At 73.2% G+C, this 88,418-nt stretch carries 74 protein-coding genes and 3 pseudogenes; 35 read left to right on the plus strand and 42 right to left on the minus strand.

Annotation, left to right across the window (positions count from 1 at the left end):
- Positions 1-122: 122 nt before the first annotated feature.
- Positions 123-314: a hypothetical protein gene (locus ACFVFS_RS19910; protein WP_380625907.1), complete on the plus strand. Its 192-nt coding sequence runs from the start codon at positions 123-125 to the stop codon at positions 312-314.
- A 189-nt stretch (positions 315-503) separates the two neighbouring features.
- On the plus strand, positions 504-986 hold the full coding sequence (locus ACFVFS_RS19915) for an Imm21 family immunity protein (protein ID WP_380625909.1): 483 nt from the start codon (positions 504-506) through the stop codon (positions 984-986).
- 200 nt (positions 987-1,186) lie between these two features.
- On the opposite strand, the gene ACFVFS_RS19920 is transcribed toward ACFVFS_RS19915, so the two are convergent.
- From ACFVFS_RS19920 to ACFVFS_RS19955, 8 genes and pseudogenes are all read right to left on the minus strand, one after another.
- Positions 1,187-2,518: a hypothetical protein gene (locus tag ACFVFS_RS19920; protein ID WP_380625911.1), complete on the minus strand. Its 1,332-nt coding sequence runs from the start codon at positions 2,516-2,518 to the stop codon at positions 1,187-1,189.
- Positions 2,519-2,595: 77 nt separating this feature from the next.
- A complete protein-coding gene (locus ACFVFS_RS19925; protein WP_380625913.1) occupies positions 2,596-3,933 on the minus strand; it encodes a cytochrome P450 in 1,338 nt (445 codons plus the stop codon).
- Positions 3,934-3,940: 7 nt separating this feature from the next.
- Positions 3,941-4,528: a carboxymuconolactone decarboxylase family protein gene (locus tag ACFVFS_RS19930; protein ID WP_380625914.1), complete on the minus strand. Its 588-nt coding sequence runs from the start codon at positions 4,526-4,528 to the stop codon at positions 3,941-3,943.
- A 14-nt stretch (positions 4,529-4,542) separates the two neighbouring features.
- On the minus strand, positions 4,543-8,583 hold the full coding sequence (locus ACFVFS_RS19935; RefSeq protein ID WP_380625915.1) for an SDR family NAD(P)-dependent oxidoreductase: 4,041 nt from the start codon (positions 8,581-8,583) through the stop codon (positions 4,543-4,545).
- 22 nt (positions 8,584-8,605) lie between these two features.
- Entirely contained in the window at positions 8,606-11,839 is a 3,234-nt protein-coding gene (locus ACFVFS_RS19940; protein ID WP_380625916.1) for a type I polyketide synthase, read from the minus strand.
- Between the two features lie 434 nt (positions 11,840-12,273).
- Positions 12,274-12,696 carry a nuclear transport factor 2 family protein gene (locus ACFVFS_RS19945; protein WP_380625917.1) on the minus strand — a complete coding sequence of 141 codons (423 nt, stop codon included), beginning with the start codon at positions 12,694-12,696 and terminating at the stop codon, positions 12,274-12,276.
- 173 nt (positions 12,697-12,869) lie between these two features.
- Positions 12,870-13,073: a DUF5988 family protein gene (locus ACFVFS_RS19950; RefSeq protein ID WP_380625918.1), complete on the minus strand. Its 204-nt coding sequence runs from the start codon at positions 13,071-13,073 to the stop codon at positions 12,870-12,872.
- 143 nt (positions 13,074-13,216) lie between these two features.
- A pseudogene (locus tag ACFVFS_RS19955) lies at positions 13,217-13,516 on the minus strand (beta-ketoacyl synthase N-terminal-like domain-containing protein); the annotation flags it as partial.
- A gap of 517 nt (positions 13,517-14,033) precedes the next feature.
- On the opposite strand from ACFVFS_RS19955, the gene ACFVFS_RS19960 reads away from it, so the two are divergent.
- Positions 14,034-14,426 (plus strand): hypothetical protein, encoded by a 393-nt coding sequence (locus ACFVFS_RS19960; protein WP_380625982.1) that lies wholly within the window; start codon positions 14,034-14,036, stop codon positions 14,424-14,426.
- Position 14,427: 1 nt separating this feature from the next.
- Positions 14,428-14,610: pseudogene (locus tag ACFVFS_RS19965) on the plus strand (IS5/IS1182 family transposase); the annotation flags it as partial.
- Between the two features lie 91 nt (positions 14,611-14,701).
- Here ACFVFS_RS19965 and ACFVFS_RS19970 read toward each other — a convergent pair.
- The 6 genes from ACFVFS_RS19970 to ACFVFS_RS19995 form a co-directional block, all read right to left on the minus strand.
- Entirely contained in the window at positions 14,702-15,922 is a 1,221-nt protein-coding gene (locus ACFVFS_RS19970; RefSeq protein ID WP_380625919.1) for a cytochrome P450, read from the minus strand.
- Between the two features lie 49 nt (positions 15,923-15,971).
- Positions 15,972-16,823: a MauE/DoxX family redox-associated membrane protein gene (locus ACFVFS_RS19975; RefSeq protein ID WP_380625920.1), complete on the minus strand. Its 852-nt coding sequence runs from the start codon at positions 16,821-16,823 to the stop codon at positions 15,972-15,974.
- On the minus strand, positions 16,810-17,178 hold the full coding sequence (locus ACFVFS_RS19980) for a hypothetical protein (RefSeq protein ID WP_380625921.1): 369 nt from the start codon (positions 17,176-17,178) through the stop codon (positions 16,810-16,812). The genes ACFVFS_RS19975 and ACFVFS_RS19980 overlap by 14 nt, the downstream gene beginning before the upstream one ends.
- Positions 17,178-18,347, minus strand: a complete 1,170-nt coding sequence (locus ACFVFS_RS19985; RefSeq protein WP_380625976.1) for a YcaO-like family protein — start codon at positions 18,345-18,347, stop codon at positions 17,178-17,180. Before ACFVFS_RS19985 ends, ACFVFS_RS19980 begins: the two co-directional genes overlap by 1 nt.
- Positions 18,340-19,704: a TfuA-like protein gene (locus ACFVFS_RS19990; RefSeq protein WP_380625922.1), complete on the minus strand. Its 1,365-nt coding sequence runs from the start codon at positions 19,702-19,704 to the stop codon at positions 18,340-18,342. The genes ACFVFS_RS19985 and ACFVFS_RS19990 overlap by 8 nt, the downstream gene beginning before the upstream one ends.
- A 117-nt stretch (positions 19,705-19,821) precedes the next feature.
- Entirely contained in the window at positions 19,822-19,944 is a 123-nt protein-coding gene (locus ACFVFS_RS19995) for a hypothetical protein (RefSeq protein WP_380625923.1), read from the minus strand.
- A gap of 271 nt (positions 19,945-20,215) precedes the next feature.
- Between ACFVFS_RS19995 and ACFVFS_RS20000 the strand changes: the two genes are divergently transcribed.
- From ACFVFS_RS20000 to ACFVFS_RS20020, 5 genes are all read left to right on the plus strand, one after another.
- Positions 20,216-21,502 (plus strand): MFS transporter, encoded by a 1,287-nt coding sequence (locus ACFVFS_RS20000; RefSeq protein ID WP_380625924.1) that lies wholly within the window; start codon positions 20,216-20,218, stop codon positions 21,500-21,502.
- Positions 21,499-22,254, plus strand: coding sequence for a class I SAM-dependent methyltransferase (locus tag ACFVFS_RS20005; protein ID WP_380625925.1), 756 nt, complete (start codon positions 21,499-21,501; stop codon positions 22,252-22,254). The genes ACFVFS_RS20000 and ACFVFS_RS20005 overlap by 4 nt, the downstream gene beginning before the upstream one ends.
- A gap of 663 nt (positions 22,255-22,917) precedes the next feature.
- Positions 22,918-24,279 carry a bifunctional o-acetylhomoserine/o-acetylserine sulfhydrylase gene (locus ACFVFS_RS20010; protein WP_380625926.1) on the plus strand — a complete coding sequence of 454 codons (1,362 nt, stop codon included), beginning with the start codon at positions 22,918-22,920 and terminating at the stop codon, positions 24,277-24,279.
- 17 nt (positions 24,280-24,296) lie between these two features.
- Positions 24,297-25,466, plus strand: a complete 1,170-nt coding sequence (locus ACFVFS_RS20015) for a homoserine O-acetyltransferase (RefSeq protein WP_380625977.1) — start codon at positions 24,297-24,299, stop codon at positions 25,464-25,466.
- A gap of 983 nt (positions 25,467-26,449) precedes the next feature.
- A complete protein-coding gene (locus ACFVFS_RS20020) occupies positions 26,450-30,910 on the plus strand; it encodes an AAA family ATPase (protein WP_380625927.1) in 4,461 nt (1,486 codons plus the stop codon).
- A gap of 265 nt (positions 30,911-31,175) precedes the next feature.
- Here ACFVFS_RS20020 and ACFVFS_RS20025 read toward each other — a convergent pair whose 3' ends face one another.
- Complete coding sequence (locus ACFVFS_RS20025; protein ID WP_380625928.1) at positions 31,176-32,612, minus strand: hypothetical protein; 1,437 nt, start codon at positions 32,610-32,612, stop codon at positions 31,176-31,178.
- A gap of 276 nt (positions 32,613-32,888) precedes the next feature.
- On the opposite strand from ACFVFS_RS20025, the gene ACFVFS_RS20030 reads away from it, so the two are divergent.
- Genes ACFVFS_RS20030 through ACFVFS_RS20040 form a run of 3 tightly spaced genes read left to right on the plus strand, consistent with a single transcriptional unit; the run spans position 32,889 to position 35,187 of the window.
- The gene (locus ACFVFS_RS20030) at positions 32,889-33,287 is read left to right on the plus strand and encodes a transposase (protein WP_380625978.1); all 399 of its coding nucleotides are present in this window, start codon (positions 32,889-32,891) and stop codon (positions 33,285-33,287) included.
- Positions 33,284-34,609, plus strand: coding sequence for a radical SAM protein (locus ACFVFS_RS20035; protein ID WP_380625929.1), 1,326 nt, complete (start codon positions 33,284-33,286; stop codon positions 34,607-34,609). The genes ACFVFS_RS20030 and ACFVFS_RS20035 overlap by 4 nt, the downstream gene beginning before the upstream one ends.
- The gene (locus tag ACFVFS_RS20040) at positions 34,606-35,187 is read left to right on the plus strand and encodes a hypothetical protein (RefSeq protein ID WP_380625930.1); all 582 of its coding nucleotides are present in this window, start codon (positions 34,606-34,608) and stop codon (positions 35,185-35,187) included. Before ACFVFS_RS20035 ends, ACFVFS_RS20040 begins: the two co-directional genes overlap by 4 nt.
- Positions 35,188-35,648: 461 nt before the next feature.
- Here ACFVFS_RS20040 and ACFVFS_RS20045 read toward each other — a convergent pair whose 3' ends face one another.
- Entirely contained in the window at positions 35,649-36,308 is a 660-nt protein-coding gene (locus ACFVFS_RS20045) for a helix-turn-helix domain-containing protein (protein ID WP_380625931.1), read from the minus strand.
- A gap of 209 nt (positions 36,309-36,517) precedes the next feature.
- Between ACFVFS_RS20045 and ACFVFS_RS20050 the strand changes: the two genes are divergently transcribed.
- Positions 36,518-37,708 carry a cytochrome P450 gene (locus ACFVFS_RS20050; RefSeq protein ID WP_380625932.1) on the plus strand — a complete coding sequence of 397 codons (1,191 nt, stop codon included), beginning with the start codon at positions 36,518-36,520 and terminating at the stop codon, positions 37,706-37,708.
- A 45-nt stretch (positions 37,709-37,753) separates the two neighbouring features.
- On the opposite strand, the gene ACFVFS_RS20055 is transcribed toward ACFVFS_RS20050, so the two are convergent.
- Positions 37,754-38,692: a hypothetical protein gene (locus ACFVFS_RS20055; protein ID WP_380625933.1), complete on the minus strand. Its 939-nt coding sequence runs from the start codon at positions 38,690-38,692 to the stop codon at positions 37,754-37,756.
- Between the two features lie 81 nt (positions 38,693-38,773).
- Complete coding sequence (locus tag ACFVFS_RS20060) at positions 38,774-39,700, minus strand: TIGR03620 family F420-dependent LLM class oxidoreductase (protein ID WP_380625934.1); 927 nt, start codon at positions 39,698-39,700, stop codon at positions 38,774-38,776.
- Positions 39,701-39,809: 109 nt separating this feature from the next.
- On the opposite strand from ACFVFS_RS20060, the gene ACFVFS_RS20065 reads away from it, so the two are divergent.
- Entirely contained in the window at positions 39,810-40,406 is a 597-nt protein-coding gene (locus tag ACFVFS_RS20065; protein ID WP_380625935.1) for a TetR/AcrR family transcriptional regulator, read from the plus strand.
- Positions 40,407-40,704: 298 nt separating this feature from the next.
- On the opposite strand, the gene ACFVFS_RS20070 is transcribed toward ACFVFS_RS20065, so the two are convergent.
- Entirely contained in the window at positions 40,705-41,172 is a 468-nt protein-coding gene (locus ACFVFS_RS20070) for a hypothetical protein (RefSeq protein ID WP_380625936.1), read from the minus strand.
- Positions 41,173-41,360: 188 nt separating this feature from the next.
- Here ACFVFS_RS20070 and ACFVFS_RS20075 point away from each other — a divergent pair, with 188 nt between their 5' ends.
- Positions 41,361-42,173, plus strand: coding sequence for an NAD(P)-binding domain-containing protein (locus tag ACFVFS_RS20075; RefSeq protein ID WP_380625937.1), 813 nt, complete (start codon positions 41,361-41,363; stop codon positions 42,171-42,173).
- A 65-nt stretch (positions 42,174-42,238) separates the two neighbouring features.
- On the plus strand, positions 42,239-42,745 hold the full coding sequence (locus ACFVFS_RS20080) for a GNAT family N-acetyltransferase (protein WP_380625938.1): 507 nt from the start codon (positions 42,239-42,241) through the stop codon (positions 42,743-42,745).
- A 14-nt stretch (positions 42,746-42,759) separates the two neighbouring features.
- Here the strand turns inward: ACFVFS_RS20080 and ACFVFS_RS20085 are convergent, their stop codons facing one another.
- Positions 42,760-43,374 (minus strand): TetR/AcrR family transcriptional regulator, encoded by a 615-nt coding sequence (locus ACFVFS_RS20085; protein ID WP_380625979.1) that lies wholly within the window; start codon positions 43,372-43,374, stop codon positions 42,760-42,762.
- A 176-nt stretch (positions 43,375-43,550) separates the two neighbouring features.
- On the opposite strand from ACFVFS_RS20085, the gene tgmA reads away from it, so the two are divergent.
- Positions 43,551-43,853: a putative ATP-grasp-modified RiPP gene (gene tgmA, locus ACFVFS_RS20090; protein ID WP_380625939.1), complete on the plus strand. Its 303-nt coding sequence runs from the start codon at positions 43,551-43,553 to the stop codon at positions 43,851-43,853.
- The gene (gene tgmB, locus ACFVFS_RS20095; protein WP_380625940.1) at positions 43,853-44,818 is read left to right on the plus strand and encodes an ATP-grasp ribosomal peptide maturase; all 966 of its coding nucleotides are present in this window, start codon (positions 43,853-43,855) and stop codon (positions 44,816-44,818) included. The genes tgmA and tgmB overlap by 1 nt, the downstream gene beginning before the upstream one ends.
- A gap of 144 nt (positions 44,819-44,962) precedes the next feature.
- Here the strand turns inward: tgmB and ACFVFS_RS20100 are convergent, their stop codons facing one another.
- Together ACFVFS_RS20100 and ACFVFS_RS20105 are read right to left on the minus strand one after the other, a co-directional pair.
- Positions 44,963-46,789 carry an ABC transporter ATP-binding protein gene (locus tag ACFVFS_RS20100; RefSeq protein WP_380625980.1) on the minus strand — a complete coding sequence of 609 codons (1,827 nt, stop codon included), beginning with the start codon at positions 46,787-46,789 and terminating at the stop codon, positions 44,963-44,965.
- Positions 46,790-46,931: 142 nt separating this feature from the next.
- Positions 46,932-47,258, minus strand: a complete 327-nt coding sequence (locus ACFVFS_RS20105; RefSeq protein ID WP_380625941.1) for a MazG-like family protein — start codon at positions 47,256-47,258, stop codon at positions 46,932-46,934.
- Positions 47,259-47,754: 496 nt separating this feature from the next.
- Here ACFVFS_RS20105 and ACFVFS_RS20110 point away from each other — a divergent pair, with 496 nt between their 5' ends.
- Together ACFVFS_RS20110 and ACFVFS_RS20115 are read left to right on the plus strand one after the other, a co-directional pair.
- Positions 47,755-48,318 (plus strand): hypothetical protein, encoded by a 564-nt coding sequence (locus ACFVFS_RS20110; protein ID WP_380625942.1) that lies wholly within the window; start codon positions 47,755-47,757, stop codon positions 48,316-48,318.
- Positions 48,264-48,407: pseudogene (locus tag ACFVFS_RS20115) on the plus strand (response regulator); the annotation flags it as partial. The gene ACFVFS_RS20110 and the pseudogene ACFVFS_RS20115, both read left to right, overlap by 55 nt.
- Before the next feature lie 79 nt (positions 48,408-48,486).
- On the opposite strand, the gene ACFVFS_RS20120 reads toward ACFVFS_RS20115, so the two are convergent.
- The 5 genes from ACFVFS_RS20120 to ACFVFS_RS20140 all read right to left on the minus strand — a co-directional run bounded on the left by ACFVFS_RS20120 (position 48,487) and on the right by ACFVFS_RS20140 (position 52,890).
- Complete coding sequence (locus ACFVFS_RS20120) at positions 48,487-49,551, minus strand: hypothetical protein (protein ID WP_380625943.1); 1,065 nt, start codon at positions 49,549-49,551, stop codon at positions 48,487-48,489.
- Positions 49,548-50,606: a hypothetical protein gene (locus ACFVFS_RS20125; RefSeq protein ID WP_380625944.1), complete on the minus strand. Its 1,059-nt coding sequence runs from the start codon at positions 50,604-50,606 to the stop codon at positions 49,548-49,550. The genes ACFVFS_RS20120 and ACFVFS_RS20125 overlap by 4 nt, the downstream gene beginning before the upstream one ends.
- Positions 50,607-50,621: 15 nt before the next feature.
- On the minus strand, positions 50,622-51,509 hold the full coding sequence (locus tag ACFVFS_RS20130; RefSeq protein ID WP_380625945.1) for a hypothetical protein: 888 nt from the start codon (positions 51,507-51,509) through the stop codon (positions 50,622-50,624).
- A gap of 98 nt (positions 51,510-51,607) precedes the next feature.
- On the minus strand, positions 51,608-52,453 hold the full coding sequence (locus ACFVFS_RS20135; RefSeq protein WP_380625946.1) for a hypothetical protein: 846 nt from the start codon (positions 52,451-52,453) through the stop codon (positions 51,608-51,610).
- Between the two features lie 113 nt (positions 52,454-52,566).
- On the minus strand, positions 52,567-52,890 hold the full coding sequence (locus tag ACFVFS_RS20140; protein ID WP_380625947.1) for a hypothetical protein: 324 nt from the start codon (positions 52,888-52,890) through the stop codon (positions 52,567-52,569).
- A gap of 247 nt (positions 52,891-53,137) precedes the next feature.
- Here ACFVFS_RS20140 and ACFVFS_RS20145 point away from each other — a divergent pair, with 247 nt between their 5' ends.
- Positions 53,138-53,776: a carbonic anhydrase gene (locus tag ACFVFS_RS20145; RefSeq protein WP_380625948.1), complete on the plus strand. Its 639-nt coding sequence runs from the start codon at positions 53,138-53,140 to the stop codon at positions 53,774-53,776.
- A gap of 10 nt (positions 53,777-53,786) precedes the next feature.
- Here ACFVFS_RS20145 and ACFVFS_RS20150 read toward each other — a convergent pair whose 3' ends face one another.
- The 4 genes from ACFVFS_RS20150 to ACFVFS_RS20165 form a co-directional block, all read right to left on the minus strand.
- A complete protein-coding gene (locus ACFVFS_RS20150; protein ID WP_380625949.1) occupies positions 53,787-54,461 on the minus strand; it encodes a maleylpyruvate isomerase N-terminal domain-containing protein in 675 nt (224 codons plus the stop codon).
- 80 nt (positions 54,462-54,541) lie between these two features.
- Entirely contained in the window at positions 54,542-55,405 is an 864-nt protein-coding gene (locus ACFVFS_RS20155) for a class II glutamine amidotransferase (protein ID WP_380625950.1), read from the minus strand.
- A 138-nt stretch (positions 55,406-55,543) separates the two neighbouring features.
- On the minus strand, positions 55,544-56,137 hold the full coding sequence (locus ACFVFS_RS20160) for a phosphoribosylanthranilate isomerase (RefSeq protein WP_380625951.1): 594 nt from the start codon (positions 56,135-56,137) through the stop codon (positions 55,544-55,546).
- Between the two features lie 88 nt (positions 56,138-56,225).
- Positions 56,226-56,876 carry a hypothetical protein gene (locus ACFVFS_RS20165; RefSeq protein ID WP_380625952.1) on the minus strand — a complete coding sequence of 217 codons (651 nt, stop codon included), beginning with the start codon at positions 56,874-56,876 and terminating at the stop codon, positions 56,226-56,228.
- A gap of 58 nt (positions 56,877-56,934) precedes the next feature.
- Between ACFVFS_RS20165 and ACFVFS_RS20170 the strand changes: the two genes are divergently transcribed.
- Positions 56,935-57,873: an ADP-ribosylglycohydrolase family protein gene (locus ACFVFS_RS20170; RefSeq protein WP_380625953.1), complete on the plus strand. Its 939-nt coding sequence runs from the start codon at positions 56,935-56,937 to the stop codon at positions 57,871-57,873.
- A gap of 48 nt (positions 57,874-57,921) precedes the next feature.
- Here the strand turns inward: ACFVFS_RS20170 and ACFVFS_RS20175 are convergent, their stop codons facing one another.
- Both ACFVFS_RS20175 and ACFVFS_RS20180 read right to left on the minus strand, forming a co-directional pair.
- The gene (locus tag ACFVFS_RS20175; protein ID WP_380625954.1) at positions 57,922-58,248 is read right to left on the minus strand and encodes a hypothetical protein; all 327 of its coding nucleotides are present in this window, start codon (positions 58,246-58,248) and stop codon (positions 57,922-57,924) included.
- A gap of 574 nt (positions 58,249-58,822) precedes the next feature.
- A complete protein-coding gene (locus ACFVFS_RS20180; RefSeq protein WP_380625955.1) occupies positions 58,823-59,254 on the minus strand; it encodes a peptidoglycan-binding protein in 432 nt (143 codons plus the stop codon).
- A gap of 333 nt (positions 59,255-59,587) precedes the next feature.
- Between ACFVFS_RS20180 and ACFVFS_RS20185 the strand changes: the two genes are divergently transcribed.
- Both ACFVFS_RS20185 and ACFVFS_RS20190 read left to right on the plus strand, forming a co-directional pair.
- Positions 59,588-60,961: a cytochrome P450 gene (locus ACFVFS_RS20185; RefSeq protein ID WP_380625956.1), complete on the plus strand. Its 1,374-nt coding sequence runs from the start codon at positions 59,588-59,590 to the stop codon at positions 60,959-60,961.
- A gap of 430 nt (positions 60,962-61,391) precedes the next feature.
- Positions 61,392-61,754 carry a hypothetical protein gene (locus ACFVFS_RS20190; protein WP_380625957.1) on the plus strand — a complete coding sequence of 121 codons (363 nt, stop codon included), beginning with the start codon at positions 61,392-61,394 and terminating at the stop codon, positions 61,752-61,754.
- Positions 61,755-61,787: 33 nt separating this feature from the next.
- On the opposite strand, the gene ACFVFS_RS20195 is transcribed toward ACFVFS_RS20190, so the two are convergent.
- The 4 genes from ACFVFS_RS20195 to ACFVFS_RS20210 all read right to left on the minus strand — a co-directional run bounded on the left by ACFVFS_RS20195 (position 61,788) and on the right by ACFVFS_RS20210 (position 67,190).
- On the minus strand, positions 61,788-62,141 hold the full coding sequence (locus ACFVFS_RS20195) for a zinc ribbon domain-containing protein YjdM (RefSeq protein ID WP_376092674.1): 354 nt from the start codon (positions 62,139-62,141) through the stop codon (positions 61,788-61,790).
- Between the two features lie 33 nt (positions 62,142-62,174).
- Positions 62,175-63,833 carry a SulP family inorganic anion transporter gene (locus ACFVFS_RS20200; RefSeq protein WP_380625981.1) on the minus strand — a complete coding sequence of 553 codons (1,659 nt, stop codon included), beginning with the start codon at positions 63,831-63,833 and terminating at the stop codon, positions 62,175-62,177.
- A 280-nt stretch (positions 63,834-64,113) separates the two neighbouring features.
- The gene (locus ACFVFS_RS20205) at positions 64,114-65,556 is read right to left on the minus strand and encodes a threonine/serine exporter ThrE family protein (RefSeq protein ID WP_380625958.1); all 1,443 of its coding nucleotides are present in this window, start codon (positions 65,554-65,556) and stop codon (positions 64,114-64,116) included.
- A 428-nt stretch (positions 65,557-65,984) separates the two neighbouring features.
- A complete protein-coding gene (locus tag ACFVFS_RS20210; protein ID WP_380625959.1) occupies positions 65,985-67,190 on the minus strand; it encodes an amidohydrolase in 1,206 nt (401 codons plus the stop codon).
- Positions 67,191-67,367: 177 nt separating this feature from the next.
- Here ACFVFS_RS20210 and ACFVFS_RS20215 point away from each other — a divergent pair, with 177 nt between their 5' ends.
- The 5 genes from ACFVFS_RS20215 to ACFVFS_RS20235 all read left to right on the plus strand — a co-directional run bounded on the left by ACFVFS_RS20215 (position 67,368) and on the right by ACFVFS_RS20235 (position 72,344).
- Positions 67,368-67,859: an HPP family protein gene (locus tag ACFVFS_RS20215; protein WP_380625960.1), complete on the plus strand. Its 492-nt coding sequence runs from the start codon at positions 67,368-67,370 to the stop codon at positions 67,857-67,859.
- A gap of 180 nt (positions 67,860-68,039) precedes the next feature.
- On the plus strand, positions 68,040-68,708 hold the full coding sequence (locus ACFVFS_RS20220) for an ankyrin repeat domain-containing protein (protein WP_380625961.1): 669 nt from the start codon (positions 68,040-68,042) through the stop codon (positions 68,706-68,708).
- Positions 68,705-69,904, plus strand: a complete 1,200-nt coding sequence (locus ACFVFS_RS20225; RefSeq protein ID WP_380625962.1) for a YncE family protein — start codon at positions 68,705-68,707, stop codon at positions 69,902-69,904. The genes ACFVFS_RS20220 and ACFVFS_RS20225 overlap by 4 nt, the downstream gene beginning before the upstream one ends.
- Positions 69,905-70,941: 1,037 nt before the next feature.
- Positions 70,942-71,583: a TetR family transcriptional regulator gene (locus tag ACFVFS_RS20230; protein WP_380625963.1), complete on the plus strand. Its 642-nt coding sequence runs from the start codon at positions 70,942-70,944 to the stop codon at positions 71,581-71,583.
- Complete coding sequence (locus tag ACFVFS_RS20235; protein WP_380625964.1) at positions 71,580-72,344, plus strand: glucose 1-dehydrogenase; 765 nt, start codon at positions 71,580-71,582, stop codon at positions 72,342-72,344. Before ACFVFS_RS20230 ends, ACFVFS_RS20235 begins: the two co-directional genes overlap by 4 nt.
- A gap of 288 nt (positions 72,345-72,632) precedes the next feature.
- Here the strand turns inward: ACFVFS_RS20235 and ACFVFS_RS20240 are convergent, their stop codons facing one another.
- Both ACFVFS_RS20240 and ACFVFS_RS20245 read right to left on the minus strand, forming a co-directional pair.
- A complete protein-coding gene (locus tag ACFVFS_RS20240; protein WP_380625965.1) occupies positions 72,633-73,877 on the minus strand; it encodes a cytochrome P450 in 1,245 nt (414 codons plus the stop codon).
- A 757-nt stretch (positions 73,878-74,634) separates the two neighbouring features.
- Positions 74,635-76,863 (minus strand): hypothetical protein, encoded by a 2,229-nt coding sequence (locus ACFVFS_RS20245; RefSeq protein ID WP_380625966.1) that lies wholly within the window; start codon positions 76,861-76,863, stop codon positions 74,635-74,637.
- 459 nt (positions 76,864-77,322) lie between these two features.
- Between ACFVFS_RS20245 and ACFVFS_RS20250 the strand changes: the two genes are divergently transcribed.
- From ACFVFS_RS20250 to ACFVFS_RS20265, 4 genes are all read left to right on the plus strand, one after another.
- Positions 77,323-78,957 carry an ABC-F family ATP-binding cassette domain-containing protein gene (locus tag ACFVFS_RS20250; protein WP_380625967.1) on the plus strand — a complete coding sequence of 545 codons (1,635 nt, stop codon included), beginning with the start codon at positions 77,323-77,325 and terminating at the stop codon, positions 78,955-78,957.
- A gap of 163 nt (positions 78,958-79,120) precedes the next feature.
- Positions 79,121-81,361 carry an MMPL family transporter gene (locus tag ACFVFS_RS20255; protein WP_380625968.1) on the plus strand — a complete coding sequence of 747 codons (2,241 nt, stop codon included), beginning with the start codon at positions 79,121-79,123 and terminating at the stop codon, positions 81,359-81,361.
- Positions 81,362-81,420: 59 nt separating this feature from the next.
- Positions 81,421-82,524 (plus strand): glutamate--cysteine ligase, encoded by a 1,104-nt coding sequence (locus ACFVFS_RS20260; RefSeq protein ID WP_380625969.1) that lies wholly within the window; start codon positions 81,421-81,423, stop codon positions 82,522-82,524.
- Between the two features lie 109 nt (positions 82,525-82,633).
- Positions 82,634-83,566 (plus strand): NADP-dependent oxidoreductase, encoded by a 933-nt coding sequence (locus ACFVFS_RS20265; RefSeq protein ID WP_380625970.1) that lies wholly within the window; start codon positions 82,634-82,636, stop codon positions 83,564-83,566.
- Here ACFVFS_RS20265 and ACFVFS_RS20270 read toward each other — a convergent pair.
- On the minus strand, positions 83,553-84,281 hold the full coding sequence (locus ACFVFS_RS20270) for a hypothetical protein (protein WP_380625971.1): 729 nt from the start codon (positions 84,279-84,281) through the stop codon (positions 83,553-83,555). The genes ACFVFS_RS20265 and ACFVFS_RS20270 overlap by 14 nt on opposite strands.
- Positions 84,282-84,648: 367 nt before the next feature.
- Complete coding sequence (locus ACFVFS_RS20275; RefSeq protein ID WP_380625972.1) at positions 84,649-85,434, minus strand: VOC family protein; 786 nt, start codon at positions 85,432-85,434, stop codon at positions 84,649-84,651.
- 167 nt (positions 85,435-85,601) lie between these two features.
- Between ACFVFS_RS20275 and ACFVFS_RS20280 the strand changes: the two genes are divergently transcribed.
- A complete protein-coding gene (locus ACFVFS_RS20280; protein WP_380625973.1) occupies positions 85,602-86,663 on the plus strand; it encodes a YihY/virulence factor BrkB family protein in 1,062 nt (353 codons plus the stop codon).
- Here ACFVFS_RS20280 and ACFVFS_RS20285 read toward each other — a convergent pair.
- Positions 86,660-87,721: a mechanosensitive ion channel family protein gene (locus tag ACFVFS_RS20285; protein WP_380625974.1), complete on the minus strand. Its 1,062-nt coding sequence runs from the start codon at positions 87,719-87,721 to the stop codon at positions 86,660-86,662. The two genes, ACFVFS_RS20280 and ACFVFS_RS20285, sit on opposite strands and share 4 nt — an antisense overlap.
- 260 nt (positions 87,722-87,981) lie before the next feature.
- Between ACFVFS_RS20285 and ACFVFS_RS20290 the strand changes: the two genes are divergently transcribed.
- On the plus strand, positions 87,982-88,350 hold the full coding sequence (locus ACFVFS_RS20290; RefSeq protein WP_380625975.1) for a PRC-barrel domain-containing protein: 369 nt from the start codon (positions 87,982-87,984) through the stop codon (positions 88,348-88,350).
- The last annotated feature ends 68 nt before the right edge of the window (positions 88,351-88,418 follow it).

Genomic DNA, 88,418 nt, shown 5'->3' on the forward strand with positions numbered 1-88,418 from the left:
ACGAGTACGAACAGGCGTACCGGACGAGACTGAAGCAACACCCGCAAGCCGCTTGATCACACGATCGCGGACTCCACGAAACTCGGGGCAGCTCATACAGCCAGGCAGGCGGATCCGACGCGGTGGACGAGATCGGAGATGCCCTGGACTGCAATCCCGACCGGATGACGATGGAAGGCGCGGACCGACTGATCACGCAGTACCGCGAGCTGGCAACGGACCCCGCCACGGGGGTCCGCAGGGAAGCCCAACAGATCCTGGCGAAGCTTCGGCCGCGCGAGGAATGGGCGCAGGACCCGGAGGTCGGCTCCTGACGCTCGGTTGGTCAAGGTCGACTGGGCCACGCGGCGCCCGAACAGCCTGGTCCTCCAGTGCGGAGCGGAATCAGCGCCCAGCGCTTCCTCTCGGTCACTGCGAACCCCGGCCGCCACAGGCCCACGGCTATGTCCGCCCCGGCACATACGCTGTCGCGACGGAACGGAGATCCTGAAGGTGGAGGCGGCATGTCCTTGACGTGGCTGGAGACGGAGGGCGGGCCGTTCATCGTGCTTCCACGCGATGTCCTGTCGCACTGGTCGGGAACGGAGGGCGACTACGACCGGGCCTGCGAGGTGAGGGGCCTCGTTGGTGTCCTCGGCCTGCCTGATGGAGCCGAGGCGCTCGTCCTCGGCGACGAACCGCTCTCCACCGCCTATCTCCCCGACCGCCGAGTCCTCGTCCGCTGGCACTACGCGGAGAGCGAGGAAGGTGTCGTCGACATCGTCCTGGCCGGACTTCCCACCGCCGAGTGGGAAGAAGGACCCGTACTGAGGACCGCGGGCGAGCTCGTCATGTTCGACGCCGCCTACTTCGGCACCGAGGTCGGGACGCTCGCCGAGAGCATCATCCTCGCCCTTGGTCCTGGGCACTACAGGGTGGACTCGGCAAGCATTCAGCCCGACGACCTGACCTGCTTCCGCGTCCACCGGTTCGTCGGGCCGGCCTGACCTGACGCTGGTGCAGAGGGGTCGCAAAGGCCCCGGCCGGCGGGCCGCACCGCCGCCGTGCCCCCGGGCGCCCACACGGCGAAACGGACCACGACCTCGTCCCCCCGGGAGTGGTCGATCGGCAGGTCTCGGTCGTCGTGGTCCAGGGACCGCGTCTCGGCCACGACCGGGCCGTGGGCGGCACGCCCCGTCGGAGCCGTTCACCGGCCCCGGCCGGCCGCGGCCGGGGGTGGCGGGCCCGCGACCGGGAAGAGGCTGTCGGCCCGGTCGAGGACCTCGGCGGCGGCCCGGTTGCGCCGGAAGGTCCGCAGCAGGGACCGCACCCGGGCGAGCTCGCGGTCCGCGTAGACGGACGCGATGCTCCCGTAGTGGGCAAGGAAGGCCTCGCAGTGGGCCGCCGCCTGGTCCGGAGCTCCCGAGGACACGGCGGAGCGGGCGATGGCGGAGTACGTCATGGCCAGGCCCATGTGCTCGTCGTCGGCCCACTGCCGCAGGGACGCCTCGAACGCCCTGAGGGCGGGCCGGGCCGCCCGGCAGGCGGACAGGACCATGCCCCTCCAGTAGTCGAACTCGGCGCGGGGACACCGCAGGAAGGGGTCGTCGTCGTCGGGCGCCACGTCGTAGCAGCGTTCGGCGGCCAGGAGGTCGGCGACGGCGTCGGACCGTTCGGCGGTGGCGGACCGGCAGACGGCGCGCTGGCCGAGGAGGAGGGCGCGGAGCGGGCCGTCGGGGATCCGTACGGCGGTAGCCTGTTCGGCGAGCTGGAAGGCCCGGGCGGTGTAGCCGAGTGACAGTGCCTGGAAGCTCAGTATGCGCAGGGAGAGGGCGTAGGTGGCCCGGTCGCCGCACCGCGCGGCGAGGTCGAGGGCACAGAGGAGGTACTGCTGGGCGAGGTGGTGGTGTCCGGCGTCGAGGGTCATCGCGCCCATCCGGTAGGTGAGCCGGGCCTGGTCGGCCGGCTGTCCCCCAAGGACGGGCCCGTTCGTCCGGTCCGCGTGGGCCAGGTAGCCGGCGAGCATCGGGCGGATGTTGATGCCGCCGTACCTGACGTGCAGTTCCTTGAACAGGGCCACCAGGTCGCCGGCCGCCCCGTGGGCGGCGAGAGGCTGCCGGTCGTCCGGGCACCCGGTGGATCGGGCCGGAAGCTGGGCGGAGTCGTAGATCCGCTCCCGTGCGCGTGGGCCGTGCTCGGGGTGCAGGTCTGTGCGCGCGAGTTCCATGACGCGGGGCAGGCCCCGCGGTCCGGTGGCCGAGGGCCCGCCCTGCCGTGCGGCCCCCTGCTGCCCGAGGCCGATGTCGGCCGTGCTGACGGGCCTTCGGAGACGTCGGCTGAAGGCCTCGGCGATGAGCTTGGGTGTCGGTTCCTTGGGCCTGGTGCCGGTGAGCCAGTGGGCGGGTGCTGTCCGGTGGTAGGACAGTTCGAGGCCCTGTGCGCGGGCCAGTCTGGTGACGGCCCGTACCAGTTCCCCGGTGCTCCACCGGGCTTCGGACAGCAACGCGGCCAGTAACAGGTTCGGCTGGCGCTCCTTCATGTGTCCCTCCTCGCTCGGTGCCGACAGCCGGTGGTGGGCTGACGAGGGCCGATCGACGGTGTCGCCGACCGGGACCCTCAGTCGCGGGCCAGCACGGTCATCGGCAGTCTGTCGGGGCGCGGGACCAGTGCCGCGACGGGGCGGACCCGGTGCCCGGGCACGGGGCGAAGGCGCCAGTGCGCGGCGATGTGGGCGACCGTCAGGGCCATCTCGGTCCTCGCGAAGAATTCGCCGATGCAGCGGTGGTAGCCGGCGGCGAAGGGGATGAACGCTCCCCGGGGGAGCCGTCGGCCGCGCTCCGGCAACCACCGGTCGGGGTCGAAGCGGTCGGGTTCCGCGTACAGCCGCGGGTCGCGGTGCAGCGCGTACAGGCTGAATCCCACTTCGGTGTCCGACGGGATCCGCACGCCGTCGATCTCGACCGGTGCGAGGGCCCGCCGGGTCCCCAGCGGCGGGGAGTACATCCGCTGCACCTCTTGGACCAGGCGGCCGGTGTACTCCAGGTCCGGGATGTCGGTGTAGGTGGCCGGCCGTCCGCCCAGGACGTCGGCGAGTTCCGCGTGGAGCCTGCGCTCCACCTCGGGGTACCGGGCGAGTTCGTGGAACACCCAGGCCATGGTGTGCGCGGTCGTCACGCTTCCGGCGCCCAGGATCGTGGTGATCTCGTCGCGGACCCGGGTGTCGCTCATGCGCTCGCCCGACGCGCTGTCGTGTGCCGTCAGCAGCCACGACAGCAGATCGTCGTGGGCGTCGGCGGTGTGGTGCTCGGCGATCAGGCGGTCGGTGGTGCGCCGCATCCGGTCCGCCGCGGAGTCGAACCGTCGGTTCATCGGGATCGGAACGTTGTCGAGCCACCGCGGCATCAGGGCGCGGGTGACGATGGTCCTGTCGAGCACGGGCATGCAGTACCGGATCTCCGCGGCCGCCTCGGGCCCGAGGTCGCAGGAGACCATCGCGTCGGCGATGATCCCGATGGCCATGTTCATCATCTCCTCCTCGACCCGCACCTCCAGGCCGGGCCGCCAGGAGTCGGTGAGGGCCTGGAGGTGCCGCGTCATGACCGAGGCGTAGAAGGGCATCCGGCTCTGGTGGAAGAGCGGTTGCATCAGCCGCCGCTGGCGGTGGTGGTTCTCCCCGTCGGAGGTTGCGAGGCCGTCCCCGAGGAGGCGGCGGGTCCGGGCGAAGAACCGGCCGCGGGCGAACGCGTGCGCGTCCTTCACCAGCACCTGGTGGAAGAGGCCGGGAGTGGTGACGAAGTACACCGGCAGCGGTCCGATGTCCACGCGGACCAGGTCCCCCGCCGCGTGCACGGAGCGCAGGAAGGGCAGGGTCTCCCGCGCCAGGGGCAGCGCGTGTCCGACGACGGGGAGCCGGTGGGGTGCGATCCGCACGGTGTCCGTCGGGCTGGTGATCACGGTGTCCTCACTCTCCTTCGGAGGAGTCCATGGCCTCCGACGTGAACCCGGGATCGAGTTCCGTTCCGGCGGAGTTCAGGAGGTAGGCGAACATCCGGTAGTGGCCGGCCAGCATGGTGATCTCGATCATCCCGGCGTGGTCGTACCGGGCGGCGAGGGCCTGCCAGGTGCGCTCGGACAGGCGGGCGCCGCGGTGGAGTTCGTGCGCGGCCCGGAGCAGGTGGCGGTCCTGGTCCGACCACGCCGGGTCCCCGGGTCCGCGCGGGATGCGCCGGATCTCCGTGCTCCGCAGTCCGGCGCTCCTGGCGAGCGGGACGTGGCGGCTCCACTCGTACCGGGCCCCGGCGAGGAAGACGGTGTACAGGATCAGCAGTTCCCGTTCGCGGTGCGGGAGGCGCCCGCGCGTCAGCAGGAAGAGCGAGAACGGTGCGAGGGCCTCCAGCAGGTCGGGGTGGTGCAGGAGCGTGCCGAAGACGTTGGGGACGCCGGGGCCGAGGACCTCGGGAACGCGAGCGGCGAGGGCGCGGTCCCGCTCGTCCCAGCGGTCCGCGGGCAGGGGGGCGATCCGTCGTGCGGGGGTGTCGTCCGGGGGCATCGGTGTGCGCTCCTTCAGAGGGAGTCCAGCCAGGCCTGCACGGCGGCGGCCGCCGGCCGGGCGTGCCGGCCGAGCACGGAGAAGTGATCGCCGGGCACGTCGACGGCGTGGTGGGGGAAGGGCCAGGCGAGGCCCATGGAGCTGTCCCGGGGGCGGAGGAACAGCGTCGGGGCGACGGCGGCGGCCGGGGACCGGTTCGCGATCAGGTCGCGGTAGGCGATCCCGGCCGTCAGGGCCGCGGCGGTGGGGAAGTCGGGGGTCGCGTGGTCGGCGACGCGGAACGCGGCCTCCTCGATGAGGGGGTGGGACCGGGTGCCCGGGGGGAGCGTGTCGAGGAGGACCAGGGTCGCGGCGGGTGCGGCGCGTCCGCGGAGCCGCTCGGCCAGGGCGTGGGCGAACCAGCCGCCGGAGGAGTGACCGAGCAGGACGACGCGGTCGGCGGTCGGCGCGGCGGCCAGCTCCTCGGCCCACAGGTCCAGCAGCAGATCGAGGGAGGCCGGCAGGGGTTCGCCGTCCCGGTAGCCCGGCGCCTGCAGGGCCCGGACGGCACGCCGTCCGGAGAATCCGGAGGCCAGCCGGGCGAAGGGGGAGGCGTCCGGCGGGGACCCGATGGCGGGCACGCACACCACCGCCGGGAGGTCCGGACCGTCGGCGAGCAGGAGGGGGCGGTGCTCCGGGGCCTCGGCGGCGGTGCGGAAGACCGGGCGTCGCCGGGCCCGCAGCTCCACCGGCCGGACCGCCCGCTCGTACTGGCGGTCCCTGCAGGCCTGGAGGAAGGAGGTGACCAGGTCGCCGTCGTCCCCGTCCGGCCGGGCCCGCCGTCCGTCGGAGGGCGCGGGCGCGGGGTCGGGGTCGGGGTCGGGGTCGGTGCCGGGGCCGGGGCCGGGGCCGGCCGCGGTGAGCACCCGGTCCAGGTGGCCGGCGAGTGCGGCGGGGGTGGGGTGGTCGAACACGGCCGTCGCCGTCAGCCGGGTGCCCAGGGCGCTGCTGAGCCGGTTGCGGAGCTCGGTGGACGCCAGGGAATCGAGTCCGGCGTCGCGGAACGGCGTTTCGGCGTCGACCGCCTCGGGGCCGGGGTGCCCCAGGACGGTCGCCGTGTGGGCCCGGACGAGGTCGACGAGCCGCTCGGCGCGCCGGTCGGGCTCCAGCCGCAGGAGCCGGGCGGTCTCCTCCGGGGCGCCTTCCGCCGCGGCGCCCCCGTCGGAGGTCGCGGCCCGTGCCGCGCCGCGCCGCGGGGTGTGCGCCGACAGGTCGGTGAAGAGGTCGGGGAGCGGCTCCCCCGCGGCGGCCGACGGCATGGGCGCCACAGCCAGCTGCGGTTCGTCCAGTTCCAGCGCCAGGTCGAAGCCGGCCAGGGCGCGCGCCGTCGACAGGGGCAGCAGGCCGTGGCGCTCGACCCGGCGCAGATCGGTGCGCGTCAGATGGGCGGTCATGCCGCTGGACCGCTCCCACAGGCCCCAGTTGACGGAGGTGGCGGTCAGTCCCAGGGCGCGCCGGTGGTGGGCCAGCGCGTCGAGGAAGGCGTTGGCGGCCGCGTAGTTGGCCTGGCCCGGGTAGCCCAGCAGGCCGCTCATGGAGGAGTAGAGCACGAAGGCCCGCAGGCCGCCGCCGAGGGTCAGCTCGTGCAGGTTGAGGGCGGCCTCGACCTTGGCGCGCAGCACGGTCCGCAGCCGTTCCGGGGTCAGGTCGGCGACCAGGCAGTCGTCGAGGACGCCCGCCGCGTGGACGACGGCGCTCAGCGGGTGCTCCGCCGGGACCGCCGCGAGGACCTCGGCGAGCGCCGCGCGGTCGGCCGCGTCGCAGGCCGGCAGTTCGACGGCGGCTCCGAGCGCGGACAGTTCCTCGGCGAGCTGCCGGGCGTGCGGGGCTGCGGCACCACGGCGGCCCACGAGCACCAGGCGGCGCACCCCGTGGGCGGTGACCAGGTGCCGTGCCAGTTCCGCGCCGAGCGTCCCGGTCCCTCCCGTGATCAGGACGGTGCCGGCGGGGCCCAGCCGCTCGGGCCCCTGGGTGAGGACCAGCTTGCCCGTCGAGCGGCCCTGGCTGAGGTGGCGCATGGCCGGGCGGGCGTGGCGGACGTTCCAGGACCGGGTGGGCAGCGGTCGCAGGGCCCCGGCGGCGAACATCTCGCCCAGCCTCCCGACGATCCTCCCCAACCGGTCGGGCGGCGCGCTGAGCAGGTCGACGACGTGGTAGGCGATCCCCGGGTAGCGGGCTCGGACGGCCTCGTCCTCCCTGACGTCGGTCTTGCCCAGTTCCACGTAGCGGCCGCCCGGACGCAGCAGCCGCAGGGAGGCGTCCACGAAGTCGCCCGCCAGGCTGCCGACGACCACGTCGAATCCCGTGCCACCGGTCGCCGAGCGGAGCCGTTCCTCGAAGTCCAGGCTCCGCGAGTCGGCGATCCGGTGCGCGGGAATGCCGAGGGACTCCACCAAGGGCCACTTGGGCCGGCCGGCGGTGGCGTGGATCTCGGCGCCCAGATGGGAGGCCAACTGGACGGCCGCCATGCCGAATCCGCCGGCGGCGGCGTGGATCAGCACCTTGTCGCCCCTGCGCACCGCGGCCCGCTCGACCAGCGCCTCGTACGCGGTGACGAAGACGCCGGTGACCCCGGCGGCCTGCTGGTCGCTCCAGTGGGCGGGCACCGGCAGCACCGAGCGGCGGTCGACCACCGCCAGGGAAGCGTGCAGGCCGTCCCGGCCGCCGACTCCGGCGAAGGCAGCCACCCGGTCGCCGATCCGCACCCCGGACACCCGCGCTCCGACGGCCACCACCTCCCCGGCGACCTCGCACCCGATGGACGTGCCGTCCACCTTGGCGAGGGCGGTCATCGGATCGCGGAAGTTCAGCCCACTCGCGTGGACCCGGATACGGAGCTGGTCGGGCTCCAGCGGCGCGAGGACGTCCGGCGCCGGAACGGCCGCCACCCCGTCCAGCGTGCCGCTGCGCGAGGGGGCCAGCCGCCAGGGCCTGCCGTCGGCCGGCAGGGGGATCAGGTCGCCGTCGTCGGGGAGGACCAGGCGGGGCACGTAGGCGGTGCCGCCGCGCAGCGCCACGGTCGGGTGGCCGCCAGCGATCCCCGCGGCCAGCGCGGGGATCGCCACCGGGCCGCCGTCGAGGTCGATCAGCTGGCACCGGCCCGGGTTCTCCCGCTGCGCCGTACGGATCAGTCCCGCGCACGCGGCGGCGGGCAAATCGGTCACGGAATCCCCGAACCGGACGCTGTGGGCACCGCGGACCAGGACCACCAGCCGTGTCCCGTGGAGCCGCTGGTCCGCCAGATGCCGCTGCAGGTCGCTCAGCAGCGCGCAGAGGCGCTCGTGGACCTCGTCGGCCCGCACGGTGGTGCCGCGGCCGTCCGGGGCGGCGCGCCGGTCGAGCAGGACGGCGTCGGGCGCGGCCGCTCCGGTGGCCAGCGCCTCCGCCAGGCCGGCGAGATCGGGGAAGCGCGCCGCGCCCGGAAGGTCCCGGCCGGGCCCGACGACGGCCCACCGGGCGCCGTCCTCCGATGAGTCGGGCTCGGCCAACGGCCGCCAGGCGATCCGGAAGACGCTGGGCTCGGCGGCGGCGAGCGCCGCACGCAGGGCCCTGGTCGTGGTGGGCCGTACCTGGAGGTCGTGGACGAGGGCCACGGTCCGTCCCGCGAGGTCGGTGACGCGGATGTCGAAGCCGCCGCCCGCCGTGGCGGTCACGGTGGAGCGCAGTGCACCGGCCCCGCGGGCGTACAGCCGCACCGAGCCGATGGAGTGAGGCAGGAGCGTCCGGTACTCCCCGTCCGTCTCCTGCGCCTCCTGCGGCCCCTGCGCCTCCGTCCGCCGCAGGGCGAGGAGGACGGGGTGCAGGGCCGCGTCCATGAGCGCCGGGTGGAGCTGGAACAGGGCCGCGTCGGCGCCGTCACGGCCGTTCGGCGCGGTCTCACCGTGGAACCCGGCGTCGTCGCGCCACAGGCCGTGGAGCCGGAACTCCGGGCCGTAGGCGTAGCCGCGGGTGTGAAGGTCCCGGTAGAGCCCTTCCACGGGGACCTCTTCCGCCGAAGCGGACGGCCAGGTCGTCATGCGTCCTCACATCCTCGGTCCGTCATCCTTGTTCCGTCTGTTCCGTCTGTTCCGTCTGTTCCGTCTGTTCCGTCTGTTCCGTCCGTTCCGTCCGTTCCGTCCCGACGGCCCCCGCGCCGGTGGCCTGGGCGTGGCACGTCCACCGTCCCAGGGCCGTACGGGAGTGCAGGGTCAGGGCGTGGCGGTCGGCCGCCCGCGGGACGCAGCTCACCCGGACGTCGACGGCGCCGCTGGAGGGCAGCGCGAGGGGTGCCTGGAGGACGACGTCCTCCAGGCGCTCGCAGCCGAGCCGGTCGGCGGCCCGGAGCAGCAGTTCCAGCATGCCGGTGGCGGGCAGCAGGACCGTGCCGTGCACGACGTGGCCGCCGAGCCAGGGGTGTTCGGACAGCGACAGGCTCCCGGTGAACACGGTGCCGCCGTCCGGCAGGTCGACCGCCGCGGCAAGCCAGGGGTGGCCGAGGGGGTCCAGACCCGCGTCCCGCAGGCCGGCTCCGGCCGGTTCCTCAGGCAGCCAGTGGCGGCGGTGCCGGAAGGCGTGGACGGGCAGGTCGACGGTGCGCGCCCCGGGGTAGAGGGCGCCCCAGTCCAACCGCGTACCAAGGGCGTTGGCGCGGGCGAGCGCGGTGGCGAAGGCCGTCGCCCCGTCCTGGTCCCGGTACAGGGTGGGCACCGCCGCGCCCTCGACGCCCGCGTCGGCCAGGATGTCGGCGACGGCCGCGGCCAGGACGGGATGCGGGGAGACCTCGACGAACTGCCGGTGCCCGGCGGCCACCGCCTCCCGCACGGCCGCATCGAAACGCACCGTCTCCCGCAGGTTGCGGTACCAGTACCCGGCGTCCAGCGCGGTGCGGTCGACGCGGCGCCCCAGGGTCGCGGAGAACACCGGTGTGTGTCCGGGCGCGCACGCCACGTCCCCCAGCAGCGCGAGGACCTCCTCGCGGACGGCGTCCATGTGCGGGCTGTGGGAGGCGTAGTCGACGGGCAGCCGCCGGGCGCGCACCCCCTCGCGGGCGCAGCACTCCAGTACCTCCGCGAGGGCGTCGCTGTCCCCGGCCACCACCGTCGCCGCCGGGCCGTTCTCCACCGCCACCTCCACCCGGCCCGCCCAGGGGGCGATCAGGAGCGCGGCCTTTGCGGCGGGAGCGGCCAGGGAGGCCATCCCTCCCCGGGAGGTGACGTGCCGCAGGGCCCGGCTGCGCAGCGCGACGACGCGGGCCGCCTCCTCCAGGGACAGCACCCCGGCGACGTGCGCGGCGGCGATCTCGCCCTGGCTGTGCCCGATCACCGCCGCGGGCCGGACACCGTGCGCACGCCACAGCCCGGCGAGCGCCACGTACACGGCGAACAGGGCGGGCTGGACGTACTCGGCCCGTGCCAGGGGCGGCGCGCCGGGCGATCCGCACGCGACGTCCTCGATGTCGACGTCGAGCCACGGCCGCAGGGCCTCGCCGCAGGCGCGCAGCGCGGACGCGAAGGCGGGCGAGGCCTCCATCAGCGCCGCGGCCATGCCCGGCCACTGGGCGCCCTGCCCGGGGAAGACGAAGACGGGGGCCGTACCGGGCAGGGCCTTCCCGCTCACCACCGCGGTGGACGCCTCTCCCCGTGCGAGGGCGTCGAGCCCGCCCAGCAACTCGTCGACACCGCCGCCGACCGCGGTGGCGCGGTACGGGAGCGCGCTGCGTGTCGTGGCCAGGGACCAGGCCACGTCGGCGGGGTCGGCCGTCGGCGTCGTGCGGACATGCCGCGCCAGGTGGGCGGCCTGGGCCCGCAGGCCCTCCTCACCGGCTCCGGACAGCGGCCACAGCCAGACCCCCGTCCCGTCCTTCCAGGCCTCGCCGTTCCCGGCCCCGTGGTTCCCGGTTCCGTCGTTCCCGGTTCCGTCGTCCTCGGCCGGACGGCCGGGGGCGGCGGTCCGCAGGTCGGCCGGCGCCTCCTCCAGCACCGCGTGCGCGTTGGTGCCGCTGATGCCGTACGCCAGGACCCCGGCCCGGCGCGGGCGCGGCCCGCGCGGCCAGGGCCGCGGCTCGTGCAGCAGCCGCACCGTCCCCGCGCTCCAGTCGACGGCCGGTGTGGGGTGCTCCGCGTGCAGGGTGGCGGGCAGGTGCTCGTGCTGGAGGGCCAGCACCATCTTCACCACGCCGGCCAGGCCCGCGACGGCGGTGGTGTGCCCGATGTTCGTCTTCACCGAACCGATCCACAGCGGGTCCTCGGGGGTCCGGTGGCTGCCGTAACAGGCCTGGAGCGACGCCGCCTCCACCGGGTCCCCCGCGCGGGTGCCCGGGCCGTGCGCCTCGACCACCCCGACGTCCCCGGGTTCCAGACCGGCGTCGCGCAGCGCGGCCCGGATGACGGCTTGCTGGGCCGGCCCGCTCGGGGTCGTCAGCCGGTCGCTGGCCCCGTCCTGGTTGATCGCGCTGCCGCGTACCAGGGCGAGCACCGGGTAACCGGCGGCCCGGGCCGACTCGAACGGCATCAGCACCACCGAGGCGACGCCCTCGGCCGGGGCGAACCCGTCCGCCTCGGCGGCGAAGGCCTTGCACCGCCCGTCCGGGGCGTACACCTTCAGCCGGGAGAACCACTTCAGCTGCTCGGGCGAGGCGATCACGGTGGCGCCGGCGGCGATCGCCACGTCGCACTCGCCGGCCCTCAGCGCCCGCACGGCGAGATGCAGGGCCACCAGGGAGGACGAGCATGCGGTGTCCACCGTGAGCGCCGGACCGTTCAGCCCCAGGGCGTAGGCGATCCGGCCCGACGCCACGCTGACCTGCGTACCCGTGAGGAGGTAACTCTCCAGTCCGGAAGGGGCGTTGCCGGTCAGCCGGCTGTAGCCGCTGTCGTTCATACCCACGTAGACGCCGGTGCGGCTGCCGTCCAGGCTCCTCGGGGCGATGTGCGCCCGCTCCAGCGCGTGCCAGCTGCTCTCCAGCAGCAGCCGCTGCTGGGGGTCCATCGCGGACGCCTCACGCGGGCCGATCCCGAACACCTCGGCGTCGAAGCCCGCCACGTCGTCGAGGAAGCCCGCCTCCCGGACGTACGTGGTGCCCTCGACGGTGTGGTCCGGGTCGTAGAGCCCGTCCAGCTTCCAACCGCGGTCCCGCGGCAGCCCCCTGGCCGAGTGCTCGCCCGCCGCCAGCATCCGCCAGAGCCCCTCCGGGGACGTCGCGGGCCCGGTGAATCGGCAGTCCATCCCCAGGACCGCTATCGGAACCCGCGTCTGCTCGCCGGGCGCCGCAACCGTGGACGGTTCGGTGGACATCAGGACCGCTCCTTTCGCAGAGGCCGCGGCGGCGGGTGCGGCGGAACCCCTGTCGCCGAGGTGCTGGGAGGTCGGGCTCCCGCGCCTCGACGGCGTGCCCGGAGAGCGGCGGGGGCACAGGACCCGCGGCCGGGGAGGACCGGCGATCACCATTGCCCGTCCGGGCCGGTAGCGCTTCCGAAGTGAATCCGCCGATATGGGAAACGATGCACGATTCCGCCGGGGCGGCCTAGACTCCCGCGCTGGTCGATGCGTGAAAGCGTTGAAACCCCGGCGACCCTGCCCGCGGCGGTCGGACCGTGGCCGCGGTGGACCGGCGAGACGGTCCTCGAGATGCCCGGGCAGCCGTTCAGGGCTGTCTCCGCCCCGGGGTCGACGTGCCCCCTGTCCGGCGGGGCCGGACAGGCAGGACCGCGGGGCGGTTTGCCGATCAGTCAGGTGATCTGTCGGATGACGGTGGCGAGGTTCCAGTAGGCGACCTCGGTGCGGAAGCGCCCGTCGGGCGAGAAGGTGAAGACGCTCAGCCCGTGTTTCGTGAAGCGGCGGCCCATCACGGCGTTCTCGGTGAGGCCGGGGAAGTGCCCGACCACTGTGGCGGAGAGCGTCCACCGGGTGGCGATCTCGCCGTTCTCCCCCACCAGGTAGCCGTCGAGGGTGAGTTGGTGGTCGTGGAACGCGGTGAACCAGACTTCTCCGGCCTTGCGGAGCCCGGGCTTGTCCTCCACCGCCATCTCCACGGCGAGGTCCTCCACACGGAGGTCGTCGGCGTAGCACGACAGGTACGCTTCGAGGTCGTCGGCGGACACGGCATCCGCCCAGGTGCGGAACAGTCTGTCTCGTTCTGCCGGGATGTTCATGGTTCCTCCGTTCTCCGACAGCGGCGGGAGAAGTGCTCCTCCACCGGTCAAGCGGTCAAGCGGTCCGGCGGTCCGGCAGGCGGGGCTCGGGCGCAGGGCCTGTCAGGCGCGCCCGGGACGCACTGCCGCGCCCCGGGCACGGGTCGCGGTCCCCCTCCGGCCCGCCGGGCAGGTCATTCGGCGATCGTCGTGTGGTAGGCCCACCGATACGTCGGTTCGTACTCGGCGTCGGTGGTGCGCTCCTCACGTTCGTAGTGCTCGTAGCCGTTGCGCCAGCGGTACGTCAGCCGGTCGGCGTCCTCGCGGACGGGCGGCGGCGGTGTCCGCAGGAGCTCCTCCGGACCTCCGACGAGGTGGGGCTCGGTGAATCTGTCCATCGTTCGTTCACTCCCTCAGGTGAGGATCCGGACGGGTCCGGAGGGTGTCGGCCGATGCTCCCCGAGGGGGCTCCGTGAAGATGAGCGGGCCGGCTCCGTCGCCGTGCTGCCGTTCGGCGTCGTCCCGGGTGTGCGACAGGTCGTCAGCGGTACGGACACCTGTCCGGGTGCCGCTCAGGTCCACCGGGGGCCCCGGAACGCTCGAGCGCCTTCCGGGCGACCTCCGCGAACAGCCGGTGCCGCGGGTCGACCCGCGCACCTGCCGCCGGGCCCGTCCCGAACCGTGCGGGGGCGAACGCCCCGACGCCGGAGGCCAGGTAGCGCCCCCGACGCATCCGCTCGGCGACCTCGGGAACCACGTCGCCCGGCTCGTCGCACGACCGGCGCTTCGGCGGCAGGGTCCCTGCGGCGTCGGCGCCGGAGCAGAGGAAAGCCCGCAGCGCTGCGGGAGAATCGGCGGGGAGAGTGTTGACGCCGCGACGTCACACCCGTGGACAAATAGTTAATATGTACGAAAACAACCATTCCGCCCCGGTTAGGCCGTGTCAAGGGGGTGGCGGGTGGCGGCATAAGCCAGAGCCGGCTCTCCTCGCCATGAGGCGACGGCGGCCTCGCCCTCGATACCGAAGCCGTCGACGCCGCCCTGCCGCTCGCGAAGGTCGCCACCCCGCCCCGCCCGACGCCATCGCGGTCGGGTGAGCACCGCGCCGACCGGAGCCCGCCACTTGATCGGGTGAACCTCGGCGGACGGCACCATCGCGGCGCAGCGTGGGCGAGGTTGAACACGACCCGTGCCGCGCGCGGCTCCGGCCGCTGGTCGACGCAGGTTCCCGCAGAACGCCTCGGTCGTGCCGCCCACTGCCGCAAGCCGGTCCTGCCGAAGTTCCGGGTACGACGGTCAAGGGGTCTCGGAGATGGTCAGGAGGGTCTGTTTCCGCGGGAGCGGCTTGTGCAGCCGGGGTGGCCTGTCTGATCGGCGTGCCGGGTTCCAGCCAGGCGGCCGTTACCGCCTATCCCACGGCTGACCTCGATGTGAGGTACGGAAGCACCTACGCGACGGGCACCGTGGCCTTCTACGGTCGCTCGGTGGAGGCCCGGGTTGCGTACAGGTCGGTGGATCCGCTCGACTGTCGGTTCGTAGTGGTTCAGGCGCTCGACTCACTCGGCCACCAGATCGACGCCGGGTCGTACGGCACCACCCCGGGAGTCTGCGGCGCTTCGACGTCCTGGCACATCCGCGACGTGCCGGCAGACGTCCCGGGCGGCGCCGCCTCGGTCCGAGTGGTCCTGAATTCCTCCAGCAAGACGGACGGTGCCGAGAGGGTCCTCGCTTCGCAGCGGGTCTTCCCCTGACCGATCGCTGCAGAAGGAGCGCGGGCTGTTCCGAAGTCAGGCCTGGTGGGGCCACGACGTCTACGAGGACCGCCACCTGCTGTGGAAGCGCGGCATCAGGCCGATGACCGCCCGACGCGGCGCCGCCCGCGGGTCCGGACCCGGCACGGTGCACCGGGTCGTGGAGCGCGCCTTCGCCTGGCTCCCCTCCGGCCGCGTGAGTGCTCCCCCGAAGGCGGTCCTTCGCGGCGGCACCACTGCCGGCAGCGGTGCACCGCAACCACCGGGTGACGGCATCAGGGGTGGGAGCCACGCCGCGTGGTGAAGCTGACAGGCAAGGAAACGAGGCCCCGGCTGCGGAACGAAGGCCGCCAGAGCAGTTGCTCACGGGAAACGTCGAGCCGGATTCCCCGGAGCCGCTCCCCGAGGACTTCGAGAGCCACTTGGAGCTCCAGCCGCGCCAGTGGCGCTCCCAGGCAATAGTGAATTCCGTGACCGAAGGTGAGGCTACTGCGTTCTGCCCGGGTCAGCTGCAGACTCGAAGCCGAGCGGTAGGCGCGCTCGTCGTGATTGGCGGAGGAGAGGCAGAGGAGGACGCTGTCGCCGGCACTGATCTTCCTGCCGTACAGGATCGCGTCCTGGACGGCGAACCGGCGGGTGGCGTAGGGCCCGGGCGTGCGGAAGCGGATCAACTCCGAGATGGCCGCGTCCGTGATGCCGACCTGCAGTGAGTCCGGCGACGCGCCCTCGTCAAGCAGCGCCAGGACGCTGTTGCCGATCAGGTGGACGGTGTTCTCGTATCCGGCGAAGAGGATGAGCGAGGCGAGCGAAGTGAGTTCGTCGTCCGTGAGGCTGCCGTGCGTGTCGCGCGCGGAGATCATGGCCGACAGGAGATCGTCCTGGAGATTGCGGCGCTTCTCGGTGATGCAGGAACGCAGGAACTCGACAATAAGACCTACGGTCCGCCGGATCGTCGTTCCGTCGGAAGGATCGGCCTCGAAAAGGATGCCGATCCAGTTCTGGAACGTCGCGTACTCGGATGTCTCGATGCCGAGCAGTTCGGAGATGATCCGGGTCGGGAAGGGGCCGGCAAAGTCCTTGATGAGGTCCGCTTTCCCTTTTTCGGCGAAGCCGTCCACCAGTCCATGCGCGACGGTGTGAGCCTTCTCGCGCATGCCCTCGATTCGACTTGCAGTGAAAGCGCCTGAGACCAGCCTTCGAATCCTGGTGTGGTCCGGAGGGTCCATGTTCAGCAGATTCGCGTCGAGTGCGGGCGGGAGGCCCGCCCCACCCCTGGCATCGGAGGAGTTCTGCTTGCTGGCCGAGAACAGTGGATTGGACAGCACGGCGCGGATGTCGTCATACCGGGTGACCAACCAGACCGACACCCCCTCCGGGGTGCGGGCCCACATGACGGGGTGCGCCTCCCGAAGATGCGCGAAAGTCGCTTCGGGGTCGTCGAAATACGCCGAGTCGAAGATGTCCGGATTTCCGCTGCAGCAAGGGCGATGGATCATGATGTCCTGTGATCTGGTGCGTAGTGGTTTCGATGAGCCGTGTTCGGCGCTATCCGACGAAGGCGAAGTAGCTGGCGATGCTTCCGAGCGAGAAGCCGACGAGACCGCGCGGCAGCAATGCGGTGAAACACAGGTGCATGGCAACGCCGGCAGCAATCGCGAAAGGACGCAGCGGGCCGAAGCACAGCCCGATCGGGACGATGAATTCGAGAGCAATGACAGCCCAGGCGACGGTTCGCCAGAACTGCAGGCTGGCGGGCCCGGTATTTCCGATTCTCTGAACGATGAACCGAGGGTAGTAGAACTCCCGGTACGGGAGCCGCTCGCGCACCCGGGCCCCGGTCTGGACCCACTGGGCCAGTAGCAGGCCGCTGCGGAAGTGCTCCGACCGCGCCTTGATCCACGCACTGTTCCAGTACATGTTCGTCGTCACAAGAACAATGAGGAACTGCGCCCAGGTGTTCTTGTTGCTCATGTCGTGGCCGTTGTTCGGAATTCCTGCGCCCAGGTTGCCGGCGCAGCAGAGGGCGGCGCACAGCAGAGCGAGATATATGGTGTTGAATCGATTCAGGTACGACAACTCGAAGACGAGGCCGAGGGCGACGGCGGCTGCGGCGAGGTTCGGCGCAAGGCCCACTGTCAGCGCCAGGCTGGAAAGCAGCCGGACGACGAGCACCGGCCGGTAGTAGCGGCACACCAGGGCGCCGGTTCTCGGTCCGAATCCGCGAATGAGCAGGTATCTGCTGTAGGTGCCGGGATCGAGCCTGTTCCAGCCTCCGTTGGGGAAGCTCCCGATGAACTTCATGAGGCAGGCAAGGCCGACAACAATGCGGACATACTGCAGCTGCGCGTCATGCGTGGTCGAGCTGAAGCCGGATGTGAGAGCATCAAACCACCACATGGCCGTCCACCACCTTTACCTCGCTCTCCCCTTCGGAGTAGAAGATCCTCCCTGCCCCCTGGATTTCCTCATATGTTTCCGAGAGGTGGTCCACCAGCCACTGGAGTTCCGTCGAGGTGATGGAGAAGTGTCCCGAGGGGAGATGGTCGAAGATGTTGATTTCCTCGTAGCGGCCGTTTCGTTTGCCTTTCAGGTCAATGACAACGGCGCATCCGCGACTGAACATCGGCCAGCTCAGCACCCGGCCGGGCGGCTGGAGGAAGCCGACCAGGACCATCCTGGTCACCAGGAGAGCGACAACCGCAAGCTCTACGGCCTCGACCCACCAGGAAGATCGGCTGAAGATCTCCCCCATCATTCTCCTCGCTTTCCGTCGAATCCCGCCCCGAGCGCCAGCACCTTTACCACAGAAAAATCGTCCGATGTGCTCAGATCCACCGTCAGGGGTTCATGGCCGGTGACCCGGGTGACCGATGCGGACAGCCACGCCTGCTCGGTCGCGAAGTCCGGGAACTCCGTGCCACTGGCGGCATGGACCTCTGCCCAGTCGATCCCGGGCGGCACCGGATCCGGTCGTCGAACGGAGCTCGAGCGCGCCTGCCGGTAGATGGCCGTGATGTCGTCGCGGCTTCCCGAGATTGCCGTGAGTCGGCTCTGGGCGGACTCGGAGAGCGCGCGGGACAATGCGATCGCGGCCTCAGCATGGGCGCCGTAGCCGACCGCCATGACAGGGAAGTCCTCGCTCCAGAGGCGTACAGCGAAGCAGAATACGTCCCACTGGTTGGGAAGGGACCGGATTTCCAGATATGCGCCGGCCCGCAGGAATCGATCGGCCAGTTCGGCGCACTGGCCCCCGAGCGTCTCGGGCCGGACGTGGCGATGTCGGCCGGCCGGGACGGATGCGACGATGTCGCGTTCGATGAGCTCGTACAGCGCGTGCACGACGGCCTCCGCGCGGGTGTTGCCGGAGGCCAGGCCGTTGGTGCTGGCTCTCAGCCCCGGCGGCTGCCAGACGGTCCTCCTGTCATCGGCGAGCGACACCGCCCTCAGCGGTACCGGTTTGACCTCTGCCGTTTGCAGACCGACCGCGGCCACCCAGTCGAGCGGGTACGAGGAAGTCAGCAGACTTCCGGCCTCGCAGTCGAGCAACGTCACGTCGTAGGGCAGCTCCAGGTGCTCAGCGCTCACGTTCCGGGCCAGCAGGGTGGGACACGCCTCCTCGGCATGCCAGAACTCGATGGCTTCCATCGCTGCGGAAACCCTGGCGAGTTGCATCGTCACGCCCTTGCCCTGCGAGACGCTGAGCGTCTGCGACAACGGGCGCGCCGCCATTGCGACCGGCACTCCGAAGATGTCCAGGTCGGTCACGTCCGCTACCCGGGTGATGCCGTACTCGTACAGCTGAGGAGCAATGATCTCCCAGGTCTCATCGGCAGTCCTGGCTCGATAGGTTCCGGCGAGGCGCTTACGTGGTTCATCGGCCCGGGGGGGCGTTGTCATCTGATCGTCCCTGGTGTCATGCATCACTGCCCTGCCCATCCTCGTGGAGTGCGAGTTGGTGTCGCAGGAGGAAGAATCGAGCTGCCTCGACCGCTTCGTGGAAGCTGCGGAAGCCCCGGTCCTGGGCCGCGAGCCGCAGGTCGATGTCTCCACGGCCGGGCGGCCGCCAGATCTGAACGAGGTGCTCCTCAAGGAGTTCAGGACGCAGGTTGAGCAGTTCGTAGCCCGGATCGAGCCGGCGGAACTCCTCGTTCACCAGGTGCGCTTCGGCAGCGGCCTGGCGGGCCACCGGTAGGCTCGGGTAGAGCCACGGCGCGTCGACGAGCAACTCCGCTGCGGTACGGGGGCTTCGGAACGATCGGACCAGCAGGCGGAGCAGCAGTTCGGACCCTGTCAGGGACGACTGTTCGACGTCCGACGTCCACGAACTGAACTGCTTGTGCGTCAGGGCCCGGCGGGTGATGCCGAGTTCTCCCGCCGCTGCCAGCGCACCGTCTTCGAGGAGGGTTGCCGGCAGCTCGGACGAGAGCGCTGCGATCACACCAAGCGCATGTTGCCGCCATCGACGGGGAAAGCCGTCATCGTAGAGCTGAACGAACTGGACGGCAGTGGCAGTGCCCACGTGCACGCCCTCCACCGGTTCGCCCGTGAACTCGGCCGCCCAACTGCGCAGGTGAGTCGAGCGCCAGGCGTCGGAGCGCATCCAGTCGAGGGGCGCTCCAGTAGGTGGGGAACCGTGCGCGACCTCGCGGAGGGTCTCAAGGGCATCGGCTCTCTTGATGTCCCGGATGCCGGGACTCACGGCCGTCCGACTCAGAGCCGCTCGCAGCGCTTCGTCGAGTTCGGCGTCCGACGCCACCCGTCGTTCGAGCAGCTGCCAGGACCGTTCGGTGTACGGGAGGAGTCGCGCCGCCTCGATGAGTCGAGCGGCAGCGCTTGCTGTGATGGCGCCGACCGCCGAGGCGTGTTGAAGCACATGGCGGATGTTCACCAACGACTCGGAGAGGCGCCGGTACTCGGGGGCCTCCCCGTGCGAGACCGCGACCTCGCCGTCAGCATCGATGACGCCGTCGCGGTAGAGGGAGTACACAGTGCCACGGCCGATCATGCCGAGTGCGTCGAGTTCGGCGGCACGGAGCGCGCCCATGCTGGAGCATCCGATCACCGTGGCGCCGGAGGCGAGGACTTCCAGGATCTCCTTGTGCCGAACCGCGCCGCTCTGGTGGTAGTGGCCGTCGATGATGACGACCGTATCGGTGGAGCCGAATCGAAGGCGGAGCAGGTCCCCGTGACTGATCGGAGGATGAATGTGCGCATCTGGGACGATTGCCCGCGCCTCCGCCGCGGAGACTGTGGGGCCGGCGAAGACATGGACGGCCATGGTGCGGCTCCTCAGCCTCTGCGAGCTCGTAATCGGACCGGCGCGGGCGATGGCATGACCGAATCCGGCCGTGCCATCGCCCGCAGGGCAGCTATATCAGGAAGCTGCCGCTGGTACTTACTTCACGTACTGGTAGGCGTGGGCCTCACTGGCGCCCTTGGCATCGACCTTGTGGCCAAAGCTCTTCGAGGCGGTCTCGGCACCCTTGAGGCCGATGACCTTCTTGATGATCTCCTTCACGAGTTTCCTCCTGAATAGGTCCGGACATGACGGATGAGCAGCACGACCGGAACTCAGTGTGCGCTCATCCTGTCGCACCGTATACGGTTGTCATGGAAAGAACAACACCCTCAACACCCCGGGGGAAATCTGCCGCCGGACCAATGGACGCGCCTTTCATTCGCCTATCGCAGCGTTCACGATGTATACGCCGATTGCGTCGGCTGTCTCATCTGTCGCGGTTTGACGGCAGGCTCGACACGGGTCCTCGCATGCGGCAACATCGTCGTCCATGACAGTCAGCAACAGTCCGGCTACCCGCAGGGCTCCACTCTGGCGGCACCGGAGCTTCATGCTGCTCTGGTCCGGACAGTCCGTCAGCGTCATGGGCACGGCGGTCACTTCGATCGCTCTTCCGATGACGGCATTGACCACTCTGCACGCGTCGGCATTCCAAGTGGGTGCGCTGGCTGCTCTCGGCCAGCTACCGACGCTCCTCGTAGCACTTCCGGCAGGAGCCCTTGTCGACAGAATGCGGAAGAAGCCCGTGATGCTCGCCTGCGATGTCGGGAGGGCCGTGCTCCTCGCCAGCGTCCCGCTCGCCGCGGCCCTGGGCGTTCTGAACATGGCCCAGCTCTTCTCGGTCGCCTTTCTCAGCGCGGCTCTCGGAGTCTTCTTCGATGCCGCGTACCAGAGCTACGTCCCCCTACTCGTCCCTTCCGATCGCCTCATGGAGGCGAACGGCAAGATCGGCACGGTGGAAGCATTTTCGCAGTTTGCCGGGCCGAGTGCCGGCGGTAGTCTGGTGGCTGTTCTCGGAGGGGCGAGAACCATAGGTTTCGACTCCCTTTCGTTTGCTGTCAGCGCCATTTTTCTGGGTCTCATCAAGGATGGCGAAAAGGCTGTGCGGGCCTCTGGTTCCACGACCGGGTTGCGGGCCGAGATCGCAGCAGGACTCAGATTCGTCCTCCGGCATTCCGTCATTCGCTCAGTCGTTCTGTGCAACGGTGCGATCTCATACTTCCTGGCCATGGTGACGACGGCATGGATCGTCTACGTGGTACGGGAGCTCGGCTGGTCCCCCTCGGCAGCGGGCTTGGTGCTCGGCATCAGCTCGCTCGGGGGTGTGGTCGGCGGCATCGTGGCGAAGAGGCTGGTTGACGCCTACGGCATCCCGCGCGTGCTCCTGGGCGCTGTACTGGCGTACGCGCCCGGTGAACTCTCCACGATTGTCGTGCCCAAGGGGGTGACCGGCCAGATCGTCGTGACCCTCGCCTTCACACTGCTCATAACGGCGGTCGTCATCTACAACGTCGCACAACGAACGCTGCGGCAGCTGCTGTGCCCGCCGGAGATGCTGGGGCGGACCAACGCATCAGCGCGGTGGCTGCAGTGGGGCTTCATGCCACTGGGCTCGCTGACCGCAGGCGCCGTCAGCTCCTGGGCAGGAAGTCGTACCACGCTGCTGGTGTGCGTCGTCGGCCTGGCCGCCGCCGCTGCTCTCCTGCACCTCTCCCCTGTCCGCACCGCCTCCCGCTCCCTCGGAGCCGAATCTCGCGAACTGCAGGTCGCATCATGAACTCGTCGCCGATTCCCACGCCCTCCCCGACGATCGGGGACGCCTTTGGACAAGTGCTGTTGCGGTGCTGGAGCCGTGACGGGCGTTCAGGAACTGCTTTCGAAGCCGTCGAGAGGGAGGACGGCTTCATCGGGATCTCCGACGCCGCGAGGTACTTCGCCCCTCAGGACGCGTGGGAGCCGATGGAACGTGAAGCGTGTCAGAGGGCGAACGGGCGGGTTCTCGATGTCGGATGCGGTGCCGGGCGGCACGCCCTCGCCCTGATGTCCCGCGGGCGCCAAGTGGTAGGGATCGACGCGTCCCCAGGCGCCGTCTCGGTCAGTCGGGACCGAGGCGTTGACGCCCGTGAAGGAACGGCGGCAGCACCTGGCCCGGATCTGGGCTTCTTCGACACCATCCTGCTGTGCGGACAGAACTTCGGGTTGCTGGAGAGTCGGACAACGGCCCGGCAGGTGCTTTCGGCACTGGCAGCGGTGGCATCGCCCGGTGCCTCCCTCATCGGCACCGGTGTCGATCACACCAGGCTGACCAGTCCGGTACACGCCGACTACTACGGTTCGAATGCCGCTCGGGGCCGTATGCCTGGCCAGAGCCGTATCAGGGTCCGGAGCGGGCCCCTGTCGACTCACTGGTTCGACTACCTCTTCCTGTCCCCCGGCGAACTCTCCAGCCTGGTGGCGGGGTCCGGCTGGACACTCTCCGCCGTACGGTCGGACGGTGCCGACTACCTCGCGCACCTCCGTCTTGGCTGAAAGCCAAGGTCGGCAGTGGCTGACGGCGGGGTCCGCGCCGGGGTACCGCTCCTTGTCGAAACCGGGTGGGCCTCCCCTCGCGGTCGGGGCTCCGACTCGGTCACGGTCGGGTTCGCCCCGGGGCAGCCCGTGACGGTCTCGGCGTGCTGGTGCAGGGCGGCCAGGAGTGCGGTCTGCTGGCCGGTCAGCCTGCCGCCGGTGCGGGCCGCCGCCTGCTTGAGATGACGGTGCCTTCGATGACATCCACCGACTCCCGCAGCACCCGAGCCTCGTCGATGACGGCCAGGTCCCACGCGGGCAGACCGTGCAGCCGGGGCCTCAACGATGCACTCGAGCAGGGCGTGGGTGGCGCAGACGGTGACCGGTCGGCCGTCGGAGCGCCGTGCTGTCCGCATTGCGGAACACGCTGGTGCCCGCCGCGCAACTGTGGTTGCCTGGCCGCATGATCGTGCTCGTGACCCGCCGCCACGTGGACTACACGCGCGTCACGACCACGAGTTGTCCCACCGCCCGCTGACGCGGCGCCGTGGTGATCCTTCCGCGCTGAAGCCGCGATCCGCGTACCCACTCCACCCGGAGCTGCCGTACGCCCGTTCCCCGCACCCGCCGCCCACATCGGCGCCAGCCCGGTCCGCCGGGCTCCACATGTGTACGAGGAGAAGCATGAGCCAGCCGACCGACGCCGTCACCGCCGACCGCACGCCCGACGGCGGAACCGCCGGGTCCACCGCCCCCGCCTGGTCCTTCGAGACCCAGCAGCTGCACGCCGGCGCCGTGCCCGACCCCACCACCGGGGCCCGGGCGGTCCCGATCTACCAGACCAGCTCGTTCGTCTTCCGCGACACCCAGCACGCGGCCGACCTCTTCTCGCTCGCCGAGGCCGGGAACATCTACACCCGCCTCCACAACCCCACCCAGGACGTCTTCGAGCAGCGGATCGCCACCCTGGAAGGAGGGGTCGCCGCCGTGGCGGTCGCCTCCGGCCAGGCCGCCGAGACCCTCGCCATCCTCAACCTCGCGAGCGCCGGCGACCACATCGTCTCCAGCGCCTCCCTCTACGGCGGGACGTACAACCTCTTCCGGCATACCCTGCCGAAGTTCGGGATCGAGGTGTCCTTCGTCGAGGACCCGGACGACCTCGACGCCTGGCGCGCCGCCATCCGGCCCGAGACGAAGGCCCTGTTCGCGGAGACCCTCGGCAACCCGCGCGGCAACGTCCTCGACATCCGCGCCGTCGCCGACGTCGCCCACGAGGCCGGGATCCCGCTGATCGTCGACAACACCGTCCCCACCCCCTACCTGCTGCGCCCCATCGAGCACGGGGCCGATGTCGTCGTCCACTCGGCGACCAAGTTCCTCGGCGGCCACGGCACCACCCTCGGAGGTGTCGTCGTCGACGCCGGGACCTTCGACTTCGGCGCCCACGCCGAGCGCTTCCCCGACTACAACGAGCCGGACCCCAGCTACCACGGCCTGCGCTACTGGCCCGCCCTCGGGCCCGGCGCGTACGCCGTCAAGCTGCGCGTCCAGCTGCTGCGCGACCTCGGGCCGGCCATCGCGCCGCACTCCGCCTTCCTACTGCTGCAGGGCGTGGAGACGCTGAGCCTGCGCATGGAGCGGCACTCGTCCAACGCCCAGGCGCTCGCCGAGTGGCTGGAGCAGCGCGACGAGGTCGCCGCCGTCCACTACGCCGGACTGCCCTCCAACCGCTGGTACGAGACCGGGCGCCGCTACCTCCCGCGCGGTGCCGGGGCCGTGTTCTGCTTCGAGCTGCGCGGCGGGGTCGAGGCCGGCAAGCGCTTCGTGGACGCCGTCGACCTCTTCAGCCACCTCGCCAACATCGGCGACGTGCGCAGCCTCATCATCCACCCGGCCTCCACCACGCACAGCCAGCTCGACGAGGAGCAGCTCGCCGCCACCGGCACCTCTCCGGGTCTGCTGAGGCTGTCGGTCGGCATCGAGAACCTGGAGGACCTCAAGGCGGACCTCGAAGCCGGCTTCCGCGCCGCGAAGGAGGCGTCCTGAACACCGCTGACGGGACCATCCCGCAGGGGACGCCCCCTCCCGCCACCGGCGCGTGGCGGGAGGGGGCTCCGCCCGGGCGCCGCCAGTGGTACGACCGCACGGAGCCCCTGGCGCTCGAGGCAGGCGGCCGGCTCTCCGGCGTGCGGCTGGCGTACGAGACCTGGGGACGGCTCGCGCCCGACCGTTCCAACGCGGTCCTCGTCCTGCACGCGCTCACCGGCGACAGCCATGCCGCCGGTGAGGCCGGGCCCGGTCACCCGACCTCCGGGTGGTGGGACGCGCTGATCGGGCCGGGCCGTGCCCTCGACACCGACCGCTGGTTCGTGGTGGCGCCCAACGTCCTGGGCGGCTGCCAGGGCAGCACCGGGCCTGCCTCGCTCCGCCCCGACGGGCGGTACTGGGGCGGGTCCTTCCCGCGCCTGACCCAGCGCGACCAGGTGCTGGCCGAGGCCGGACTCGCCGACGCGCTGGGCATCGAGCGCTGGGCTCTCGTGGTCGGCGGCTCCATGGGCGGGATGCGCGCGCTGGAGTGGGCCGTCTCCCGCCCGGAGCGGGTCGCCTCGCTGTTCCTGCTCGCCTGCACGGCGGTGGCGAGCGCGGACCAGATCGCCTGGGCCACCGCCCAGGTCCACGCGATCCGCGCCGACCCGCACTGGCGCGGCGGCCACTACCACGGCGCCGCTCCCGGACAGGGCCCGCACGCGGGTCTCGGCATCGCCCGGCGCCTCGCCCACATCACCTACCGCGGCGCCGAGGAGCTCGACGCCCGCTTCGGCAACCGCGCCCAGGCCGGCGAGGACCCCTGGGCGGGCGGCCGCTACCAGGTCGAGTCCTATCTGGACCACCACGCCGCCAAGCTGGTCCGGCGCTTCGACGCGGCCAGCTACGTGGTGCTGGCCGAGGCGATGAACGCCCATGACACGGGCCGGGGACGCGACGGCACCCGCGCCGCCCTGGCCCGGGTGACCGCGCGGACGCTGGTGGCGGGGGTCGACACCGACCGCCTCTACCCGTTCGCGCAGCAGGAGGAGCTCGCCGCCCGCATCCCCTCCGCCGACCGGGCCCGGGTGATCTCCTCGCCGTACGGCCACGACGGGTTCCTCATCGAGACGACGCAGGTCGCGGGGCTGATAAGGGAACTCCTGGACGACGTACGGGAGCCGTCGACCACCCTCCCCGGCGGGTGAGGACCCCGGCGCGGGCCCTTCGGGGCAGTCCCGTCACCCCCGAGGCGAAGAATCCCGGCCGCCCGGCAGCGGCCGGGACCTCGTTCTTCGGCACCACAGGAGGTGTTCGAGGGCGTCTGCACGTCATAGCACTCGTACGGGGCGGCCCCGTGGAGGTCGTTTCCCGCTCAAGTCGTCTGCCCGCTGCTGCAGGGTCGTGCAGCCGCGTGGCGCCCCGTTCGCAATGTCCTCGTATCTAGCCGCGGCTTCCCCCGCCGGCATGGCGTGCTCCCTTCCGGGGTGCTCGCCAACCCGTGCTCGGTGCTGATTGATCGCAAGTAGGCCACCGGCCCGAACACACCGGGATCCGACCACAGCAGCGCGAGGTCCGCCAGGCAGTCACCGCCCAGTGCCACCGTCGGCGCGAGATCCAGCAGGAGCTTGCCTGGGTCGTCCACCGCCCACCAGGATCGTCCACCTGCGCCACGACCTGTCGCACTCAGCCTTGGGCCTGCTGTTCGATGTCGACCTCTCAAGAATCAGCCTGGCCTTCGGCCGTCATCGACCACGGGCGATGCTTCGGTGCCGGTCCGTCAGCCCCCACTCCGACCGGGTGCGCCACCGCCGCGACGGCGGATGACAGATGGGTCGGGCTGCAGGGCGCCCCGGGTGTTGGAGGCGATCGGGTTGCCCTACCGATGCGTCGTCCGGCCGTGCTCGCGGAGGCTCACGTGATTTCGGGAGAGTGAGGACGTTTCGGCTGGTCGGACAGCGTCGGCACGGCGGCAAGGTGTCGGGCCGGCATGTTGGGACCACTGCCGCGCGCGGCATTCGGGTCCATGGTCGCGATCCTTCTTGGCCGAGACGGCGCGGGCCCCGGGTGCGCTCCTCTAGGGTCGGGCGGCATGGGGACTCTCGGGCACGGCCGCCATCGCGCCCACGTGCCCGGCCTCAGCATGTCGTCCTCGTCAGCCCGCGCACGCCTGAACCCGGAAAGCCCTGCCATGACCGCACCCGGCACCCCGCCCACCGAGCCCTGGCCGATACCGCCGGGTGGAGACGACGGCGGGGTCGAGCTGTTCCCGGTGAACTTCGGCGCCTACCGCCATCATCAGGACCTGGAAACCGAGACACAGGTGCAGGCGATCGCCGACCTGCTCGCCCCCTACGGCCTGCGCCTCAACACCTGGGACCTCCCGGAGGACAAGCGGGACAGCGAGGCCGTCGAGATCCGGCTCCGCACCTGGAGGCGGCTCTCGCCCGGGGGCGGGAACACGGTGCTCTACTGGGTCGGCCACGGCAGTGCCAGGAATCTCGCCCACTACGGCACCCCGGATCCCATCGACGACGGCCTCTCCCCAGAAGCCCTCGCCCGCGCGATCAGCAGCCGCCAACTCGACCCCGGCAACGAGGGCACCTGGGCGATCGTCGTCCTCGACGCCTGCTTCTCCCATGACTTCGCCAAGAAGGTCCACAGCACGCTCCTCGACGAGGTCGGCGATCCCCGGCACTACCTGCTGCTGTCGACCGCCGCCGAGGGCTACACCGAACTCGGCACCTTCACCGACGCCCTCAAGCGTGTCCTGACCGTCACCTTCCGCGGGCAGCCGGCCATCCGCCTCGCGCGGCTCGGTTCCGAACTCGCCGAACGACTCGGCGGCTACCGCGGTGACAGGGCCGACCACCGCGACCAGCTCGTCCGCCTCACCCCCGACGTCGCCACCGCCGTGTCCGCCCCGCTGGACCAGCTCGCGGAGCTCCAGGCCGTCATCGACCAACTGCCCGTCGACGAGCAGCGCCACTTCCTCCCCAAGGCCACCGGCGCCGAGCTCGGCGAACTCACCTGGTACTTCCACGGCCGCACCGAGCAGCGCGACCACATCCTCCACTGGCTCACCACCGCCACCCGCGGGGCGCTCGTCGTCACCGGCCCCGCCGGCTCCGGCAAGTCCGCCCTCCTCGGCCACATCCTCCTGCACACCCGCACCGGCCTGCGCGACATCCTGATACGCCGCGAGCACCTCAAGGCCCTGCCCGCCGGTACCCCGTGCCCGGACGACCCCTTCGACCTGGCCGCCCACCTGGCCGGCCTCACCCTCACCCACGCTCTGCGCCTCGTCGCCCACGCCGCCGACCTGCCCGACCTCGCCCGGCAGATCACCGACGGGCAGCCACCCGCCGACGTCGCCACCCGACTCGTCGACCGGCTCCGCACCCACCCGACCCCGCTGACCTTGCTGTTCGACGCCCTCGACGAAGCCGAACAGCCCCTCGTCATCGCCGACACCCTGTTACGCCCCCTCGCCGCCCTCCCGACCGTCCGCCTGATCATCGGCACCCGCCGCTCCACCCGCGAAGGCCCCGACCAACCCGCCCCCGCCGACACCGACATCCTCGACAGCCTCCGCCCCCGGTCCGCCACCCCCGGGACGGGCCCGGAGACCGACCTCGAGTTCGTCCAGGTGCCCCGGGACCCGAAGGCCCTGGCCGGATACCTGCACGCCAAACTCGACACCGCCAAGCGCCGCGGCACCCTCGACGCCGATGACGACCGCATCACCGCCGTCGTCCGGCGCCTCGTCACCGAACACCAGCAGGGCGGCGCCGAACCGCAGCAGTTCCTCTACGTCCGCCTCGCCGCCCACGAACTCCTCAACAACCCCGCCCTCCTCGACGACCCGAGTCCCCTGATCGGCCGGACCCACCGCCAACTCTTCACCCGCGCCCTCCACCGCCTCCACCGCACCAACCCCCACTACGCCCCCCTGCTCCAGGCCCTCGGCCTCGCCCAGGGCCGGGGCCTGCCCGACCAGGACGGCATCTGGGCCCGCACCGCCGACGCCCTGACCTCCGGCTCCGACAGCGCCGGGGGCGGCATCCCCGACCTGACCCGTGACGCCGCGCCCTATCTCGTCCTCGACCAGCAACACGGCCAGGCCGTCTACCGCCTCGCCCACCGCACCTTCACCGAGCAGTTCACCAGCGCCCCCGACACCGCCGCGGCCCATTCCCGCATCACCACCGCCCTCACCCGCCACGCCCGCCACACGGTGACAGCGGCGAACGCCCGGGACGGCGCCACCACCCCGCCGCCGGAGCTCAGTCCCTACATCCGTCACCACCTCGCCGCCCACGCCCGCCTCGGCCATTCCGCCGGCGCCCTCCACACCCTGGCCGACCACCCCGACGTCCTCGACCGCCTCGACCTCACCAGCATCACCACCGCCGCCTTCGGCCACGGCCTGCCCACCCACGAACTGCCGCCCGCCATCGCCGGAACCGTCCTCCTCCAACACGAAGCCCACCGAGCCACCGCCTTCGACCAACCCGGCGGCAGCGCCCACGCATGGCGCCGGTGGTGGCGCCGACTCGGCACCGCCTACATCCAAGGCTCCTCGCCCTCCGCCGAGGCCGGCACCGGCAGCCCCGGAGAATGGCCGCCGTCGCCGACCGTCTGGGCCGTCCAGCGACGCCAACTCCACCTCCAGATGACGGGCCACCCCGGGCGGGTCCGGGCACTGGCGGTGTTCACGGCGCCCGACGGCACCCCCCGCCTCGCCGCCGCCGGGGCCGACGGAACGGTGCAGATCTGGAACCCGGACACCGGCCGCCAGGTCGGCGAACCACTCACCGGCCACAGCGGCGCGGTCCTGGCGGTGGCGGCGTTCACCGCGCCCGACCGCACACCCCGCCTCGCCACCGGAGGCGCCGACGGAACAGTGCGGCTCTGGAACCCGGACACCGGCCGCCAGGCCGGCGAACCACTCACCGGCCACAGCGGCGCGGTCCTGGCCGTGGCGGCGTTCACCGCGCCCGACCGCACACCCCGCCTCGCCACCGGAGGCAGCGACGACACGGTCCGGCTCTGGAACCCGGATACCGGAGAGCACATCGGCAAGCGCCTCACCGGCCACAACCACCAGGTGAACGCGGTGGTGGTGTTCGCCGCGCCCAACGGCACGCCTCGCCTCGCGACCGCCAGCAACGACGGGACACTGCGGATCTGGGACCCCGCCACCGGGGACCAGGTCGGCAGGACCCTCAGCGGCGGCCAGGTCGGCACGATCCCCACCGGCCACCAGGTCGGTGGGGCCCTCACCGGCCGCAGCAGCCCGGTGCTGGCGCTGGCGTTGCTGGAGGCGCCCGGCGGAACTCCCCGCCTCGCCGCCGGAGACGACAGCGGAGAGGTGCGGATCTGGGACCCGGACACCGGGAAGCAGGTCGGAGCGACCCTCGCCAGCCACACCGGCCGGGTCACGGCGTTGGCGGTGTTCGCCGCGCCCGACGGCACCCCCAGCCTCGCCACCGCCGGCGGCGACGGAACAGTGCGGATCTGGAATCCGGACAGCGGGAAGCAGGTCGGCGTGACCCTCGCCGGCCACACCGACCGCGTTCAGGCCGTGGCGGTGTTCGCCGCGCCCGACGGAACCCCCCGCCTCGCCACCGGAGGCGACGACAAGGCCGTGCGGATATGGAACCCCGCCATCCAGGAGGAGGCGGGCGAGCAACCCACCGACCACAGCGGCACGGTGCACACCATGGCGGTGTTGGCGGCGCCCGACGGAACTCCGCGTCTCGCCACCGCCGGCGACGGCGGAATGTTGGAGGTCTGGAACCCGGGCACCGGGCTCCAGGTCGACAAGACCCTCGCCGGCCACAGCGACCGCGTTCAGGCGGTGGCGGTGTTCGCCGCACCCGACGGAACCCCCCGCCTCGCCACCGGGGGCGGCGACGACACGGTGCGGATCTGGAACCCCGTCACCGGCCGCCAGGCCCGCAGACCCCTCACCGGCCACACCGGCTGGGTGCTCGAGATAGCGGCGTTCGCGGCCCCCGACGGTACACCCCGCCTCGCCACCGTCAGCCAGGACAGGACGATTCGGATCTGGAACCCCAACCGGTACTTCAGAACCCGTATCGGCAAACCCCTCCCCAGCTTCAGCAGCGGGGCGTTGGCGGTGTTCCCAGCGCCCGACGGCACGCCCCGCCTCGCCGCCGCCGGCGGAGACAGAACGGTGCGCATCTGGAACCCGGACACCGGACAGCAGGTCGGCGCACCCCTCACCGGCCACACCGACTGGGTCATGGCGTTGGCGGTGTTCCCAGCGCCCGACGGCACGCCCCGCCTCGCCACGGCCGGCGGAGACAGAACGGTGCGCATCTGGAACCCGGACACCGGCCGCCAGGTCGGCGAACCACTCACCGGCCACAGCAGCGCGGTGTTCGCCATCACGGTGTTCTCGGCGCCCGACGGCACGCCCCGCCTCGCCACCGGGGGCGACGACGGAACGGTACGCATCTGGAACCCCACCACCCGCACAGGGCACGCGCTGCCGCTGGTGAACTCGGTCTACGCGCTGACGGCAGGCCACGGCCTACTCGTCGCCGGCACCCGAAAGGGCTTCTTCGCGATCGACCTCTCGTCCGTCCCCACCCACCCGACGAGCACCGGCAGTCCGGACTAGCGTCCTGGCGATCAAGGTGTGACGGTAGGTAGGCGCGTTCCGGTTCTGTGTCACCCTCGACGTACTCGGGGCCGGATCTGCGCGGGCGCAGGGCGTCGAGGATGTCGGTGTCGGTGGGGGCGGGTTGGTCGGGGCCTTCGTGGGTGGAGCGGCGGGCGGCGAGGGTGAGGGGTTGTTCGGCCTCGTCGAGGGCGTCGAAGAGCAAGGTCAGGACGTCGCGCAGCCGTGGGTTGGGGTGAGGTGTGGGCGTGGGATGGGCGGCCGCTCAGGCGTCGGGCGTCGTGACGAGGACGAGTTGGGTGACGGGTGCGTGCCGGCCAGTCTCCAGGGTGACCCGGTAGAGGTCCGGGGCGTCCGCGGTGAAGCGGGCCGACAGGGCGCCGTCCGTGCGGTCCGGGTCGCGGCGCAGGGTGAGGGGGCGGCCGGGGTGGCGGCCGGTGGTGGCGGAGCGCACGCTCAAGGTGACACCCGCCGGGGACTCCAGGCCGGTGACCGTGAGAATGAGCGGCTCCCCGAGCGTCCCTCCGAGCCGGGGGACTTCCAGGCCGGGCCCGGCGTCAACGCCTCCGGGGCCGAGGTTGGCCCCCTGAGGGCGCTCCACGGCGATACGGCGGATCTGCCGCAGGACCTCGTCGTGGCGCATCAGGGTGCCGTGCTGACCGAACACGTAGGTGACCGCCTCGGTGCCGAAGCAGGCGGAGGGCAGGTGGACGGTGCCGTCGCCGGAGGCATCGCGGCGGGCCGGGATGCCGGTGGCCGGATCGCGGACAAGTTCGCCGTCCTCGCCGACGTCGAACGCGTACCGGCGGCCCACCGCGATCGCCAGGCCGGCATGCCCCTGCTGTTCGTCGAGGGTCTGCATGGTCGGCTGGGCCTCGCCGACGACCGCCCGGTGTCCGGGCAGTGCGAACCCGCTCACGCGGTGGCGCGCGTGCTCGCCGAGCGACCGGGCGGCCAGGTCCCGGTCACCGCCGAAGCGGGCGACATCGCCCGGGGTAAGGCGCTCGACGTCCAGGCCGAGGTCCAGGCATCGGTAGCCGGGCAGTAGGTCGTGGACGCCGGGCAGGGTCGCTGCCATCGCCTGCACCCGCCGCAGCAGCCACGTCTGCTTGGCCCCGGTGTTCAGGAGGTTGAGCGCCAGGACGGACTTCACCGAGCCGAGGAACGGCGTTCCGACGGTGACTACCGCCCGGGTGTCCGCGGCGAGTTCCGGGTCCTGCTCCAGTGCGGCCCGCACCACCAGCCCGCCCATCGAGTGCGCCACGAACAGCAGCCGCGGCTGCCGCGCCCCCGCCGCCGCCCATTCGGGCCGGGCGGCGAGCCGCTCGCGCCACCGCTCCAGATGCGCGCGGGCCGTACGGGCCAGCAGCGCGGCGTTGTAGGAGACCGCGATCCGCCAGTCGTAGGGAAACGGCGCCACCGCCTCCGGCGCCAGCGTGACCTTTCGCAGAGCCGTGACCGCCTCGCTGTAGGGGTCGAGGCCTTCGAGGACGGGCAGCCACCACGGCCTGGCCAGCAGACCGGTCGCCCGGACGCGGGTCAGCGGTGCCCGCCGGGCTGTGCCGGCGTCTGCGGCCTGCTCCCGGGCGTCCGCACGCAGGGCTCCGAACAGGTCCTCGCCCATCGGCGAGCTGGTCAGCATCCGAAGATCGGCGCCCCACAGCGGGCGGCCCGTGACGGTGTCCTCAAGGACGCTGCCCATGATGCCCGGTACCACTACGCACGCATCCCGGGTCCGGTTCTCGAACACCGGCGGCACCCCCGCCCACGGCACCCCGAGTTCCGTCCCGTCAGCCCCCACCATCCCCATGCCGTCCGACGATAGAGGAGCGCACCCTCCCGGGTACGGGCTTCACCGAAGAAAAGCGCCGTCCACCCGCTCTGCGCCGTGGCGGCTCTCCCTCCCGACTCGCCGCCCGAGGAACGGCCCCAGAGCATCGGACGGCACGGCCGGGCGGGGCGTTGGCGGGGCTGTGGAATGCAGAGGTGGTCTGACCGGTGTCCGGTGGGCGCGGATCGAGCCGCTGCTGCCGGTGAGCAGCGGGCGGTGCGGCCGGTGGCGGAATCTCCGACGATGGTGAACGGGGTATCGCACCGGATCCGCACCGACTTTCCGTGGCGGGATCTCCCCGAGCGGTACGGGCCGTGGAAGACGGCGCACGAGCGGCACCGGCGCTGGTCGGCGGACGGCACCTGGCAGATGCTCCTGCACCGGATCCAGGCCCAGGAGGACACGGCCGGGACACGGACGCGCAGTTCCGCTCGTGATCGCCAGGACAGCACCCCCAGGAAGCGGCCTACTCCCTTCTTCCGAGGCCGAGTGCGACCGGGGACCGATCCGGACGAGAATCCTCCACATCTAGCGTGGCGGTCATGACGGAAGCCCGCACCGCCCTGATCGAAGGTCTCATGGACCGCTTCCCGGACATTCCCCGGGAAGCGGTGATCAAGGAGGACCTGCTGCGCGGCGGCATCGCCTTCGATGCCGCCGCGCTGAGTGACAACCAGGACGGGGACGTCAAACCGAAGTCGTACTTCATCTTCTCCTTCGACCACGGCACCCTGCCCGAGCTGGGCCAGGCCGCGCTGCGCCGCCCGCCGGAGGAGATCGTGCTGACCGGCGGGCCCTACGGGCTGCGCCGCACGGTGGTGTCGGTCCGGGTGAACCCCGCCTCGCCCTACCGGGTGGCCCCCGGCGCCGACGGGCGGCTGGGCCTGTATCTGGACGGGGAGCGGATCGCCGATGCCGGTCTGCCGCCGATGCCGGACTACTACCGGCACACCCTGGCGAGCGGGAAGTCGGTGATGGAGGTCGCCCCGACCATCCAGTGGGGCTATCTGATCTATCTGACGGTGTTCCGGGTCTGCCAGTACTTCGGCGCCAAGCAGGAGTGCCAGTACTGCGACATCAACCACAACTGGCACCAGCACAAGGCCGCGGGCCGCCCCTACACCGGCGTCAAGCCCGTCGAGGAGGTCCTGGAGGCGCTGGAGATCATCGACCGGCACGACGTCGCCGGCGCTTCCACCGCCTACACGCTGACCGGCGGGGCGATCACCTCACGGGTCGGGGGGCTGGACGAGGCCGACTTCTACGGGCAGTACGCCAAGGCGATCGAGGAGCGGTTCCCCGGCCGCTGGATCGGCAAGGTCGTCGCCCAGGCCCTGCCCAAGGAAGCCGTGCGGCGCTTCCACGACCACGGGATCCGGATCTACCACCCCAACTACGAGGTGTGGGACCGGCGCCTGTTCGAACTGTACTGCCCCGGGAAGGAACGGCACGTCGGCCGCGACGAATGGCACCGGCGCATCCTGGACTCCGCCGAGATCTTCGGGCCGCGCAACGTGATCCCGAACTTCGTCGCGGGGGTCGAGATGGCCGAGCCCTACGGTTTCACCGGTGTCGGCGAGGCCATCGACTCCACCATCGAGGGCCTGCGGTTCTTCATGTCGCACGGCATCACCCCGCGCTTCACCACCTGGTGCCCGGAGCCCACCACTCCCCTGGGCAAGGCCAACCCGCACGGAGCGCCACTGGAGTACCACGTCCGGCTGCTTGAGGCGTACCGGGCGACGATGCAGGAGTTCGGACTGAGCTCGCCGCCCGGCTACGGGCCGGCCGGCCCCGGGAACGCCGTCTTCTCCGTCAGCTCCTTCATGGACACCCTCCCCGCACAGTCGCAGGAGGCGAAGCAGTGAACTTCCGTACACCGATCCCCGCGCTGTTCCCCGGCGCCTCGGGCCGTATCGTCACCGCGCTGACCGCCCACCGGGCGACGAACGCCGGGGCGCCGCTGACGCTCACGGACCTGGCCCGTGACGCGTCCGTCGCCGCCACCCAACTGGAGGCCACGCTCTTCCGCCTCGGTCTCCTGGGCCTGATCGAGCCGCGTGGGCGTGGAGCGGATGTGCGGCCGGTCGCAGGGCACGTCGTGTGGAAGGCACTGGACGGCCTGGCCGACCTGCGGCAGCACGTGGTGGAGGAAGTCCGCGAACGTGCCGCCGCGGACCTCACCCCCGCCCCCGCCCTGCTCGCCATCGCCGGTCCCGTCGCGGACGGCACCGCCACCCACCCGGCCGACGTCCTGGAACTGATCGTCGTCCCGCCCCCCACAGCCCCCGAGGACTGGGCCGAGCAGGCGGAGCGCATGGCCGCGCGACTCTCCCGCCACCTGGGCAACGTCGTCACCCTGCGCACAGCGGCGCCCGACGCCGACGCCGCCCGCTCGGCCGGACCCGATGCCTTCCTCGTCATCCCGCCGGACAGTGCGCGGTAGATCACGCCCGCCCGGCCGACGTGCCCCACAGCGCGCCCAACCAGCCCTGATCTCCAGTGGGCACCCCCGCCGACGGTCCTCACCCTCCACATTCGACTGCGCTTCGGGAGCGTCGGCCACAGCATCGACAACCAGTTCGGAAGTAAGCGGACATGACGGTGACACACCTGCCTCCATCCAGGCAGCCATTCAATCGAACTGAATAAACCAGCGCCCTCTGACTCAAAGATCCGCAGGTCACCAAGGGTCGACCCCGTGCTCGCGGAGGTCGCTCCATCGATGAGGGCATCGGCCTGCTTCCCGAGGCCGGGCCGGGACGACGCCGGCGTTGTTCCACACCGTCCCGCCGAAGCCGCCGCCGGCTCACAACCGCCTCGGCGCCGATCACCCGCCCTCAGAACCCGCCCGACACCGGGCTGCCGCGCCACACCCCGGGGGGCAGTGCCAGGCCCGGACGTGCGTCAGGACAGGAGGCCGCGCCAGCGTTCGGCGGAGTCGAGCATGTCCTGGATGACCCGCTCCAGGAACGCGCCCGCCTTGGCCAGTCGCTGTGCCACCGGGCTGTCCGGCTCCCATCCCTCCAGGAGGTCCGTCGCGGCGTGCGCCGTGTCCAGGGTCTGCCGGGAGCTGATCACGATCGACCGGTACCAGGCCTCGTCGTCGTGGACGTAGACGTCGCGGCGCCGCTGGGGGTCGCGTTCGCGGCGGATGTAGCCGCTCTCTACGAGGGAGTTGACGGCCACCGAGACGGAGGCCGGGCTGACCCTCAGCCTGCGGGCCAGCTCGGCGGCGGTGCGCCTGCCGTCCTCGGACAGCAGCAGGTCGACGTGCACGCGCGCCATCATCCTCGGCATCCCCGACCTGACCGCGGCCTCCACGATCACCTCCGCCACCGCGTCGACCGCCGGCCCGGGCGCGGGCCGGGTCGGCGGCGCGCCCCGCCTGGCCCGTCGGGCCGCCGCCTGCTGGGCCTGCTGGGGCCGGTAGGCGGAAGCGCCGCCGTTGCGCGCGACCTCCCGGCTGATCGTCGAGGTCGGCCGGTCGAGCCGTCTGGCGATCTCGGCGAAGGGGAGCCGGTCGGCGAGTCCGGCCGAGATCCGTTGGCGCTCCTGCGGGGTCAAGCGTCCTCCTGGCATGCCGCCAGTATTGCCTTCGGCGGCATTCATTGCAACGAATCGTTGCATTCGACGGCAGCCCTGTTGCATCAATTTACGGCTTCCCACCTGGGAATACGGGAATTCCATAATTGACGACACCCTGAACGCAACGTAGCTTTCGAAATATACCGAACACACTTCGGAAGCACCTCCCCGCGAGCCGAGGAACAGTCATGAGCGAGTCCCCGCACACCGACACGACGCTGCCGACGACCCGCCGGTCCGGCTGCCCCTTCGATCCGCCCGCCGAGCTGCTGGAAAGCCGGCAGCTCGGCCCCATCAGCCGTTTCACCCACGTCGGCGGAAACCCCGGCTGGTTGATCACCGGCTACGAGCTCGTCAGGTCCGTCCTGGCCGACCCGCGCTTCAGCTCGCGCAAGGACCTGATGAACGTCGTCGACTTCGCTCTCCCGCCCGCGCCGCCCGGCGAGTTCCTGCTCACGGACGACCCGGAGCACAGTCGCTACCGCAAGCCCCTGGTGGGGAGGTTCACCGCCCGGCGGATGCGGCAGCTCACCGAACGCATCGAGCGGATCACCTCCGACTGCCTGGACGCGATGGAGCAGGGCGGCTCCTCGGCCGACCTGGTGGCGGCCTTCGCCAAGCCCGTCCCCGCCATCGTCATCTGCGAGCTGCTGGGCGTCCCGTACGAGGACCGCGGCTCCTTCCAGAGCCAGATCGAGACCTTCCTCGGCGGGGAGACCGACGAGAACGAGCTGATCGCCGCCTACACGGCCACCCAGCGCTACCTAGCGCAGCTGGTGGCCGCCAAACGCGCCCACCCCACCGACGACGTGCTCAGCGACCTCACCGACAGCGACCTCACCGACGAGGAACTCCAGGGCATCGCGCTCATCCTGCTCTCCGCCGGGTTCGACACCACCGCCAACACCCTCGCCCTCGGCACCTTCGCCCTCCTCCAGAACCCCGCCCAACTGGCCGCCCTGCGCGCCGATCCCGCCCTCGTCGACCAGGCGGTGGAGGAACTGCTGCGGTACCTCACCGTCGCCAAGACCTTCATGCGGACGGCTCTGGAGGACGTCGAACTCGCCGGTGCGACCATCGCGGCCGGCACGACTGTCGTCCTCTCGTACCGGACCGCCAACCGCGACCCCGACCGCTTCACCGACCCGCACGCCCTCGACCTCCGCCGCCGGGACGGCGGCCACCTCGCCTTCGGCCACGGCGCCCACCAGTGCCTCGGCCAGCAGCTCGCCCGCGTCGAACTGCGCGTCGCCCTCCGCGCCCTCCTCGACCGCTTCCCCGCCCTCCGCCTCGCCGTCCCGCCCGAGGACGTCCCCCTGCGCCCCGAGGCCGCCGACGTCCACGGCGTCAAGAGCCTCCCCGTCACCTGGGCGCCCTGACCTGCCCCGCCCACCACCTTCGAGATGTGGGCCGCCACGGCAGGGTCACCACTGGCGGCAGAAGGGACCGAACCCGGCCTCCGCGGCGACCGCATCGAGATCGAAGGGCGGCCGGAACCGTCTCGGCACGCCGGGGGCCGTCCGCTCGACCACCTCGCGCGTGAGGCGGTTCTCCCAGCGCAGCCGGCCGCAGGAGCAGCCGATCGCCCCGTCCCGGCCGATGAGGACCACCAGCCACCGGCTCCCGCCGCAGTCGCAGACGAGGCGCTCCACCGTCGGTACGCGCGACACGGCCCGCAGGTTCCGGCGACCCACGGTGTACAGCTCCCCATCGAGGTGCAGCCGCTCCGCGATCACCACCTCGACCGCCCCGGCCTGACGCAGGGCCAGTTCGAAGGCCTCGCGGGCGCGCTCTTCCAGGGCATCGATGAACGGCCGGGACTCGGCTGCCGCGTCGAACTCCGGGTCCTCGTCCCCCGTTTCCAGCGTCTGGGCGAGCAGCAGCAGGCGCTCCCTCAGGAGCAGTCGGTTCTCGGCGAGGGGTTCCGCGCGGCGGAGGAGTTCGTCCCGGATCCCGGCGGGTGCGTCGTCGACGGCGCGGGCCGCGGCCCGCGCCCGGCGGAGGATCTCCTGGTGGTCGGCGGAGAGGCTACGGGGCAGGAGGTAGCCGCCCCGGTAGCGGCGTGCAAGCCTCCACAGGCCCGGATCACAGCGCTTCGTGATGAGGTCGAGCGGGGAGGGCGACGGCAGGTCCGGATGGCTCTCCAGCACGAGCCGGTGTTTCCACCAGATGTGGCGCGGGCCGACCAGGGGTTTGTCCCAGAGGGTCGGTGAGTCCCTGACGGGGGCCTCGCCCTCGGGGGCGGCGTGTGCGGGGCCGGGGGGCGCGTCGCGGGGCCGGCGGGCGTCCGGGGTGGGTCGCCGCGCCGGCCCCTTCTCCTGAAGCTCCTGGCCCTCGACGCCGCTTGCGTCCTCTGCCGTCATGCGCCCTTCCCTCCCCCGGCCCCGACCTCGGACTCTATCCCCGGTTCCCGCTCGTGCGGAGGCGCGGCCGGGTCTCCGGCTTCACCGGGGCGAAGGCGCCACGAGAGCGGCGGCGAGTTCGCGCCACTCCCGCTCCGGCAGGGCGGCCGGATCGGCACTCAGTACCTGCAGGCAGACGTGGTCGGCCCCCGCGTCGAAGTGCTCCCGCACGCGCCGGCGGATCGTCCCGGTGTCGCCGTACGCGACGATCGCGTCCACCAGGCGGCGGCTCGGGCCGCCCGTGACGTCCTCGTCACCGAAGCCGAGCCTGCGGACGTTCGCCTGCTGGTGCGGTGCCATGGCGAGGTATCCGGCGACGTGTGCCGCGGCCACCTCCCGGGCGCGGCCGCGGTCGGTGTCCAGGACGACGGCCTGCTCGACCCCGAGAAAGGCGTCCGGCCCCATGATCGCCCGGGCCTGCGCGGTGTGCTCGACGGGCACGAAGTAGGGGTGCGCGCCCCAGGTGCGTTCGGCGGCCAGTTCGAGCATCTTCGGGCCGAGGGCGGCCAGGACGCGGCGGGGGGCCGGGTCGGGTACCGGGCCGTGGGCGGGGGTGGCGTCCATGGCGTCGAGGTAGGCGCGCATCGTGGCGAGCGCCCTGCCGCGGGCCGGGACGGGATAGCCGTCCACCTCGACCACCGTGTCGTCGACCCGGTGCCCGCCGAGGCCGAGCAGGTAGCGCCCGGGGAAGGCCTCACCGACCGTGCGGGTCGCGTTGGCCATGGCGATCGGGTCCCGGAAGGCGATGTTGGCGATCCCGGAGGCCACGGTGATCCGGCGGGTCGCGGACAGCAGTAACCACGCCTGGCCCACCGTGTCGCGGCCGAACGCCTCGCCGTGCCAGATGGCTCCGTAGCCCAACTCCTCCAGTTCCGCGGCCGATTCGCGTACGCGTCCGGCGGGTTGGCCTTCGTAGGCGAAGGTCCAGATCCCGACCCGGCCGAGCCCGGTCCGTGCGTCCTCAGTCATCCTTCATCTCCTCTGGCGGCTATCCGGAGAGGTTCTCCGGTTTCTGTCGGCTAGGATACGGAGAACCTCTCCGGTTCGCCATCCCGGGAGCCGACCGAAGGGCGCGACGATGACGAGCAGTCAGGGACCCACTCCGGCCGAGCCTTCGCAGCGCACGGACGCCCGCCTCAACCGGGAACGCCTGGTGGCGGCGGCGCGCGACGTGTTCGCCGAGGCCGGGCCGGGCGCCTCCCTCAACGAGATCGCCCGCCGGGCGGGGGTGGGCCCCGGCACCCTGTACCGCCACTTCCCCAACCGCTCGGCCCTGCTGACCGCGGTGCTCGGGGACCGCATCGAGACCCTGGGCGCGCACGCGGAACGACTACTCGCCTCGGAGGACGCCGACGCCGCCCTGGAGCAGTGGCTCAGGGCCTTCCTCACCCACGCCCGCGTGCACCAGGGCATGGGCAGCGCCCTGTTGGTGGAGTCGGCGGGCGCGTTGGGCTTCGACTGCCGGCGACGCATCCTGGACATGGCGGCCGCCCTGCTCGCCCGGGCTCAACGGCACGGCACGGCCCGCGCCGACCTGGCCGCCGACGACCTCCTCCGACTCGTCATCGGGATCGCGCTGGCCACGGCCCACGACGATCAGGCCGGGCAGCAGCCCGAGCGGCTGCTGGACCTGGTGCTGGACGCCGCGCACGGGGCACCGCGCCGGAGGAAGTGACTCCCGCCCCGGCCGGGAGCCGGTCCCCCGCCGCCCGAAGCCGATCCGGAGAGCCCGACGCCCAGTTCACCGGCCGCGGCAGAAGACGGATCACGCCCACCGAGGCGCCGACGATCCGCGAGGTACGGCCGGCGCGAACCGTCCGGCTGCGCGGCCCGATCGGAACCGGGGCCTGCTCCGGCACGGCTCCGCCGTCCGGCAACTCGACACCCACCGGTCGTCGCCCGCTACGGCAAGGCCGACCTCCGTGCACGCGGCGGCGACAGGACACCTGAGGGCCGAGGACCCGGCGCGGGAATCACGCGCAGTCAGGACAGCCGGCGACATGGTCGGCGTGCAGGGACTTGAGCAGCGCGAAGTCGGCGTCGATCGCACGACTGGAATACGAGGCGAGGGCGCCCAGCCCCACGTGCTCACCGTTCTTGAGGATCAGTCCGGGAGCCCCCGCCGGGGCCGGGCCAGGGCCGTCACCGGTGTCGATCGCGCTGATGGCGCACCACGGAACGGCCTTCGAGCGCCCCAGACCACGTTCGGTGAGACCCGTGGAGTCGATCCGCACGCCCATGACACAGCTGCGGAACGCAACCCAGGCACCGCCTGCGAGGATCACGGCGTAGAGGGCCACGCCCGCGGGATCGACCTCGCCGCTGACCAGCATCAGGGCGCCGATCAGCGCGAAAACACCCCCCACCATGAAGAGAGCTACGCGCTGCCCCGGCCTGCGGAGCGTCCGGGCCAGTATCGGGGGCGGTGTCGTGGACTCCATGGCCCCAACCTTAAGCCGTAGCCCGTACGCCCCGTAGGCGTTCTACCGCCACAAGATCGGCGACACCCGCTCGACGAGTTCAGCCCGCCACCGGAACCGGAGCCCGGGCGGCGGGCGCGGCCGCCCGGCCTGTGGTGGAGGCCGCAACTGACGTAACGTCGGCTCCGTCCGGCTCACCACCGCGCACCATGGAGGACGGCACCGTGCAGAGCATCGGCATCATCGGAGTGGGCGAGATCGGCCGGGCGATCGTCGAAGGCCTGCGCAACGACGGCGGCGACGGTGACTTCACGCCTCCGGACGTCCACCTCTCCCCCCGAGGTGCCCGCACCGCCGCCGAGCTGGCCGAGCGCTTCGGGGGCGTCCGGGTGTGCGCCGACAACCAGGAGGTGGTGGACCGCTCCGAGACGGTGGTCATCGCCCTGCGCCGCCAGGACCACCGCGAGGCGCTCGCCGGGCTGCAGGTGGACGACGACCGGACCGTGGTCAACCTGATCGCCGGCGTCTCCACCGAGGACCTGCGCCGGACCCTCGCCACCGGCGCCGCGATCGTGGGCGCCATCCCGCTGCCGGCCGTGCGCGAGCGCCGGTCGGTCACCGTGACCCACCCCTCCCACCCGGTGGCGGACGCCCTCTTCGGCCGGTTGGGCGGTGTGCTCCCCGTCGCGGACCAGGAGGCCTTCAACGTCTTCTCCGCGCTGACCTCGACCCTCACCGCCCACTACGCCTACCTCACCACGCTCACCTCCTGGGCCACCGGCCACGGCATCGCCCCCGACGCCGCCGACCACTACGTGCGCGGCCTCTTCCAGAACGTCGGCCGCTCCCTGGGCGACGCGACGCGCCCCCTGCACCGACTCGCCGCCGACCACGAGACACCCGGCGGCAGCAACGAACGCATCCGCACCACCTGGTTCGATCCGGCCAACGCCGCAGCCCTCAAGGACGCCCTGGACGGCCTCCTCACCCACCTGAACCAGGAGCGCCCGGGCCGGCGATAGGCGGCCAGCGACCGGCACCCAGGGGCCGCACAGCCGCCACGGACACGAACTGACAGGATGGCCCCATGGATGCAACGGACCTCGGCGAGCTCGTGGTGCGCCGCGCCGGGGAATCGGACACGGACGCCCTGGCCGGCATCGACTCGGTCGCGCTCCAGGGCGACGGGGCGCGCGTGGCGAGCATCCGGCGGTGGTGCCGGCAGGGCCTGGCGGTCGTCGCGGAGGGTGCGTCCGGTCCGCTCGGCTACTGCGTGGTCGAGTACACCTTCTTCGAACAGGGCTTCGTCACGATGGTGATGGTCGCCCCGTCCGCTCGGGGTGGCGGTGTCGGCAGGAAGTTGCTGGACGCCGTGGCGGCCGGGTGCGAAACCCCGAAGCTGTTCACCTCGACCAACGTCTCCAACCAGCCGATGCAGCGGCTGCTCCAGGGAGCCGGGTGGAGTCCGGTCGGCCTCCTCCACGGCCTGGACGAGGGCGACCCCGAGCTGTTCTACCTCTGTCCGGCGCGCACGCCCGACCGTCGTTCCGACCTGCCCGCCCCGCCGCCGCCGACGCCGACGCCGAGAGGCTGAACCGGCCGGGAGCGTCAGTCGTCCACCACGGGCGGCCGACTGCCCGCGCTCGCCGGGTACACCGCGTCCAGCAGGCCGCGGACGAAGCGATCGGGGTCGCCCAGGCCAGCGGCGGCCAGCGTGCGGGGGCCGTCCGCCAGCAGGTGGAGGACGGCGCCGTGCAGGGCGAGCGTCACACCGGCGGCCCGCTGCGCGGTGACGGGAAGCCCTGCGGCCCGCTGGGCCCGTTCGAAGCCCTCGAAGTCGGCGGTGGCGATCCCGTCGAGGATCTCCGACAGCCAGGGCTTGCGGGCGGCCTCGGTCTGCAGCTCCAGATAGGCGAGCATGCGGAGCCGCCCCGGGCCGGCGAGGTTGGTGAGCAGCCCGCGGAACAGGAGCACCAGGCCTTCACGGTCGGCGGGCCCCGCCTCGGGGGCCGCCACCTGCGCCGTTGCCGCGCGGTACTGCTCCACGCACCGCTCGGCCACCGTGCGCAGCAGGGCGTCCCGGGTCGGGAAGTAGTTCTTCGCGGTTCCCAGCGGCACACCCGCGGCCGCGTCGACGGCCCGGTGGGTCAGGCCGCGCCCTCCGGCCTCGGCCAGCACCTCGACGGCCGCGTCGCCCAGCAGGTTCCGGCGCTCCGGATTCACCGTCAACTCCCCTTTTCCATCGGCTCCTTGTTTACACTACCCCACCCGTGGTACCACATATGTGGTAGCCGGCGAGGCTGCGGTGAGCACCACCGAGCCGCGACGGCCCGCCGATGGCCTCCGCTCAGGCGGGGGGAGAGCCGTCCCTGTGACATCGGAAGAAAGGGAGTCGAACGATGGACACGCGAGACCACGGCGCCCCGTGGGGCACCACCCGCATGGCGCCGTACGCCGAGACCGACCTGGTTCCCGTACTCACCCCGGTGATCGACCCCGAGACCCAGCTGGCCGTGCTCATCGACGGGAGCGGCCGCACGGTCGAACTCGTCGACCACCTGACCGTCAGCAGCCCCGCGAACTCCACCAGCACCAGCAGCAGCACCCAGAACTCCACCAGCACCAGCACTGCGGACAGCTACGACTCCGACAACAACTCGGACTCCGACTCGGACTCGGACTCGGACCCCAGCGGCTGGTGATGACGGACCCGAGCGGGTCGGTCCTGGTCCTGACCGGCCACCATGACGTGACCGCCGACCTGGTCCTGCGCATCCTCGCGGACCGCCGGGTCCCGGTGGTCCGTCTCGACCCGGGCGCCGACCTGCACGCGGGTGCCACGCTGACCGCCGCGTACCGCACGGGCGACCAGCGCGGCACCCTGCGCACGGCGAGCCGGGAACTCGACCTCACCGCGGTGCGCTCCGTCTGGACCCGCCGCCCCTCGCCCTTCCAGGGCCCCGGCGAGCTGGAGGAACAGGACCGCCGGTTCGCCGGATCGCAGTCCCAGTGGGGCGTCGGCGGCATCCTGGCGTCGCTCCCCGGAGCCCACTACGTGAACCACCCGTGGAGCAACCGGGCCGCGGAGTACAAGCCGGCCCAGCTCGCCACCGCGCAGCGCAGCGGCTTCCCGGTCCCCAGCACCGTGATCACCAACGACCCGGCCGAGGCACGGGAGTTCATCGCCCGCCAAAGCACCGGTGTGGTCTACAAGCCGCTGTGGAACACCCCGTACAAGGTCGGCGGCCAGGCGCGGCAGGTGTGGGTGCGGGAGGTGCGCGCGCACGAGATCACCGCTGCGGTGGCCGCCTGCCCCCACCTGTTCCAGGCCACGGTGGAGAAGGCCTTCGACGTCCGGGTCACGGCGGTCGGCAACCGGCTGTTCGCGGTCCGGATCGACAGTCCTGACCTCGACTGGCGGCGGCGCCAATCCCTCATGGAGTGCACGCCGATCGACGTCCCCGACCGGGTCGCGCGCTCGGTCTCCTCCTATCTCGCCACCTGCCGACTCGCCTTCGGCGCGTTCGACTTCGCCGTCACGGCGGCCGGTGACTGGTACTTCCTCGAGTGCAATCCCAACGGGCAGTGGGCCTGGCAACCCGCCCCGGTCACCGACGCGATCGCCCGCGCCCTCGCCGACCGGCTCCAGAAGGGCCCCGAAGCCTGAACCGGCCGGCGGGACCCCACGGCGGTACGGCCGCCGTCCTCGTCCGCCTCCTGCGCCGCCTCGCCCGGGTGCTCGTTCGTGAAGCGCGCGTCGGAGCGCGTCGGAGCGCGGCGCGGCGGGGCGCGGCGGGGCGCGGCGGAGCGGTCAGGGCGTGCCGGTGGCGGGAGGTGTGCGCTGGGGCGGGACGGCGGCGCGGTCGTTCTGGAGTTCCCAGAGCTCGCGCAGGCGGCCGGGCCGGGCGAGGAGGTCGGTGAAGGTGCCGTGCTGGATGACGCGGCCGTGTTCGAGGACCACGATCCGGTCGGCCACCGAGACGTTCGCGAGGCGGTGGGTGACCAGGACGACGGCGCGGTCGGCCGCGAGGTCGCGCAGGTTGGCGAAGACGCGGTGTTCGGCGCGGGGGTCGAGGGCCGAGCTCGGCTCGTCCAGGATCAGCAGCGGCGCGGGGCGGTAGAAGGCGCGGGCCAGCGCGAGGCGCTGCCACTGACCGCCGGAGAGGGCCTCGCCGCCCGCCCAGTCCCGGGTCAGCAGGGTGTCGAGGCCGCGGCCGAGCCCGTCGACGACCTCGTCGGCGCCGGAGGCCTCGCAGGCCGTGCGGATCGCGCTGTCGCCGCCCGGCACGGGCTGGCCCTGGGTGATGTTCTGGCGGGCGTTGAACGGCCAGCGGGCGAAGTCCTGCGGGACGACCGCGGTGTGCTTCCACGCCAGCTGGGGGTCGAGGTCGCGGGTGTCGACGCCATCCCAGGCGACGCTGCCCGCGGTGGGCAGGTAGAGGCCGGCGAGGAGCCGGGAGAGGGTGGTCTTCCCGGAGCCGTTCTCGCCGACCAGCGCGATCACCTCGCCGCGCCGGACGGTGAGGCTCACGTCGCACAGGGCGTCGCGGTCCGCGCCGTCGTACCGGTAGGTGAGGTTCCGGACGCGGACCTCACGGACCTGTTCGGGCACGGCCCGGCCGCGGTCGATGCGGTAGCCCCCGGCCTCGGCCAGGAAGTCGGCCCAGTCCTGGAAGTACAGGCCGTCGCGGAACATCCGGGCCCCGGCGTTCGCGACGCCCTTGGTGCCGGAGGCCACCGATCGCAGGGCGAACGCCGCCGCGCCGCCGGCCGCCGCCGAGAGCCGGCCGGTGGACAGCAGCCACACCAGCACCGCCCAGACGACGCCGGAGGCGAGCCCGCCGAGCGCCGCACCGATCAGCGCGGAGCGGGCGCCGAGGGCGGCGGCGCGCCGCTGCGACTCGTAGAGCCCGGTGGCGACCTTCCGGTAGCGGCGCATCAGGAACGGGGTCATCGTGCCGGTGCGGATCTGGTCGGCGGTCTCCCGGGCTGACAGGTGCCAGCGCAGCATGTACTTCATCCGGGACAGGCTCATGGTGCTGGTGAACGCCATCCGGGCGGTGCGGGCGGCGTGGATCTGCGCCCAGGCCTGCGGCAGGCCGGCCAGGACCAGCAGCGGCAGCAGGACCGGGTGGAACGAGGCCAGCACCAGCGCTCCGGCCGCCGTCGTGGCCGCCGAGGCGATGAGGGCCTGGCCGGTGGCGAAGAGGTCCCCGGCCCACTCCGCCCCGCGCTCCGCGGCGTCCTTGCGGTCCCGGAACCCGGGGCTGTCGTAGGCCGACAGCTCGACGTTCAGCGCCGCCTCCAGGAACAGCACCTCGGCCTCCTGCTGGGCGGCCGGGACCAGCCGGGAGGACAGCCAGTTCGTGGCGATCCCCAGGACGGCGTGCAGGCCGGCCGCGGACACCAGCACCAGGACCGGCACCCAGGCGTCCAGGAGCCGGTCGACGACCTGGCCGGAGGAGAACAGGGCCCCGATCGTGCCGGCCATCGCGAGCAGGCCGGTGGCCTCGGCGACGCCGGAGACCAGCTGGCAGGTCAGCAGCCCGAGCACCGCCGGACGGTCCACCCGCCAGGCCAGTGCCACCGACCGGGCGGTCAGCCGCGGCAGTCTGGCCACCATCTGCCGGAAGGTCATCGACGCCAGGCGCGTCGAGTACTCGTCCCCTTCCTCGACCAGGCTCAGCTCGTCGTCCTCGGCGGGATCGTGCGGCAAGAGGTCCTCCTTCGCTCGGGTGGGGCGGGGTGGGGGCAGGGGCGGGGGCGGGGAGCGCGGGGTGTCAGGGCGTGACCGGTCGCGGATGTGTGCGGGCGGCGACCATCCGCAGGTGCTCCTCGAAGAACCAGCGGGGGTCCCCGCCCATCCGGACCAGCAGCACCAGCGCGGTCACCGCCACGTCGCAGGCCTCCTTCCGTACGTCGTCCCAGTCATGGGAACGCCCCTTGCGCGGGTTCTCCCCGAGCGCCCCGATCGCCGCTTCGGCGACCTCGCCGACCTCCTCCTGGAGCTTCACGATCTGCACCAGCCAGCGCTGCTCGCCGAGCATGGCGGAGTGTGAATCAAGGCTTTCGGCAAGGGAGTTGAGCGTCTTCCAGGTGTCGTCCATGGCGCGGGATCCTGCCGCTGTTCGAACCGCTCGTTCAACACGGGCGGTTCTCGGCGAGCCTGTGGCGAACGCGGCGTTTTCGAGCAGCAGTCCAGGGCCCCTCCGCCCCGGTTCCGCCGGGCGTTCCCACGGCGGAACCGCGCGCGAGCGGATCGGCGCCCTCCCGGAAGTTCACCTGACCGGGTGCATCCCGGACCCGGCGGCCTCGCGGACGCCGAACCCGGGCCGAGCCGGGCCGAACCGGACCGTCGCAGAGCCTTCTGTGAGTTCCGGCCCGCGCTCGGGGGCCGTGCCCGGGCGCCGCCGCTCCCGGGCCGCCGGCGGTGGGCGGCGTTCTCAGAAGGCTCACAGGTTCTCTGCGGAGGCGGACAGAGAGGGCTGGCAGCGTCGGTACGGTCCGCGACGAGGTTCGGACGCCGCCCCTGAGCCGCCCCCACCCCGCACACCCGCCCCCGTGGAGACTCCTCATGCCCGCCGCCCCGCTGCGCCGCATCCCGTGTCCACCCGCGCGCTCTGGCGCCACGCGTTCGAAGGCGCGCTGTCCACCCTCGCCGCCGCGGTGGCGATGGCCGCCGCCGTCTGGGCGGCGCTGGCCCTCCTCGGCGCCGGGGCAATCGCGCCCGCGTCCCGGCTGGTGCCGACCGTGGTGGGCGCGGTCTTCGGCGGCGGCGTCACCGTGACGTCGGCGGCCTCAGCCGGGTCCGACGGTTCCGGCGGCGACGAGGGGCTCGGCGACCTGCTCGGGGGCCTGGGCCGCGGCGCACTGGCGGCCGCGGCCGTGGTGTTCCCGCTGCTGGCCGGCACGGCGCACGGAACGGCCCGGCTGCCCGAGGGCGTACTGCGGCGCTTCGGCCGGGACGAGGCGTCCGAAGGACTCGGCGGACTCGGCGACGGCGGACTCGGCGACGCGCTGTCCTCGGCGGCGTTCGAGCTCGACGTCGCGGTGACCGTCTTCTTCGGCCTGCTGTGGGTCTGCGCCGTCCTCGGCATCGGCTGCGTCGCGGCCCGGACCTCGTCCTGCTGGACGTCATGCTCCCGGACATGGACGGCTTCGAGGTGATCGGCCGCCTGCGCGCCCGGCCCCGGGCGTCCCGTCCCGGGCGCGGCGGCGACGTGCCGGTGCTCTTCGTCACGGCGCGCGAGGACCGAGCCGCCGGACGGGCGACCGTGAGCCCGCACCACCGCGCCGGAGCCGCCGCCCCGCCGGTCGGCGGCCGCCGGTCCCGGCTCACGGCGCGAGGTCGGGCCGGGGCCTGGGGATCTGCTTCTGCCGGCCGTCCAGGAAAGGATGGGGATCGTCCGACGGGATCCTGGTCGCCATGATGCGGTTGTCCGACGCCATGGTCATCAGACCGATCACCGCCGGGGGCTTGTCCTCGTCCGTGACGATGAGCGCGGATCCCGAGTCCCCGTCCGGCAGGGCGACGCCCGAGGGATCGACGCTGATCAGGTCCCTCCAGTACTGCCACTGGCCGGCCCTGTTCTGGTTCTTGCACTGGGCGAAGGCGTCGACGACCGTCGTGTTCTGCCGGCGGCCCGAACTCGCCCCCGTCCAGCTCACGTTCCGCACCGTGGTGAGCGGGACTCCCCTCAGAATGGGCAGGAGGGTGCCGTCCGTGTAGATGTCGACGACGGCCGAGGAGGTCAGGTCCAGTTCCTGAGGCACCTCGCACCACGCGAAGTCGTACATGTTCCACCTGCGGTCGCGTTCCGTGTCCGAGTCGTGGGTGAGGATCTGGAAGGTGCCGTCGCAGACGCCGATCAGCGGACTGCCCCGCCGGAACACCTCCCAGAACCCCCACGGGGGCTGGTAGACCTCCAGGCCGGGTCCGGGTCCCGTCGCCTGATCGCCGATCACATGGGCGTTGGTGAGCACGCACCGCCTGTTCCGGTACTCGACGGTCACACCGAGCGTCCCGCCCGACTGGAACAACCCGTACCACGACAGCTGGGACCCGATCTGGAACCCGCCGGGGCACGGCCGCTCCCGCCAGCTGTAGGCGGTCGGACGGAACTCCCCGGTCTGGACGACGTCGGTGGGAACGGTCTCGGTCGCCACCGACCCGTCCGGGCGGACGAGGTCGAGCGTGACGGCCGGCGGCACGGGGAAGTCCAGCGCGGTCAGCGCGGAGGCGGGCTTCTTCTCGACCACCCCGACCGAGATCGCCCGCCGCCCGGTCGGCTCGCCGCCCGTGGTCTTCACGTCCGTCTGCAGCATGACGACGTTCGGACAGGACAGCCAGTCCTCGACGGCGAGGTGCGGTTCGTCGAACGGCGCGGGCCCGGCGCTCACCGCGCTCCCCCTCCGCGGCGTTCGGCGGCTCGCACCGCCGGATGGTGCCCGTCCGCGCCGTCGGGCCCCGGCCCGGCTCCCGGCGGCAGGTAGGCGACCTCGGCGAGCCGCGCCCGCATCGCCGGCGACACCGGCAGCCTGCGCTCCAGCGGGCGCGGCGGCAGCTCGGCGGGGTCCGCGGGGGTGCTGACCACCGCGGGGCCCTCGGAGCCGTAGATCAGGGAGGTGAGCGGCTTCCAGGTCGGGTCGAACAGCGTCAGGACGTTGGTCAGCTGCCAGTAGAGGAACATCCGTGCCGACGTCCCGCCGGTGTTGTCGTAGTCCTGCGACACGAAGGAGGTCGTCTCCAGGCTGGTGGTGATCTGCTGGAAGTTCGTCGCGTTGGCGCTCAGGGAGGCCGAGACGGACGCCGAGATGGGGCCCCAGCCGGCCGTCGCGCTGCCCGTCACCGAGGACGCGAGCTGGGTCCGTTCGGAGGAGGTGCTCTCCATGCCCGCGGTGACCGTGTAGCTGACGGTGCGCCGGGCGCCCGCCGCGATGCTGTACGAGTCGGGCAGGCGCTGCCAGTACTGCTCCCGGATCACGGTGTTGCCGGTGGCGGGCAGCTTGCCGCAGCCGACCGCCACCCGCGGCGAGTCCGGCGGGATGACGACGGATCTGTTGGGCATCGGCACCGGGCCGATGCTGTTCGGGTCCAGCAGGTCCGCGCAGGTCACGATGATCACGTTCGCGTTGTTCACGACGACGGCGCTCGCCGCCCGGCGGACGGCGACGAACGCCCCCGTGTAGGTGTTCAGGAAGAGGAAGTACCAGTCGGGGTCGACCCCGCCGAGCGTCCCCCAGGAGGTGCCGGGGGGAATCAGCGGCGCCGGGTACCCCGCGAGGAAGTAGCCGGAGACGGATCTGCCGAGCCAGCACCCCTCGTCGGAGATCAGGTACAGCGACAGCGGGATCTCGGTGTTGTTGGTGAACGCCAGGTCCATCGGCGGCAGACCGTGCGTCGTCGACTTGAGCGTCCCCGCGAGGGCTTTCCGGTAGGGATCGGTCATCTTCACGGCCGGCCTCCCGTCTCAGGGTGCGAAGGTGGGAATCGCGTACGGGCCGCCGATGACGACGGGCTGGGTCCCGGTGACGATGGAGCTCAGCGGGTTGCCGGACCTGTCGTAGACCGTCACCGAGTCCGTGAGCTGCCAGTACAGGTGCAGGAAGGCCGGGTTGCCGGCCGCGTTCTCGTAGCGGTCGGAGACGTAGGACGTGGTCTGCTTCGTCGTGGTGACCTGCTGGAACGTCGTCGACGCCGCGCTCAGGGAGGCCGACACGGACGCCGAGACCGGGCCCCAGCCGGCCCGCGCGGAGGCGGACAACGACCCCTCGACGGAGGCCAGTTCGGAGGTGGTCTCCTGCATCCCGGAGGTCACGGTGTTGTTGACCGTCTTCCGCTCCCCCGGCCCGATGCTGTACGAGTCGGACAGGCGCTGCCAGTACTGCTCCCGCACGACGGCGCTCCCCTCCGTGCCCACCGCGCCGCAGCCGACGACGACGGGCGTCGAGTCCGAGGGAATGATCACGTCCTGGTCGGGCCGCGGTACGTGGCCGATGTCGTTGGGCTCCAGCAGGTCGAAGCTCGTGATCCCGATGTTGCCGCTCGACGGAGTCTCGAAGACGGCGGCGAACGCCCCGCTGTAGGCGTTGGTGAAGAGCCAGAACCAATGGGCCTCCGGATTCGCCTGGGTGAGGGACGATCCGCCGTTGGGTGCCACCTGGTACGGCGGGGCGCCCGGCGCGAAGTTCTGGGCCTGGCTGTCGTAGCCGTAGTGCTCCCCGGTACCGCTGATCAAGTACATGTTCAGCGCGATCGCCGTGTCGTTGTAGAAGGTCAGCGGATTGCCCGTCCCGGCACTGGTCTGGGAACGCAGGGTTCCGTCGATCGCCTGCTGATAGGTGTCGTTCATCTGCATGCGAGTTCACCTCTGCCGAGCCCGTTCGGGAAGAGGGCTCAAGGGTGTCCGGCGACCGGCCCGCTCCTCCGCCGCCGCCGTGCCCCCTGTTCGTCAAGCTACGCCTGTGCGGTACGGGCTGCAACGGTAGTTGAGCGGACCGCGACCGGGAGGTGCGGCCGACTCGACCGCGTCGCGTCCAGGAAGGCGGCGCGCAGCGCGGCGAGGCGTTCCATGAGCGGGTCGCGGACGAAGCCGCCGACCATGGCCGGCCAGGATGCCGGGCAGCGGTCCGCGAGGGCGAGCACCCGGGCGGTCTCCTCGGCCGACAGGCGTTCACTGGCGTCGAGGCAGTACTCCAGGAGGTCCCGCTCCCCGCGCCGCGCCTCGGAGTTCTTCGTCGGCCACTCCGTCAGGAGGCACCAGGCGACCCAGGCCGCGCCGTGCCGGTCGTGGTCGCACTCCTCGGCGTCCTCGTCGCACCAGCCGTCCTCCAGGGCCTTCAGGGCCGGGCGCAGCACGGCCCGGTCCAGGGCCAGCTTCTCCAGCCTCCGGCAGTGGTCCATCAACTCCCGTGCGGGCACGATGAGTTCGGGAGGCGCCAGGAGTTCCAGCGGCCCGATGGCCGACTCCACGGCGGTCCCGTGCTCGGCGAGCTGTGCGCCGCGCCGATCGTGGCCGATGCCCGGCAGCCGCTGGACCGTCGCCGCGAACGCGTCGGCCGCCCGGAGGAAGCCGACGGACGCCTCCTCCAGCGCCCGCCGCTGCCCGGACTCCTGTTCGCTCCGCGCCCGGAGGTCGGTCGCTGCGGTCGCGGCGGTGGCGGCGGCCGCCTGGCTGTGTGCCGCGCTCAGGGTCGCCTCCGCCGCCCGCTCCCCGGAGCGCCGCGTCCACCAGGCCGCGAGGAAGCCGATCGGTAGGGCGAGCACGGCCGGAACAAGGGCGCCTATCTCTGCCGCGGTCATAGGCCGATCCTGCCCGGGCCGCGGCGCCGCGCGGGCCGGATGGCCACTCATGGCGCAGATCGACCGGAGGTGATCAAGTCATGCCCGTTCGAGGTCCGGAGAAGCCGGAGAGGTCAGCCGGGCGCCCGGGCCGGGCGGCACGCGCCGACGGCCGGGCACACCCGCGCCCGGGGCGAGGGGTGCTCCGGCGGCGGGGTCGGCCCGGTGTCCTTCGGGCGGAGGAAGGCGTACTCGACGATCGTGAACTCCTTGCCGCCGCCGAAGTCCACGATCCACTGCGCCGACGCCGGGGCCGTCTCCGCGAAGCGCGCCTCCGGTTCCGCCGGAGCCGGCCGCACGACGACGGAGGGCGCGGGCGCCGCGCCGCCGTCACCGCCCTGCGCCGTGCAGGCCGCCGCCCCCAGCGCCAGCACCACCGCCGCCGCAAGCCCAGCCACCCGTGCCGTCCGCGTCCCCCGTGCCGTCCGCCCCATCACGCCTCCCCCCGAGCCGCCCCTCCCCTCGGTTCTTCCCGCCCCTGCCGCCCGGAAGCGTCCCCGAACGGCAACAGCCGTGCGCCGGAGGCCCATAGGCGCCCGCGACGGGGCGGGCGGCGAGTCGGTGCCCGTCCCGGCGGCAGAGGTGTGCCACCGACCGGTCCCCCCGTGCTGCCCGCCCCCGGGACCCCACCGTAGGCTGATCACCATGACCGGCGATCGAATGACTGTCCACACCGCCCTGGAGACCCTCCTGGCCGGCAACCGGCGTTTCACGGCGGGCGCCCCCGAGCACCCGAACCAGGACGCGGCCCGGCGGGCCGCCACCGCGCCGGCGCAGAGCCCGTTCGCGGTGCTGTTCGGCTGCTCCGACTCCCGCCTGGCCGCCGAGATCATCTTCGACCAGGGCCTGGGCGACCTGTTCGTGGTCCGCACCGCCGGGCACGTCGTGGGCTCGGAGGTGCTCGGCAGCATCGAGTACGGCATCAGCGTGCTCGGCAGCCCGCTGGTCGTCGTCCTCGGCCACGACTCCTGCGGCGCCGTCGCCGCCACCCGCGCCGCCGTCGAGGACGGCACCACGGCCACCGGCTACGTGCGCGACGTGATCGAGCGCGTGACCCCGAGCGTGCTGGCCGCCCGCGCGGCCGGCCACACGGACAACGCCGACTTCATCGACACCCACATCGAGCACACCGTCGACCTCCTCCTGGAGCGCTCGCGCGCCCTCGCGCAGGCCGTCGAAGCCGGGACCGCCGCGGTGATCGGGCTCTCCTACCGCCTGGCCGACGGCACCGCCCACGTGGTCACGGCGCACGGCCTGGAAGCACCCGCCGGCGCTGCCTCCTGACCGTCCCGGCTCAGCCGAGGACCAGCGGCCACGCCGGCCCGCGCGTTCCGAGCGCCTCCAGCCGCGAGCGCTCGGCGGGCGTCGCGGCGCGCCGCCCGGTGCCGACGAGCAGCGCGTCGGCGTCCGCGAACGAGGCGGGGAACGGGGCTCCGGCGACGCGCTCCAGCAGCAGCCGCGCCGCGCCGAGCGCCTCGGCGGGCGGCCCCGGCAGGTGCGGCAGGTGCGGCAGGTGGGCGACCAGGTCCAGGTGGTGCAGCGTCCACTCCAGGACGTAGGCGTCCAGATAGTCGCCCGCGGTCAGCACCTGCCCCTGGGTGGCCACCCGCAGCCGCGGGTCGGCGAGCTCCGCGGCGCGCCCCGCCGCGGAGCCGACGTCGTCCAGGTGGAAGCGCAGCAGCGCCGGGTCCCCGTACGCGGCGGCCAGCCGGACGGTCAGCGCGTCCAGCGGGTCCCGGCCGTCCGGCGGGCCGTCGGCCGCCCGCCAGTACGAGGCCGCGTCCCTGGTCGGCTCCGCCGGGGAGGGGGTCACCAGGGTGATCAGCACGTCCTGGGCGTCGATCACCAGGTGGCACACCAGGTCGCGGACCAGCCAGCCCGCGCACCCGGACGGCCGGGCGAAGTCCTCGGCCGCGAGCCCTTCCACCGCCGCTCGCAGCGCCGCCCACGACGGCCCGAAGAGTCCCATTGCGGCACGCTACCACCGCAGGGGGACGGGCCTCCGGGCGAAGACGCCGGGGATACCAAGGAGACCGGGGACGCCGACGCTCACCCCGCGATCGCGACGGCCTGCGGCCGGAACGGGAGGATCGCGTCACGCCCCTCCTGCACGACCGCGTAGCTGGACTCGGGAACGGGGTTCCAGGCCCCCGGCAGGTCGCCCAGCGGCTCGGAGACGATGATGCGGGTCTCCTCGGACGCCCGCTGAAGGACGGGGTTGTCCGGGTGCAGGGCGCGCAGCGCTTGGACGCTGGTGCTGAAGAACAGCGAGCGCGAGGCGCGCCCGCTCGAATACCGGAACGCCCACAGCCGCGTGCCCTCGGAGACGGCCACCGTCATCTGGAGCGGCTCGGCGACACCGTGCCGGGCCGCGGTCGCCTCGACGAACCCGGCCATCCGCTCGACGGCGCCCGGCACGTCGTCCCGCAGCCCGAAGGTGAGCGCCAGGTAGAACATCAGCTCCGAGTCGGTGGAGCCCTCGATGCTCGGGAAGAGCGAGGCGTCCACGGCGAGCATCAGGTCGCGCTTGAGCCGCGGGAACTCGTGGATCGCCCCGTTGTGCAGCCACAGCCACCGCTCGAACCGGAAGGGGTGGCAGTTGGTCTCCTGCACCGCCGTGCCGGTGGAGGCCCGGATGTGGGCGACGAACAGCGGTGAGCGCACACAGCGCGCCAGCTCCCGCAGGTTGCGGTCGCTCCAGGCGGGCCCGACCCCCCGGAAGACCGCAGGCTCCACGACCCGGTCGGGCTCACCGTGGTCGGCTGGGTACCAGCCGATGCCGAACCCGTCGCCGTTCGTCGTCTCCACGCCCATCCTGGCGTGGAGGCTCTGGTCGATCAGCGAGTGGACGGGCTTGTAGAGCAGTTCCTCCAGCATGATCGGGGAACCGGAATAGGCCAGCCAGCGGCACATGCGGCCCACCTCCCTCACGGCATCGCGGCGTCGCGGGGCGCGGCCGTTCGGCCGGCTCCCTCCACGGTAGGCCGGGGAGCCGAACCGGGCGCGGGGAGCGGGTCGGGGCTGTGCGGGAAGCGGTGCGGGGCGCTGCCGTCAGGCGGACTTGGCGGCCAGGATGAAGTCCTTGATCAGCGCCGGGTCCTTGACCCCGCGCCGGACCTCCACACCGCTGGAGACGTCCACGCCCCACGGCCGGGCGACCGCGATCGCCGCGCCGACGTTCGCCGGGCTCAGGCCGCCCGCGAGCACCCACTTGCCGGCCGGCGGCTTGCTGCCGAGCTCGGACCAGTCCCACGGCTTTCCGGCCCCCGCCACCGGCGCGTCGAGCAGCAGCAGGTCCTCGCCGAAATCCCCGCAGTCCGCACCGGCGGCGGCCGCCGCCGAGGTGGCCCTGATCAGCGGCACCCCGAGGTCGGACAGCTCGGCGAACGCGGGCGCCGGGTGGTTGCCGTGCAGCTGCACCGCCCGGATCCCGGTGGCGCGCACCGCCTCCCGCACGTACGCGGCCGGCTCCTCCCGGAACACGGCCACCGTCAGCACCTCCTCGGGCACCGCCGCCGCCAGCTCCCGCGCCAGGGCGGCCTCCACCCGGCGCGGGCTCTCGGTGAGCACGAACCCGATCGCATCGGCACCGGCTTCGACGGCGGCGGCGACATCCGCAGCGGTACTGAGACCACAGATCTTCACGAACACGTTCCCGGACGCTCCCCTCTGGACGGCGGCTGCCAGGGTACAGCCGCGAGCCCTGATCAGCCGGGTTCGCGGCGCGTCCTGATCAGCGCCGCCGGGGCCCGCCCCTGGTGAACTGCGACCGCAGCCGGCGAAGCGCCGACCGTCGCGACCCTCCCGAGGGGTAGAGGCAGTAGCTCCCTTCCTCGGGGATCCGGACGATCCCCGACCGCCCGTCGCACACCCAGTGGAGCTCGAGGAACCAGCGGACCTCGTCCCGGGTGGAGAGCCACCGGATGGCGAACTGCTCCGGGTCGTCGCGGGACACCTTGAAGGGGAAGTCCACGCCGTGCGGCCTCAGTTTGGGGACCTTGGCATCGAGATCGACGTCGAAAGGACGCAGCGGGACGGCGCTCATGACGGCCAGCCCGTAGCGCAGCGGTCGTGGTGGACGGCGTGAGAGGACGACGGGCCGCAACTCCTTGAGTACCGCCGCGTGTGCGCTGCGCCCCTCGACGAGGACCTCCAGGATCGGCGCACCGCCGATCAGCCACTCCTCCTCACGGCCTTCCCCCACCTCGACCGAGTAGTTCGAATGCCAGGTCAACGTGACCACGACCGGCACCTCGGGAATCCGCTCCGGCTGGGTCAGGTGAACATTGACCTGCCCGATCTGGTTCAAGTCGCCGCCCACCTCGACGTCGGACGCGTGGTTCCGGATCGTCTCCGCGGCGTCCTCAGGACGCTTGTCCGCCATGGTGACCCATCGTAGAAACGGATCCGCCGCGGAGGAAGACACCTGGGAGCATGGGACCATGACATCGTCTTCCGCCGCTCGTGACTCGCTGGAGGGCCTGGCCCTCGGGGACGGATTCGGGGAGCGCTGGTTCCCGCCGTTCCGGACGCCCCAGGAGGCGTTCAACCAGATCAGGGGCCGCCGGATCCCGGAGGAGCAGCCCTGGCACTGGACCGACGACACCGCGATGGCGCTGTCGGTGTACGGGGTGCTGACCGCCTTCGACGCGGTGCACCAGGAGAAGCTGGCGCTCGCCTTCGGGGCGACCTACCTGGCCGATCCGGGCCGCGGCTACGGCCGCGGCATGCACGGGCTGCTGCCCGGGCTCGCGGAGGAGCCGGGGAGCTGGCGGACCGGGGCGCGGGAGCTGTTCGGCGGGCAGGGAAGTTTCGGCAACGGCGCGGCGATGCGGGTGGCGCCGCTCGGGGCGTGGTTCCACGCGGATCTGGAGGAGGCGGCCGAGCAGGCGGCGCTGTCGGCCGAGGTGACGCATGCTCACCCGGAGGGTGTGGCCGGGGCGGTGGCGGTCGCCGTGGCGGCCGGGTTCGCCGCGCGCGGCCGGGCCGACCGGGACGTGCCGGAGGGCTCGGAACTGCTGGCCGAGGTCGCCGACCGCACACCGGAGGGGGCCGTGCGCGAGGGCCTGTGCCGCGCCGCCGGCCTGGACGCCGGGACGGAGCCGTGGCGGGCCGCCGATGTCCTGGGCAGCGGGCAGCGCGTCCAGGCGCGCGACACCGTCCCGTTCGCGCTGTGGTCCGCCGCCCATCACCTGGGCAGCCTGACCGACGCCCTGTGGACGACGGCCGAGGGCCTCGGGGACGTCGACACCACCTGCGCCATCACGGCCGGCGTGGTCGCCGCCCGTACCGGCCTGGCCGGGGTGCCCGAGGCGTGGCTGACGCGCCGTGAGCCGCTGCCCGACTGGGTCGCCGAGGCCGAGGCCGCGAACCCGGCATGACGAGACCCCGGTCCCCCGCCGAGTTGCGGGGGACCGGGGCCGCGGGGCTCAGCGCCCGGGTCGGCAGCCCTTCGCGAAGAGGCTCTTCTGGTCCGCGCTGGTCTCGACGCCGTCGCACAGGAAGGTCACCTCGCCGCGGTCGGAGAGCAGGGTCACCTCGGTCGCCGAGTCGTTGGTGTCCCCCCGGTCCAGGGTGCAGGTGCTTCCGGTGATGCGGAGTTCGCCCTCCGCCCCCAGCTCCACGAAGAGGCTGCGGCAGGAATAGCTGTAGTAGGAGGCGTGCGCGGCGGGCGCACTGAGGGCGAGGACGGCCACCGCGGCGGTGGCGCAGATGGCGAGGGCGGTCGCGGGGCGGGGGACCGCTCGGTTCTTCACGTGCTTCTCCATCTGTCGCGGGGGTGACGCTCTGGGCAGCGGGCGGCTGACACCCTTGCGTCTATCCGTCCACGAACGACAATCACGCGATCCCGCCGGTTCTCACCCCTTCGGACGGGTGCCCCCGCAACCCGGCTCCGGCCCCTCGGCGGCCTCGCCCTCCAGCGGGGCTCCACCCTCGTCGACCGGCTCCCCCTCCCCGAGCGTCACATGGGCGAGGCCCGGACACCCCCGCCCGCCGGTCACGTGCGCCGGGACGCGCGCGGGGCCACCGCGTGCCCAGATCATCGCGCCACCGCCCCACCCGTGCGCCGGTACCGCAGCCGAGCCGCCGGCGGCCGCCTCCGGGCGGACCCCTTCTGCTGATCGTTCGTCATGTGGCCGATCCTGCCCGGTTCGCAGGCCGTTCGCATGAGTACCGGTACTCAACTCGGCCCCGGGGGCCGGACTCCCCACCGGACCGGCCGGGACGACGACACGGGCCCGCCTCAGGAGATCCTGAGGCGGGCCCGGGCCGCTCCGCCCTACGGCGCGAGGAGGCGGGTGGCCAGGGCGGTCGGGGCGGTCAGGGCGGTCAGCACCAGCCGAGGTCGGCGAAGGCCTTCCAGGCGGCCTTGGTCTTCGGTCCGGCGACGCCGTCGATGCCGCCGGTGTCGTAGCCGATGTCGTTGAGGAAGCGCTGGAGGCCGCGGATGGTGTTGGGGCCGACCGCGCCGTCGACGGTGCCGGCGTTGTAGCCCTGGTCGTTGAGGAAGCTCTGCCAGGCCTTCCAGCTGTCGGTGCCGAGCTGACCGTCGACGGTGCCCGGGTCGTAGCCGGCGTCGCGGACGTAGCACTGGACGCTCTTGGCCTCGGTGGTGTTGAGGCCGAGGTTGTTGACGGCCCGGATGCCGACGGCGCGGGCGGGGGCCTGCGGGGCGGTGGCCCCCGGGGCGGGCGCGGCGGTGGCCGCGGTGGCGCCGGCGAGGGTGCCGAGGCCGAGGGTCGCTGCCGTGAGAATTCCCACCAGCGCTTTCGTGAGCGCGTTCGATGCCATGGGTTCTGCTCCCTCGTACGGGAATCGGGGCGAGGGCGAAGCTAGCACCGATCGCATGCGAATAACCATGGAGATTTCGAATTACCCATGGGCTCCACATCATGATCCAATGACCCTGGAAACGACCGATGATTCCGATATCACAGCAGTTCAGAGGAGGTGCCGCGCGAAGGCCAGCGCCTATCCGTACACGGAGCGAGGATTCACGGTCACGCTCCCGGTAATCCACCGTCCGGCCGAGCGCGCGAGACGGCGAATGCGCGCCGGTTGTCCGCCGGCCTGGTGGGCGCCTACGCTGCTGCCGTGTCCTCGTCAGCGCGGGGTGCCGCGACCACGACCTATGTGCACGGGAAACTGCCCGGGGCGGTCCCGCTGCTCGGCCATCTGCCCGCACTGGCCCGGAACCCGGCGCGGTTCCTGGGACGGCTGCACGCCTACGGCGACCTGGTGGAGATCCGGCTGGGAACGTACCGGCTGGTGGTGCCCAGCCACCCGGAGCTGCTGCGGCAGGTGTACGCCGACGACCGCACCTTCGACAAGGGCGGACCGATCTACGGGCGGTTCCGGGAGATCCTCGGCAACGGTCTCGCGACCTGCGCCCACGCCGACCACCGGCGCCAACGCCGGATGCTGCAACCGGAGTTCCGGCCCGAGCGGCTGGCCGCCTACGCCACCGTGATGAGCCGGGAGGCGGCGGTGCTGGCCGACTCCTGGCGGCACGGCGAGGTGGTGGACGTCTTCCCCGCCTGTTACCGCTTCACCCTGCGGGTGGTCACGCGCACACTGCTCGGCACCGAGGTGCCGGACGCCCTGGCCGAGCGGCTGCAGCACGCCTTCGAGACCGCGTTCGCCGGCGCGCTGCGGCGGCTCTGGATGCTGCCGCCCGGCCCCGGCTACCGGCGGGCCGTCCGCACCCTGCGGCAGACCGTCGCCGAGCTGGTGCGCGACCACCGGGCCCACGGCCCGGGCCGCGCCGACCTGCTGGCCGGGCTCGTCGCCGCCCGCGACGAGGACGGTTCGACGCTCTCCGACGCCGAACTGCACGACCAGGTCGTGGCGATGCTGCTGGCCGGCACCGAGACCACCGCCTCCCAGCTGTCCTGGACGCTGCGGCTGCTGACCGCCCACCCCGAGGCGCTGGCCGCCGTGCAGGCGGAGGTCGACACGGTGCTGCCGGACGGCCGGCCCGCCGGGTGGGACGACCTGCCGCGGCTGGACCGCACCGCCCGGGTGCTGACCGAGGCGCTGCGGCTCCACCCGCCCGGCTGGGTGCTGCTGCGCACCTGCTCGCGCGCGACCGAGCTCGGCGGGCGCCCGCTGCCGCGCGGCAGCCAGGTGCTGCTCAGCCCGTACGTCGCCCACCACAATCCGCGGATCTTCGCCGACCCGGCCCGTTTCGACCCCGACCGCTGGCTGCCCGAGCGGGCCGCCGCCCTGCCCCGCTGGGGATTCGCCGGGTTCGCCAACGGCCCCCGGCAGTGCCTCGGCGCCGACTACGCCCGCGCCGAGGCGGTCATCGCGCTGGCCACCCTCCTCGCCCGCTGGCAGCCCACCCCGGTGCCGGGCAGCCGGCCGGACGACCGCCCCGTCCGGCTGACCACGGTGCTGCGCCCGCAGCGCCTGCGGCTGCGGATGCTCGACCGGAAGCGGTCCCCCGTGACGCCGGCCGACAGCTGACGCGGCGCCGAACGCCGCCCTCGGGCCGGGGCCGTCGACGGTCAGTACGTGATGGTCACACAGCCGTTGCGGCCCGCCGCTCCGTCGGCACCCGCGGCACATCGTGGTGGTGGCGGCACGGGCCGGGCCCGCGCCGACCAGTCGGCCCGCCAGGGCCCCGCGGCACAGCGAGACCGCGACCGGCCAGACGCACCGGCCCCGAGGCCGCCGCCCGTCCGCCGCCGCGCTTCCCGGCCGCCCGTGCCTCCGCGTTCGAGGTGGTCCGCATACCGGCTTCCCCTTCCGGCCGAAGGCCCGCGCATCCGCCCGGGCACCGGCCCGACGACGGCCGGATCCGGCGGTTTCGCGTCCCTCGCCCTTTCGGACGGCACAGGACCGGACCTGACGCGGCGTCGGTCCGTTGTCGGAGGTCTCCCCTAGCGTCCTGGGCATGACTCCTGTGAGCGCAACACCACCGGTCACCACCACCGTGCTCGCCCACCGCGACGGCAGCGGGCACCCCGCTCTCGGCGGAGCGCCCGTCGCCCGTCTCACCTGCACGCTGCGCGAGGCGCTGCTCGCGCTGGCGGCCCGTCTCGATCCGGCGGGCACCGCGGCCGAACCCGACTGGGCCGTGTGCCTGGCGCTGCGGCTGGTGGTGGCCGGGGCCTACGACACCGCCGAGCCGGGCGAGGAGCCGGGGCTGCTGTACGTCACCCCGCCGGTCGCCGAGCTGGGCAGCCGGCCGGTGTGGCTGGAGCGGACGCGGCCCGCCGGGCCGGTCACCGCCCGGTTCCCGGCCGACCGCTGCTGACCGGCCGCGGCCGACCGGCCGCGGCGAGTGGGCTCAGGCCTTCTTCACCACGCTGGACTTGAGCTGCATGGCACCGAAGCCCTCGATGCGGCAGTCGATGTCGTGGCCGTCGACACCGTCGACCAGGCGGATGTTGCGGACCTTGGTGCCGGCCTTGATGCCGGAGACGCTGCCCTTGACCTTGAGCGCCTTGACGACGGTCACGGTGTCGCCGTCGGCCAGCACGTTGCCCACCGAGTCCTTGATCACCCGCTCGCCGGACGCGGCCTGGCCGTCGCCCGCGGCGGGGTCCCACTCGTGGGCGCACTCCGGGCAGACCATCAGGGCGTCCATCTCGTAGGTGTACTCGCCGGAGCACTGCGGGCAGGCGGGGAGGTTGTCGCTCATGTGATTCAGACTGTCCAGTCGTTCGAGTGATGGTTACCGAGGTGGCGGAAGGCGGGCGGGGAGGGCCGGGGCCGACGGCCCGGTGACGGCGCCGCGCGCCCGCAGATGGGTGCGGGCGTAGGCGATCGCCTCGGGGGTGGTCGCGAAGACGTGGCCGTCCGCGCGCAGCTCGTCGAGGATACCCAGGGCGTCGAGGGGCCGGTGGTGCTCGTCCCGGACGCCGGAGACCAGGACGAGCGTGCCGCGCCGCCGCAGCCGGCCGATCGCGTCGCCGAGGACGGTGGCGCCGCTGGCGTCGACCGCGCTGACCCGGGACATCCGCAGGACGACGACGTCGACCTCGGCGGACTCGGTGAGCTCCAGCAGGAAGCGGTGCGCGGCCGCGAACAGCAGCGGACCGTCGATCCGATAGGCGACGATGTGGTCGGCGAGCAGCGCCTGTTCCTCGTCGTGGTGGTCGGCCGGCGGCAGGTCGGCGTGCAGCGGGACCTGCTCCACCCTGGCCGCCCGCGCGACCGCGGCCAGGGCGAGCACCCCGGAGACCAGCAGGCCGACCACGACTGCGGTGACCAGGTCGAAGGCCAGGGTGGCGGCGGCGGTGAGCAGCAGGACGGCGGCCTCGCCGCGCCCGGTGCGGGCGATCGCGCGCAGCGAGCCGACCTCGACCATCCGCACGGCGGTGGCCAGCAGCACCCCGGCCAGTGCCGCGAGCGGGATCCCGGCGACCAGCGGGGCCGCGGCGAAGACGATCACCGCCAGGACGGCGGCGTGGACGAGGGCGGCCAGGCGCGACGCGGCGCCGGAGCGGACGTTCACGGCGGTGCGGGCGATCGCGCCGGTGGCGGCGACGCCGCCGAACAGCGGGGCGGCCAGGTTGGCCAGGCCCTGACCGAAGAGTTCACGGTCGCTGTCGTGCCGCTCCGAGACGCTCATGGCGTCCGCGGCGGTCGCGGACATCAGGGACTCCAGCGCGGCGAGCGCGGCGACGGCGAGCGCCGAGGTCAGCAGGGCGGGGACGGCCGCCAGGTCGAGGAAGCCGAGCGAGGGCGCCGGGAGGCCGGCGGGCAGGTGGCCGATGGTGGCGACCGGCAGATCGGCGATCGCGGCGGTGACGGTCGCTCCGGCGACGGCGACCAGGGAGAACGGCACCGAGGGCCGCAGCCGTACGCCGATCAGCATCACCGCCGCCACCGCGAGGGTCACGCCGAGCGCCGCCCAGTGCGGTGAGCCGGCGAAGGCGCGCACCGCCTCGGCCGCGACGAGCGCGGGGTTGTCGCCGTCCGGTTTGCCCACCCCGAGCGCCCCGGGCACCTGCTGGAGGGCGATGACGCCGGCAATCCCGAGGGTGAAGCCCTCCACCACCGGCACCGGGACGTACGCCATCCACCGGCCGGCCCGGACCAGCGCGAGCAGGACGAGGATCACACCGGCGAGCAGCCCGACGGTCAGCACGCCGTCGGTCCCGTAGCGGGCGACGATCGGGACGAGGACGACGGTCATCGCCCCGGTCGGGCCGGAGACCTGGACGTTGGATCCGCCGAAGACGGCGGCGAGCGCCCCCGCGACGACGGCGGTGGCCAGGCCCGCTTCGGCGCCGGCGCCGGAGGAGATGCCGAACCCGAGCGCGAGGGGCAGGGCGACGATCGCGACCGTGAGCCCGGCGAGCAGGTCCTTGCGGGGCGAGCGCCCCATGGTGGCGAGGGTCTCCCGGGTGGGCAGCACGGCGCGCAGCCGGCCGAGAGCGGAAGCGGCGATGGTCACCCTGCCTCCTTCTTCCTGTTCCTCACCGGTGCGCGGCGGATCGAGCCGGTCCGACGGCACGCCAGCATGTATGAACATGAAGAATTTTTCAAGTCGCTGATCGGACACCCGCCGGATCCGGACAGTAGCGGCCGGCGCGCGGGTCGGATGCCGGGCCGCGGGTCGGACGTTGCCGGTCCGCGGGTTCGACGGGCCGGTCCGGGCGCCGCACTCAGCGGCGGTGGCGGCCCCGGGGGCGCACGGTCGGGGCGGGGGCCGGCGCCGGCGCCGGGAGGAAGAGGCGGGCGGCCTCGCGGCCGAGGTTGACGCCGATGGCGAGCGCCATGGCCATCGCGCAGGCGTGGGCCACGCCGCGCAGGCCGGCCTCGTCGTCGCCGCGGACGAAGGCGAGCAGCGCGAAGTAGAGCACCGAGCCGGGCAGCAGCGGCCCGAGGGAGGCCGTGACGTGCGGCAGCGCGGGGCTGCCGCGGTGGCGGGCCATCACCTGGCCGGCCAGGCCGACCAGCCCGGCGGCCAGCGCCGCGGCCGCGACCGGCTGCTGGCCCGCGCCGACCATCAGGCCGTACGTCGTCCAGCCGGCCGTGCTGTTCAGCACGACCGCGGGCAGCGCGCCCGGCTCGGTGTTCAGCATCACCGCGAAGGCCAGCGCGACCACGACGGCCGCGATGAGCTGGAGCGGCGGGTTGGAGGCCCCGACCGGGAGGTCCCGGGCCGCCAGGTCGGCGCCGCGGTTGACGCCGACGTAGAGCACGGCCGTCACCCCGATCACCACGCCGGCCATCAGGTACAGCGCCTCGACCATGCGGGCGGCGGCCGTGAGGTAGCAGCCCGCGAGGCCCTCCTGCGCTGCGGCGACCAGGCGCCACCCCGGCAGGAGCGCGTACAGGCCGCCGGTGATCACCGCCGAGCCGCGCAGGTGGAGGCCGTTGAAGGAGAGCAGGATGCCGATCAGCGCGGCCGGCGTCGCGGCCAGCACGAACTGGTAGAACTCCGGGAGGTCGTGGCGCGCCACCAGCACGGCCAGCCGGTCGCCGACCGCGGCCGCGACGAAGGCGCTGGCGAACACCAGTCCGGCGCGGGCGTCGGTGCGGCCGCCGACCAGCACCGTCGCGGCCCCGGCGAGCAGCCCGCAGGCCAGCGCGACGAGCCACCCCGGGTAGCGGTGGCCGCCGCGCAGCCCGGCCGCCAGCCGGCGGTGGGCCTCGTCGACGTCGATCCCGCCCGCCGAGATCATCGTGACCAGCCGGAAGAGCGTCGCCAGCCTGGCGTAGTCGCCGGACGGGCGGCGCACGGACCGCTCGGCCGTCAGCGGCGGCTCGGCCGGGCGGGGCCGGTAGGAGATCGCGACCCGGGTGAAGGTGACCTGCGGGTCGCACGGGTGGACGCCGTAGGCGCGCGCCACGGCGAGCATCGCCGCCTCGACGTCCTCCGCCGCCTCGCCGCTGGCCAGCAGCAGCTCCCCCACCAGGAGGGCGAGGTCCAGCACGGCCGCCACCTCGGCCGGACTCGGCCGGTCCGGGCCGGGGGGCTCGTGGAGCAGCGGGCGGGAGCCGGTGGGCGTGCGGAGCAGCGGCAGCATGCGGTCGGGCCAGGAGGTCGCCCCCGCGCCGGTGACGACCGGGCCGCCCAGGGGCGTGCGGGCCTGGAACGGCACCTTCTCCGGCCGCGCCGAGGACCTGCCGAGTCGGCCGGTCCGGCCGGTCCTGCCCGGTTCCGTGACCTCGGGGGCGTCGGCCGGTCCGGTGGCTCCGGCCGATCCGGTGGCTCCGGTGGCCGGGGCCGGGCCGGCGGGTCGGGGAGGCCGGGGCAGTCGGGAGGATCGCAGAGGCCGGGAAGGTCCAACAGATCCGCCGGGCTCGGCACGTGGGCCCAGCTGTTCGTGTTCCGGCATCGCCGCTCCCTGGCCAGCACCCCCCTTTCGGGTCGCCCAGTGTATGCGAACGACTACCCGCTGCGACCGCCCGGTGAACGCGCCACGCGCACGCAGGCGCGCCGGGGTGGAGTGAGGGCGGACCGTTCGCGCCGGTCCCGTCCGGACGCGCCGCGACCGCCGCCCTCACCCCCGCCGGGGGCGACGGACCGTCAGCCGAGGTGGCGGCCGTCCCGGGCGACCACGCGGCCGCCCTTGACCACCAGGTCGCGCGCCGGGAGGTCGACGACGACCTGCGGGAGGCACTCGCCCGCCAGCAGCATGAAGTCGGCCGGGGAGCCGGGCCGCAGGGTGGCGCGCGGCAGGTCGAGCAGGTCGGCGCCGCCGTCGGCGGCGAGCGCGAAGCAGTCGGTCAGCTCCTGGTCGGTGCGGGCGTCGGTGGTCCAGCCGAGCAGGTGGGCGCGGTGCAGCATGTCGGCGTTGCCGAAGGGGCTCCAGGAGTCGCGCACGCCGTCCGAGCCGAGCCCGACGCGCACGCCGCGCGCGTGCAGCTCGCGGAACGGCAGCACCTGGTGGGCCGAGGGGGCGACGGTGGTGAGGCCGATGCCGGCCTCGGCCAGCCGGTCGGCGAGTTCGGCGAGCCGGTCGCCGGCCAGCTCGGGGACGCAGAAGGCGTGGCTGACCACGACCCGGCCGGCCAGGCCCGCGGCCTTGGTCCGGGCGATGATGTCGCGCAGCGGGTCGAGGCCGCGCTCGCCCCGGTCGTGCAGGTGGACGTCCAGCCGCAGGCCGTGGCGTTCGGCCAGGTCGAAGACGAGGTCCAGCTGGGCGGGGCCCTCGCCGTCGGGGCCGCCGTCGAAGCCGGCCGGGTCGATGCCGCCGACCGCGTCGATCAGCCCGCCGGCGGCCGCCTCGGCCATCAGCTCCCCCGCGCCGGCGGTGCGGCGGACCCCGTGCTGGGGGAAGGCGACCAGTTGGACGTCCAGCGCCCCGGCCAGTCGCTCGCGCGCCTCGGCCAGCCCGGCCACCCCCGCCAGTCCGTAGGCGGGGGCGACGTCGACGTGCGCCCGCACGGCGCGGGTGCCGGACGCGACGGCGTGCGCCAGCAGCCGGTGGGCGCGCTCGGCGAGCGGGGTGCGCTGGTGCCGGTAGAGGTCGACGTCGCCCTGGACGTACTCGGGCAGCGAGCCGGCCGGGCGGCGGCTGTACCAGGGCTCGCCCCAGGCGGTCTTGTCCGGGTGGATGTGCGCGTCCACCAGGGTGGGCAGCGCGATCCGGCCCCCACCCTCCACGACGACCGGTTCGACGCCCTCCGGCAGCCTCTCGACCAGGACGCCGTCGACGGCGATCAGGTCGGCGGGGTGCTCGGCGCCGTACGGGCGGACGTTGCGGAAGACGGTGGCGGGGGTTCCGGCCATGGGGAGTCAACCCTCTCTGCGGGCATGGTCGCTGGGGTGGTGCGGTCGCCGACGGGCGAGGCGGTCCGTCCACGGAGTGTCCGACGACCGTCCAACTGGCGAAACATCCCACCATTTCTTGCAACAGTCTGTTTATCATCTCTGGGTCCCCCGTAGCCCACCCGGAGCCGCTCTCGTATGACCACGCCGCCCACCGCCAAGGCCCCCCGGCCCCATCCGCTGCACGCCCTGCGGGCGTCCGCCTTCGCCATCGGGGCGCTGCTCCTGCTGGCCGCCATCGGCGTGGTGGTCCACCAACCGCTGCTGATACCGCCGATCGCCGCCAGCGCGGCACTGGTGCACGGCGCGCCCGGGCTGCCGATCTCCCAGCCGCGCAACGTGATCGGCGGCCATCTGCTCTCCGCCGCGATCGGCTTCGGCACCCTCGCGGTCACCGGCAGCACCGCCTGGGCCGCGGCGATCGCGGCCGGGCTCGCGCTGGGCGCGATGATGCTCTGCCACCTGTCGCACTCCCCGGCCGTGGCCAGCACCGTGGTCGTGGTCCTGCAGGCCCCGGACCCCTGGCCGTTCCTGCCGCTGCTCGCGCTCTCCACCGTCCTGCTGGTGGCGATCGGCCTGCTGCCGGGCCGGATCGGCGGGCATCCCGTGCGCTACCCGCTGTCCTGGTGACCAGGGGCCGCGACGACGGGCTGCGGGATCATCCGATCGGATGACCCAGGCGTCCACCGAGCGGCTCCGGCAGACGGGCCGAGCCACCGATTCCGCGGCGCGGCCCCGTGGCGCAGGCTGGGAGCCGGCCGCGGCACGCCCGCCCCGGCCCGCCGCCCCCACCCGTGGAGGAGCCCCCTGATGACCGACCGCGCCCTGTCACCGGCCGACCGGGCCCTGCTGGCCGCCGCCCGCGCCGGCGACCTCGACGCCGCCCGCGCCGCACTGGCGGCGGGCGGCGACGTGGCGGCGCGCGACGCCGACGGCCGCACCGCGCTGCTGCACGCCGCCCTCGCCGACGAGGTGCCCGTCGCCCGGCTGCTGCTCGCGGCCGGCGCGGACGTCAACGCGCAGGACGCCCGGCTGGACAGCCCGTGGCTGGTCACCGGGGTCACCGGCAGCGTGGCGATGATGCGGGCCCTGCTGCCCGGCGGCCCCGACCTCGCCCGCCGCAACCGCTACGGCGGGGTGTCGCTCATCCCGGCCGCCGAGCGCGGCCACGCCGGGTACGTCCGGGCCGTACTCACCGAGACGGCCATCGACGTCGACCACGTCAACGACCTCGGCTGGACGGCCCTGCTGGAGGCGGTCATCCTCGGCGACGGCGGCACCGTCCACCAGGAGGTGGTGGACGTCCTGCTCGCCCACGGTGCCGACCCGCTGCTGCCGGACGGCGACGGCGTCACCGCCCGCGCCCACGCCGAACGCCGGGGCTTCCACGGGCTCGCCGCCACCCTGCTCGCGGCGGAGCGGCTGACCGGGGCCACCGCGACCGCCCGGGCCGCCGGCTCCCTCCGGGGGCGGCGATGAGCGCCCGGACCGCCCTCGGGCGCGCCGCCGCCGGCGCCGCGACGGCCCTGGTGCTGCTGGCCGCCTGCGGGGAGACCTCGCCGACGCCTCCGGCCGCCACCGGGCCCGCGACCAGCGCGGCGGCCGGCCCCGGAACGGCCGCGCCCGCCACGCCCGAGCCCACCGCGCCCGCCACCTCGGCCACTCCCGGGACGCCCTCCCCCACCCTCCTCGTCACCGACTTCGGCGCGGACACCGTCACCTTCGTCGACCCCGCCGCCACCGGCCGCGCCGCCGACCTCGGCTCGGTCCGCGTCGGCACCGCCCCGTACGGACTCGCCGTCGGCCCCGACGGCACCGCCTGGGTGGCCACCGCCGAGGGCGTCGCCGTCGTCGACACCGCCACCCGCACCCGCACCGCCCTGATCCCGTACCGGACCCGCACCGGCCCGGCGGCCACGGGCGAGTACCGGGGCGGCGGCATGGGCCTGGCCCTCTCCCCCGACGGCAGCCGGGTCTACGTCGGCGTCAACGTGCCGGAGGGCAACGGCACCCTGGAGGTCGTCGACACCGCCACCCGCGCGGTCACCCAGGTCGTCCCGGTCGGGCGCCGCCCCTTCGACGTGGACGTCTCCGCCGACGGCGGCTCGGTCTACGTCACCGACCACGACTCCTTCGACGTCACCGTGGTCTCCACGGCCACCTGGGAGCCCCGCCGCATCGAGGTCGCCCCGTACGGCACCAAGGGCGGGCTCGGCTCCTGGCTCAAGCCCCACTACACCGCCGTCCGACCCTCCGACGGCGCGCTGCTGGTGCCCTTCGAGGGGGAGCGCCTGGCCGTCGTCGACCCGGCCACCGGCCGGGTCACCGTCGAGCCGATGACCGCCAACACCCACCAGCACGGCGTCGCGGTCGCCCCCGACGGCACCCTCTACGTGGTCGGCACCGGTCCGATCGACCCCGCCGTCGACGCCGGCCCGTCCCTCACCATCCGCCGCCCCGACGGCAGCGAGCGCGTCGTCCCGCTCGACGGCCCGCACGAGACCGTCACCCTCTCCCCCGACGGCCGCACCGCCTACGTCTCCGGCGGCTACACCCGCGAGGGCGGCTGGAACGGCCTCACCCTCGTCGACACCGCCACCGGCGGCACCACCCGCCTGCCCGTCGGCCGCCTCCCGCTGGCCGTCGCCGTCCTCCCGGCCCCGCCCGGCCGCTGAGGAGAGCCGCCGGATCCTCCGGGTCCCGAACGCCGCACCCGCGTGCGGGCCGGGCCCGTCGCCCCCGCCCCCCACGCGGGGCCGGTCAGGGTAGCCCTGGGCACTGTGCGCGCCACCGGCCGGACAGACACCGTCCGTCGGGTAACCCCAGAAGTACATCGAGAAGCACTTCTGACAGAACCGCCAATTGCGCTGCTGGGTCGGGGTCTCCGGGACGTCGTGCGGGAGGGTGAAGTTGTAGCCCTGGGCACTGTGCGCACCGCCCGCCGGACAGACACCGTCCGTCGGGTAACCCCAGAAGTACATCGAGAAGCACTTCTGACAGAACCGCCAATTGCGCTGCGCGGTGGGGGTTTCCGGGAGGTCGTAGGGCAGGATGAAGTTGTAGCCCTGGGCACTGTGCGCACCACCGGCCGGACAGACACCGTCCGTCGGATAGCCCCAGAAGTACATCACGAAGCACTTCTGACAGAACCGCCAGTTGTTCTGCGTGGCGGCCAGCCTCGCCTGGCCGGGCGCCGGAGCGGCCTCGGCCCGGGCGAGGCCGGCGATCCCCGCCAGGCCGAGCGCGGTGGCGCCGACGGCGCCGCGCAGGAAGCTCCGCCGACCGGATCCGGCGGTCGAGCGCGCTGCGGACGTACCCGACTGATCCATTGTTCGTCCTCCGTTGAGCGTGCCGTGGGAAGTGCACCGCGCATCGGGCGCGGCCCGGGAAATGGTCCCGTCGGGGGTCGGGGGCGTCAACGATGATTTCCACGGGTTTACGGCAGCGGGAATTCCCCTGCGCCGCCGGACGATTGGCCGCCGCAACGCCAGTGGCGGGTGGGGGAAGTGATTCCACTGAGCCGCGTGCAGCCGCGTCGTCCACGCCCCTTCCCGCCTTCTCGCGCGGGCGCCAACCCCCCTCCCGGCGCGCACGGCGGGCATGTGCCACCGAAGCGCCGCCGCCGGTCCCCGCCGCCTCCCGGCGCATCCGATCGGAGGGGTCCACTCCGGTTCCATTGACGTTAATAATGCCCAGTATTAACCTTGGCCGCATGGCAAGGACGTCGGCGGGCCACGAGACCCGCGAGAGGCTGCTGCGGGCGGCGGAGGAACTCTTCGCGACCCGGGGCGTGGAGGCCTCGCTGACCAAGGACATCGTCCGGCTGGCCGGACAGGGCAACCCGTCCGCCGTGCAGTACCACTTCGGCTCCCGCGAGGGCCTGCTCGACGCGATCATGGCCGCCCGCCAGGAACGCACCGAGCTGGCCCTCGCACCGCGCCTGGCGTCGCTCGCGGACGCGGACCTGCCCGCGCTGCTGGACGCACTGGTCGCCGCCGAGGCCACCGAGCTGCACACCGACCAGGGCCGGCGCTGCCTGCGGATCTCCGCTCAGATCAGCCACAACAGCGGTGTCCGCACCCGGACCCCCCACCCCACCCTGGCGGGCGGCGGCTACTGGCGGCTGATCGAGCTGGCCGAGGCGCGGATCTCCGCGCTGCCGGAGCCGATCCGGCTGGAGCGGCTCGACCTGGTCCTCACCCTGATCGGCGCGGCGCTCGCCGACCGCGCGCAGCAGTACCTCACCGGGGCCGAACCGCTGACCGACGAGGAGACCTTCCTCGCCGACCTGGTGGCGGTGTCCGCCGCCATGCTCTCGGCCCCCGCCCCCACCCCCCGAAGGAAGACGTCATGAACGACCTGACCGGCAAGACCGTCATCATCACCGGAGGCGCCCGCGGCCTGGGCGCCGAGGCCGCCCGCCTGGCCGTCGCGGCCGGCGGCAACGTGGTGATCACCGACGTGCTGGAGGAGGACGGCAAGGCCACCGCCGCCGAACTCGGCGAGCGGGCCCGGTTCGTCCGGCACGACGTGACCTCCGTGGAGGACTGGCAGCGCGTGGTGGACTTCGCCGTGGCGGAGTTCGGCGCGGTGCACGGCCTGGTCAACAACGCGGGCATCTCCACCGGCACCCCGCTGGTGGAGGAGAGCGTCGAGCACTTCCGCAGGGTCCTGGACGTCAACCTGACCGGGGTGTTCATCGGCATCAAGACCGTCGTCCCGGCGCTGCGCGCGGCCGGCGGCGGCTCGATCGTCAACATCTCCTCAGCGGCCGGCCTGATGGGCCTGGCGCTGACGGCCGGCTACGGCGCCTCCAAGTGGGGCGTGCGCGGCCTCAGCAAGATCGGCGCCGTCGAGCTGGGCGCCGAGCGGATCCGTGTCAACTCGGTGCACCCGGGCATGACGTACACGCCGATGACCGCCTCGGTCGGCATCCAGCGCGGGGAGGGCAACTACCCCAACACCCCGATGGCCCGCGTCGGCGAGGCCCCCGAGATCGCCACCGCCGTGGTGTTCCTGCTCTCCGACGACGCCTCCTACGTCACCGGCGCCGAACTGGCCGTGGACGGCGGCTGGACCACCGGCCCGACCGTCAAGTACGTCATGGGCCAGTAGGCGTCATGGGCCGGTAGGCGTCACGCGCCCTCCGCGGGTCCGACCGGTCCGGTCGGGCCCGCGGGGGGCGTCGGTGCGCCCGTCGGGGGTCAGCTCCGGGGCGCCGCCCTGACCAGTTCGGCGAGGTGGACGGCGGCGGCGGAGGTGGTGCAGCAGTTCGGCGAGGAGGTGCTCCCGCACTTCCCCGCCCTGGCGTCCGCGGCGCCCGCGCAGGCCGCCTGGTGACGACGCCCGGCCCCCTCCCCCCGTCCCGCAGGACGAGCGGCGGCCTCTTCGGCAGGACGGGCCTCAGCCGGCGCCGTGCAGCAGCACCGGGAGGGTGCGGTGGCCGTTGGAGATCAGCGACTCGACGGGCCGCAGGTCTGCGTCCGGGGCGAGGGTCAGGTTCGGGAAGCGGTCGAAGAGCCTGCTCAGGGCGGTGCGGCCCTCCAGGCGGCCGAGCGGGGCGCCGAGGCAGAAGTGCACGCCGTGGCCGAAGGCGAGGTGGTCCTTGTCCAGTCGGGCCACGTCGAAGGCGGCGCCGTCCCGGTACCGGGAGGGGTGGCGGCCGGCGGCGGCGTAGGAGGCGAGGATCGCCTCGCCTCGGCGGACGGTCACCCCGCCCGGCAGCTCGATGTCCTCCACCGCGTAGCGCAGCGGAAGGTGGGCGACGGGCGCGTCGCGGCGCAGCGTCTCCTCGACCACGTCCTCCCAGGAGACCTTGCCCTCGCGCACCAGGGCGAGCTGGTCGGGGTGGGTGAGGAGGTTGGCTATGCCGTTGTCGATCAGGTTGACGGTGGTCTCGTAGCCGGCCGAGACCACCAGCAGCAGGGTGTCGATCAGCTCCTGTTCGCTCAGCCCGGCGTCGGCTCCCCGGCCGCCCGACCCGGTCCCGGTGTCGGCCTCGGCCTCGCAGGCGTCGATCAGCGCGGAGGTCAGGTCGTCGCCGGGCTCGCGGCGCTTGGCGGCGATCAGCTCGCGGGTCATCGCGTAGAAGGCCGCCGCGTTGGCCTCCGACTCCTCGGGGGTGAGCGTGGTGTCGAAGGCGCCGTCCACGTGGGCCCGGAAGGGTCCGACCAGTTCGTCGGGCAGGCCGAGGAGTTGGGCGATGACCTGGATCGGCAGCGGGTAGGCCAGGCGCTCGCGGAGGTCGACCGGCGTGCCGGGCGGCGCGGCGGCGAGGTCGTCCAGTAGGGCGTCCGTCAACTCCTCGACGCGCCCGGCGAGCTCGTTGATGCGGCGGGCGGTGAAGGCGGTGCCGACCAGCCGGCGCAGCCGCCGGTGGTCCGCGCCGTGGGCGGTGAACATGCTGCGCACGGTCACCCACAGGGCCAGCGGCCAGGTGGTCGCGATCTCGGACAGCTGGGGCCAGTGCCGATGGCCGTCCTTGGACACCCGGGGGTCCTTGAGCAGTTCCTCCAGCAGGTCCGGGTCGGCCACCGCCCAGGCCTTCACCCCCAGGACGTCGACGGGCGTCGCCGGTCCGCGGGCGTGCAGTTCGGCGGTCTCGGCGTCGCGGTCACGGCCGGTCGGGTCCAGCACGAGACGGTCCACGGGGGCTCCTTCGATCGGACGGCGCAGGCGTGCGGCGCGCGGCACCGGCCGCGCACGGGGATGAGCATGCCGCCGCGCGTGCGCCGCGTCGAGAGGGCCTCTCGGGTGCGGATGGCACCGTTCCACGGGACCATCCGAACATCCGCTTCGGCGTCAATTGACCGATGCTCCGGGCCACTTCTCCCCCGGCAGCGGCCGGTACCGGCCGACGCGGCCGCACCACGGGGGGGGAACGAGCATGATCGACGGGCGCGCCTTCACCAAGGTGCTCGGGCTCGGCTCGGGCAGCACCGCGCTGGCGCTGGCCGGCCCGGCCGGAACCGCGCAGGCCTCGGACGGCGCCCCCGGCGTGCCCGCGGTACCCGGCGCACCGGCACCTGCGGCGCACACCGGCTTCGCCCGGCCGGCCCAGGTCCGGGCTGACCTGCTGGACGTCGGGCACGCCGAGGACGGCCCGACCGACGGCCCGGTAGTGATCTGCCTACACAGCTGGCCGTACGACATCCACAGCTACATCGACGTCGCCCCGGCTGCTCGCCGAGCACGGCTACACCGTGCCCACTGTCACGCTCGATCCCGGCCGCGACCCGTTCACCGCCCCCCGGTGACGGCTCCTCCTACTGGCAGTACTTCACCGGCCCGTACCTCCACCGCACCCTTCCGGAGGTCGGCTACAGCCTCCCGCAGGAGGCCCCGCCCTTCACCTGGGCCGTCCTGGACGCCGACCGGCTCCGACAACCCGGGCCGGGCCAGCCAGTCAGCCGACGAGCGACCCGAGGAAGCCACCCAGGAGGGGAACCACCCCGGCGACCAGCTCGGGCACCGCGCTGTCGATCAGCCGGGCCCGGATCCGCTCACCGGCGCTCCGGCGCGTCGGATCCGCCTCCGAGACGTCCTCCATGACGTCGACGTCCTGGAGGAACTCCTCCTGCTGACCAGGCGCGAGCTGCGGCGCCGCGCGGCGGAGCGCACCGATCACCTCGGTGAGTTCGGCGACCCCGAGACCGGTAGTGGTCGTCACGTGCTGCGTCACCTGATAGGCCTGGGTGGCGGTGCCGCCGTGGACGTGCTGGTGGAAGTTGAGCACGGGGCTCGAGGCGTCCTGGGCGTTCACAAAATCCCTCACTCTCTTGGCGGACAACGCGCAGTCCCAGCCGCGCGGGGTCAGTAGCAGGTTCCGTGGGTGCTGCGGGTCTGGGCCTGCCGTCACCAGCCCGTGGTCGTGGAGGTAGCGAACCCCGCGGACCGTCTCGTCGACGGTCAGGGGTTCGCCGTGGAGAGCCGCCGAACCGGTGAACTCGTCCAGTTCGAGTCCACCGAGCGGTCCCGCAGCAGCCGCGGTCATCAGGAGCGCGAGCGTGTGGTCCAGTCGCGCGGAGGTGCTGCGCAGCCGGGCCTCCTGCCCGTCCGCTTCCTGAAGACCCGTGACGGAGAGCCGGGCATGGACAGACCGCCCGGGAGCGCGGGTGAGCACGACGAGGCCGCGTTGCTCCAGGAGCAGCGCAGCCTCCTTCGTCGCCTCGGAAGGAACGGACCGCGCGGTGGCGAACTCGTCGAGGTTCACCACCTTGAACAGGTCACGGCCGCACTGGCGAGCGAGCCATCGCAGGACGAGTTCCGGCAGCCGTTCCGGTCCCGGGCGCGCTGTGCCGGTGGCCTTGCCCCGTCCGCGTCCCCGCCCGTGCGGCTCGACGGCGTCGAGCAGGTCGGCGAGGACGGCGGTGTACAGGGTCAAGGCATTGCCGTACGCGTCCGCCCGGAGCCCCGGGACGGTCAGGGCGTCGACGACTGCGGGCCAGTTGTGCGTGGTCAGTCCTTCGACGCCGGGCAGGGCCGCCGCGAAGGCCGCCGCGGCCTCCCTGTAGGCCGCGGCCCGCCGGGCGGGGTCGGCCGCCAGGGGCGTCAGCAGATGGGTGCGGGCGGATCCGAGGTAGGCCTCGGCGAGACCGGAGTCGGTCGTGGCCCGGTTCCACCAGCCGCCCTTCGTCCGGGCGAGCAGGAGCACCTTGAACGGCGTGCTGCCGGGGTGGTCGGCGGCGACGTCGACGAGTGCGGCGATCTGGTCGGTTCGGGCCTCCGCGCGGTCCAGGACGACGAGCAGCGGTCTGGAGACGTGCCGCAGGTCGCGTAGCCGGTCCGCCCCCGCGTTGGCGCGCGGCCACAACACGGCCCAGCGCTCAGCGGCGAGCAGCTCGGTGAGGTGGTGGGCGAGGCGGGTCTTGCCCTGTCCACCCGGCCCGTACAGCAGCCACGCCCCGAACCCGCTCGGTTCGCACCACGCTCGCAGTTCGGTTACCAGCGCGTCGCGCCCCCACAGCGGTACGATCTGGCGCCGTGCGTGCAACAGCACGTCAGACGAGTGCAGCGAGCCGCCCGGGACAGCGTCGGGCCCGCGGTCGTCGAGGTGCTGCAGTTCCGCCGCCTCCAACCGGGCCCGCAGGCCCGCGCCGTACGTCGCGAGCGCCTCGCGGAACGCCAGGTCGTGGTGCAGGACGTAGGCGGGCACGACGTTGAACTGGCTGTGGTTGGAGCGGGCACGGTCCGCCGCCACCACGCCCATCAGCAGTTCGTTGCAGGCCACGGGTGCGCCCGACATGCCACCCCATGGCGACATGCCGTCGGAGTGCCACTGCGGCGGGTTGCGCCGCAGGTCCAGCACGTACTGGTTGCCGACGTAGCCGCTGCCCGGATTGACAGCGCCCTCGATCTGTTCGGCCTCGACCGCGCGACCGGGACGCTGGGCGGTGTCGGGCAGGCCCCAGGTGTCACAACGGATACCCGGCCCAGCCGTGACGAAGCGGCCCCAGCGGACCGGTGCGGCCGGGAAGGTCCAGTGCGGATTGTCGTCGACCAGGACCAACGCGGCGTCATCACGAGCGCCCGGGGTCCCGCACCACACCACCAGCCCCTCCGCGGTGCCGGAGTGTCCGGGGCGGAAGACCACCACCCGCTCGCCGACGCGGGCCACGATATGGGCCGAGGTCAACACCAGACGCGGTCCCACCGCGTAGCCGGAACCAGGACCACCCGGCCCACTGACTCCGACCACCCGCAGCCGGTCCACCGCGCCCCCTTGCCACACACGCTCCCCCGGAAGCACGCCGCCCCCGGTCGTCGCCGCACCCCAGTCTGCCCCACCACGGTGCCGCGGAGCCGGATTTCCCCTCGATCGGGTAGGCGCATCGAGGGGAGTGACCAACCCGCGGACGATGGGACGTGGGACGGCCTGTTACGATCGCGAGAACGTTGATCCTTCGTCGAGGAGACCGGACATGGTGGTGGACGACGACATCTCCGGGTGATACCCGGACCGACAGGCCGCTCGCCGGTGCGCTGAAGCACCGCTGCCGCGGCCCGGCTGTCGTCCCCTTCTCCCCCTTGTCCGTTCAGGGGACAGGTGTGTCTTTCCCTGCCCCTGGAGCCTTCACCCCGTGAGGTCGTCCCCATGTCCGGCGCTTCCGTCGTCTGCTCCGCCCTGTCCTTCTCCTGGCCCGACGACACCCCCGTCTTCCAGGACCTCTCCTTCACCGTCGGCTCCGGCCGCACCGGCCTGGTCGCCCCCAACGGCAGCGGCAAGAGCACGCTGCTGCGGCTGATCGCCGGCGGGCTGCGGCCCACCGCCGGGTCGATCACCGTGGACGGCACCCTCGGGTACCTGCCGCAGACCCTCCCGCTGACCGCCGAACTGAGCGTCGCCGAGGTGCTGGGCGTCGCCGAGGTGATCCGGGCCATCGACGCGGTGGAGTCGGGGGACGTCGACGAACGGCACTTCACCACCATCGGCGACGACTGGGACATCGAGGAGCGCACCCGCGCCCAGCTGGACCGCCTCGGCCTGGGCGGGCTCGCCCTGGACCGCACGCTGCGCACCCTCAGCGGCGGCCAGGTCGTCTCGCTGGGCCTGGCGGGCCAGTTGCTCAGGCGGCCCGACGTGCTGCTGCTCGACGAGCCCACCAACAACCTCGACCTGGACGCCCGGCACCGGTTGTACGACACCCTGGAGGACTTCCACGGCTGTCTGCTGCTGGTCAGCCACGACCGCGCGCTGCTCGACCGGATGGAGCGCGTCGCCGAACTCGACCGGGGCGAACTGCGCCTGTTCGGCGGCAACTTCACCGCCTACGAGGAGGCCGTGCGGGCCGAGCAGGAGGTCGCGGAGAAGAACGTCCGCAACGCCGAGCAGGAGCTCAAGCGGGAGAAGCGGGAGATGCAGCTGGCCCGCGAGCGGGCCGACCGCCGGCAGAGCAACGCCGCCCGCAACCTGAAGAACGCGGGGCTGCCGAAGATCTTCGCCGGGACCATGAAGCGCGGCGCGCAGGAGGCGGCGGGCCGGGCCGGCCAGGTGCACGCCGGGCGGGTCGGCGAGGCGAAGGCGCGGCTGGACGAGGCGGGGCGCGCGCTGCGCGAGGAGCAGCGGATCGTGCTGGAGCTGCCGGACACCCAGGTGCCCGCCGGGCGCACGCTGTTCCTCGGCGAGGGGCTGCGGGTGCGGCTCGGCGAGCGGGAGGTGTTCGCCGGCCGCGGGGTCGACCTGACCGTGCGGGGACCCGAGCGGATCGCGCTGACCGGTCCCAACGGCGCGGGCAAGAGCACGCTGCTGCGGCTGCTCACCGGCGAGCTCGCGCCCGGGGGCGGCGAGCTGCGGCAGGCCGACGGGCGCGTCGCCCACCTCTCGCAGCGCCTGGACCTCCTGGACCCGGACCGCACCGTCGCGGAGAACTTCGCGGCGTACGCCCCGGAGCGGCCGGAGGCGGAGCGGCTGAACCTGCTCGCCCGCTTCCTGTTCCGCGGCGCCCGGGCCCACCTGCCGGTCGGGGTGCTGTCGGGCGGCGAGCGGCTGCGCGCCACGCTGGCCTGCGTGCTGTGTGCGGAGCCGGCTCCGCACCTGCTGCTGCTGGACGAGCCGACGAACAATCTGGACCTGGTCAGTGCGGGGCAGTTGGAGAACGCGCTGAACGCCTACCGGGGCGCCTTCGTGGTGGTCAGCCACGACGAGCGCTTCCTGAGCGGGATCGGCATCACCCGCTGGCTGCACCTGGCCGAGGGCGAACTGCGGGAGACGGCCGCGCCGGAGCGCTGACGGCCGGATGTCCCCGGGGAGGGGCGGGTCGGCCCCTCCCCGGGCGTCCGCCGCGCACGGCCGGCGGGGCGACTACCCGGCGGTAGCGGTGCGCGGCGGCGCCTGCCCGGGAACGCTGCGCCGGATCGGCGCACAGCCGCGCAGGAGACCCCGGGAGCCGTCCATGCCGCCGTCCATCCGCCGCTCCTCCCCGGCCACCGGGCCGGCGACCAGGCGCTCGGGCCTGCGCCGCCTGGGCGAGTGGTGCGCGCGCCACTGGGTGATGGTCATCGTGCTGTGGATCGTGGCGCTGGCCGCCGTCCAGGCCGCCAACAAGACGGTCGGCGGCGACTACTCCGACGACTTCTCGCTGCCCGGCACCCAGGCGGCCCAGGGCAAGGAGGTCCTCCAGGCGCACGAGCCGGCCGCCGCGGGCACCAGCTCCCAGGTGGTGCTGCACGACGCCCAGCAGCTGACCGGCTTCCAGCCGCAGATCGCCCAGGCCGTCTCCTCGCTCCAGGCACTGCCGCACGTGCTCGGCGCACAGAGCCCGCTGCCGCCGCCCGGGCAGCCCGCACCGCCCGGCGGTCCGCTGGCCACCGACGGGCTGACCGGCTACATCACCGTCCGGTTCGACACCAATCCCACGCTGCTCGGCGACGGCTACCTGACCGGGGTGGACGCCGCCGTCGCGCCGCTGCGGGACGCCGGGGTGCAGGTGGAGTACGGCGGGCCGCTGGGCGAGCTGGCCCGGCCGGCGCCGGACGACCGGTCCAGCGAGGCGATCGGCTTCGCGGTGGCGGTCGTGGTGCTGCTGGTCGGGTTCGGCAGCCTCATCGCGGCCGGGCTGCCGCTGCTGACCGCGCTGTTCGCGGCGGTGGTCGGCCTCGGCGTGCTGGGGCTGATCGCGGCGCTGTCCACCTTCGCGACGGTCGCGCCCACCCTGGCCACCATGATCGGCATCGGTGTCGGCATCGACTACGCCCTGTTCCTGCTCACCCGGCACCGGCAGAACCTGATGGACGGCGTGGACCCGATCGCCTCCGCCGGGCAGGCGGTGGCCACCAGCGGGCGCGCGGTACTGGTCTCCGGTTGCACGGTGATCATCGCGCTGTCCGGGCTGTCGGTCTCCGGCATCTCCTTCATCGCCAAGCTCGGGGCCGCCGCCGGGGTCACCGTGGTGACGGCGGTGCTGGGCGCGCTCACCCTGCTGCCCGCGCTGATGGGGCTCATCGGCCGCCACATGGACCGCGTCGCCGTGCGCCGCCCGATCGCCGAGACCGGAGGCGACGGAAGCGGGGGTGGGGAGACCACCGGTGTCTGGCACCGGTACGCCCGGCGGGTCGAGGCGCACCCCTGGCGCTACCTGGTCGCCGGGGTGGTCGCGCTCGGGGTGCTGTCGATCCCGCTGTTCTCCATCCAGCTCGGCCACATCGACGACGGCGCCGACTCCACCGACTTCACCGACCGGCGCGCCTACGACCTGATGTCCGAGGCCTTCGGCCCCGGCTCCAACGGCCCGCTCACCCTGGTCGTCGACCAGAGCGCGGTGGCGGCCGGCGACCGCCCCGCCGTCCAGGCCTCGCTGCAGCAGGCCCTCACCGGCCTGCCCGGCGCGGCGAGCGTCAGCCCGCTGCAGACCAGCCCGGACGGCGTGGTGCTGTTCAACACCGTCATCCCGACCACCGCGCCCCAGGACCAGGCCACCACCGACCTGGTGAACCGGCTGTCCGACACCGTGCTGCCGGACGCCGTGGCCGGCACCGGCGCGGAGACGTACGTGACCGGCAACACCGCGGCCCAGGTGGACTTCCTGGACATCGTGTCCAGTCGGCTGGCGCTGATCATCGCGGTGGTGGTCGGGCTCGCCTTCCTGATCATCCTGGCCGTCTTCCGCGGCCTGCTGGTCGCCGTCAAGGCCGCCGTGCTCAACCTGCTGTCGATCGCGGCCTCGTACGGGGTCCTGGTCGCGGTCTTCCAGTGGGGCTGGGGCGGACCGGCGCTCGGCGTGGCCGGGAAGGTCCCGATCGAGAGCTATGTGCCGATGATGATGTTCGCCATCGTCTTCGGGCTGAGCATGGACTACGAGATCTTCCTGCTCTCCCGCGTCCACGAGGCGTGGATCCGCACCGGCCGCCCGCACGACGCCGTCGCGCACGCCCTGGAGATCACCGCCCGGGTGATCTCCTGCGCCGCGCTGATCATGGTGAGCGTGTTCGCCGCGTTCATCGTCAGCGACAACATCGTGATCAAGATGATGGGCCTCGGCCTGGCGGTCAGCGTGCTGGTCGACGCCACGATCGTCCGCCTGCTGCTGGTGCCCGCCGTGATGACCCTGCTCGGCGCCTCCGCCTGGTGGACCCCGCCCTTCCTCGACCGGATCCTGCCGCACATCGACACCGAGGGCGAGGGCGAGAAGGCGTAGGAGGTGCCCGAGGAATCCCGCCGAGCGTGGAATCGGCGGTTCCGGGTAGCCGCGGGAGCATGCTGACACTCGGAGTCGAGGAAGAGTACCTGCTGATCGATCCCCGCGACGGCACCCCGCTCCCCCGGGCGGCCGAGGTGCTGGCCGCCGCCGACCTGGCGCCGGCGCTGCGGCCGAGCGAGGCGCAGCACGAGCTGCTCCAGGTCCAGGTGGAGTCGGCCACCCCGGTGTGCGAGGACCTCCCGGCGGTGGTCCGCCACCTGTCGCGGGTGCGCGCCGGGCTCGCCTCGGCGGCCGCGCAGCACGGGTGCCGGGTGGTGCCGGTCGGCGCGGCGCCGTTCGGGCTGGACGACCCGGTGCCGGTCACCGAGGACACCCGCTACCGCCGGGCCCGCCGCCAGGCGCCCGCCCTGGTCGACGACCTGATGCTCAACGGCATGCACGTGCACGTCGGGGTCGAGGACGAGGAGGAGCGCCTCGGCGTGCTGGTGCGGTTGCGCCCGTGGCTGCCGGTGCTGATCGCGCTGTCCGCCAACTCGCCCTACTTCCGCGGGCGGGACACCCATTTCGCCAGCTGGCGGACGGTCCACTTCGACCAGTGGGCGGTCAGCGGCCCGCCGCCCGCCTTCGCCGACGCCGCCGACTACCGGCGGCGGGTGGCGGCCCTCGGGGCGGCCGGAGCGATCGCCGACGAGGGCCAGCTCTACTGGCACGCCCGGCTGTCCGGCCGCTACCCGACGGTGGAGGTGCGGGCGGCAGACGTCCAGCTGACGGTCTCCGACGCCGAGCTGTTCGCCGGCCTGGTGCGCGCCCTGGCCGTCCGGGCCCTGCTCGACGAACGGGCCGGGGAACCGCGCCCCGCCGTCCCCGAGGAGCTGCTGCGCGCCGCCACCTGGCACGCCGCCCGGACCGGCCCGCGCGGCCGGCTGGTCTCGCCCGTCAGCGGGACGGCCCGGCCCGCCGCGGACGTGGTGGCGGAGTTCCGCACCCACCTCGCGCCCGGCCTGCGGGCCACCGGGGACACCGAGCGGATCGCCTCGCTGTGGAAGGGGTTCGCGCACGCGGGCAACGGCGCCGACCGCCAGCGCCGCTGGTTCGGTGAGGGCGGCCGGGAGGGGCTGACCGGGCAGCTGGTGGCGTCCACGGTGCGCCCGGAGCCGTGACGGCGGGGCGGTGAGGGTTCGGCGGTGAGGGCAGAGCCCCGGAGGGTGCTGCGGAGCGCTCCGTGATGGGATGGGGGAGGTACGAACTGCACGACGAGAGGGAACGAGGATGTCCGAGGGCACCATGCGGGCGATGGCCTACGAGACGTACGGCGGGACGGAGGTGCTCCGGGAGACCAGGCTCCCGCTGCCGAAGGTCGCGCCCGGGGAGGTCCTCGTCAAGGTCCGGTGCGCGGCGGTCAACCCGGTCGACTGGAAGCTCATGGCGGGCGGGCTCGACGGTCTGATGGACGTCGTCTTCCCGGTGGTGCCGGGGTGGGACGTCGCCGGAACCGTCGAACGGGTCGGCATCGACGTGCCCGAGTTCGCGGTCGGCGACGAGGTGATGGCCTACGCCCGCCAGGACTACGTGCACGGCGGCACGTTCGCGGAGTACGTCAGCGTGCCCGTCCGCTCGCTCGCCGCCAAGCCCGCCGCGCTGGACTGGGCGCGCGCCGCCTCCCTGCCGCTGGCCGGGCTGACCGCGAGCCAGCTGATCGGCCGGCTCGGCACGGGCGCGGAGGACACCGTCCTCGTGCACGGCGCGGCCGGCGGGGTCGGCTCCTTCGCCGTCCAGCTCGCGCGGCTGACGGGGGCACGGGTCATCGGCACCGCCTCCCCGCGCAACCACGCCCGGCTGCGCGAGCTGGGCTGCGAGCCCGTCGCGTACGGGGACGGGCTCGCCGACCGCGTCCGCGCGCTGGCGCCCGACGGGGTCGGCGTGGTCGCGGACTGCGTCGGCGGGGTCCTCGACGTCACGCTGGCCGTCCTGGCGGAGGGCGGACGGCACGCCTCCATCGCCGACGACTCCGTGCTCGGCGCGGGCGGGCAGTGGATCTGGGTCCGCCCGTCCGGCGAGGAGCTCGCGGAGCTGGGACGGCTCGCGGCCGAGGGCCGGCTCACGGTGGACGTCGCCGAGACCTTCCCCCTGGCGGACCTCGCGGCGGCCTTCACCCTCAACCAGGAGGGCCACACCCGGGGGAAGATCGTCATCGAGGTCTGAACCCGGCCGCCCGCGCGGGAAGGGGATCGCGCAGCCGGGCCACGTACCGCCGGTACGCCCGTGCCTCGGCCGAGGCACGGGCGACGGCGGCCAGGCGGTCGGGGAACAGCGAACTCCCCGCGTGCAGCCGCGCGTTCGTTCCGAACCGGTTGCCGTGCAGGCGGCCGGTCACCAGCCGGCCCCGGTCGACCCGGAACCAGATCTCGCGCCGGTTGCCGAACAGAACGATGCTCTCGCGGAGGTCGTGCACGTCGGTGTACACGTCGAAGTCCCAGTCGCCCGGGGCTCCCGCCGAGCCGTGGGACCCGCGGAGGCGGTGGAGGAACCGGGGCAGGCCGACCGGGGCGCCGAAGGGGACCACCGCATCGGCATAGGGCTCACCGGCGAGGAAGTGGAGCCTGAACTCCAGGCCGTACAGTCTGCCGTCGACCTTCCTCCTGACACTGAGCGAGAACATGTCCGCATCGTCGTGGCCGGAGCGGTGCTCGGGACGGACATGCCGGCTGAGGTGGTCGAAGGACAGTGCCTCCGGATCGACCGGCAGACCGGGGATCCGTTCGACCGAGCCGTGCAGCAGATACAGGCGCATCAGGTCCACCGGATGCGCGTCGTGCGCCAGCCGCGTGAAGAAGCCATCGGAAAAACTGTCCCGCACCGGTGTCCCCAGCCGTCCCGCCCACTGCCCCGTCCCGGGGGCGGGCACGGGCACGGGCACGGGGCCAATCTACGGCCTTCCGGGCCGACTGAGCATGCGATTTCGGAGAGATCGGTCCTGGCACTCCGAACGGCGCTCCGGCACGGATCAGTGGACGCCGGTGCCCGTGGGCCCGACCGGATCGCCGGGCTCGGCCGGCTGCCACGCGATCATCAGGATGGTGGCGTCGCCGGAGAGCTTGTTGTCCTGGTGCGCCAGGATGGTGTGGATGCCCCGCTTCGCCCGGCGCTAACGGCTTCGGGAGGAATCGGCGCCGGGACGTGCCGGGGCGGCGCTGCCGCACGGGCGCGGGCGGACCGGGTGACGGTCCACCCGCGCCCGTGCGGCTACGGCTCGGCCCTTCCCGTGTCACGGGCCGCCGGGCGGGTCACGCCGCGGCCTTGATCACCGCGAACACGGCGCCCTGCGGGTCCTGGACGACGGCCATCCGGCCCACGGTCGCGAGGTCGAAGGGCGGGACGAGTACGGTGCCGTTCGCCTTGACCAGCGCGTCCACCGTACTGTCGGTGTCGTCCACCGCGAAGTAGGTGAGCCAGTGCGAGGGCACCCCGGGCGGGGCGCCCTCCAGGGTGGTCAGGCCGCCGACGGGGCGGCCGCCGACGCTGAACGAGTGGTAGTCGTCCGCGCCCTCCATCGGGGCGGAGTCCAGGCCCAGGGCCCGCTGGTAGAAGCGGGCGGCCTCGGGGATGTCCGAGGTGTGCAGCTCGTTCCAGGTCAGTGCGCCGGGCTCGTTGACCTTCTGCGCGCCGTAGAAGTCGACGGGCTGCCAGACCCCGAAGGCGGCGCCGGTCGGGTCCGTCGCCACCAGCATCCGGCCGACGGTCAGCACGTCCATCACCGGGAACAGCACCGTGCCGCCGGCCGCCGAGATCGCGGCCTGGGCGGCGTCCGCATCGGCGCTGGCCAGGTAGGTGGTCCATACCGTGGGCGGGGTCGGGTCCCCCTCGTTCATCGGCCGGGCCGCCATGATCCCGGCCACCGCCTTGCCGTTGAGGGTGCACATCGCGTACCCGCCGACCTCGGGCGGGCCGATCTCACCCTGCCAGCCGAACAGGTCCTTGTAGAAGTCGAGGGCCGCCTGCTGGTCGGGGGCCATCAGGTCGACCCAGCACGGCGTTCCGGGCGGGTAGTGCTCAGCGGTCACATCAGGCATCTGCGGTCTCTCCCGTGCGGTGCCGCCCCTCCTGCCCGGGGCGTGCGGTGGACCCCCCAAGGACTCACCATCACCGCCCCGGGCGGAGCCCGCCACCCGTACGGCCCGGGCGGCGCGAGGGCGCGCGCCCAGGTGTCCCGTGGCGCAGCGCGGGCAGACGCGCAGGCGTGAACCCGATCGAACGCGCGCTGCGCGCGCTGGACCGCTTCCAGCAGCGGCACCGCCCGCCGGCCCTCGTCCTCGGGGTCGTGAAGAAGTACGGGGACGACCGCGGCGGACTGCTCTGCGCGCTGCTCACCTACTACGGGTTCGTCGCGCTCGTCCCGCTGCTCCTCCTGCTCAGCACCGTGCTCGGCTTCGTCCTGCACGGCCACCCGGGGGCCCAGCGGGCCGTGGTCGACTCGGCGCTCGCCGACTTCCCGATCATCGGCGACCAGCTGCGCCAGAGCACCCACTCGCTCCAGGGCAGCGGTCTGGCGCTGGCCATCGGTGTGGCCGGCCTGCTCTACGGCGCGCTCGGCGTCACCCAGGTGCTCCAGCACGCGATGGCCGAGATCTGGAACGTGCCGGGCGTGCGGCGGCCCGGCTACTTCCCCCGGCTGGCACGCGGGCTGCTGCTGTTCGCCGTCCTGGGCACCGGGCTGGCGGTGACCACCGCCGGTGCGGCGCTGGTCGGCACCACGCTCGGCGGGACGCCCGCGCGGATCGGGGCGCTGGTCGTCTCGGCACTGCTGAACACCGCCCTGTGCCTGGCCTGCTTCCGGGTGCTCACCCCGCACCAGGTACCGACCCGGGAGCTGCTGCCGGGCTGTCTGGTGGCCGGACCGCTGTTCACCGCGTTGCAGGCGTTCGGCTCGCTGCTGGTCGCGCACGAGCTGCGGCACGCCGGACAGGTCTACGGGTTCTTCGCGACCGTGATCGGCCTGCTCTCCTGGCTCTACCTGGCCGCGCAGGTCACCGTGTACGCGGCGGAGACCGATGTGGTGCTCGCGCGGCGGCTGTGGCCGCGCAGCCTGCTCCAGCCGCCGCTGACCGACGCCGACGAACGGGTGCTCGCCGACGTCGCCCGGCAGGAGGAGCGCAGGCCCGAGCAGCGCGTCGACGTCTCGTTCCACGACACGGACGACGGGGGCGAGGACGGGGACAGGGGCGAGGAGCGCCCCGACCGACCACCTGGGCCCGGACCCGGAGCCGGACCTGGAGCCGGAGCCGGAGCCGGGCCCGGCTAGGGTGCCGGGCGCCCGGCGTCGGGGCGGGCGCCGGGGGCGTCCGTCACCGAGACCCGCGGCAGGGCGTACGCGTGGTGGTCGCGCAGGTAGCCGATCAGGTGCTCGCGCAGCTGGCAGCGGAGTTCGTAGGCGTGGTCGGCGTCGGCCGCGGTGGCCAGGGCCCGCACCACGATGGTGGTGGGCGTGGTGTCGACCACCTGGAGGGCGCTGCCCTCGCCGTCCCACAGCGGGTTGCCGGCGAGGAAGGCCTCGAACTCCTCGCGCAGCTTTCCCACCGGGGCGTGGTGGTCGAGGTGGAGCAGCGCCGTGCCGGTGATCCGGCTGGAGCGGCGGGACCAGTTCTCGAACGGCCGGCCGACGAAGTACGACATCGGCATCACGATCCGCCGCTGGTCCCAGGTGGCGATCACCACGGCGGTGAGGGTGATCTCCTCCACCGTGCCCCACTCCCCCGCGACCACCACGACGTCCCCGATCCGGGCGAGGTCGCCGAAGGCCATCTGGACGCCCGCGAAGACGTTGGCGAGGGTGCTCTGCGCCGCCACGCCCGCCACCACGCCGACCAGGCCCGCCGAGGCGAGCAGGCTGGTGCCGATGCCGCGCACCGCCGGGAAGGTCATCAGCACGGCGCCCAGCGTCACCAGCCCGATCAGCGCCTGGCAGATCCGGCCCAGCAGGTCGGCCTGGGTCCGGGCCCGCCCGGCCCACACCGGGTCGCGGCGGTGCACGGCGAGCCGGACCGTGCCGTCCACCAGCAGCGCCACCACCCGGGCGCAGAGCCAGCCGCCGCAGGCGATCGCGACGATCAGCACCAGGTGCCGCAGGCCGTCCCGGGCCGCTGTCGGCGCGTCGATCCACGGCAGCGCGCCGAGCACCAGCAGGCAGGCCGTCAGCGCCAGCAGCGGCCGGCGGCACCGGGCCAGCACCCGCGGCACCCCGGCGGTGCGCCCGCCGGCGATCAGCCGCCGGGCCGCGGCCAGCGCGGCCCGGTCCGCCCCGTACGCGAGGAGGACCGCCGCCACACCCGCCAGCGCCAGCCGTATCAGACTCCACCCCATGTCCCGCTCTCCTCTCCGCTCTCTCCTCGCGGGCGCCGGACCGCGGGCGCCGGACCGCGAGCGCCGGACCGCGAGCGCCGGACCGCGAGCGCCGGGCCGCGAGCGCCCGATCTGCGGCCCCGTCTTTCCGGGTTCGCCGCGCCCACACCTCGCGCCGCGGTGGCATGGATCGCGCGCACCGGGGCACCCGACCACCGCGCACCCCGCCCCGCGGCGGCGGGCCGCGCCACCGGCCCTACGAACGGAAGGGAGAAGGACACATGAACGAGGGCGTCAACCTCTGGCAGTTCCGGGACACTTCCGGCCACACCGCCGGCACCGACCTCATCGGGTTCCACGTGGAGGCCGTCGACGGCTCCGTCGGCAAGGTCGACAAGCTGTCCGAGGAGGTGGGATCGCAGTACCTGGTCGTCGACACCGGCCCCTGGATCTTCGGCCGACTGGTGCTCCTCCCGGCCGGAACGGTCATCCGCATCGAGATCGGCGAGCAGAAGGTCTACGTCGACCGCACCAAGGACGACATCAGGAACAGCCCCACCATGGGCGCGGGCGACAGCGACCTCGGCCCCGACTTCCGTGACCGCTACGCGCTCTACTACGAGCCCTTCTACGGCGGCCGCATCATCTGACCCGGCCCGGAGGCGGAAGCCGAGGGGTGGAGCGGCGAGGCGACGGCCCCGGGCCTTCGGGAAGGCCC

The sequence above is a fragment of the Kitasatospora sp. NPDC057692 genome (genome assembly GCF_042799475.1).
Classification (GTDB): domain Bacteria; phylum Actinomycetota; class Actinomycetes; order Streptomycetales; family Streptomycetaceae; genus Kitasatospora.

Excerpts from the sequence above, each read along its gene's own strand:
- ACFVFS_RS19915 (WP_380625909.1), top strand. The coding sequence starts at position 504 with ATGTCCTTGACGTGGCTGGAGACGGAGGGCGGGCCGTTCATCGTGCTT.
- ACFVFS_RS19920 (WP_380625911.1), bottom strand. The coding sequence starts at position 2,518 with ATGAAGGAGCGCCAGCCGAACCTGTTACTGGCCGCGTTGCTGTCCGAA.
- ACFVFS_RS19930 (WP_380625914.1), bottom strand. The coding sequence starts at position 4,528 with ATGCCCCCGGACGACACCCCCGCACGACGGATCGCCCCCCTGCCCGCG.
- ACFVFS_RS19935 (WP_380625915.1), bottom strand. The coding sequence starts at position 8,583 with ATGACGACCTGGCCGTCCGCTTCGGCGGAAGAGGTCCCCGTGGAAGGG.
- ACFVFS_RS19940 (WP_380625916.1), bottom strand. The coding sequence starts at position 11,839 with ATGTCCACCGAACCGTCCACGGTTGCGGCGCCCGGCGAGCAGACGCGG.
- ACFVFS_RS19945 (WP_380625917.1), bottom strand. The coding sequence starts at position 12,696 with ATGAACATCCCGGCAGAACGAGACAGACTGTTCCGCACCTGGGCGGAT.
- ACFVFS_RS19950 (WP_380625918.1), bottom strand. The coding sequence starts at position 13,073 with ATGGACAGATTCACCGAGCCCCACCTCGTCGGAGGTCCGGAGGAGCTC.
- ACFVFS_RS19970 (WP_380625919.1), bottom strand. The coding sequence starts at position 15,922 with ATGATCCATCGCCCTTGCTGCAGCGGAAATCCGGACATCTTCGACTCG.
- ACFVFS_RS19975 (WP_380625920.1), bottom strand. The coding sequence starts at position 16,823 with ATGTGGTGGTTTGATGCTCTCACATCCGGCTTCAGCTCGACCACGCAT.
- ACFVFS_RS19980 (WP_380625921.1), bottom strand. The coding sequence starts at position 17,178 with ATGGGGGAGATCTTCAGCCGATCTTCCTGGTGGGTCGAGGCCGTAGAG.
- ACFVFS_RS19985 (WP_380625976.1), bottom strand. The coding sequence starts at position 18,347 with ATGCATGACACCAGGGACGATCAGATGACAACGCCCCCCCGGGCCGAT.
- ACFVFS_RS19990 (WP_380625922.1), bottom strand. The coding sequence starts at position 19,704 with ATGGCCGTCCATGTCTTCGCCGGCCCCACAGTCTCCGCGGCGGAGGCG.
- ACFVFS_RS20000 (WP_380625924.1), top strand. The coding sequence starts at position 20,216 with ATGACAGTCAGCAACAGTCCGGCTACCCGCAGGGCTCCACTCTGGCGG.
- ACFVFS_RS20005 (WP_380625925.1), top strand. The coding sequence starts at position 21,499 with ATGAACTCGTCGCCGATTCCCACGCCCTCCCCGACGATCGGGGACGCC.
- ACFVFS_RS20010 (WP_380625926.1), top strand. The coding sequence starts at position 22,918 with ATGAGCCAGCCGACCGACGCCGTCACCGCCGACCGCACGCCCGACGGC.
- ACFVFS_RS20020 (WP_380625927.1), top strand. The coding sequence starts at position 26,450 with ATGACCGCACCCGGCACCCCGCCCACCGAGCCCTGGCCGATACCGCCG.
- ACFVFS_RS20025 (WP_380625928.1), bottom strand. The coding sequence starts at position 32,612 with ATGGGCAGCGTCCTTGAGGACACCGTCACGGGCCGCCCGCTGTGGGGC.
- ACFVFS_RS20030 (WP_380625978.1), top strand. The coding sequence starts at position 32,889 with ATGCAGAGGTGGTCTGACCGGTGTCCGGTGGGCGCGGATCGAGCCGCT.
- ACFVFS_RS20035 (WP_380625929.1), top strand. The coding sequence starts at position 33,284 with ATGACGGAAGCCCGCACCGCCCTGATCGAAGGTCTCATGGACCGCTTC.
- ACFVFS_RS20050 (WP_380625932.1), top strand. The coding sequence starts at position 36,518 with ATGAGCGAGTCCCCGCACACCGACACGACGCTGCCGACGACCCGCCGG.
- ACFVFS_RS20055 (WP_380625933.1), bottom strand. The coding sequence starts at position 38,692 with ATGACGGCAGAGGACGCAAGCGGCGTCGAGGGCCAGGAGCTTCAGGAG.
- ACFVFS_RS20060 (WP_380625934.1), bottom strand. The coding sequence starts at position 39,700 with ATGACTGAGGACGCACGGACCGGGCTCGGCCGGGTCGGGATCTGGACC.
- ACFVFS_RS20065 (WP_380625935.1), top strand. The coding sequence starts at position 39,810 with ATGACGAGCAGTCAGGGACCCACTCCGGCCGAGCCTTCGCAGCGCACG.
- ACFVFS_RS20070 (WP_380625936.1), bottom strand. The coding sequence starts at position 41,172 with ATGGAGTCCACGACACCGCCCCCGATACTGGCCCGGACGCTCCGCAGG.
- ACFVFS_RS20075 (WP_380625937.1), top strand. The coding sequence starts at position 41,361 with ATGGAGGACGGCACCGTGCAGAGCATCGGCATCATCGGAGTGGGCGAG.
- ACFVFS_RS20080 (WP_380625938.1), top strand. The coding sequence starts at position 42,239 with ATGGATGCAACGGACCTCGGCGAGCTCGTGGTGCGCCGCGCCGGGGAA.
- tgmA (WP_380625939.1), top strand. The coding sequence starts at position 43,551 with ATGGACACGCGAGACCACGGCGCCCCGTGGGGCACCACCCGCATGGCG.
- tgmB (WP_380625940.1), top strand. The coding sequence starts at position 43,853 with ATGACGGACCCGAGCGGGTCGGTCCTGGTCCTGACCGGCCACCATGAC.
- ACFVFS_RS20100 (WP_380625980.1), bottom strand. The coding sequence starts at position 46,789 with ATGACCTTCCGGCAGATGGTGGCCAGACTGCCGCGGCTGACCGCCCGG.
- ACFVFS_RS20105 (WP_380625941.1), bottom strand. The coding sequence starts at position 47,258 with ATGGACGACACCTGGAAGACGCTCAACTCCCTTGCCGAAAGCCTTGAT.
- ACFVFS_RS20130 (WP_380625945.1), bottom strand. The coding sequence starts at position 51,509 with ATGCAGATGAACGACACCTATCAGCAGGCGATCGACGGAACCCTGCGT.
- ACFVFS_RS20135 (WP_380625946.1), bottom strand. The coding sequence starts at position 52,453 with ATGACCGCGGCAGAGATAGGCGCCCTTGTTCCGGCCGTGCTCGCCCTA.
- ACFVFS_RS20145 (WP_380625948.1), top strand. The coding sequence starts at position 53,138 with ATGACCGGCGATCGAATGACTGTCCACACCGCCCTGGAGACCCTCCTG.
- ACFVFS_RS20150 (WP_380625949.1), bottom strand. The coding sequence starts at position 54,461 with ATGGGACTCTTCGGGCCGTCGTGGGCGGCGCTGCGAGCGGCGGTGGAA.
- ACFVFS_RS20155 (WP_380625950.1), bottom strand. The coding sequence starts at position 55,405 with ATGTGCCGCTGGCTGGCCTATTCCGGTTCCCCGATCATGCTGGAGGAA.
- ACFVFS_RS20165 (WP_380625952.1), bottom strand. The coding sequence starts at position 56,876 with ATGGCGGACAAGCGTCCTGAGGACGCCGCGGAGACGATCCGGAACCAC.
- ACFVFS_RS20170 (WP_380625953.1), top strand. The coding sequence starts at position 56,935 with ATGACATCGTCTTCCGCCGCTCGTGACTCGCTGGAGGGCCTGGCCCTC.
- ACFVFS_RS20190 (WP_380625957.1), top strand. The coding sequence starts at position 61,392 with ATGACTCCTGTGAGCGCAACACCACCGGTCACCACCACCGTGCTCGCC.
- ACFVFS_RS20195 (WP_376092674.1), bottom strand. The coding sequence starts at position 62,141 with ATGAGCGACAACCTCCCCGCCTGCCCGCAGTGCTCCGGCGAGTACACC.
- ACFVFS_RS20200 (WP_380625981.1), bottom strand. The coding sequence starts at position 63,833 with ATGGGGCGCTCGCCCCGCAAGGACCTGCTCGCCGGGCTCACGGTCGCG.
- ACFVFS_RS20210 (WP_380625959.1), bottom strand. The coding sequence starts at position 67,190 with ATGGCCGGAACCCCCGCCACCGTCTTCCGCAACGTCCGCCCGTACGGC.
- ACFVFS_RS20215 (WP_380625960.1), top strand. The coding sequence starts at position 67,368 with ATGACCACGCCGCCCACCGCCAAGGCCCCCCGGCCCCATCCGCTGCAC.
- ACFVFS_RS20220 (WP_380625961.1), top strand. The coding sequence starts at position 68,040 with ATGACCGACCGCGCCCTGTCACCGGCCGACCGGGCCCTGCTGGCCGCC.
- ACFVFS_RS20225 (WP_380625962.1), top strand. The coding sequence starts at position 68,705 with ATGAGCGCCCGGACCGCCCTCGGGCGCGCCGCCGCCGGCGCCGCGACG.
- ACFVFS_RS20230 (WP_380625963.1), top strand. The coding sequence starts at position 70,942 with ATGGCAAGGACGTCGGCGGGCCACGAGACCCGCGAGAGGCTGCTGCGG.
- ACFVFS_RS20235 (WP_380625964.1), top strand. The coding sequence starts at position 71,580 with ATGAACGACCTGACCGGCAAGACCGTCATCATCACCGGAGGCGCCCGC.
- ACFVFS_RS20250 (WP_380625967.1), top strand. The coding sequence starts at position 77,323 with ATGTCCGGCGCTTCCGTCGTCTGCTCCGCCCTGTCCTTCTCCTGGCCC.
- ACFVFS_RS20255 (WP_380625968.1), top strand. The coding sequence starts at position 79,121 with ATGCCGCCGTCCATCCGCCGCTCCTCCCCGGCCACCGGGCCGGCGACC.
- ACFVFS_RS20260 (WP_380625969.1), top strand. The coding sequence starts at position 81,421 with ATGCTGACACTCGGAGTCGAGGAAGAGTACCTGCTGATCGATCCCCGC.
- ACFVFS_RS20265 (WP_380625970.1), top strand. The coding sequence starts at position 82,634 with ATGTCCGAGGGCACCATGCGGGCGATGGCCTACGAGACGTACGGCGGG.
- ACFVFS_RS20275 (WP_380625972.1), bottom strand. The coding sequence starts at position 85,434 with ATGCCTGATGTGACCGCTGAGCACTACCCGCCCGGAACGCCGTGCTGG.
- ACFVFS_RS20285 (WP_380625974.1), bottom strand. The coding sequence starts at position 87,721 with ATGGGGTGGAGTCTGATACGGCTGGCGCTGGCGGGTGTGGCGGCGGTC.
- ACFVFS_RS20290 (WP_380625975.1), top strand. The coding sequence starts at position 87,982 with ATGAACGAGGGCGTCAACCTCTGGCAGTTCCGGGACACTTCCGGCCAC.